The organism is Rufibacter hautae, from assembly GCF_008271695.1.
GTDB lineage: Bacteria > Bacteroidota > Bacteroidia > Cytophagales > Hymenobacteraceae > Nibribacter > Nibribacter hautae.
In genome coordinates this window covers 575,541-690,883 of sequence record NZ_VKKY01000003.1, presented here as the reverse complement: position 1 = coordinate 690,883, position 115,343 = coordinate 575,541, and the positions used below count along the sequence as shown (strand labels likewise).

93 protein-coding genes, 1 tRNA gene and 1 riboswitch (2 of these 95 cut by a window edge) are annotated in these 115,343 nt (G+C 52.5%); of the genes, 45 read left to right on the top strand and 49 right to left on the bottom strand.

Annotated elements, in window-relative coordinates; genetic code table 11:
- Window positions 1-650, top strand: partial view of a mannose-1-phosphate guanylyltransferase gene (locus FOA19_RS19310; RefSeq protein WP_149092480.1) — the 3' portion only. The gene continues 427 nt to the left of window position 1, outside the view; only the last 650 of its 1,077 coding nucleotides appear in the window; the start codon falls outside the window, past its left edge; its stop codon occupies window positions 648-650.
- A gap of 84 nt (window positions 651-734) precedes the next feature.
- On the opposite strand, the gene FOA19_RS19305 is transcribed toward FOA19_RS19310, so the two are convergent.
- The 5 genes from FOA19_RS19305 to FOA19_RS19285 all read right to left on the bottom strand — a co-directional run bounded on the left by FOA19_RS19305 (window position 735) and on the right by FOA19_RS19285 (window position 7,124).
- Entirely contained in the window at window positions 735-1,139 is a 405-nt protein-coding gene (locus tag FOA19_RS19305) for a hypothetical protein (protein WP_149092479.1), read from the bottom strand.
- A 260-nt stretch (window positions 1,140-1,399) separates the two neighbouring features.
- Entirely contained in the window at window positions 1,400-2,212 is an 813-nt protein-coding gene (gene rlmB / locus FOA19_RS19300) for a 23S rRNA (guanosine(2251)-2'-O)-methyltransferase RlmB (RefSeq protein WP_149092478.1), read from the bottom strand.
- Between the two features lie 257 nt (window positions 2,213-2,469).
- On the bottom strand, window positions 2,470-5,472 hold the full coding sequence (locus FOA19_RS19295; RefSeq protein WP_149092477.1) for a glycosyltransferase family 117 protein: 3,003 nt from the start codon (window positions 5,470-5,472) through the stop codon (window positions 2,470-2,472).
- 123 nt (window positions 5,473-5,595) lie between these two features.
- Window positions 5,596-6,231: a T9SS type A sorting domain-containing protein gene (locus tag FOA19_RS19290; RefSeq protein WP_223808986.1), complete on the bottom strand. Its 636-nt coding sequence runs from the start codon at window positions 6,229-6,231 to the stop codon at window positions 5,596-5,598.
- A 179-nt stretch (window positions 6,232-6,410) separates the two neighbouring features.
- Complete coding sequence (locus FOA19_RS19285) at window positions 6,411-7,124, bottom strand: biotin--[acetyl-CoA-carboxylase] ligase (protein WP_149092476.1); 714 nt, start codon at window positions 7,122-7,124, stop codon at window positions 6,411-6,413.
- Between the two features lie 91 nt (window positions 7,125-7,215).
- Here FOA19_RS19285 and rsfS point away from each other — a divergent pair, with 91 nt between their 5' ends.
- From rsfS to FOA19_RS19260, 5 genes are read left to right on the top strand one after another with little or no spacing between them, the layout of a single operon-like run.
- On the top strand, window positions 7,216-7,614 hold the full coding sequence (gene rsfS / locus FOA19_RS19280) for a ribosome silencing factor (RefSeq protein WP_149092475.1): 399 nt from the start codon (window positions 7,216-7,218) through the stop codon (window positions 7,612-7,614).
- 48 nt (window positions 7,615-7,662) lie between these two features.
- Window positions 7,663-9,774, top strand: a complete 2,112-nt coding sequence (gene ftsH / locus FOA19_RS19275; RefSeq protein ID WP_149092474.1) for an ATP-dependent zinc metalloprotease FtsH — start codon at window positions 7,663-7,665, stop codon at window positions 9,772-9,774.
- A 38-nt stretch (window positions 9,775-9,812) separates the two neighbouring features.
- Entirely contained in the window at window positions 9,813-10,463 is a 651-nt protein-coding gene (locus FOA19_RS19270; RefSeq protein ID WP_149092473.1) for a LutC/YkgG family protein, read from the top strand.
- Window positions 10,447-11,226: a UDP-2,3-diacylglucosamine diphosphatase gene (locus FOA19_RS19265; RefSeq protein WP_149092472.1), complete on the top strand. Its 780-nt coding sequence runs from the start codon at window positions 10,447-10,449 to the stop codon at window positions 11,224-11,226. The genes FOA19_RS19270 and FOA19_RS19265 overlap by 17 nt, the downstream gene beginning before the upstream one ends.
- Window positions 11,207-12,046, top strand: coding sequence for a hypothetical protein (locus tag FOA19_RS19260; protein WP_149092471.1), 840 nt, complete (start codon window positions 11,207-11,209; stop codon window positions 12,044-12,046). Before FOA19_RS19265 ends, FOA19_RS19260 begins: the two co-directional genes overlap by 20 nt.
- Window positions 12,047-12,144: 98 nt before the next feature.
- Here the strand turns inward: FOA19_RS19260 and FOA19_RS19255 are convergent, their stop codons facing one another.
- Window positions 12,145-12,471, bottom strand: coding sequence for a DMT family transporter (locus tag FOA19_RS19255; RefSeq protein WP_149092470.1), 327 nt, complete (start codon window positions 12,469-12,471; stop codon window positions 12,145-12,147).
- A gap of 448 nt (window positions 12,472-12,919) precedes the next feature.
- Between FOA19_RS19255 and FOA19_RS19250 the strand changes: the two genes are divergently transcribed.
- Both FOA19_RS19250 and FOA19_RS19245 read left to right on the top strand, forming a co-directional pair.
- Complete coding sequence (locus tag FOA19_RS19250; protein WP_149092469.1) at window positions 12,920-14,032, top strand: sensor histidine kinase; 1,113 nt, start codon at window positions 12,920-12,922, stop codon at window positions 14,030-14,032.
- Window positions 14,032-14,817 carry a LytR/AlgR family response regulator transcription factor gene (locus FOA19_RS19245; RefSeq protein WP_149092468.1) on the top strand — a complete coding sequence of 262 codons (786 nt, stop codon included), beginning with the start codon at window positions 14,032-14,034 and terminating at the stop codon, window positions 14,815-14,817. Before FOA19_RS19250 ends, FOA19_RS19245 begins: the two co-directional genes overlap by 1 nt.
- Before the next feature lie 113 nt (window positions 14,818-14,930).
- Here FOA19_RS19245 and FOA19_RS19240 read toward each other — a convergent pair whose 3' ends face one another.
- Window positions 14,931-15,449 carry a GNAT family N-acetyltransferase gene (locus FOA19_RS19240; RefSeq protein ID WP_149092467.1) on the bottom strand — a complete coding sequence of 173 codons (519 nt, stop codon included), beginning with the start codon at window positions 15,447-15,449 and terminating at the stop codon, window positions 14,931-14,933.
- A 535-nt stretch (window positions 15,450-15,984) separates the two neighbouring features.
- On the opposite strand from FOA19_RS19240, the gene FOA19_RS19235 reads away from it, so the two are divergent.
- Window positions 15,985-17,139, top strand: a complete 1,155-nt coding sequence (locus FOA19_RS19235; RefSeq protein WP_149092466.1) for a zinc-dependent alcohol dehydrogenase — start codon at window positions 15,985-15,987, stop codon at window positions 17,137-17,139.
- A gap of 12 nt (window positions 17,140-17,151) precedes the next feature.
- On the top strand, window positions 17,152-17,664 hold the full coding sequence (locus FOA19_RS19230; protein ID WP_149092465.1) for a hypothetical protein: 513 nt from the start codon (window positions 17,152-17,154) through the stop codon (window positions 17,662-17,664).
- Between the two features lie 128 nt (window positions 17,665-17,792).
- On the opposite strand, the gene FOA19_RS19225 is transcribed toward FOA19_RS19230, so the two are convergent.
- Window positions 17,793-18,455 carry an SH3 domain-containing protein gene (locus tag FOA19_RS19225; RefSeq protein WP_149092464.1) on the bottom strand — a complete coding sequence of 221 codons (663 nt, stop codon included), beginning with the start codon at window positions 18,453-18,455 and terminating at the stop codon, window positions 17,793-17,795.
- A 153-nt stretch (window positions 18,456-18,608) separates the two neighbouring features.
- Window positions 18,609-19,463 carry a GNAT family N-acetyltransferase gene (locus FOA19_RS19220; protein ID WP_149092463.1) on the bottom strand — a complete coding sequence of 285 codons (855 nt, stop codon included), beginning with the start codon at window positions 19,461-19,463 and terminating at the stop codon, window positions 18,609-18,611.
- Window positions 19,464-19,956: 493 nt separating this feature from the next.
- Here FOA19_RS19220 and ricT point away from each other — a divergent pair, with 493 nt between their 5' ends.
- The 3 genes from ricT to FOA19_RS19205 all read left to right on the top strand — a co-directional run bounded on the left by ricT (window position 19,957) and on the right by FOA19_RS19205 (window position 23,372).
- Window positions 19,957-21,600 (top strand): PSP1 domain-containing protein, encoded by a 1,644-nt coding sequence (gene ricT / locus FOA19_RS19215; protein WP_317132052.1) that lies wholly within the window; start codon window positions 19,957-19,959, stop codon window positions 21,598-21,600.
- Entirely contained in the window at window positions 21,600-22,082 is a 483-nt protein-coding gene (locus tag FOA19_RS19210; protein WP_149093130.1) for a gliding motility lipoprotein GldH, read from the top strand. The genes ricT and FOA19_RS19210 overlap by 1 nt, the downstream gene beginning before the upstream one ends.
- A 171-nt stretch (window positions 22,083-22,253) precedes the next feature.
- Window positions 22,254-23,372: an endonuclease/exonuclease/phosphatase family protein gene (locus tag FOA19_RS19205; RefSeq protein ID WP_149092462.1), complete on the top strand. Its 1,119-nt coding sequence runs from the start codon at window positions 22,254-22,256 to the stop codon at window positions 23,370-23,372.
- 610 nt (window positions 23,373-23,982) lie between these two features.
- Here FOA19_RS19205 and FOA19_RS19200 read toward each other — a convergent pair.
- A complete protein-coding gene (locus FOA19_RS19200) occupies window positions 23,983-24,522 on the bottom strand; it encodes a hypothetical protein (protein WP_149092461.1) in 540 nt (179 codons plus the stop codon).
- On the opposite strand from FOA19_RS19200, the gene FOA19_RS19195 reads away from it, so the two are divergent.
- Window positions 24,509-26,089, top strand: coding sequence for a hypothetical protein (locus FOA19_RS19195; protein WP_149092460.1), 1,581 nt, complete (start codon window positions 24,509-24,511; stop codon window positions 26,087-26,089). The two genes, FOA19_RS19200 and FOA19_RS19195, sit on opposite strands and share 14 nt — an antisense overlap.
- A gap of 444 nt (window positions 26,090-26,533) precedes the next feature.
- Here FOA19_RS19195 and FOA19_RS19190 read toward each other — a convergent pair whose 3' ends face one another.
- From FOA19_RS19190 to FOA19_RS19140, 11 genes are all read right to left on the bottom strand, one after another.
- Window positions 26,534-27,403: an SDR family oxidoreductase gene (locus tag FOA19_RS19190; RefSeq protein ID WP_149092459.1), complete on the bottom strand. Its 870-nt coding sequence runs from the start codon at window positions 27,401-27,403 to the stop codon at window positions 26,534-26,536.
- Window positions 27,404-27,561: 158 nt separating this feature from the next.
- Window positions 27,562-28,491, bottom strand: coding sequence for a hypothetical protein (locus FOA19_RS19185; RefSeq protein WP_149092458.1), 930 nt, complete (start codon window positions 28,489-28,491; stop codon window positions 27,562-27,564).
- Entirely contained in the window at window positions 28,481-32,476 is a 3,996-nt protein-coding gene (locus tag FOA19_RS19180) for an AAA domain-containing protein (RefSeq protein ID WP_149092457.1), read from the bottom strand. The genes FOA19_RS19185 and FOA19_RS19180 overlap by 11 nt, the downstream gene beginning before the upstream one ends.
- A gap of 367 nt (window positions 32,477-32,843) precedes the next feature.
- Window positions 32,844-35,900, bottom strand: coding sequence for a sensor histidine kinase (locus tag FOA19_RS19175; RefSeq protein ID WP_149092456.1), 3,057 nt, complete (start codon window positions 35,898-35,900; stop codon window positions 32,844-32,846).
- A 380-nt stretch (window positions 35,901-36,280) separates the two neighbouring features.
- On the bottom strand, window positions 36,281-37,234 hold the full coding sequence (locus FOA19_RS19170) for a ComEA family DNA-binding protein (RefSeq protein ID WP_223808985.1): 954 nt from the start codon (window positions 37,232-37,234) through the stop codon (window positions 36,281-36,283).
- Between the two features lie 708 nt (window positions 37,235-37,942).
- Window positions 37,943-38,842: an SDR family oxidoreductase gene (locus tag FOA19_RS19165; protein ID WP_149092455.1), complete on the bottom strand. Its 900-nt coding sequence runs from the start codon at window positions 38,840-38,842 to the stop codon at window positions 37,943-37,945.
- A gap of 12 nt (window positions 38,843-38,854) precedes the next feature.
- Window positions 38,855-39,475 carry a peptidylprolyl isomerase gene (locus FOA19_RS19160; protein WP_149092454.1) on the bottom strand — a complete coding sequence of 207 codons (621 nt, stop codon included), beginning with the start codon at window positions 39,473-39,475 and terminating at the stop codon, window positions 38,855-38,857.
- 68 nt (window positions 39,476-39,543) lie between these two features.
- Window positions 39,544-40,488 (bottom strand): hydroxymethylbilane synthase, encoded by a 945-nt coding sequence (gene hemC / locus FOA19_RS19155; protein WP_149092453.1) that lies wholly within the window; start codon window positions 40,486-40,488, stop codon window positions 39,544-39,546.
- A gap of 9 nt (window positions 40,489-40,497) precedes the next feature.
- Window positions 40,498-41,619, bottom strand: a complete 1,122-nt coding sequence (gene holB, locus FOA19_RS19150) for a DNA polymerase III subunit delta' (protein WP_149092452.1) — start codon at window positions 41,617-41,619, stop codon at window positions 40,498-40,500.
- A gap of 150 nt (window positions 41,620-41,769) precedes the next feature.
- The gene (locus tag FOA19_RS19145) at window positions 41,770-42,999 is read right to left on the bottom strand and encodes a GlmU family protein (RefSeq protein ID WP_149092451.1); all 1,230 of its coding nucleotides are present in this window, start codon (window positions 42,997-42,999) and stop codon (window positions 41,770-41,772) included.
- 66 nt (window positions 43,000-43,065) lie between these two features.
- The gene (locus FOA19_RS19140) at window positions 43,066-43,308 is read right to left on the bottom strand and encodes a type B 50S ribosomal protein L31 (protein ID WP_149092450.1); all 243 of its coding nucleotides are present in this window, start codon (window positions 43,306-43,308) and stop codon (window positions 43,066-43,068) included.
- Window positions 43,309-43,479: 171 nt separating this feature from the next.
- On the opposite strand from FOA19_RS19140, the gene FOA19_RS19135 reads away from it, so the two are divergent.
- Window positions 43,480-43,989 (top strand): phosphoribosyltransferase family protein, encoded by a 510-nt coding sequence (locus tag FOA19_RS19135; protein ID WP_149092449.1) that lies wholly within the window; start codon window positions 43,480-43,482, stop codon window positions 43,987-43,989.
- Window positions 43,990-44,828: 839 nt separating this feature from the next.
- Here the strand turns inward: FOA19_RS19135 and FOA19_RS19130 are convergent.
- The 3 genes from FOA19_RS19130 to FOA19_RS19120 are packed head-to-tail and all read right to left on the bottom strand — an operon-like array spanning window position 44,829 to window position 47,543.
- Window positions 44,829-45,938 carry an MlaD family protein gene (locus tag FOA19_RS19130; protein ID WP_149092448.1) on the bottom strand — a complete coding sequence of 370 codons (1,110 nt, stop codon included), beginning with the start codon at window positions 45,936-45,938 and terminating at the stop codon, window positions 44,829-44,831.
- A complete protein-coding gene (locus FOA19_RS19125) occupies window positions 45,939-46,712 on the bottom strand; it encodes an ABC transporter ATP-binding protein (RefSeq protein WP_149092447.1) in 774 nt (257 codons plus the stop codon).
- Between the two features lie 12 nt (window positions 46,713-46,724).
- The gene (locus FOA19_RS19120; protein ID WP_149092446.1) at window positions 46,725-47,543 is read right to left on the bottom strand and encodes an MlaE family ABC transporter permease; all 819 of its coding nucleotides are present in this window, start codon (window positions 47,541-47,543) and stop codon (window positions 46,725-46,727) included.
- A gap of 526 nt (window positions 47,544-48,069) precedes the next feature.
- Between FOA19_RS19120 and FOA19_RS19115 the strand changes: the two genes are divergently transcribed.
- The 4 genes from FOA19_RS19115 (at window position 48,070) to secDF (ending at window position 52,999) form a co-directional block, all read left to right on the top strand.
- Window positions 48,070-48,666, top strand: coding sequence for a non-canonical purine NTP diphosphatase (locus FOA19_RS19115; protein ID WP_149092445.1), 597 nt, complete (start codon window positions 48,070-48,072; stop codon window positions 48,664-48,666).
- Between the two features lie 76 nt (window positions 48,667-48,742).
- Window positions 48,743-49,366, top strand: a complete 624-nt coding sequence (locus FOA19_RS19110) for a uridine kinase family protein (RefSeq protein ID WP_149092444.1) — start codon at window positions 48,743-48,745, stop codon at window positions 49,364-49,366.
- A gap of 101 nt (window positions 49,367-49,467) precedes the next feature.
- Window positions 49,468-49,833 carry a hypothetical protein gene (locus FOA19_RS19105; protein ID WP_149092443.1) on the top strand — a complete coding sequence of 122 codons (366 nt, stop codon included), beginning with the start codon at window positions 49,468-49,470 and terminating at the stop codon, window positions 49,831-49,833.
- Between the two features lie 175 nt (window positions 49,834-50,008).
- Window positions 50,009-52,999 carry a protein translocase subunit SecDF gene (secDF, locus tag FOA19_RS19100; protein ID WP_149092442.1) on the top strand — a complete coding sequence of 997 codons (2,991 nt, stop codon included), beginning with the start codon at window positions 50,009-50,011 and terminating at the stop codon, window positions 52,997-52,999.
- Window positions 53,000-53,333: 334 nt separating this feature from the next.
- On the opposite strand, the gene FOA19_RS19095 is transcribed toward secDF, so the two are convergent.
- Both FOA19_RS19095 and FOA19_RS19090 read right to left on the bottom strand, forming a co-directional pair.
- Window positions 53,334-55,577, bottom strand: coding sequence for a cation:proton antiporter domain-containing protein (locus tag FOA19_RS19095; protein ID WP_149092441.1), 2,244 nt, complete (start codon window positions 55,575-55,577; stop codon window positions 53,334-53,336).
- A gap of 290 nt (window positions 55,578-55,867) precedes the next feature.
- Window positions 55,868-56,272: a hypothetical protein gene (locus FOA19_RS19090; RefSeq protein ID WP_149092440.1), complete on the bottom strand. Its 405-nt coding sequence runs from the start codon at window positions 56,270-56,272 to the stop codon at window positions 55,868-55,870.
- Between the two features lie 224 nt (window positions 56,273-56,496).
- On the opposite strand from FOA19_RS19090, the gene FOA19_RS19085 reads away from it, so the two are divergent.
- Window positions 56,497-57,429, top strand: coding sequence for a YitT family protein (locus FOA19_RS19085; protein ID WP_223808984.1), 933 nt, complete (start codon window positions 56,497-56,499; stop codon window positions 57,427-57,429).
- 108 nt (window positions 57,430-57,537) lie between these two features.
- On the opposite strand, the gene FOA19_RS19080 is transcribed toward FOA19_RS19085, so the two are convergent.
- On the bottom strand, window positions 57,538-58,962 hold the full coding sequence (locus tag FOA19_RS19080; RefSeq protein ID WP_149092438.1) for an APC family permease: 1,425 nt from the start codon (window positions 58,960-58,962) through the stop codon (window positions 57,538-57,540).
- A gap of 611 nt (window positions 58,963-59,573) precedes the next feature.
- Here FOA19_RS19080 and FOA19_RS19075 point away from each other — a divergent pair.
- Complete coding sequence (locus FOA19_RS19075) at window positions 59,574-60,848, top strand: NupC/NupG family nucleoside CNT transporter (RefSeq protein WP_149092437.1); 1,275 nt, start codon at window positions 59,574-59,576, stop codon at window positions 60,846-60,848.
- 418 nt (window positions 60,849-61,266) lie between these two features.
- On the opposite strand, the gene FOA19_RS19070 is transcribed toward FOA19_RS19075, so the two are convergent.
- Both FOA19_RS19070 and FOA19_RS19065 read right to left on the bottom strand, forming a co-directional pair.
- Window positions 61,267-62,913 carry a peptide MFS transporter gene (locus tag FOA19_RS19070; protein ID WP_149092436.1) on the bottom strand — a complete coding sequence of 549 codons (1,647 nt, stop codon included), beginning with the start codon at window positions 62,911-62,913 and terminating at the stop codon, window positions 61,267-61,269.
- 191 nt (window positions 62,914-63,104) lie between these two features.
- Window positions 63,105-63,722 carry a NifU family protein gene (locus tag FOA19_RS19065; protein WP_149092435.1) on the bottom strand — a complete coding sequence of 206 codons (618 nt, stop codon included), beginning with the start codon at window positions 63,720-63,722 and terminating at the stop codon, window positions 63,105-63,107.
- Between the two features lie 209 nt (window positions 63,723-63,931).
- On the opposite strand from FOA19_RS19065, the gene FOA19_RS19060 reads away from it, so the two are divergent.
- The gene (locus tag FOA19_RS19060) at window positions 63,932-65,308 is read left to right on the top strand and encodes a sodium:proton antiporter (RefSeq protein WP_149092434.1); all 1,377 of its coding nucleotides are present in this window, start codon (window positions 63,932-63,934) and stop codon (window positions 65,306-65,308) included.
- A 503-nt stretch (window positions 65,309-65,811) separates the two neighbouring features.
- Here FOA19_RS19060 and aroC read toward each other — a convergent pair.
- A complete protein-coding gene (aroC, locus tag FOA19_RS19050) occupies window positions 65,812-66,891 on the bottom strand; it encodes a chorismate synthase (RefSeq protein WP_149092432.1) in 1,080 nt (359 codons plus the stop codon).
- Window positions 66,888-68,321, bottom strand: coding sequence for a BatD family protein (locus FOA19_RS19045; protein ID WP_149092431.1), 1,434 nt, complete (start codon window positions 68,319-68,321; stop codon window positions 66,888-66,890). Before FOA19_RS19045 ends, aroC begins: the two co-directional genes overlap by 4 nt.
- A 277-nt stretch (window positions 68,322-68,598) precedes the next feature.
- On the opposite strand from FOA19_RS19045, the gene FOA19_RS19040 reads away from it, so the two are divergent.
- Together FOA19_RS19040 and FOA19_RS19035 are read left to right on the top strand one after the other, a co-directional pair.
- Window positions 68,599-69,354, top strand: coding sequence for a ferritin-like domain-containing protein (locus tag FOA19_RS19040; RefSeq protein WP_149092430.1), 756 nt, complete (start codon window positions 68,599-68,601; stop codon window positions 69,352-69,354).
- Between the two features lie 13 nt (window positions 69,355-69,367).
- Entirely contained in the window at window positions 69,368-70,216 is an 849-nt protein-coding gene (locus FOA19_RS19035; RefSeq protein WP_149092429.1) for a ferritin-like domain-containing protein, read from the top strand.
- A gap of 343 nt (window positions 70,217-70,559) precedes the next feature.
- On the opposite strand, the gene queG is transcribed toward FOA19_RS19035, so the two are convergent.
- From queG to FOA19_RS19005, 5 genes are all read right to left on the bottom strand, one after another.
- Window positions 70,560-71,534, bottom strand: a complete 975-nt coding sequence (gene queG / locus FOA19_RS19025) for a tRNA epoxyqueuosine(34) reductase QueG (RefSeq protein WP_149092427.1) — start codon at window positions 71,532-71,534, stop codon at window positions 70,560-70,562.
- Window positions 71,535-72,198: 664 nt separating this feature from the next.
- The gene (gene ruvB, locus FOA19_RS19020) at window positions 72,199-73,242 is read right to left on the bottom strand and encodes a Holliday junction branch migration DNA helicase RuvB (RefSeq protein WP_149092426.1); all 1,044 of its coding nucleotides are present in this window, start codon (window positions 73,240-73,242) and stop codon (window positions 72,199-72,201) included.
- Between the two features lie 245 nt (window positions 73,243-73,487).
- On the bottom strand, window positions 73,488-73,922 hold the full coding sequence (locus FOA19_RS19015; protein WP_149092425.1) for a hypothetical protein: 435 nt from the start codon (window positions 73,920-73,922) through the stop codon (window positions 73,488-73,490).
- A 1-nt stretch (window position 73,923) separates the two neighbouring features.
- Window positions 73,924-75,102: an acyl-CoA dehydrogenase family protein gene (locus tag FOA19_RS19010; protein WP_149092424.1), complete on the bottom strand. Its 1,179-nt coding sequence runs from the start codon at window positions 75,100-75,102 to the stop codon at window positions 73,924-73,926.
- 515 nt (window positions 75,103-75,617) lie between these two features.
- Window positions 75,618-78,053 (bottom strand): TonB-dependent receptor, encoded by a 2,436-nt coding sequence (locus FOA19_RS19005; RefSeq protein ID WP_149092423.1) that lies wholly within the window; start codon window positions 78,051-78,053, stop codon window positions 75,618-75,620.
- Between the two features lie 61 nt (window positions 78,054-78,114).
- Window positions 78,115-78,212, bottom strand: a riboswitch (TPP riboswitch).
- A gap of 161 nt (window positions 78,213-78,373) precedes the next feature.
- On the opposite strand from FOA19_RS19005, the gene FOA19_RS19000 reads away from it, so the two are divergent.
- Window positions 78,374-78,595, top strand: a complete 222-nt coding sequence (locus FOA19_RS19000) for a hypothetical protein (protein ID WP_149092422.1) — start codon at window positions 78,374-78,376, stop codon at window positions 78,593-78,595.
- Window positions 78,596-78,895: 300 nt separating this feature from the next.
- Here the strand turns inward: FOA19_RS19000 and FOA19_RS18995 are convergent, their stop codons facing one another.
- Both FOA19_RS18995 and FOA19_RS18990 read right to left on the bottom strand, forming a co-directional pair.
- Window positions 78,896-79,570, bottom strand: a complete 675-nt coding sequence (locus tag FOA19_RS18995) for a YceI family protein (protein ID WP_149092421.1) — start codon at window positions 79,568-79,570, stop codon at window positions 78,896-78,898.
- A gap of 59 nt (window positions 79,571-79,629) precedes the next feature.
- On the bottom strand, window positions 79,630-80,079 hold the full coding sequence (locus FOA19_RS18990) for a MarR family winged helix-turn-helix transcriptional regulator (protein WP_149092420.1): 450 nt from the start codon (window positions 80,077-80,079) through the stop codon (window positions 79,630-79,632).
- A gap of 152 nt (window positions 80,080-80,231) precedes the next feature.
- Here FOA19_RS18990 and FOA19_RS18985 point away from each other — a divergent pair, with 152 nt between their 5' ends.
- From FOA19_RS18985 to FOA19_RS18975, 3 genes are all read left to right on the top strand, one after another.
- Window positions 80,232-80,876: a DedA family protein gene (locus FOA19_RS18985; RefSeq protein WP_149092419.1), complete on the top strand. Its 645-nt coding sequence runs from the start codon at window positions 80,232-80,234 to the stop codon at window positions 80,874-80,876.
- A 75-nt stretch (window positions 80,877-80,951) separates the two neighbouring features.
- Window positions 80,952-81,533, top strand: coding sequence for a DUF6799 domain-containing protein (locus FOA19_RS18980; RefSeq protein WP_149092418.1), 582 nt, complete (start codon window positions 80,952-80,954; stop codon window positions 81,531-81,533).
- A gap of 272 nt (window positions 81,534-81,805) precedes the next feature.
- Window positions 81,806-82,345 (top strand): DUF4142 domain-containing protein, encoded by a 540-nt coding sequence (locus FOA19_RS18975; protein WP_149092417.1) that lies wholly within the window; start codon window positions 81,806-81,808, stop codon window positions 82,343-82,345.
- Window positions 82,346-82,487: 142 nt separating this feature from the next.
- Here FOA19_RS18975 and FOA19_RS18970 read toward each other — a convergent pair whose 3' ends face one another.
- The gene (locus FOA19_RS18970; RefSeq protein ID WP_190300471.1) at window positions 82,488-83,486 is read right to left on the bottom strand and encodes an enolase C-terminal domain-like protein; all 999 of its coding nucleotides are present in this window, start codon (window positions 83,484-83,486) and stop codon (window positions 82,488-82,490) included.
- Between the two features lie 241 nt (window positions 83,487-83,727).
- Here FOA19_RS18970 and FOA19_RS18965 point away from each other — a divergent pair, with 241 nt between their 5' ends.
- On the top strand, window positions 83,728-85,107 hold the full coding sequence (locus FOA19_RS18965; RefSeq protein ID WP_149092415.1) for a dicarboxylate/amino acid:cation symporter: 1,380 nt from the start codon (window positions 83,728-83,730) through the stop codon (window positions 85,105-85,107).
- A 90-nt stretch (window positions 85,108-85,197) separates the two neighbouring features.
- Window positions 85,198-85,782 (top strand): thioredoxin family protein, encoded by a 585-nt coding sequence (locus FOA19_RS18960; RefSeq protein ID WP_149092414.1) that lies wholly within the window; start codon window positions 85,198-85,200, stop codon window positions 85,780-85,782.
- 285 nt (window positions 85,783-86,067) lie between these two features.
- Here the strand turns inward: FOA19_RS18960 and FOA19_RS18955 are convergent, their stop codons facing one another.
- A complete protein-coding gene (locus tag FOA19_RS18955) occupies window positions 86,068-86,523 on the bottom strand; it encodes a hypothetical protein (protein WP_149092413.1) in 456 nt (151 codons plus the stop codon).
- Window positions 86,524-86,686: 163 nt separating this feature from the next.
- Between FOA19_RS18955 and FOA19_RS18950 the strand changes: the two genes are divergently transcribed.
- From FOA19_RS18950 to FOA19_RS18930, 5 genes are all read left to right on the top strand, one after another.
- Complete coding sequence (locus FOA19_RS18950) at window positions 86,687-87,868, top strand: MFS transporter (protein WP_223808983.1); 1,182 nt, start codon at window positions 86,687-86,689, stop codon at window positions 87,866-87,868.
- 123 nt (window positions 87,869-87,991) lie between these two features.
- Entirely contained in the window at window positions 87,992-89,983 is a 1,992-nt protein-coding gene (gene pulA / locus FOA19_RS18945) for a type I pullulanase (RefSeq protein WP_190300470.1), read from the top strand.
- Window positions 89,984-90,476: 493 nt separating this feature from the next.
- Window positions 90,477-91,022 carry a fasciclin domain-containing protein gene (locus FOA19_RS18940; protein WP_149092410.1) on the top strand — a complete coding sequence of 182 codons (546 nt, stop codon included), beginning with the start codon at window positions 90,477-90,479 and terminating at the stop codon, window positions 91,020-91,022.
- Between the two features lie 249 nt (window positions 91,023-91,271).
- Window positions 91,272-93,608, top strand: a complete 2,337-nt coding sequence (locus tag FOA19_RS18935) for a GAF domain-containing protein (protein WP_149092409.1) — start codon at window positions 91,272-91,274, stop codon at window positions 93,606-93,608.
- A 256-nt stretch (window positions 93,609-93,864) separates the two neighbouring features.
- Window positions 93,865-94,407: an O-acetyl-ADP-ribose deacetylase gene (locus FOA19_RS18930; protein WP_149092408.1), complete on the top strand. Its 543-nt coding sequence runs from the start codon at window positions 93,865-93,867 to the stop codon at window positions 94,405-94,407.
- Between the two features lie 169 nt (window positions 94,408-94,576).
- On the opposite strand, the gene fabV is transcribed toward FOA19_RS18930, so the two are convergent.
- Both fabV and FOA19_RS18920 read right to left on the bottom strand, forming a co-directional pair.
- Complete coding sequence (fabV, locus tag FOA19_RS18925) at window positions 94,577-95,767, bottom strand: enoyl-ACP reductase FabV (RefSeq protein ID WP_149092407.1); 1,191 nt, start codon at window positions 95,765-95,767, stop codon at window positions 94,577-94,579.
- A gap of 154 nt (window positions 95,768-95,921) precedes the next feature.
- The gene (locus FOA19_RS18920; protein WP_149092406.1) at window positions 95,922-96,635 is read right to left on the bottom strand and encodes a phosphatase PAP2 family protein; all 714 of its coding nucleotides are present in this window, start codon (window positions 96,633-96,635) and stop codon (window positions 95,922-95,924) included.
- Between the two features lie 122 nt (window positions 96,636-96,757).
- Here FOA19_RS18920 and FOA19_RS18915 point away from each other — a divergent pair, with 122 nt between their 5' ends.
- Window positions 96,758-97,012, top strand: a complete 255-nt coding sequence (locus FOA19_RS18915; protein WP_149092405.1) for a hypothetical protein — start codon at window positions 96,758-96,760, stop codon at window positions 97,010-97,012.
- Between the two features lie 179 nt (window positions 97,013-97,191).
- Complete coding sequence (locus FOA19_RS18910) at window positions 97,192-97,674, top strand: hypothetical protein (protein WP_149092404.1); 483 nt, start codon at window positions 97,192-97,194, stop codon at window positions 97,672-97,674.
- Window positions 97,675-97,981: 307 nt separating this feature from the next.
- Here FOA19_RS18910 and FOA19_RS18905 read toward each other — a convergent pair whose 3' ends face one another.
- Both FOA19_RS18905 and FOA19_RS18900 read right to left on the bottom strand, forming a co-directional pair.
- Window positions 97,982-98,431, bottom strand: a complete 450-nt coding sequence (locus tag FOA19_RS18905) for a hypothetical protein (protein ID WP_149092403.1) — start codon at window positions 98,429-98,431, stop codon at window positions 97,982-97,984.
- A 33-nt stretch (window positions 98,432-98,464) separates the two neighbouring features.
- Complete coding sequence (locus tag FOA19_RS18900; protein WP_149092402.1) at window positions 98,465-98,887, bottom strand: hypothetical protein; 423 nt, start codon at window positions 98,885-98,887, stop codon at window positions 98,465-98,467.
- Window positions 98,888-99,011: 124 nt separating this feature from the next.
- On the opposite strand from FOA19_RS18900, the gene FOA19_RS18895 reads away from it, so the two are divergent.
- Complete coding sequence (locus tag FOA19_RS18895; RefSeq protein WP_149092401.1) at window positions 99,012-99,269, top strand: hypothetical protein; 258 nt, start codon at window positions 99,012-99,014, stop codon at window positions 99,267-99,269.
- A gap of 47 nt (window positions 99,270-99,316) precedes the next feature.
- On the opposite strand, the gene FOA19_RS18890 is transcribed toward FOA19_RS18895, so the two are convergent.
- The 3 genes from FOA19_RS18890 to FOA19_RS18880 form a co-directional block, all read right to left on the bottom strand.
- Window positions 99,317-100,243, bottom strand: coding sequence for a hypothetical protein (locus FOA19_RS18890; RefSeq protein ID WP_149092400.1), 927 nt, complete (start codon window positions 100,241-100,243; stop codon window positions 99,317-99,319).
- Between the two features lie 208 nt (window positions 100,244-100,451).
- A tRNA-Leu gene (locus FOA19_RS18885) sits at window positions 100,452-100,533 on the bottom strand.
- A gap of 133 nt (window positions 100,534-100,666) precedes the next feature.
- Entirely contained in the window at window positions 100,667-101,386 is a 720-nt protein-coding gene (locus FOA19_RS18880; protein WP_149092399.1) for a phosphatase PAP2 family protein, read from the bottom strand.
- 170 nt (window positions 101,387-101,556) lie between these two features.
- Between FOA19_RS18880 and FOA19_RS18875 the strand changes: the two genes are divergently transcribed.
- From FOA19_RS18875 to FOA19_RS18845, 7 genes are all read left to right on the top strand, one after another.
- Entirely contained in the window at window positions 101,557-102,054 is a 498-nt protein-coding gene (locus FOA19_RS18875; RefSeq protein WP_149092398.1) for a CinA family protein, read from the top strand.
- 325 nt (window positions 102,055-102,379) lie between these two features.
- Complete coding sequence (locus FOA19_RS18870; RefSeq protein WP_149092397.1) at window positions 102,380-103,036, top strand: class I SAM-dependent methyltransferase; 657 nt, start codon at window positions 102,380-102,382, stop codon at window positions 103,034-103,036.
- Window positions 103,037-103,095: 59 nt separating this feature from the next.
- Window positions 103,096-104,928, top strand: a complete 1,833-nt coding sequence (locus FOA19_RS18865) for a M61 family metallopeptidase (protein WP_149092396.1) — start codon at window positions 103,096-103,098, stop codon at window positions 104,926-104,928.
- Between the two features lie 319 nt (window positions 104,929-105,247).
- Window positions 105,248-105,877 carry a hypothetical protein gene (locus tag FOA19_RS18860; RefSeq protein ID WP_149092395.1) on the top strand — a complete coding sequence of 210 codons (630 nt, stop codon included), beginning with the start codon at window positions 105,248-105,250 and terminating at the stop codon, window positions 105,875-105,877.
- Between the two features lie 178 nt (window positions 105,878-106,055).
- Complete coding sequence (locus FOA19_RS18855) at window positions 106,056-107,528, top strand: sodium:solute symporter (protein ID WP_149092394.1); 1,473 nt, start codon at window positions 106,056-106,058, stop codon at window positions 107,526-107,528.
- Between the two features lie 192 nt (window positions 107,529-107,720).
- Window positions 107,721-109,169: a sodium:solute symporter gene (locus tag FOA19_RS18850; protein ID WP_149092393.1), complete on the top strand. Its 1,449-nt coding sequence runs from the start codon at window positions 107,721-107,723 to the stop codon at window positions 109,167-109,169.
- A gap of 204 nt (window positions 109,170-109,373) precedes the next feature.
- A complete protein-coding gene (locus tag FOA19_RS18845; RefSeq protein WP_149092392.1) occupies window positions 109,374-111,194 on the top strand; it encodes an ABC transporter ATP-binding protein in 1,821 nt (606 codons plus the stop codon).
- Between the two features lie 531 nt (window positions 111,195-111,725).
- On the opposite strand, the gene FOA19_RS18840 is transcribed toward FOA19_RS18845, so the two are convergent.
- Both FOA19_RS18840 and FOA19_RS18835 read right to left on the bottom strand, forming a co-directional pair.
- Window positions 111,726-113,153 carry a SusD/RagB family nutrient-binding outer membrane lipoprotein gene (locus FOA19_RS18840; RefSeq protein WP_149092391.1) on the bottom strand — a complete coding sequence of 476 codons (1,428 nt, stop codon included), beginning with the start codon at window positions 113,151-113,153 and terminating at the stop codon, window positions 111,726-111,728.
- 9 nt (window positions 113,154-113,162) lie between these two features.
- A protein-coding gene (locus FOA19_RS18835) for a SusC/RagA family TonB-linked outer membrane protein (protein ID WP_149092390.1) crosses the window boundary here: on the bottom strand, window positions 113,163-115,343 show its 3' portion. It continues 1,032 nt past the right edge of the window; only the last 2,181 of its 3,213 coding nucleotides appear in the window; its start codon lies off the right edge, out of view — the gene reads right to left on this strand; it ends in the stop codon at window positions 113,163-113,165.

Below are 115,343 nucleotides of genomic sequence, written 5' to 3'. Positions count from 1 at the left end.
TAACCTTGGGTATCAAACCCACCCGTCCGCATACCGGCTATGGCTACATCCAGTTTATTGACGATGCCCAGAACAGCCTGAAAAAAGTAAAGACGTTCACCGAGAAACCATCGCTGGAGATTGCCCAGATGTTCCTGGACAGCGGCGAGTTTGTCTGGAACGCGGGTATCTTCATCTGGAACGCCCAAGCCATTGTAAAGGCTTTTCACCAGTACCTGGGCGACATGGCCGAGACCTTTGACGAAGGCATTCCCGTGCTGGACACCGATCAGGAAGAGCAGTTCATTAACCGAGCCTATTCCCATTGCCGCAACATCTCCATTGACTACGGCATCATGGAGAAAGCCGATAATGTGTTCGTAATCCTGGGCGATTTTGGCTGGTCTGACCTGGGCAGCTGGGATTCCCTCTACAGCCTGTCTGAGAAAACTTCCGAGGGCAACGTCATTGAAGGCAATGTGCTGGCCTACGATGTAAAGAACTGCATCATAAAAACACCGGCAAACCAACTGGTGGTGCTGCAAGGCTTGGAAGACTACATTGTGGCCGCCCATGACAACGTGTTCATGGTCTGCCGCCGGGAAGATGAGCAGAAAGTAAAAGACTTCGTGGCCGATGCCAAGGCCATGAAAGGCCAAAACTTCATCTAAGATTCCCTTTCCCTATAAAAAGCGTCGGGGCTCCTGTTTTGCAGGAGCCCCGACGCTTTTTATATGCTATTGAAAAATCTATGACTAAGGCTGCTGCAATCTCAACCTGTAAACATCCGTGATATCGCCGCGCTTGCGGGTGAAGGTGATGTCCTGGTCATTGGTGCTTACCGTATAGGCACCATCCAGAATCAAGGTCCAATCGAACTCTGCGGTCCAAAAAGATTTGTCCTTAAACACTATCTCCTGCCCCTCCACATGGTAGGTGCCCTGGCCGATGGCCGGATATTTCACGCGGTCACTGCTCCCAGAAAATGAGTTTCCGTCCAGCACCAACGTGACATTGGCCACATCATAATCCGCGGTGGGGCTTGATCTCTGAAACTGCCCCACATAGGTACCGCTAGGAATCACAGCCGGTTCCTCGTCTTTGTCAAAGCAGGAAAACGAAATGAACGCCAGCAACAGGAGTAGTAAGTTCTTTTTCATAACAGTGGCTTTTTCTTCAAGACCCAACCTAAGGCCAAAAGGCTGCACCTTACTTTCTAAAGATCATCAATTTTTAACTTCTTTTCACGATGGCGTTACCTGCATCAGTTGGTGTTGTTAGTTATCCCTCATACATGACCAATGGTGTCATATTAGCCAGGTGCTGTAGGGAATGGAGCAATAAGGCATAAAAAGCGCTTCGGGCCTGTTTTCTTAAAAACAGGCCCGAAGCGCTTTGGTTTTAATCGGCTAGGGTTGGGCTATTCTGCCTTGCGCTGTCTCAGGGCTTCGTACAGGATGATGCCGCTAGCCACCGATACGTTCAGGGATTGCACCTGACCGATCATCGGGATTTTCACGCGCACATCGGCGCGCTTGAGGTACTCAGGAGAAATACCGTCTTCCTCGCTGCCCATGAGCACGGCAATAGGACCGGTCAAATCCACGGCGGCATCGGTGAGGTTATCATCGGCTTTCTCGGTACAGGCCACTACCCTGATGCCCGACTGCTTCAGGAAGTGCAGAGTATCTTTGAGGTTCTGCTCGCGGCACACCGGAATCAGGTTCAGGGCACCGGCCGAGGTTTTCAGGGCATCGGCGTTGATCTGGGCGGCTCCGCGGCTAGGGATCACAATGGCATCTACGCCCATACACTCGGCGTTACGGGCAATGGCCCCGAAGTTCCGCACATCGGTGATGCGGTCCAGCACCAACAGCAACGGATCTTTGCCTTTTTCAAAAAGAGAGGCCACAATCTCATCCAGCGGAGAATAGGAAATGGCAGAAAGATACGCCACTGCACCCTGGTGGTTTTTGCGGGTCAGTTGGTCCAGCTTCTCGTTGGGCACCAGGGAGATGGGAATCTGTGCCTCACGGGCCAGCTCGGTGATCTCCTGGCTGATGCTGTGCTTCGTGCCTTTGAGCAGATAAATCTTCTCCATGGTCTTGCCGGCGTGCAAGGCTTCCAGTATCGGCCGCAGGCCGAACACCATCTCCATTTTATCTACCTTGGGTTGGGTATAGTGTCTTGGCTTGCCGCCACCTTCTCTATCTCTGTAATTTCTGTTCTCCATGGATGTTATGCGTTGATCTGCAGCCAGGCTGCACTTCTGATTTGCCTGCAAAGGTAGCCGTATTTCCGCAGAAATGTAGCAGAAGCTTCTGCCCTGGTAAGGCGGTCATCAACTTCTACGCTCTCCTTTCTAAAGTACGTAAGAACAAGGCTCCTGTTTTTAACCCGATTTCCTGAAAAGAGGCCACAAACGGAAGCCTCCAAAAAGCAGAAGGGCCGGATATTTCTACCCGGCCCTTCCATAATGATCTATTGAGGTTACTTGCCCATTTGGCCGTAGTACTGCATGAACTTCTGCTCAATCTCGGCAGATTTCTGGGTCAATCCTACCTGGCGCGACACTTGGATCAACTGCTGCATGATGAACAGGTTAATCCGGATCTCGGTCTCAAACATAGAGCTCTGCGTGAAGTAGTACCGCAGCGCGGCATCTGACCTTGCTGACATGGTATTCACGATCTCCTGGGCGCGTTTCTGCTCGCCTACCTCGTACAACGGCACCACAAACGGCGGAATGTAGTAGTCGTACGGAATAGATTTGTCTGGCAACTGCGTGAAGACGTAGTCCATGATCTTCTTGGCGGTGGCTTTGTCGCCTGCTTTCAGGTACTCCAGAGTCAATTGGTAATACTTATCGCGGGCGTTGGCCGGGAAACGCAGGTAGTTCTCATCGTAGAAAATATCGGTGCGGTCTAGGTTGCGCCAGGAGAACTTGTTCATCATGTTGTCATACATGATGTCCTTGGCGATGTAGCCCATCTGATCTTCGCTACGGCTCTGCACCGGCACAATTCTGTAGGCCAGGCCTTCCAGTTGCAGGTAGTTGTCCAAGCCCATGAAGTCAGAATTATCGGCAGTGGTAGAGAAGTACACGGGGCGTTTCCAGTTGTTGTTGGCCAACAGGTCAAGGATAGCCAAATGCTTTTTCTCCAGGCCGCCTTTGTCAATGGTAAAGCGCATCTGGCTCACGATGGAGTCTCTGTAGGCCGCCGGTACCGCGTTGGCCGTGATGACAGCGTTCTTGTCCACGTTCAGGAAGAAGTTCTTCGTTGGGAAAGACAGGTACGTCCGGCCGGCGCGGTCGCCTATCTGCAGCGCCTGGTGGTTCTGCTTCACCAACTGGATGTATTGTTTCAGGTCAATGCCATTGGCCACCTCGGGGCGCTCTACATACGGCAGGTAGTCGTTGATGCCCTGGCGGTAGTTCTCGTTTTCCAGGCTCATCGGGAACGGCTCAGACTTGTAGGCCTGGCGCTTCATCTGATCCAGGTACCAGTCGGTGTTCATGTAAGAGAGTACCGCTACGCGAACATCGGTCCGGAAACCTTCCACTTCCTGGGCGTACCAAAGCGGGAAGGTGTCGTTGTCACCGTTGGTGAACAAGATGGCATTCGGCGCCACGGAGCTCAACAGGTTTTTAGCCGAGTCAACGGAGTGGTAACGGTCTGAGCGGTCATGGTCGTCCCAACCCTGGGCCGCCATAATACCGGGGATAAGTAAACCCACTACGGTAGCCACCACCCCGGCCAGCACATCAGACTTCAAAGCACGGCGCAGGAAATCGGCGACCGCCAATACGCCCAGGCCAATCCAGATACAGTAGGCGTAGAAGGCACCGGCAAAGGTGTAATCGCGCTCGCGCGGCTCAATAGGCGGCTGATTCAGGTAGATGACAATGGCAATACCGGTGAAGAAGAACAAAAGCCCCACCACAAAGGCATCGCGCTGTTTTCTCCTGATTTGGAAAATCAAGCCCAAAACCCCCAGCGCCAGCGGCAGCATGTAGAAATTGTTGCGGGCTTTGCTCTCGGCAATGCGGGCCGGAAGCCCATCATTGCCCTCCCAAGGCCATAGCACGCCAGACTGTTGGATATCGCCCTCACGCCCCACGAAGTTCCACCCGAAATAACGCCAGAACATGTGGCCCATTTGGTAACGGAACAGGAAGCTCATGTTCTCGCCGAAGCTTGGTTTCTGGCCTTCCTGTATGTCTACCCATTTCTTGTACTGGGCAATGTGCCCGGGCTGGTTGCTGTACAGGCGCGGCAACAGGGTCTTGTCATTGGAATCATACACTGGCTCTACCTTGCGGCCCACCTCAATGTACTTGTCCTTGCCCTTGATGTATTGCGCAGCGCCTTCTTTCTGGTCTACCGGCTCAGCATTGAACTGCGGCCCGAATAAAAGCGGACGGTCGCCGTACTGCTCACGCTTGAGGTAAGACACAAAGCTCACGATGTTCTCTGGGTCGTTCTCGTCAATGGTGGGGTCGTAGCCAGACCGGATAGGAATGATGAGGTAAGAAGAGTACCCGATGAGCACGAAAATGAAACTCAGCAAGGCGGTGTGCAGCGTGCGGTTGCCGGTTTTGATGGCATAACGCACCGCCCACACAATAGCTGCGATGAACAACACCACAAAGAAGATCACCCCAGAGCCAAACGGCAGCCCGAAGCTGTTCACGAACATCACCTCGAAGGAACCGGCAATGGAAGGCAAGCCTGGAATAATCCCCACCAGCACGATACCCAGAATCAGAGCACTTACCACCAAGGTGATGATGGCGCCCTTGTTGGAGTACTTTTTAAGCCGGAAAAAGAAAATGAAGGCCAAAGCAGGAATGGCTACCAGGTTCAGCAAATGGACCCCGATAGACAGACCCACCATGTAGGCGATAAGAATCAGCCATTTGTCAGAAACGGCATCATGCGCGCGGCTTTCCCAACGGAGCATGGCCCATACCACAAAGGCAGTGAAGAAAGACGAAAAGGCATATACCTCGGCCTCTACCGCTGAAAACCAGAAAGAGTCAGAGAATGTGAAAGCCAGCGCACCTACGGCGGCGGCGCCCATAATGGCGATGGTCTGCCCCAGGGTTGGCTTTACCACGGTTTCAGCGTCTGCCGCTGAGTAAGACAGCCGGGAGGCCGCCGCAGCGGAAGGCACCAGCAGTTTGCGAGCCAGGATGCTGATGGTCCAGAAAAGGAACAATACCGTAAACGAGCTGGAAAGCGCGGAAAGCAGGTTCACCCACCAGGCCACTTGCGAAGGATCGCTCGCAAACAAAGAGAAAATACGGCCTAGCAAAAGGTAAAAAGGAGCTCCGGGAGGGTGTGGGACCAGAAGTTTGTAAGAGCAGGCAATGAATTCTCCGCTGTCCCAGAAACTGGCCGTTGGCTCCAGTGTAAGTACGTACGCGATGGTGGCCACCGCAAATACCAACCAACCTACCAGATTGTTGATCCGATTGTATTGCAACATGATGTGTTTAAGATTGAACCCTCGAAATTAGCAATTTTCTCCACGTCTAGGCGCTTGATAACCCCAATAAATAAAAAAAGAGCCAGCGCAGGCTGGCTCTTCTATAACTTGGGCAGCTTAAAATTATTGCTGCTGCAGAATGAGTCGTTTGGTTTCCACCATCTTTTCGTTAACCAGCAGGCTATAGAAATAGATACCGGCCGGCAAAGGCGAAAGGTCCACCATGATGGTCTCAGAGTTGGCGGGCTTGGTCACCGGAATCTCTTTGTACACCTTTCCAATGGCATTGGAGATCCTGATCTTGTAGTTGTCATCGCCCAGCGAGCTCAACGAGATCCGGGTCATGCCCCTGGACGGGTTAGGGTACGCGCTGAGGGACGGAATAAGCTTGGGCTCCTTCACCCCCTGGTTCCCCGAAAGGATCTTGCTTGTGCTGGCGTACAAGGCCGTGGTAAGCTGGCGCAATCCGGGTTTAGCCGTCTTGGCACCTGTATTTTTGGTCAGGTACAACAATGGAGAATACTTTTTCACGTTGGGGTTGTAGGAAGAAAGAGCAGAGGATGCCGATATCCCAAAATCCGTGATCGCTAAATTGGCGTTGGTTCGCCAGTTCAGGAAAACGGTATCAGAACCAGACGTGCTGACGGTACGGGAACCCAGGGGCAGACCACCCCTCATCTCACCCAGAGAAGATGCTTTACTACCTAAAACTATGCCCAGGGTTAAAATGCCCAGGAAAACGCGTGTAAAAATTTTCATACCATATATGCCAAGAAGTTGGTGATCAAATGCGGAATCGTTCAAATATAGCAACGGAACTTTAAACTACAAACTAAACTATAGAATATTTCCTATCTTTATCTATAAAAAAATCAATAAGCCCTTTGTTCTGTACAAGCTTCTTTCAGCCTGTATTTCAAAAACTGGGCCAAAAACCATCATTCCGGAATCACAAACTTGATCTCTTGGAACTGGAAGAACTGCAATTTCTGTTCCATGAGTACCGCCAACCGTCCGGCCGCATCAACCCCGGTTATCTGCCCGGGTGTTACCTGCCCTTCTACCTCAAAAGAGTGCCATTCCTGGTACCGGTACAGGTGCTGCAGGTACTCCCTTTTCTGAGCCTCGGCAGCGCCGCTTCGCAAAGCCAGGTACCGTCGCTCCAGATTTTCCAGTAACTTGCTGATGACCTTGGGCAACGGAAGTTGTTCACCGATGAGCAAAGCCAGAGAGGTAGCCCGTGCGTGGACGAAGGAAACCTGGTTTACGTTGATGCCAATGCCAATGACGCTGTGTTGCAGAAAACGGCCGCTCACCGCGTTCTCGATCAGAATGCCACCGGATTTCTGGTCTTTGTAGTACAGATCATTTGGCCATTTAAGGGTGACTCCTTGGGGGACGTACTCCCGCAGAAGGTCAAGGGCCGCTAGGGACACGGCAATGTTGAGCGAAAACTGATGCTGAGCCTCTAAAAAGGTTGGCTTTAATATGACAGATAACGTAAGGTTTTTGTCAGGCTCCACGTCCCAGGTATTGCCACGTTGGCCGCGCCCACTGGTTTGGGCACCCGCCACTATGACACAACCATCCGTGGCGCCATTTTTGTTAAGAAGCAGATGTGCCTCTGTGTTAGTGGAGGCGCATTCTGGCATAAAGACTAATTGCTGGCCTATAAAAAGGGTATTTGGCGAAAATTTATGCAAAGACTTTAGTATTTTTGAAGATCAAATTTATATTTCCCAAATGAAACACAACACGATTCAGGACAATTCCGACATATTGGCAGAACTGGTGGTAAAAGGCATGCAAGAAAGAAAAGCAGCTGATATTGTCGTTCTCAACCTGAAACACTTAAAGAATGCCGTCTCAGACTACTTTATCATAAGCTCCGCTAGCTCAGACACGCAACTGGATGCCATTGCTACGTCTATTGAAGAAGAAGTTTTCAAGCTTACCAAAGAAAATCCCTGGCAGAGTGAAGGCCGCACCAACCGTGAGTGGGTGGTACTGGACTACGTAGACGTAGTGGCCCACATCTTTCTCAAGGACAAACGTAATTTCTACGCCCTGGAAGAACTTTGGGGTGATGCTGAGATTACGCACGTAGCGCCTACGGAAGGCACTACATCGGCTGTGCGGTAAACAAAGCGCCGGCCCTGAGGTTTACTTTTTATTGAGAGAGAACAACCCATGACAGACAAACCAGAAAAAAAGAGAAAAAGAAAAATAATACCCAACACCCCGCCCCGCCCTACCATGCAGATCTGGGTGCTGGCGGCTTTGGTGATCTTTATTTTCGGCCTTACTTACTATAACAACCTCAACGCCACCATTGAAATCCGGCAGCCTCGCTTTGAGGAGATGCTGTTGGCCCAGGATGTGAAGAAGGTAGCGGTTGTGAACAACAACGTAGCAGAGGTGACCTTGAAAGAGGAAGCCCTGAAGAACGACAAGTACCGGTCAGAATTGGAGAGCCGCGGCGGTGGGTTCAGCATGAACACCCAGGGCGCGCACTACCACTTCCCTATCATCACCGCCGAGAGCTTCAAACAGGACCTGGACCAATTGCAGGCTCAGATCCCGCGTGAGCAGCGCGTGCCGTTGGAGATTGAGAAGCGCACCGGACTTCTGGAGCTCTTAATGGGCTGGCCGTTCTTCATCCTGCTGATGGTAGGTTTCTGGTTCCTGATGCGCCGCATGGCGGGCGGAGGAGCCGGTGGACAAATCTTCAACATCGGGAAATCGCGCGCCGCGTTGTTTGACGCCGAGAACCGCGTGAAAATCACCTTCAAAGACGTAGCCGGGCTGGAAGAAGCCAAAGAAGAGATACAGGAGATTGTGGAATTCCTGAAGAACCCCACCAAATTCACCATTCTGGGAGGTAAAATCCCGAAAGGTGCGTTGCTGGTAGGCCCTCCGGGTACCGGTAAAACCTTGTTGGCGAAAGCTGTTGCCGGTGAGGCCGAGGTTCCGTTCTTCTCTCTGTCTGGTTCAGACTTCGTGGAGATGTTCGTAGGGGTGGGTGCTGCCCGTGTGCGTGACCTGTTCAAGCAAGCGAAAGCCAAAGCCCCGTGTATCATCTTCATTGACGAGATTGACGCCATTGGTCGTTCCCGTAGCCGTGGGCAGATGCCAGGCGGTAACGATGAGCGCGAGAACACCCTGAACTCCCTGTTGGTAGAGATGGACGGTTTCGCAACGGATTCCGGGGTAATTATCCTGGCCGCCACTAACCGCCCTGACATCTTGGATTCGGCCTTGCTGCGTCCGGGACGTTTTGACCGCCAGATCAGCATTGACAAACCAGACATCAACGGCCGTACCCACATCTTTGGCGTGCACTTGGGTCCCTTGACCTTAGCCAGTGACGTAGATGCGAAGAAATTAGCTGCCCAGACGCCTGGTTTCGCCGGGGCCGAGATCGCTAACGTGTGTAACGAGGCTGCTTTGATTGCCGCCCGCCGCAACAAAAAGGCGATTGAGATGCAGGATTTCAACGATGCCATTGACCGCGTGATTGGTGGTTTAGAGAAGAAAAACAAGATCATCTCTCCGCAGGAAAAGAAAATCGTTGCCTACCACGAAGCCGGTCACGCTATTGCCGGTTGGTTCCTGGAGCACTGCGATCCGTTGGTGAAAGTGAGTATCGTTCCACGTGGTGTGGCCGCTTTAGGGTACGCGCAGTACTTACCGAAAGAGCAGTTCTTGTACAACACCGAGCAGTTGGTAGATGAGATGTGCATGGCCTTAGGCGGCCGCGCGGCGGAGCAGATCGTGTTCGGCAAAATCTCTACCGGTGCCTTGAGCGACCTGGAGCGCATCACCAAAATGGCCTATAGCATTGTGACCATGTACGGGATGAATGACCGCATCGGGAACCTGTCGTTCTATGACTCTAAGCAGCCAGACAACACGTTTACTAAGCCTTATTCAGAAACCACCGCAGAAACGATTGACTCTGAGGTACGCCTGTTGGTAGGTGACGCGTACAACCGCACGCTGCAACTGTTGTCTGACAGACGGAACGAGCTGGAAATGGTAGCGCAGGAACTGCTGGAGAAGGAAATCCTTTTCCAACATGACCTGGAGCGTTTGGTAGGTCCAAGACCTTTTGAGGGATTGACCAACTACCAAGCCCACACCGCTGGTACAGACCGTAGCAAAACGCAGAGCGAAGTAGCCGGTGAAAACCATATCATCACCCCAACCGGTGCCCAGCAAAACCAGGAAGACACGCCTACGGCCGCTGAGCCCACCGGCGCACCGTCATCCAGCGGAGAAGGCACTACGTTCAATTCGTAGCCTTTTTCTGAAAAACAGGTCCTAAACGGAAATACAACATGTACGAAGCCAAATCTAAAGAGATTGTGCTCCGCAAGGTAAGAGAGGCGCTGGCTAAGTCAGCGCCTTTTCTGCCTCCTACCCCAGACTTCTCCACCTCGGTCTACGGCCCCCTGCTGGAAGACCTTTCGGTGCTTTTCGCGGAGACGTTCATCCGCAACAGCGGCACGTTTGTGTACTGCGAGAACGAGGAGGATTTCTTTGACCAGCTGTTTGAGTTCAAGAAAGAGCGCGGCATTGACAACCTATACGTGTGGGAACCGGCCCTGAAGAAAATCCTGCACGCCAGCGGCATCAACTTCAACGGCACCGAAGACGATTTCATCAGCAACGCGCAGGCGTCACTTACCACCTGTGAGGCCTTGGTGGCCCGTACCGGCAGCATCCTGGTTTCCTCCGCCAACGCCAGCGGCCGGAGGTTGTCTGTCTACCCGGCCATGCACCTGGTGGTGGCCAAACTGTCACAACTGGTGCCCGATATCAAGCAAGCCCTGCAGTTTGTGCAGGGGAAATACGGCAACCGCCTGCCGTCCATGCTTTCCCTGGTGAGCGGCCCCAGCCGTACCGCCGACATTGAGAAAACCTTAGTCATGGGTGCCCACGGCCCCAAAGAACTTATCCTGTTCCTCGTTGATGATCACACCGATTGACCACCTGCCGCCCGGTAAAAAAGTCTACTTCGCTTCAGATTTCCACTTAGGGGTTCCGTCTCCGGAGCAGAGTTTGGCGCGCGAGAAAAAGATTGTGCGGTGGCTGGATCAAGTGAAGGCAGATGCGCACGCCATTTTCCTTTTAGGCGATATTTTCGATTTTTGGTTTGAATACCGGCACGCCATCCCGCGGGGGTTTATCCGGTTGCAGGGCAAACTTGCCGAGATCGCGGACAGCGGCATTCCCATCTACCTTTTCACGGGAAACCATGACATGTGGATGTTTGACTACTTCCCCAAGGAACTCAACATCCCCGTGCTCCGGAAGCCTATCTCCACCAAAATAGGGAACCACACCTTCTACATCGGGCACGGCGATGGCCTGGGGCCAAAGGATTACACGTACAAGGTCCTGAAACGGATTTTCGCGAACAAGATGAGCCAGTGGTTCTTTGCGCGCATCCATCCCAACATGGGCATCGGGCTGGCCACTTTCTGGTCGCGCCGCAGCCGCATCCAGAACACCAAGGTAGACGAGGTATTCAAAGGCGATGACGAATGGCTGGTGCATTACTGCCAGCGCGTGGAAGGAAGGCAGCACCATGACTTCTACGTTTTCGGGCACCGCCATTTGCCGCTGGATTTACCCATTGGGGAACGCAGCCGCTACCTGAACCTAGGAGAATGGGTCAATTTTTGCTCCTATGCCGTATATGATGGACAGGAACTCACCCTTACGTATTTTGAAAAACAGCCTGCCTAAGTTCTACCTGGGTCTTCTGGCCTGGTTTCTTTTGGCGCCGATCTGCACGCAGGCGCAAACCCCTGCCTGGACGCTGGCTTTTCAGTTACCGGCCAAGGGCAATGCCCTGCTTTCCATTGACCGTTTTGACCGCGTGTATTTATCAGACATCCGGCAGAACATCATCCAACTGGATACGATGGGCAAGGTCATCAACACCTTCTCGCCACCCACGCAGGGAAGGGTGGCCATGGTGGAAGCCTGGAGCCCCGCCAAAATCTCGGTGTTTTACGATGACCGGCAGCGCGTGCAACTGCTGGACCGTTTCCTGACCCCACTGGGTTTGGCAGATCTGCGAGAATACACCGATGGCACCATCAGGGCCGCCACGCTGGCCGCCGATGACCGGCTCTGGCTTTTTGACGAGACCACCTTCCGGCTGCTGAAGATAGATACCCGCACCAACCGGGCCGTCTACGAAAACCCCTTGGAACTGCTCTTGGACCGCCGACAACACGATATCACGTTTATGCGCGAGTATCAGGGCAAATTGTACATGGTAGACCGCTCCTCAGGCATCTACGTGTTTGACAACATGGGCAACTACCAAAAAAAGTTGCCACTGCCTAACCTTACTTACCTGGGCTTTGTGGGAGATGAGCTGTATTACCTTTCTGACAACCAGCTTCATTTCCAGCACCTCTACACCTTCCAGACCCGTACGGTTTCCTTGCCGGAACAGGCGATTCCCTATCGGCAGGTGTTGGTGGGAGACAAATTCGTTTACCTGCTTACCAACGAAAACCTCTTCACTTACCGGCGGAGACAAGGGTTGTTTTAAGGCCGCTTTCTAGAAAACAGGTGTAAAACCGATGCAGGAAAAGAGCTTACCTATGTTTATGCATCGCAAGCTCCACCGTATTACAGAAAACCCCGCTTCTATTCTTTGGCTAGAAATCTTAAGCCCAACAAGCCGGCAATGATCAACCCAATGCAAAGCAGGCACAAAGCATCGTTCGGATCGTTGAAAAGAATGATCCCCAAGATAGTGGTACCCACCGCCCCTATTCCGGTCCAGGAGGCGTAGGCGGTACCTACGGGCAAGGTGCGCATGGCCTGGGCCAGCAAGACAAAACTCAGGATCATGATGACCACCGTAATGATGGTGGGCATCAGTTTGGAAAATCCTTCGGTATACTTTAAACCAAAGGCCCAGCCAATCTCGCAAAGGCCGGTCAGCACCCGATACCACCAAGCAGAATTCATAGGATTTCCTCTTTAGATTTTTAAAGTTTTCACATCCTTAATCTGTAGATACCACAGCTTCAGGAGATTAATTTCCGGTTTGGTCAGGATTATCTTGACGGCTTGCGGTGAAAACATCTACTTGCAAACTTAGCGGAGATAATTTCCCATTGGGATTTCTTACGCAACCGAATGAAAAAGGCCGACGGAAGCTTTTGCCTCTATTGCCGGAACAGATCAGATAATGTATTTAAACTGAATGCCTTCCCTGATCAAACGTTTCAACCAGACAGAGAAATGACAGGCATTCATTCAGGGAGCTCAAGCTGCTAAACAAAGGATATTTTAAGGCTGTTTTTCAAAAAGTAAGCTCAGAACAGAACGTCAAACATCAACCAATACCAGTATGAGGAGAGCGCACGAAACGGATTCTTTCACTGCGGCAGAGCGCTTTCTTTCTTTTTGAACTATGCTTCTCTCCACAGAGTTTTTGGACAGGCTGTTTGTGCAGTCGCCCTTTATGAAAAAGAAGTTTCAATTCAAGAACAAGCACCTGTTGCGCTACTTGGGCAACACGGGCATCGCTTTTCTTATATTCTGGACGTTTTTCTTTATCCACCGCGCAGGGGTGCGGGATTTTGAAGCGCTTGATGTTTTCCGTTTACTGTATAATGCCCTCATGGTCAACGTGGTGCTGGAAGGTACCCGCCGCATTGCCAAACGCCTGAGCCGGAAATATGACTGGCGCGAGTACGGGCTGCGCCGTTTCATCTATGAGTGGGTGGCTGTTCAGATTTACATCCTGCTAGTGATGGTGCTGTTTGAGATCATGCCAAGGTTGGTGTTAGGGCAAATGGAGTATGATTTCCAGAACCCCACCGCCATGCGTGACATCAAAGAGGTGTTTGTGTTTGGCAGCATCATTCTGCTTTTTGTGCACTTCATCCGGTCTGGCATTTACTTCTACAACCAGTGGCACCGCTACCTTATGCAGTCTGAGAAGCTGAAGAAGGAAACCATCAAAGTACAGTTTGAGTCTTTGAAGCAGCAGGTGAACCCGCACTTTCTGTTCAACAGCCTCAATGCCCTTTCCTCGCTCATTTACAAAGACCAGGACCTGGCCGCCAAGTTTGTGGAACAGCTCTCTAAAGTGTACCGCTACGTGCTGGAGAACAAAGACAAAGAGCTGGTGACCCTCAACACCGAGCTGGACTTTATCTATTCATACCTCTTTTTGCTCAAGATCAGGTTCCGGGAGAACCTGCGGGTGAACATGGATGTGCCAGACCATCTCCTGAACCACCAGGTAGCACCGCTCACCATGCAGTTGCTCATGGAGAACGCCATCAAGCACAACATTGTGAGCCGCGATGAGCCGCTGTTCATTGACGTGTTCATTGAAGGCGATTACATCATCATCAAGAACAACCTGCAGTTACGAGAGAGCAGCGAAGAGTCTACCGGCGTGGGCCTGAAAAACATCATAAATCGGTATAAATTCATCACCGATAAAAAAGTGGATGTAGAGGTAACAGCCCACGATTTCATTGCTAAATTACCGCTTCTAAACAAAGCCGCCTAATGAACATTCTCCTGATTGAAGACGAGTACCTGGCTTCAGAGAAACTGGAAGCCCAATTGCTGCGCTACGATCCCACCATCCAGGTGGTAGCCACCATTGACTCCATCCGCAACGCGGTGAAGTGGTTTGAATCCAATCCAGCCCCGGACCTGGCTTTCCTGGACATCCACTTGTCTGACGGTAACAGCTTCGAGATTTTCCAGAAGGTGGAGGTAAAATGCCCCATCATCTTTACCACCGCCTACGATGAGTACGCGGTGAAAGCCTTCAAGGTGAACAGCATTGACTACCTGCTCAAGCCCATCAGCAACGAAGACCTGGGCGCGGCCATGGACAAATTCAAGGCCCTGCGGCAAAGCCAGCCTGCGCCAGCCCCGGCCCTGGACATGCAGCAGATCATGGCGCTCCTGAACCGAAACTCCAATCCTGTCGCGGATACGCCTAACTACAAAACCCGGTTCCTGGTGAAAACCGGCCAGAAAATACGCTCGGTCTCTACTGATGAGATCGCCTATTTCTACGCCGAGGACAAGATCGTTTTCCTCATCACCAACGCCGGCCAGCGCTTCATCACCGATTACACCCTGGATACCTTGCAAGAACTTCTGGACCCTGAGCATTTCAGCCGGCTTAACCGCCAGTTCATTGCCCACATCCACTCCATTGACGAGATTCACCCCTACCTCAAAGGCCGCCTGAAAGTGTACGTGAAACCTGTGACTGACAAGGAAATCATTATCAGCAACGAGCGGGCCGCGGCTTTCAAAGAGTGGCTGGGAAAATAACCGTTTAGAACCTGTTTTCAGGAAAATAAGCCCAAAAGAGCATCACCTTTCATCCGTTGGTTAAGTCCTATCTTATAGACTTAGCCAACGGATTTTTTTATATAGTGAAAGTTCTACTTTATCGGAGCATCCTCAGCGGAGACTTCGGCCGTCAGGTCTTTCAGCATCCAGATGGTGCAGGCGAAATGGCCGGAGTTGCCTAGGGCGTGAGGCAACGGTTTGAAGCCGGCTTTGGTGTACATGCTCACCGCCTTGGACAGCTCAGGAAAAGACTCTAAATACAGTTGCTTGTAGCCAAGTTCCCGGGCCAGTTCCATGTTTCTTTCCAATAGTTGCAAGCCAATTCCCCTGCCGCGGGTTTCGGCAGAAAGGTAGAATTTCACCAACTCGGCACAGCCGTCCGGTAGGCCTTGGGTGGGGAAAACGCCGCAGCAGCCAACCATCTCTCCGTTCTCTTCGGCCACCAGACAACCGCTGCCGGGCGTAAGGAAAAGCTGGTACAGGGCATCGGTGGTGGGGTCTGTGTAGACGGTGCCCGGCTTGTCAATCTTGAACTCCCTGAATACCTTCCTGATGAGATCTGCCAGTGGCAGGTTGTCTTTTTCTTCAATGGCTCTGACGGTGATGCTCATGCTGCTGGGTTGCTCTGGTTCAGGTAATACAGGGATGACGTTTCTACTCTGCGGGCAAAAGTAAGGCAGGAAACCCAAACTGCAGAAATTGCCTTATGAAATACGTTTCCAGAACCGGATCATCGGCCTCCGTTTCAGGTGCCTTTTCCAAAAAGCAGCTCCTAAACAGCCAATGCATCAAGAAAAAGAACTATGCTTCTCCCGCTGAACTCAGGTTGACTTTTCCCTTCCTGCATTGCCCATTCCCTCTAAAAACACAATTAATCAATAATGGCTTTAGAAGGTAAGGTGCTGGTTTTTAACCCAAGACCACGCGTTTCTCTTATGCGGTTGGTGGCTCAAGGCCCTTTTCGTACAAACACCGTATAAATACGTATTTACTCCTGAACAAAGGACTTACTGAAACTTTCGGGACCTCAGGAAGTAAAAAATACCTGTGTCATGAAATCTTATCGGGGATTGGTACAAACCAACCCTGCGCGGCAACACGGCACAGCTTCAACTATGTCTCACTTTAACCCCAAGGAGAATTCTTATGCTAGCCATGAATTACCGCGGACCTTTACGGGTCCGGATAGATCAAAAACCAATGCCTGAGATACTGCACCCGCAGGATGCGATTGTTAGGGTTACCAGGTCATGTATTTGCGGATCTGATTTGCACTTATACAACGGTTCAGTGCCGGATACCCGCGTGGGCATGACCTTCGGGCATGAGTTCACGGGCATAGTAGAGGAAATAGGCTCTGAGGTGACCAAAGTGAAAGTGGGTGACCACGTGCTGGTGCCGTTTAACATTGCCTGTGGTCAGTGTGTTTTCTGTAAGCAGGAGATGTACGGCAACTGCCATGAATCCAATCCGCAGGCTACGGCCGTGGGCGGTATTTTCGGGTACTCGCATACTGCGGGTGGCTACAACGGCGGCCAGGCCGAGTATGTGCGCGTGCCTTACGCCAACGTGGGCCCCACCATCATCCCCGAGGGGATGGACCCAGATGATGCCGTTCTTTTGACCGACGTGGTACCAACCGGTTACCAGGCCGCCGAGATGGGCGGTATCCAGCCCGGCGATACCGTGGTGGTGTTTGGAGCAGGTCCGGTAGGGATTATGGCTGCCAAATGCTCCTGGTTATTTGGGGCCGGCCGCGTGATCATCATTGACGAGGTGGAATACCGCTTGGAGTTCGCCAAAAACTATGCGCAGTGCGAGGCCTACAACTTCAGAGAGTTCGGAGACCCGGCTGTGTTCATCAAAAAACAAACCGATTGGCTGGGCGCCGATGTCTGCATTGACGCCGTAGGTGCCGAAGCCGCCGGTAACGCCCTGCAAACCATCACCGGCCGGAAACTGCTCATTCAGGCGGGTTCCGCTACGGCGCTGCACTGGGCCATCAACTGCGTGAAGAAAGGCGGGGTGGTGTCCATTGTTGGGGTGTACGGCCCTACCGACAACCTGGTGCCGATTGGAAACGTGCTGAATAAAGGGCTTACCATCCGGGCAAACCAGGCCTCCGTGAAACGCCTGCTGCCCAGGTTGATTGAGCACGTGCAGAACGGAGTCCTGAACCCTAAAGGGCTTATCACGCACCGCATTCCGTTAGAGGAGGTTTCTGATGCGTACCGCATGTTCTCTGAGAAACTGGACAATTGCATTAAACCTGTTCTTATTCCACCATCAGCAAGAATTTAACCGAGATTGACTATGGAAACCACACCAAATAAATATGCCCATATCATTGGCTGGGGAATAGACGCAGACCCCAAAAACGACCCCACGTACCCCATGCGGAACCGCGCGGGCGAAGAGGAGAAAGGCTATACCTGGACCCGCCCTACGCAACAGCCGCAGACTGTGGAGATATTCCACTCCATTGAACGACCCGATGTGACGGCGGTCTTCGGGACGGCCACTCCGCCCAAAGGGCTCAGCGGCATGATCCGGCGACTGGCCTTCAAGAAAAGCGAGAACGATTATGGCCACTGGCTACCCCTCATCCTGGCAGACCGCATAAATGTGGTGGAAGGCATCATTGAGGACATCGCAAGCGGCAAGTTCCCCAATATCCCCGCTGAGAAAGGCATGAAGGCCGAATGGCAGCACAACCGCGGCGGCCTCCTGCGCCAGTTGGCGGTCACCGCCATCATTGGCTACGGAATAGTTGCTTATTTCAGGGCTAAAAAGAGAAGAGAGCGCGAAGAGGATTATGATTATTAATTCCTTTGCTTGACCTCAAAAGCGGAAAACCCCGGCCGATTTCAAAGATCGGCCGGGGTTTTCCGCTTTTTGGCTTCTACCATTTTTCCTCTGGTTTGAAGAAAATGAGCTAAAAACTGGGGCAAGTTTTACGTACAGCTATCGAAACTAAATACCGTTTTACCTTTAAGCTTCTTGATTTTGGTATCATCTGCGGCATCGGCGCGCACCATCATGCGCTCAATAAGCCAGTAAGTTTCGTTAAAGGAAATGCTGAACGTATATTCATAACTTCCACAGCCATCACCCCAGGTAGACTCAAAGACCAATGCCCGCGGGTACGTTTTTTCCTCTATTTCAAAGTCGATTTTTCCAAAAGGTGCCATCATACTCTTTTTAGACGTCTTCAGGGTTGGCTTCCCGAACAAAGAAACGAGCCAAGCGTCCTCGTCATAGCTACCCAATGTCAATCCTTTGTAGTTGGAGAGCATTCCGTCAAACACATACCCAACGGCATGACCGCTGCGCACTTTAACCCAATGCCCTTGCAGGCTCAGTTTTCCGCCCGCAAAATTAGTTACCGCCACTTGGAAAGGCTTGCTGGGCAAAGAGTCTTCTGCAATGGTGACTTGGGTGTTATAGTCCAGTGTAGCTAGAACAGCAGATTGAAAATCAGGTGATTTTCTCAGGTTTAACCCTTTGGTGGGGGCTACAAACAGTCTGTCTCCTGCTTTGTACTTCTCCGCCCCTTGGGTAAAGTGAGGCAAGAAATTGAGGCAAAGAACGAAAAGAACGAAGGACAGAATTCGCATATAGAGTATGGGTATAGATGGCTTTATGATATAGAATAAATTTAAAATGCAGCATAAATAGACAGTTCCCTGCCAAAGGTAAACAGGTAGGAAGCGAACGTATTCTACTTGGTATTTTGCCTACTTTCCTAAAAACTGCCGCAAAACGCAAGTTTACAATTTCCAGAGCATTTCGTACTGACCAAGCAGTTCCGTCATTTTCCTATTCTTTAAAAACCGAAGCAGTTTCTCGCCTTTGGCATCCACGTTAATGGCGCTGATCACGGGCGAGGGTGTGAGGGAAAACAGTTGTTGGAGCAGGGCCTGCCCTATCCCCTTTTCGCGCCAGCCAGGGGCCACGGCCAGTTGGGCCAAGGCTCCGGTGAGCCGATAGATGATGCCATAGCCCACGCATCTGCCCTGCGCATACGCCTCCACTATCTCTACATCTGAGAGGGTGCGATCAATGGCGGCCGTATGCAGATGCCAACTGGGTTCTACCTCCCAAAATGTTTGGTAAAGAGGCCAGTCTGGCACATGAACTTTCTGGAAAGTGACCTCCGAGGGCGAGTAGCCGTGCCAAACAAGCTCTGCCTTGTTGTGCCTGAACACATGGAAGGACCGGGTCACCTCAAAGCCTAGCTGCTCATAAATACCCAGCGCCCGCTTGTTCTCCTGGATCACCTCCAACAGGCACTGCTCAACCCCGTACTCCTTCAGGTAAGGCAGACAGAACGCATACATTTTTGAGGTGAGCCCTTGTCCCCGCGCTTTGGTGACCACCCCGGTACCGCTGTTGTATGCCGTCTTCTTGCCCTGCCAATCGCCCAGGTTCTGGAAGATAAAACCCACCGGTTCCTTGTGGTCCAGTACCAGCGGTGAAAGGGTCAGGTTGGTGCCGTCGCGGCGCAGTTTCAGGGCCATCACCTCCGGGGTAAGCGACAGGGGCATGATGTAGTTAGAAAAAGCGGCATTAAAGAGGGCACATAACTGATCAACCGTCTGGTTGTCGGCGAAAGCAAAGGTCATAGGAGCTGATGATTGGAGATCGGGAGCTAAATAACGAAATCGGGCTTCTAACTCAAAATCCTGAAGAAGCTGTATCGTGCTCTATGCGCGCTAGGCGCCCTTTGTGTTTTCTGAAGTTGACTGGCCGAACTAACCACATCAACAAAACTGTTTGGAGAACAGTACAATAAAACAGGCAGAAGGCCTTTTTGTTTGGGTTTTCAGATATTTTAAGGGGCTTTTTCTAAAAATAGCCCCAAAATGCCTTGTGGATAACCCAAGAAATCGTGCCTGCCTATTCAATTTAAGTTATTATATTTGTTAATTAGGCTCTCAGTATTTACCGCAGAAAGGCTTAAAAAAGGTTTGTAATCCAAATCTCACCTGAAGTAAGATATTCAAGGTCAGGGGGATAAATCATAGTAATTTATAGGAATTCAGGCGTAGCGTTCGGGTAGGTGGAGTTTTAATTTTTTTTGAAAACAAGAATTATCTATATAAAGGAAATTGACCTGTGGGATGTAGTTCATGTTCTAGTGGCGGCTGCGGCACCAAAACCACCTCTGCCGATGGCACCGAGGTAGTTGCGGGCTGCAAAAGCAACGGCGGTTGCAGCACGGGAGGCTGTAACCGGTTAAATGTATTTGACTGGCTCTCAGACATGGAGATTCCCGTGTCTTTTAAAGAGTTTGATATAGTAGAGGTACGCTTCAAAGGCGGCCGCAAAGAGTTCTTCAGAAACGTGAACCGGCTGCCGCTCATTACCGGCGATGCCGTGGTAGTGGATGTACCCAATGGCCACCACATTGGCCACGTGTCTCTCAAAGGCGAACTGGTTCGCCTGCAGATGAACAAGAAGAAGGTCCAGAACAACGACGAGATCCGGAGCATCTACCGCGTGGCCACCGAGAAGGACATGGAGAAGTTCAACCTCGCCCGCGAGCAGGAGCCCACCACCATGTACCGCGCCCGTGCCATTGTGCAGGAGCTGAAGCTCAAGATGAAGCTCTCAGACGTGGAGTACCAGGCTGATAAAACCAAGGCCACCTTCTTCTACTCCGCCGATGACCGCGTGGATTTCAGGGAGCTGATCAAGAAACTGGCCGAGGAGTTCAAGGTACGCATTGAGATGCGCCAGATCAGCCTGCGCCATGAGGCCGGCCGTCTGGGCGGTATCGGGTCGTGCGGCCGCGAGCTGTGCTGCTCTACCTGGCTCACCGATTTCCGGAGCGTGTCCACCACCGCGGCGCGTTACCAGAACCTGTCTCTGAACCCCAGCAAGCTGTCTGGCCAGTGCGGGCGCCTCAAGTGCTGCCTCAACTATGAGCTGGAAACGTATATGGATGCCCTCAAAGACATCCCCAACGTGAACCGTCCGCTCCAGACCAAAGCCGGTGACGCTTTCCTACAGAAGACCGATATTTTCCGCCGCATCATGTGGTTCGGGTATCGCGGCGACAGCAACTGGTTCCCGGTAACGGTAGAGCGCGTGCAGGAGGTGTTGAAGATGAATGCCGCCGGCGAAATGCCCGAGAACCTGGCTGAGGAAGTGAAAAAGCAACTACCGGAAGTGGTAGACTTTGTAGAAGCCCTGGAAGGCAACCTGGACCGGCTGGACGAGCAATATAAATCAAAGAAGAAGCGCAAGAAAAAGAACAAAAACGGAGGCAGCGGCGCTACTGCCACCGAGGTGTTGGCCCAGGCCGCCCCTACCCCGGAAGCACGCAGAGACCGTCCATCGGGCCGCGCGGTGCAGGGTGAACCTAAGCCCCGCCCAGAGCGTGGGGAGCGTCCGGCCGGCGGAGAAGGCAGACCACCCAGGCCAGAGCGCGAGCAGCAACCCAAAGGACAGCAGCAGCAAGGCAAACCCCGTCAGGAGCGTGAGCGTGACCCTAACCGTCCGCCGAAAGAAAGTGGAAACCGGGAAGGCGGTAACCGACCACCGCGCCAGGAGCGGCCCCAAGGGCAACGTCCGCCGCAGAACAGGCCCCAACCGGTAACCCAGGCCGCCGCGCCCGCTGCCGTAGGCGCTCCAGACAGGCCAGAAGCCGGTGCAAGGCCAGAAGGGGAACAACGCCCCAGACGCAACCGCAACCGCAACCACCGGAACCGCAAACCGGGCAACCAAGAAGGCGGAACGCCAAAAGCAGAAGGATGATGATAAAGAGTTTTCGTGTACTAGTGTCGCTGCTGAGCCTGGGCTTATTCCTGGCCAACTGTGACGCCAACCGCGTGTTTGAAGAAAACCAGGATATTGAGAACAACCAGTGGCCGGTGGCCCTGGCGCCCAAGTTTGAGTTTGAAATCACAGACACCACGCAGCAGTACAACGTGTTTCTCAATGTGCGCAACGCCATTCAGTATCCGTTTTACAACCTGTACCTGCGGCATTACCTCATAGGGCCAGATGGCAAGCAGATCAACACCATGCTGCATGAGATGTACCTCATGGACCCTAAAACCGGCGAGCCCCGGGGCAATGGCACCGGAGACATCTTTGACCATCGGTTCAGGGCCCTCAAGAACGTGCGTTTTCCTCAGGCGGGTAAATACCAACTGAAACTAAACCAGTACATGCGCCAAGATCCGTTGCCGGGCATTATGTCGGTGGGCATACGGGTAGAGAAAGTGGCTCCGTAGGGAACCTATACTAAAATTTCTTACGCGTCGTTTCTGGCCTGATTTTCGCAAATCAAGCTGGAAACGACTTTTTTTTGGCGGCAACTTTCCCCAGCGTCGGGGCTGTATTTGTACGGAGGCAACCCTGCCTCAAGAAATCAGTATGTGAACGAACCGAAATATTCCTGACCTATGAAAATCGCCCTTGAGCTGCTTGGCTGTATTACCATTTTGGCCTCTTTGCTGACCCTGGTAAAGAGTACATATTGGTGGATCAGGATTCTGGATTTCCCCAGGGTTCAAGTGGCCTTGTTAGGTACGCTTATCCTGGGTTTGTACGGCTGGCTGTTCGGGTATGAATTGCTCACCCAGAAGATCTTTGCGGGGCTGTTGGTGCTGGCTATTGTGAATGAGTTGGTCCATGTGTATAAATTCAGCCCTTTTGTGCGGGTACAGGCGCTCAGGTCCAAGATAAAAGCCCCCAGAAACTCGTTTGGGGTGATGATTTCCAACGTGCGGATGTCCAACAAGCGCTATGACCGGTTCCTGAAGGTGGTGCGCGAGAACGACCCAGACCTGCTGCTCATCAATGAACCCAACCACCGCTGGGCCACCGCCATTTCTGAGTTGGACGAGCGCTACCCGTATTGCATCAAAGAGCCCCTGGAGAACACCTATGGCATGATGTTCTACAGCAAGTTCAAACTCACGCACACCGAGGTAAGATACTTGGTGGAGGAAGGCATTCCTTCGTTCTACATGGTAGTGGAATTACCATCCGGGCTTAAGTTCGATCTCTTCACCGTGCACCCGCAACCGCCGCACCTGAACAAAGACACCGACACCCGCGAGGCCGAACTGCTCACCGTGGCCAAAATGGCGAAAGACTCACCTTACGCCAGCATTGTGATAGGCGACCTGAACGATGTGGCCTGGTCGTATACCACCAACCTTTTCCGGAAATTAAGCGGACTCCTGGACCCACGCATCGGGCGCGGATTCTTCAACACCTACAATGCGTTTGTGCCGTTCTTCCGGTATTCCCTGGACCACATTTTTTATGATCCTGCTTTCCGCCTGATCAGAATCAAACGCTTGCCTTTCTTCGGCTCAGACCACTTTCCTATGTTTATCCGGTTGAACTATGAACCACTGGAGGCAGATGAACACGAGGTTCCTGAACCGAATGAAGAAGAACAGGAAGACGCGGAGGAACTACTCAACAAACTGGACATAGACGTTCCTTCCAATCTCAGCAACAATACCGTCACCGTTCAGAGCACCACCGGGCAAGCAAAAAAGCCTTTGTAAAAGGCTCAGCTAATAGCTTCCATCGGTTAAAAGCAAGCTGTTACTTCGCCTGTTCTGACAACACCGCGCACCCCTTTCAGAGGTCCTTTTTAGCACCTCACTTCTCCTGCCATCAACACTGTTCCTTTCAATATAGGGAAGCGTTGGTGGCAGTGTTGTTTCGTACACGTTTAGGTGTAAATCATTCTGCCAACTTGGTAAGGTCTTCCAAGAACCCTTCATTTTTAGGCTAGGCGAGTTACCAATTCCAAAGTTATTGTGACCTCAAAATGCTTGGTTGTGGCATTCGCTGTTTCAGAGGTGTTTTCTTTGAACTGCATCAGAAGCAGTTTGCCTATTTTTGAGGCTTTTCTAAAAACCGGGCAGGTAAAACAGCAGGCAAAATCAATTTCGTAATTTAAGCTTCCTTTTTCACAAACTTTTTAAGGCTATTCTCCTACAAATTCTTTCTGAATTAAAAAATCGTAATGAATGAGTTAACCATGCAAACACCCGTTCGTATAGTATAAACACTTGCCATAGAATCTGGTATAATTTCAGGGTCTACGGCAAGGGTATTCAAAACACCATTCACAAACTAAAAACAAGGAGATTTAACCATGAAAGACAATCAAAAAGAGCAGCAAAACGATAACCAAGGCTCCTCTTCTACCGGGTCATCCGGTGGGATGGGTACGAATGCTTCTTCCTCCTCTTCATCAGGTACCGTGGGCCAAAGCTCAACTTCAGGTTCCTCTCCTGGATCTTTAGGTTCTTCGGGCACACAAGGAACTTCTGGTTTACAAGGAAGCACTGGCTCAACCTCCAGCGCTTCTGGTGGAACTGCCTCAGGTGATACTTCTTCTAGCTCCGGCTCTTCCGGCGGTTTAGGAAGCACCAGCTCTCCTACTGCCACTAGCGGTTCTTCTGCTACTTCCAAAAAAGGATCTTCTTCCACTTCCAATAACGCTTCAGGTAGCAAAACCTCCGGAAGCAAAACTTCCGCTTCAGGTTCCACTACCTCTTCCACACCAAAAGCCGGTGGCAGATCAGGTTCATCTACCTCGGCCAAAGCTTCCGGTGATAAATCAGGCTCCGGCAAATCATCTAAATCTGGGTCTTCTGGCTCTGACAGCGCTTCAGGTTCTTCTGCTTCTATGGGCAGCGGCATGGGCTATGGCGGATCACAGGGCGGAGACTACGGCAACCAGGGCAGCTCTTCTATGAGCGGCATCAGCGGGGGCGGTAACTTCAACGGCGAGCAAGGCGGCTACGGCTCACAAGGTGGCGGCCAAGGCGGATACGGTTCACAGGGAGGCAACAACGGCAGCTTCGGCGGCGGAAACTCCTGGAACAACCATGACGACCAGCACAACCGTTACGGCGGACAAGGCGGCGGCAACTACGGTGGCCAGGGTGGCTCTAACTACGGCCAAGGCGGTTACGGATCACAGGGCAACCAAGGTGGTTCTAACTACGGCCAGGGCGGCTACGGCGGATCTATGGGCCACTCCGGTGGACAAGGCGGCTACGGCGGAGGCTCTGGCATGGGCAGCAATCCGTACGGCATGAGCTCACAAGGCGGATACGCCGGTAATTCTTCCCGTTCAGAGTCTGACCGCGGTGGATATTCAAACTACGGCGGTTCCGGCTATTACGGAAACCAGATGGGCTACGGCACTGAGAGCGGCTACGGCATGCACGGTGGCGGAGGCCAAGGCAGCGGCCACGGCGGATACAGCCAAGGCTATAGCAATCAGCAAGGCGGCTCTTACGGCTCTATGGGCTCAAGAGGCGGATCTTACAGCGAAGAGTACGGCTCACGTGGCGGTTCTTCCCGCGGACAGGGGTACGATGGAAACTCTGACTATGACGGTGGCTACAGCCAAGGCGGAAACAGCTACAGCACCCAAAACCAGGGTGGACGTGGCGGCTCTAACTACGGTTCACATGACATGGGCTCCAGAGGCGGCTACGGCGGCTCTATGGGTTCAGACATGGGATCACGCGGCGGCTACGGCTCTTCACAGGGCGGCAACCAAGACTGGCAAGGAGGCGGCGGCTCACGCGGCCAGAACCGCGGGGGCGATAGCAGCGGCTACGGCTCTATGAGCGGCGGCAGCGGCCAGGGCGGTTACAGCACCTATAACTCACAGGGTGGCGATTTCGGGTCCCGTTCTTCACAAGGCGGCAGTGGAAGCGGAAGCCACGGCTCTTCGCAAGGTGGCTACGGCTCAATGGGTGGTGGCAACTACGGTGGTTCTAGCTACGGCTCCGGCCAGGGATCACAGGGCGGCCACAGCGGCGGAAGCTTTGGTGGCTCTAACTACGGGAACATGGGCAATGACATGGGCTCCCGTGGTGGCTACGGCTCTTCAGGAACCGGTTCAAGACAAGGCGGTGGCGACCATGACCGCGGCCATGGTGGTGCCTCTACCGGCGGTGGCTACGGCGACCAAAGCCGTGACTACGGCATGGGCGGATACGGCCAAGGCGGCAGCAGCTACGGCGGCTCCAGCGGATACGGTTCTTCTTCATCCGGCAGCATGGGTTCACGCGGTGGCTACGGCGGCACCCAAGGCGGAGGACAGTCTAGCTACGGTGGCGGTGGTTCCGGCTATGAGAACCGCTCTCAGTACGGCCGTTCAGACCAAGACCATGATGACCGTCGCTCCAGCGGAGACAAAGACCGCAATGACCGCTCCTCACGTGGCGGTTCTTCCAGAGACGATCGTTAATCAGTTTAGATAATCTCATCTAAGAAAAGCCTCGCTGGTTTCCAGCGGGGCTTTTTGTTTGAAGCGGGGCTTTTCCTCCCTCTTCACTGGTTCAAGTTTTCAACTTGGACCCAAAATGGGCTGAAGTTTCTAACTTCAGTGAGGCGATAGCCTCAAATCAAAACAGTTGATAACCAGCAGCAGGATAAAAAAGAACAACCTGTTCTGCGGTAGCCTGCGCACGGGCAACCACAAGGGATTGCCCCTACATGGATCAGCTAACGTAGAGACAAGGCGGTGCCTGGTCTCTACAGGATTTGTGATACCACCATAACTAGTTGATGCCTCCACCACCTAGGTTAAATACCGTAAGATGCACACAAAAAGAATCGCCCGTTTTGAAGCTGTTTTTTTGGAAACAGCTTCAAAACGGGCGATTCTTTTTAAGACGTTTTCCGCGCAGGTTTAGAAACAATCGCGGTAAACCTGTACGAACTCTTCAAAGGTGTAGGGCTGCCGGCCAAGGATTTCCTGGACGTCGCTGGTGACACCTGAGGCAAAGCCGGCTCTGGTAATGGCGTTGAGTTCCAGCAGACTTTCGGTCATCCAGTCGGGCATGCCTTGCTGTTGCATGGCGGCGCGGGCGGCGTCTTCGGGTAAGTCCACGTACTGGATGGTACGGCCTAAAACCCGGGAGAAAATCTCGGCGACCTCATTCCCGGAGAGGGCCTGCGGACCAGTGAGCGTGTAGGCTTTGCCGTTATGTTCATCGGGGTTCAGGAGGATTTCCGCGGCCACATCGCCAATATCCCGCACATCAACATGGGACACCCGTCCTTCGCCGGCGGGCTGGTAAAAGGTGTTGCTTTCCTTGATGGTGTGCGCGTACATGTTGGCGAAGTTTTGCATGAAGGAACCAGGCCGCAGCAACGTATAGTTCATGCCGGTGCCTTTGAGATAGTCCTCGGCCTGGCGGTGCCAGCGGGCCAGTTGGATGCCTGGCTCGGCCTCTGCCCCGCTCGCCGAGAGCCGGATCACGTGCTTCACGCCGGCGGCCTGCGCGGCATCCATCAGTTTCTGGGCCAGTTCCACTTGGTTCTGGACGAACGGCGTAACGAGAAAAGCGGTCGTGACGCCGGTAAAGGCCACTGCCAGACTTTCGGGCCGGTCAAAGTTGATTTCCACCAGGTCCACGCCTGGCAAGCGTTTCAGGCTATCTCCTTTGATCAGCGAGCGGACGCCAGCCCGCACATCTGCTCCTGCCGCTGAAAGTGCCTTCACGGTGGCAGAACCTACGGTACCTGTTGCGCCGGTTACTAAGATGATATGCGCCATGCTGTTGCGGTTGAATGTGTGGTTAGAAGACTAGTACTGCTTACGGAAGAAGCCCAGGCCCGGTGACAGGCCCTTCCGTTTTGAGGCCGTTCTTACTGAAAGCGCCCGAAAACGGCTGCGTACTTTTGAAATACTTTCCTGAAAACAGGCTTAAAACGCTATTTCTTCAGGCTGAGCATGAACAGCCGACCGGCCTCGTTGGAGATCATCATGTCAGAATCGTTCACGAACACCAAGCCCTCGGCCTGCCCAACTTTGCCCAATGGAATCTGCTCTTTCGTGCCTTTGAAAACGCCCTCGGGGCTGTCTGCCGAGAAGAGGTAAACCCACCCTTCGCCCAGCAGCGCAATGTGGCGGCCATCTGGCGACACGTCTGCGGCGGTGATTTTGGTGCTGATCTGAACGCTGTCTAAAGGAGATACGGTCTGCGAAGCGCCGGGCTGGTTGGCTACTTTGTACAACTTCACCCAGTCGCCTTTGCCGCGATTTTTGGTAAACAGGTAAAATGCGTTGTTGTGCATCAGGAAGCCTTCCACGTCAAAATTCAGGTTTCCCTTGGTAGGCGGAAACTCGGTCTGGTCAGCGTACTTGAACGGAATGGAGGCCACCACTTTCTTGGCTTTCTCGTCTACTTTCAAGATCTGCAGGTCCTTGCGGGTGTTTTCGTTGTTACCCATGTCGCCTATGTACAGGAAACCGTCCTCGCCGCGAGTCACGTCTTCCCAATCGTTGTTTTTGGCACCCTGCACGTTCATGGTCTCCAGCAACTCGCCGGATTGGTTCACTTTGTACAATACCGCCTCATTGCCCGCGTCTGGGTGCGTCCAGAAATTGCCGTCGCCGGATGCTTCCAGTCCAGAGCTCTCGGGCACCGTCTTCTTGCCCATCTTGCTCACCTCCAGCAGGTCATAGTTGTTGTTGACGGCAAAGCCCTCAGAGGCCGGGTTCTTGTCTTTCTTTTTCTCTTTCTTCTCTTTCTTGGCCGAGGAATCCAGGTTGGCGTCTTCGTTTTTAGCCGATCCGGTGTCACAGGCTACGGCCACCAGCAGGCACAGGCCCACGCCAATCTCCAGCAGTTTATCTTTCATAGGGTTGGTACAGTTCAGTTAGTTTTTGCCAGACCTTCTCGGGCTGGTTCCAGAACTGACGACTGTACACGGCACCGAATTTCCAGCCCCGGGCTTTGAGGCGCAGCGGCACATCGGCGTGCGATGCTTTTGCGGAAGGCCGGCGATAGTACAAATCGTCATCGGTAAGTACTACGGCCTGGTAACGGTTGCCGTTGCGGAAAGTGAGATCCGCGAAGGGAAGTTCCAGTGACAACTGCGTTTTGGCCCCATTTTTCCCGAACTCCTGCAAAAGCTGCGGATACAAAAGCAGTGCAGATGGGATGCCCGCCGCAGGCGCCGGTTGCGGCGTGAACCCGTTCTCGCTCACCTCGCGCGCAAAGGCCAGGTACTCGCGCAGCAGCTTAGGTCCGGGGTGCTTCACGTTCTCCGTCGGGAATTGCTCTGGCCAGAGGCTGGTGACCACGTACACCCGCTTGATGGCGCGCGTAATGGCCACGTTGAGCCGGTTCTCGCCTTTGGCCGCATTCAGACTCCCGAACATGGCGCGCACCGTGCCCGTGGCATCTGGCGCATACCCGATGGAGAAGATGATGTACTGCCGCTCATCGCCCTGGATGTTCTCAATGTTCTTGATGATAAGCTCCTCGGGCAGTTTCACATTCTGGGCCAGCGCCTGCTCTTCCAGAAGATCCTGCACCAACTGCTGCTGCGGGAAATTGAAGGTGATCACGCCGATGTTGGTCTCGCCTTTGGCCATCAGCTCAAAGACCAGGTCGCGCACGCGCTCGGCCTCTACCCTATTGGTTTGGTTTTCCCAGACGCCGTCTACTTTCAGGTACTGGAGCGCGGGCTCAGAGGTGTTCATGGCCTCTAGTTTGGGAATGAGCTGCAGTTTATGGCGGTAGAAATTCTGGTTAGAGAATTGGATCAACTCTGGGTACTGGCTGCGGTAATGTTCAGAAAGCAAGGTCTGCGGCAGGTGCAGCGCGCTCAACTGTAACAGTGACTCCACCAGCAGTTCCTCGGTCTCTTCCTCGTCCGTCCCGAAGCGCACGCGGTACAGATCCGATGGTCCCAACTGCTGCTCATCCCCGGCAATCACGGCTTGGTTACCCCGAATCATGGCCGGAATGCCCACCTCCGCGAAACACTGCGAGGCCTCGTCAAAGATGACCAGGTCAAAGATGCGCTCCAGCGGAAACAACGCCGATACGGTCTCCGGCGAGGCCAGCCAGCAAGGTAACAACTGCCGTATCTCCTGCCCGAACTCGGCGTTCAGTTTGCGGAGCGGAAATAACATGCGCTTTTTGCTTACCTGCGTGAGCAAACGTCTATAGGTTACCGGGTTGCCCAGCCGGTTGTACTCCATGTTCTGGTAGGTCTGCTCGCGCAGGTTGAGCAAAATGATCTGGCGGCTGAGGTCAGCTTTCTGTTTGATTTTGTCTTGCAGCTCTGTTTCCAGACGCTCCAGTTCGCCGGTACTCACAATGGTCAGCACGGGGTGTTGGCCCTCCAGGTGTTGGACCCAGGCCAGCAGCACGCTGTTCTCCAGGGCCTGCAACTGCGCCTCCACGCCTTCCGGAATAGCGGCCCGCAGATCATCCAGCCAAGTCTTGAGCTCCGGCGAAAGCGTCTGCACCAGTTCGTCGTAGCTGACCATCCGCTCGAAATCCTCGGCCAGGCTCTGGGTCAGGCGCTGCGTGGCGACCACATCCGTGGCGATGGTTTCTACCTGGGAGGAAGTCAGCCACTTGGCCCACTCGCGCAGCTGGTCCTGCAGTTCTGTGAGCTTTGGTAGGGTTTGCGCAAAAACAGCCCTGAAACGCTCCGCCGGTAGTTGCAGCAAGGCATCGGGCACCACGTCATAGGCGGCCAGACGCTGGATTACTTTGCGCTGCTCCCAAGCCTTCTGCAAAGACGCCAGTTCCTGTGCGGCTTCCATTGAAAAGACATCGGCGGGAAGTTCCAGGGTGGGTTCCAAGGTCTGCAGGTTCTGCCACTGCGTCTGTATGGCTTTCTGTTGCTTGAGGGCCGTGCGCAGGTGCTCTACCGCAGTGTCTGCGTTCGTCAGTTTTTTGCCTTCGGCGAAGGCGGCCAGTTTCTTTTTATCCGAGGAGAAAGCCCACTGGATCTTGCCCAGTAATCCGCTGTGTGCCTGGTCATAGGCGGCTAACAGTTGAGTCAGGTCCTGGGCCTCTACGGGTGTGAGTTTGGTCTGGATTGCCGCCATGTCTTTCTGGAGTTGTGCTACCTGCGTCTCGCGCTGCCGGTAATCCTTCGTTTGCGCCAGATTCCCGAAAAACAGGCGCGAAACGGCCTCGTCATGTAAGGTATGCTGCACAGCCAGCAGCGCGGGCAGTTCCTGGAGCAGTGCCTGAAGGGCATCCCACACCTCGGCCTGAGGCGGCAACAAGGCCTGCACCTGACCTGCCACGGTTTGCACTGAAGCAGGGATTTGCGTGAGGAGTTGGTTCAGTTTCTGGCGCTCAGCCCAGGTGTGCAGATGAAAAGAGCGGCGGTCGTTCCACGGGAAATCTGGGCTTTGCAGCAGTACGGCGTCTTGCAGGTAATGCAGCAGGCGCGGACGCCACTCCTGCCAGGAAGAAGCGGTAAAGTTCAGGTAAATTCCTTGGGCAGGCAGATGCGGCGCACGTGGGTTGCTGCGCAGATACAGTTCCTTCACCGACCATCCGCAGGCGCTGGTGTCAAACAAGGCTTCCTTCAGGTCATTCAGCCGTTCCGAGATCTGGTTGATGCGGCGGCTGGTTTCCAGAAACTGCCGCTCGGCCTGGATGTTACCCAAGGCCACGTTCTGCCGCTGATATTCCTCCACCTGCTCAATCTGGTACCTGATTTTGGAGAACACCGCCGGGCGGTCCAAGTTAAGGTCATGCACCAACGCGGAGAACTGGTCCAGGCCGGTGGTGGAGAGGCGCTGGTACACCACATCCAAAGCGGCGCGTTTCTGGCAGACCACCAGCACGCTTTTGCCCCGCGCCAGGTAATCTGAGACCAGGTTGCAGATGAGCTGCGATTTGCCCGTGCCCGGTGGCCCTTGCACCACCACGCTCTGGCCCGCTTTCACCTGCCGCAACGCCGCTTCCTGCGAAGAGTCGGCGTCAAAGGCGGTGAAGAGTTGCTGTTCCAGTTGGGCTTGCGCGGCGTTCACCTCGGCCTGGGGCAGCAGCAGTTCCTCCAGCGTTTCGGCGGGCGGATTCTCTAGCAAGTCATCGTAATCGGCTAACTGGTAAGAACCGGCCTGCGGAAAAATGCCCAGCACGGCCTCGGGCTGAAGTTTGAGTTGGCCCGGTTTCCAGGTTTTCTCCAGGTCTTCGCGTTTGTAGGCTTTAAACGGCTGCAATCCGCCTGTCATGAGTTCCTGGTTGAAGTTGATCTCCAGGTTACTCTCCTTCAGGAGTTCGTATAGTTTGGTTTTGAACTGCAAGTCATCAGAAGGGAACTCGTCAAAGTCTTCTTCCATGAGCGCCTCATCGGGTACCAGGTTGAGGTAATGCGCGTAGGCCAGCAAAAAGCTCTTGTTGAAGAAAGCGGGCGCGTCCTCGGGCCGCGTTAATTGCCATTGGCGCTTCTCGTTCACGCGCAGTTCCACCGGAAAGAAAATCAAAGGGCAGCGTACCAGCGTCCCGTCGGGGAAAGCGCCTTCCACGAAGGGCCAACCCACGAACAACTCCTTCGCGCCGCGCTCTTCCCAGATCATGTGCGCCCGCCGCTGAATGGTTTTCAGGCTTTTGGTGAGCGGCGCTAGGGCAGCATCACGGGCATCAGCGACTTCGCACAGCGTGATGTTCTGCCGACCGGCCAGGAGGTCTTTCACATAGTCGTAAGCCGGACTTTTATGGGCGAAATCCAGGGCCTGCACATCTAAATGCAGGCTAGCCGAGGGTTTGAGCAAGACCAACGAACGGTTTGAGCCACTCAGGTTCAGGAGCCGGCGCTGGTATTGTTTGAGCAAGTTCGGAAGGGACGTGGCGGGGTTGGTCATCTGGCAATTTGAGGAACTGAGATCAATTTAAGCGAATGCCTGGGGCAAACTGTAAGAAGTAAACTGCTTCTGGAGGGAAACGGTTGCTTTCTCCCTTTGGTACACCTGCCCCCAGGCGCACTCGCCCCGGTAAATTAAGGAATGTGGGCTGCATTACAAACCAAGGTAAAATGGGCGATTCTTTTGCGGAGGTTTTCTCAAGGAAAGGTTATGAAGTTGATGGAGGGGCAATCCCTTGTGGTTGCCCTAACACCGTTTCCACCGCAAATAGGGCGACCACAAGGGATTGCCCCTCCATGGAAAACATCGGCAAAGCCGTTTTGCAGCCGTTTCCGGAAAATCGGCTTAAAAACAGCTTTCTATGGCTTTAAGAGGTTTGCTCTGCTCCTACCCCGGGGTTAGACAGGGGAAAGGAGATGCTGATGGTGGTGCCGTGGCCCGGGGCCGAGTCTATCTCCATGGTGCCGTTGAGCAGTTTTACCCGGTCATGGATGGATTTAAGGCCCATTCCTTTGTGGCCTACCTCGCTGGGCACAAAGCCTTGGCCGTTGTCTTCGGCTTCCAGCACCAGGGCGCCGCGTTGCTCACGCAGCAGAAGCCCGCCCTGGGTGGCGTTGGCGTGTTTCACGATGTTGTTGGCCAGTTCCTGGGCAATGCGGTAGATGGCCAGCTCCAGGTGTTTCTCCAGGGGCGTGTGCAGGTTGAACACCCAGCATTTCAGCTTCAGCTGCTTGCTGCTTAAGGTGGAACAGATGTCTTTGATGGCCGCCTGCAGCCCCAGGTCAGACAAGGGAGTGGGAATCAACTCATGCGACAGGGAGCGCGTCTGCTGGATGGCTTTTTCCAGGATGGCGTCTGCTTTGGCGGTCTTTTCCAGTAGGTGCTTGTTACGCAGGACTTCTTCTTCGCTTACTACCTGGTTCAGGTTCAGTTTGGCGGCGTACAGCAACTGCGCGATGCCGTTGTGCAGCCCTTCGGCAATGCGGCGCCGTTCCTCATCCTGCGTGTTCAGGATGGCTACAAGCAATTCTTTCTGTTGGTTCAGCCTGATGTTGAGGTTCTCTTCTTCCAGCCGGTGCATTTCGGTGATGTCCCAGTTCACGCCTATCACTTTGGAGGGGGTGCCGTCTGGCCCCAGCACCAGGGTGCCTTTCACCTTCTGGCGCCTTAATCCTTTGTAGGTGTTCAGGCGCAGGGTTTCCTCAAAGGATGTAGGCTCTTTTTGAAGCGCGTGCAGGATTCGCTCGCCAATGGGTTTGTCTTCCTCCACCACGGCCTCCAGAAAGTTCTGCACCCAGGAACCTTTGGTTCTGTCTACCTCCAACAGCCGCCCCAACCCCTCAGACCAGGTGATGGCGCCGGAGGCGATGTCATACTCCCAACTCCCCATGCCAGCCAACTCTTCGGCTTGCTGCAGAATGTTGAGGTTGTTTCTGATCTGCTCCTCGGCTTTCTTCACGAAGGAGATGTCATGCGCAATGGTCAGGACTGTTTCCACGGTACCTTCCGGGCTGAACTCGGGCACCATCCGCGCCAGTAAGTTGACCTTTCCTTCGGGGGAATCCAGATCACAGGCATGGTCCACGGCCTTGCCGGTAGAGAACACCTCTTCCAGGCTCTGGTTGAACGGCGCGGCCACTTCCGCGGAAACACCCATCTCATGGTTTGTCTTCCCTAACCCAAGGCCTGGGTTTAAGCCCAGTTTAGTCTCAAAATTAAGGTTGCAATACACCAGACGGCAGGTCCGGTCCCAGCGGGAGATAAGGCTGGGCATGTTCTCTACCAGCAGCCTGAATTGGTCCTGCTGTTTTTTGATCTCCAGCCGGGCCTTCACCCGATCGGTGATATCCAGGTATAGGACAATGAGGCCCGTGGGCGAAGGCGTGGCGTTATAGAAATACCATTTGTCTTCCTCCGGATGGTGTACCCGCTGCAAAACCTGCTTGCGGCTTTTGGTGGCCAAAGAGATCACCTGGGCCATCTCTGAGTTCTGGTGGTGCGGAAGAACCTCAAAATAGCTTTTGCCCAGGACCTCTTCCTCTGTCTTAGACCAGGCCTCCAAGGCTTTGCGGTTGGCGTACTTGAACCGGAGTTGCTCATCCAGCTCAAAACACACCTCGTTGATGGTGTTCAGGATAAGGTCGGTGCGGGTCTGGTCGGTGATGTCATAGACGGTACCCAGGAATTTGAGGGGCTTTCCTTCCGCGTCACAGACAATCCGTCCTTTGCCTTCAATATAGCGCAGTTGTCCGTTAGGCCAGTAAATGCGCCGCACGTACTGGTACGGCTGCCTGGTTTCCAGGGCCTGCTGCAGTTTCTGCCGGATCAGGGGCGCATCCTCGGGGTGGGTGATGCTGTCTACCCAGTCCAGGGTGGGTTGCACAGACTGCGGCTCATACCCCAGTATCCGGAACATCTCATCTGAGAACCTGAAGTCCATGGTCTCTACGTCGGCCTCGTAACTGCCGGTTTGGCCCACTGCCTCGGCCTGCCGAAGCAGCGCTTCGTTGGCCTCCAGCTTTTCCTGCGCCAGTTTCTGCTCGGTGATGTCCTGCATGGTGCCATGCACCCTTTGCTTTTGCCCTTGCGCATCTACCTGCACGGTGGCCCGGACGTGTACCAAACGGGTTTGCCCATCTGCCCTGATGATGCGGTAGGTGATGTCAAGGTCACCCCGGGTTTGGTAGAACCGCTGCATGGCCTCGTCAAAGCGGGCTTGGTCGCTGGGGTGGATAAAGGAGGCGAATTTCTCAAAGGAGGCAGGCTCCTGTTGGGGTTCCAGGCCGAATATCCGGTACATCTCATCTGACCAGACCAGGTCATCCTGCGGCAGAATGGACTCAAAGCTCCCGATGTGGCCTATGGCCTGGGCTTCTTTCAGGCGGCGTTCCCCTTCTTTGGCTTGGCGCTGCAGATCCTGGGCCAGACCAAGGCCCAGCTGCAAAGCCTTCCGCTCCTGCACCAGCGCCTGCACCTCCTCCTGTTCTTTGACCAGCGCCGTGACGTCGGTTACCTTATGGATGATGCAGAGCACGTCTCCTGTTTCACTGAGCACGGGCACGTTCACCGGTATCCAGTGCTTTTCTTCAAAACCGCCCCCTAACGCCTTGGGCCGAGGTACGTCATAGTGCTGGACGGGCATCTGGTGCGGCTTTTTGGTAGTGAGGACGGTTTGCAGGGAAGCGTGCAGGTTATTCACGGCCTTGGCCTCTGGGGTAGCCGGATTGTCTGGGAAAGCATCGAATACATATTTCCCCACCAGGTCTTCCTGCTTACTGAAAGTAGCGTTGAGATAAGCCTGAGTCACCGTCAAGATGCGCAGATCAGGAGAAAGGATCAGGTATGGGTCCGGCGCAGCCTGGAGAATCCGCTCCAGCACCGATACCTCTATGGGGTGAATTCCTATGATTTCTTCCTGTCTCATACCCTGTGCTTCTGCAACTGCTATCCTTTTTCCAAAACCCCGCGCTTCAGGCTTATCCGTCCTTTTAGCAATTCCCTAAGTCTTGTGCCTGATGCCCAAAGGCGCAGGCTTTTCAGCAGAATAAAATGGCCTAACTACTTTGTCTTTTAAAATACGATTTGTTTCCTATAACAACGGAAATATTCTTCTTTGCAAGGACAAAGTGCCGTTTTACGCGCATAAATACGTGTTTATACCTAGGCCGGCTTTCTGAAGGTTTTGCAGGTGATTTCTGAAAAAGGACCCTAAAACAAGTTGCCCACATTGAGCGATAGATTGGAAGAACCACCAAGGCGATTCATCTGCAAGAAGCCAACTTTCTCTTTCTGCTGCGTAGCTTCTTAGGGCGCGCTCAGGTACGCCTGCATCTTCTGGAACTTGGCGTCATCCAGGATTTTTATTTTGCGCAGCTCTGCCACGCTGGGGTAGGGTCCGTGCTGGGTCCGGTAATTCACAATGGCTTTGGCCAGACCATACCCGATGTAGGGATGCTGCCGCAGCTCGTCAAACGAAGCGGTGTTGAGGTTGAGGCGCTTGGGGGCATACGCCTTGGCAATGAAGCCGTACTTCCGCACGCTGTCCACCACCTCCGGCGCCAGCCCGTACACTTCCGCCACCTGCTCCACCGAGTGGAACCCGCCCATCTTGTCCCTGAACTTCACAATCCGGGCCGACAACTTGCTCCCAATGCCCCTGATCCGCATCAGGTCGGTGGTATCGGCGGTGTTCAGGTCAAAAGGCTGCAGTTCCCAGCGTTTCCTTGGATATTCTGTTTTGGGTCTGTTTTTTGGATAAGGGCCTGAAAACGGGCGGTCCTTGGCATAGACCCGGGCGTACCCTGGACTTTCATCCGGCAGGTTGATATACGGATACCACCTCTGGAACAGCGAATCAGGCAATCCGTAGATTTTCTGCAGTTGGGCCTTGCTCTTGAAGTCGCCGGCCTTGGCGCGGTAGTTCAAAATACGCTGCGCGATGTACTTGTTCAGGCCCAGTTCCTGCCACTGCGCCACGGTTAAGGTATTAGGGTTGAAGCGGTACAGCTTGATGGGCTTGCGTCTGTACTTCTCTGCCCTTTCCGCCTCCTCGGCTTCTACCTGGCTTTCCAGCTGCACCACCAAACTGTCCAGAATTTTCTGATCGGTGGTAGGGTCATAGGGCACGTCGTCCTGGAAAAAGAGAAATGGCGCCGCCACGAGCACCACCATGAGAAAGAGGAGAATGAAAAACTGCGTGAGCTCCCGCTGGGAGAACGAGAAGTAATCCTGAAGGGCTCGTAGCAGACGTTTCAGCATAGAGGTCTTCTACGGATAAACATTAAGAATGTTGAATATTTGGTTTTGAGTTAGAGAATTTCACTTTGAAGTAAATGCCTTACTAGTGAAGCTCCAGCTTTTTTGGTGTTCTTACAATGGCCAAAACTGCGGTTGCAATGCGTATTGTCCCCCTTTGAAGGGGGTAGGGGGATGACTGCTGCTGCTGCTGCTGATCCTTCTCCTCCTTTTCTTTTATCTTCTCTGGTTCAAGTCTATGACTTGGACCTATCATGGCCTGCAGTTTGCAACTGTAGTGAGGCGACAGCCTCAAACCACTTTGGAGGGGTTACTTCCTATTGCCTTCCTTGCAACCTTCTAGGTGCAGTCGCGGCCTGCGGGCGTTTGTCACTTTTCTCCTTGATGAGAAAAGTAACCAAAAGAATCAAGAAGCCTCAAACTCGCTGACGCTCGGACAGTGAGGCTTCAATTCAGTACCACCCCGCCAGCGTCCTCTGTTGCATAGCAAACGTACGCCACTACCGCTTGACAGGTTCCTGCTTGCGGCAGGCCGGTCCTCGGCCTCACTGTAGGCCTTCGCCCCGGCCTGCCGCAGGTGGTATAAAGGTTTTAAGCTGACTGGTTCCTTGCTTATGCTCTTCTTGCTGTGAGTTATTTATGCAATGGATTTGTAGTCGGATAAAAAGAGGAACGGCCCTCCTGAAATCTTCAGGAGGGCCGTTCCTCTTTTTAAATCTGCTCTGCCACAATGGCGATGCTTTCTTTGAAGGTGCGGGGTTGGTAGCCTAGCTGCGTTTTGGCCTTGGTGATGTTGAAGCCAGTGCGTGGGGGGCGTTTGGCGGGTTGGGTGAAGATGGAGCCGTCCACTTCCTCAATCAGGCTTTTGTCTAGATCAAAGTACTCAGCTACCTGGATGGCCATCTGGTAGGGGGTGAGCAGTTCTTCGCCGGAAATGTTGAAGATGCCTTGGGCGTCGTGTTTGGCGGCGAGCCAGCAGCCTTGGGCCAGGTCCTCGGCTAAGGTTGGGGTACGGAGTTGGTCGTTGACTACTTTGATTTGCTTGCCTTGCTCCAGAGAGCCTTTCACCCACAGCACAATGTTGGAGCGGCCGTAGTCATGCACAATCCCGAAGACCAGCACGGTACGCAGGATAGCCCACTTGCAGGCGGCGTTCTTCACCAGTTCCTCGGCGGCCAGTTTGCTTTCACCATAGAAGTTCACCGGTGCGCCTTCTGCTTCTTCCGAATAGGGGCCGTTTTCGCCATCGAAGATGAAATCTGTGGAGACGTGGATGAGGTGCACGCCGTGGCGTTCAGAGGCTTTCACCAAGTTCTCCACAGCGTCTACGTTCTGTTTCCAGCATTCCTCGCGCTGGCTCTCGCAGTCGTCTACGTTGGTCATGGCGGCCGTGTGGATGATGTGCGTGGGCTGCGTTTCAGCGATTACCTGTTCCACCTGCTCGGCATTGGTCACGTCCATGGCGGCGAAGGCCACTTGCGGGTACAGCTCGGCCAGCTTGTTTTGGCCGCGGGAAGAGGCAATGAGTTTGATGTGGGGCTCGGTGTGGAGCAGGCCAATCAGTTTCTGCCCCAGTAGACCGTTGGAGCCGGTAATAAGGATCGTCTTCATAGGAGGAGAGGTTTATTCGTAGCGGTAGCCGTACAATTTAGTGATTTTCTTTTTAGACATCTTCTTGGCGGTTACCGTCATCTTAAGGTCCTGGGTGGGGCGGTCACGGTAATCCTTCGGCAGCTCCGCAATTTTGTCAATGATAGACAAGCCGTCAATCACCTGGCCGTACACGGTGTATTGGTTGTCTAGGAAGGGAACGCCCTCATGGTTCTCTACCAAGTAAAACTGCGATCCGCTGGATTCCCGCTTGGGGTTCATCTGGTCACCCATGCGGGCAGCCGCCAGCGCGCCGTAGATGTGTTTGTGGTGCGGCAGAATCTCGGCGGGGATGGTCGCTTGCGGACCACCGGCTCCGTCGTTGTTCGGGTCCTCGTCTTTGGAGTTGGGGTCTCCGCCCTGGATCATGAAGTCGTTGATGACGCGGTGGAAAGTGGTGCCGTCATAGAACTTGTCTTTTACCAGCTTCAGGAAGTTCTCACGGTGCTTTGGCGTATCCTCAAACAACACCAACCGGATGTTTCCCTGCGAGGTAGCGATGGTCACCAGGTAATCTTTTTTGCTTTTCTTCTGAGCGAATGCCGAAACGCCTAACAGCACCAGCAAGGCCAACAAGTACAAACTCTTTTTCATGGGTGTTTTTAGATAAACAGGGCTAAAACGAATCCACTGCTTTAGACCTGCTTCCGTGATTCAATGGTTTATGCTTTCTCTTCTCTGATGGCTTTCAAAATCCGGTCGCCGCCTTTGCTGAGTACGGTTTGGGCCAGGCTCTCGCCCATGGCTTCGGCTTGGTCAGCGGGTCCGGTTATTTCCTCTACAATGAGCTCCTGCCCGTCCAGGCTGATGATACCGGCTTGCAAGGTGATGGCCTCTCCTTCTATGGTCGCCAGCGCGAAGGATGGGATGCTGCAGCCGCCTTCCATGGTGCGCAGGTACGCCCGCTCGGCTAAAAGGCAAAGGTGCGTAGGCTTATGGTCCAGGGCCAACTTCAGGTTCAGTTTGCGCTCCAACGACAGGTTTTTGGAGCACTCAATGGCCACGCTGCCCTGACCGGCCGCCGGAATGAATTTATCCAGCGGCAGGTGCTGCGCCACCATGTGGTCGTACTGCATGCGGGCCACGCCGGCATAAGCCAGCAGAATGGCATCGTACTGACCGTCTTTCAGTTTTTGGATGCGGGTCTGCAGGTTGCCGCGGCACTCAGACGTAATCACGTTGGGGTAGAACCGCTTCAGCATGGACCGACGGCGGGTTGATGAAGTGCCAATCACCTGTTGCCCCTCGCCCAGCTTGAACAAAGGGTCGAAGGAAATGACTACATCGTGCACTTTCTCGCGCTCCATGAACGCCAGCAGTTCCAGGTCATCAGGGATGGTGGACTGCACGTCTTTGGCGCTGTGCACGGCAATATCGGTGGCGCCGGTTCTTAGGCTTTCTTCCAGCTCTTCGGTGAACACGCCTTTTGCGCCTATTTTATCTAAAGACCTGTCTAAAACGATGTCTCCCTTGGTAGTGATGGTCACGATCTCCACTTCCATGCCATGGGCGCGCAGCGTTTCTGCCACGTGGTGGGCCTGCCACAGCGCGAGCCGACTGCCGCGGGTAGCGATGCGGATGGGAGCCGTTGGTTCAGTTGTTTCCATGTTCTCCTTTTATGCCACCGGCCTGATGAGCTGGGCAATTTGAATAGAGGTATTTAAAAACGTGATTTTAGGATGCGCATTCCGCTCAATGTGGTAATGCGCCTCGTTTAGTTCCTGCGACAGTTGCGCGCCATTGCCCTGATGGATAAGCTTCGCGAACTTCTGCACGAAATCCAGTTCCGGCGGCGGCAGAAACGCGATCAGCTTGCTGTCTACGCCATACAAAAGCACTTTTCTCAGCAACCCCAAGGCAAACTGCAGGAAGTTCTTCTGGTTCTCGCGGCCCAGCTTCTGGAAATCCTCGCTCTGCTCCAACACGCCGTCAAACTTGTGGTTGTAGCACAATCGCATCCAGCTCAGGAAGAACGTGAAGTAATCCGAGGTCATTTCCTGGCTCAGCACGCGGGCCGCTTGCAGGTTCCCTTCGGCCAGAGACACCACCTGGTAGGCGCGTTCCCGCTCGGTACCTTGCTGCTCCATCAAATATTGAATGACTTCCTCATCGGTGAACGCGCGCACTTTGACCAATTGAGTCCGGGACAGGATGGTAGGCATGATCTTGTCTGAGGCGTTGCTCACAAGCAAAAACACGGTGGCGGCCGGCGGCTCTTCCAGCAGCTTCAACAGGGCGTTGGCCGCGCTGGCGTTCATGAGTTCGGGCAGCCAGATGACAATGACTTTGTATTTCGCCTCGAAGGCTTTCAAAGAGGTCATGCGTACCAACTCGCGGCTTTCGCCTACCGGAATAGTACCCTGCTTGTTCTCGGCGCCAATGAACTGCATCCAGTCGTTGAGGGTCTGGTAGGGGCTATCAGAGAGAAACGCGCGCCACTGGTTCACAAAGTTCTTGCTCAGGGCATCCTGGTCTTTCACTTTGGTCACCGGCATCACGAAGTTCAGATCGGGGTGAATGCGCTTGCTGATCTTGTTGCAGCTGGGGCACACGCCGCAGGAATCCTGGGGCTGCGGGTCTTCGCAGTTGAGGTATTGGGCATAGGCCAGCGCCAGCGCCAGGTTAGCGCTTCCCTCTGATCCTAAGAAAAGCTGGGCGTGGGCCACGTGCTGTGACTTCACCGAGTTCAGCAGCAGTTGCTTTGTTTCCTGGTGGCCGTAAATCTGGGAAAACTGCACGAATGAAGGTTAATTTTAAATCGAAGGCCCGGAATCTCTGCTCCCGCGCCAATTGGTCTGTAAAGATAACGGCGCCGGACCGTTTTTGCCCTACTTTTCAGAAAATAGCGTAAAAACCATCCGGCGCCGGTATTCTATAGTTTAACGTTCCTAAGCGGTAGTGGCCACAGGCTCGGTTTCCCAGGTGCGGGAGGTTTTGGTTTCCTCAAACACGTGGTCGAAGATCTTGTGGTCCTCCGCCGAGACAGAAAGGCCGCGACGGCCTACCACTGCCTGCGCCACCTCGTAGAATTTGTTTAGTTTGAACGTCTGGGACTCTGTCCCGCTGCCCCAGCTGAACGACGGCACGAAGTTAGGCGGATACCCGGCTCCGAACACGTTAGCCCCCACGCCCACCACCGTACCGGTGTTGAACATGGTATTGATGCCGCACTTGGCGTGGTCGGCCATGATGGTGCCGCAGAACTGCAGGCCGGTGTCAACCATTTTCTCTTCGGCGTGGCTATAGAGCCGCACGTTGGAGTAATTGTTCTTGAGGTTGGAGGTATTGGAATCTGCCCCGAAGTTGCACCACTCCCCTACCACCGAGTTACCCAGGAACCCGTCATGCCCTTTGTTGGAGTACCCGAAGAACACGCAATTACTGATCTCGCCGCCCACTTTGCAGTACGGGCCCACGGTTACGTCGCCGCGCATCTTGCCGCCCATGTTGATCACAGATTCCTCGCATATGGCAAAAGGCCCCCTAATCACGGTTCCTTCCTGCACCTGCACGTTCTTCCCGATGTAAATAGGACCCGCCTCGGCGTTCAAAATAGCTGCTTTGAAGATGACGCCTTCCTCAATGAAAATGTCCTCCGGCTTATAGGCCACCGTATGCGGATCTGTGATTTTCTGGCTCACGCGGCCCTGGGTCACCAGTTTAAAATCCTCTCGGATCTGTGGACCGTTGAACTTGAAGATATCCCACAGGTTCTGCACCACGGTATGGGCCGGAAGTTCTACCTGGGTTCCTTTGGAAGTATTGTGCTGGTACACCTCTTCCACACTCCGTAGTTCCAGGTTGTCGGCGTTCAGGGCCACCAGTATCTCGTTATGGAACAGGGTTCCGCCTACGGGTAGTTGCTGAATCTGAGCCAGCAGTTCTGGCGTAGGGCAGACAGCCCCGTTGATATAAAGGTTATCGCCGCCGTCCAGGTGCTGCGGGAACTTGCCCTGCAGGTAGCCCTGGGTGAGGTAAGAAACCAGATCATTGGAAATAGTCTGCCATTTCTCAGCAATGGTCAGGATCCCGATGCGGATTTGGGCCACGGGCCGGGTAAAGGTAAGCGGTAACAGGTTGGCCCGCAGAACCGGGTCGTCAAAGAGGATGATGTTCATAAGGCAAAAATAAAAAAAGTCTTCCTGAGGTTCAGGAAGACTTCTGTACGGAGAACCGCAATACGCTTATTTTTTGTAACGCTGCTTGAACTTGTCAATACGTCCGGCAGTATCCACGTAGATGTTTTTACCGGTGTAGAACGGGTGAGAAGCAGAAGAAACCTCCACTTTGATCACAGGGTAAGTCTTGCCGTCTTCCATGGTGATGCTCTCGTTAGAGTTCATGGTAGAACGGGTGATGAATTTAAAATCAGAGGAAGTGTCCTGGAAAACTACTTCTCTGTATTCAGGATGAAGGTCCTTTTTCATTATTCTATATTTTTAACAACGGATTTCTGGAATAGGACTGCAAAAGTAAGGCATTTCCCTTACAATTAAAACGCTTTGGCAGAAATATTTTCAAATATAGGACTCTCTCGCGGATGAAGCCTCTGGTTTGGTGATTATTTTGGTAATTTGGCCCCTAAACCGCAACACGCCATGGTCTTTACAAAAGAGAACCGCATCCTGGACCACCACCAGATCCTTCAGAAAATCAAGCGCATGGCGTTTGAGATCTACGAGCAGAACTTTGAGGAAAAGCAGCTGGTGTTGGCCGGCATCCACGAGAACGGCTACTTTCTGGCGCAGGCCCTGGCCCAGGAACTCAGGGAGATCTCGCCGCTGGAGGTACAGCTGGTAGGCGTCTCGCTGCACAAAACCGAGCCCCTCACCCATGACATCCAGATTGAACCTGCCCTCCCCGCTTTAACCCACACGCCCGTGGTCTTGGTGGACGATGTGCTGAATACAGGCAGAACCCTGGCGTATACCCTGCGGGAGTTTCTGGAGAAAGACTGCAAGAAGCTGGAGATTGCCACGCTCATCAACCGCCACCATCCGCTTTACCCCATTGCTGCTACCTACACCGGCTACTCTCTGTCTACTACCCTGCGGGAGCATATTAGGGTGGTGTTGACGGAGAATGAATGGAATGCTTATTTGTTGTAGGGGTTTGAGGCTGGTTTTGGGAAATTGGGTTGTACACCAATCAACTCTTTTAAAATTGGTTGGATAGGCGGACTTTTGTTTCAAAGCTTCTGGTCACTCATGGTTTGCTTGTGCAATCGTAGTCCGCTTGTGCTGGCGTGGTCCCGCTGTTTTCGTGGGTTCATAAGCTTTATTGTTGCATAGCCGGGCTCCGAGCGCTCACGGCCGCGAGGCCCCGCCTTCCGGCATCGCGCTGCGCCAGCTTCCTTTGCTCCCTTCGGTCGCAATGCCTGCGGCACCGGAACCTGACAAGGCGCTCAACCGAAAGGCTGGAAAAAGGGAATGCGTCACAACTGAGTTGCACCTTAACAATAGTCCATGGTTCAAGTCTGTGACTTGGACCCATCTTGACCGGCAGTTTGCAACTGCCGTGAGGTTCTAGCCTCAAAAGTAAATTTTGCTTATTGCTTCACTGCTTTCACTAAAACACAGCTTTTTCTCTTTGAGACTGCCCAAACAAGAGCTTGGGCCAACAAGCGTAGCTCTAAAGAGGGGGTGTTTATACCTGCCGATTCACTCATTCCGAAATCTGCAGAATGTAGGAACTAGGCACCGCCTTGCCTCTAAGGCCTTCTCCGCAACCAACAGAGCAACAAAAAAGGGCACCCACAAGAGGTGCCCTTATATAATTAACGGCTGTTTCTGAATATCTCACCAACCTAGCCTGCCGTTGTTGGTGTTTTCACCAACAACCATCAGGACGTTTTTTCATATAATTCCTGCAAAGGCAGAAACCCGCCTTAAGCATTTTAGCCCTGTTTTCTTAAAATCAACACCAAAACACTAAGGCCTTCTCTTAATCAATATGCCGGACCGGGGATTGCGGCGGGTGCTTCCGCGGGTTCGTTGCTGGAGGTGGCGGGGATTGGTTGCTTTTTCTTGTCTTGGTTCTGTTCCAGCTTTCTGAGTCTTTCCTGGCGTTGTTGCTCGCGTTCCTTTTGCTTGGCGTCGCGTTTGGCTTTGCGCCGGAAGAACCCGTTGAGCAGAATGCTGTGCTGCAGGCTTTCCATGTTGGCGTCCAGTTTATCTGTGCCAGCTTCCAGGTTCTGCATGGTCAGTTGCAGGTCTAGGGCAAACTGCTCGTCGTTGAGGAGCACGCCCAGGGCGTTATTGTTGCTGTTGAGCTTGTCTGAGGTGCGGTTGAGTTTGCTCGTGAGCTGATTGGTGGTGGCCATCACCTGCTCCAGTTGCGACACCGTAGCTTGGAGTTTGTTGAACGTGACGGTGTCGGTGAGCAGGTCATCGGCGAGGCCGCCCTCGGTGTTCAGTTTGTTGGAGAACTGGGCCAAGGCCTGGGAAGCCCGCACACTGGTAGCCGAGGTTCGCTGCAGGTTCGCCAGGATGGCCTGGAAATTCTGGGCCAATTGGTCATCGGTGAGCAGCGCACCTGCCAGTCCTTCGCCGTTGGCCAGGCCTGAACTGAGCTTTTTGAAATCGGTGGTGATGGCTACCAGGTTTTTGTTGTTCTCCTGGAAAGTCGCCATCATTTCCTCCGTGCTCAGTTGGGCCTCCGTTCCTAAACGGTCGCCTTCCTGCACCGAGGGCATCTGCGGACTGCCGCCGTAGAGCACGATGGCCTTGTTCCCGATGAAACTCTCAGAGCCTATTCTGGCTTTCACGTCCTTGCGGATGTATTTCTGCGACTCCTCGGTGATGTCCATGGTGATGGCCACCTGCGAGGGTCCCTCAAAGGCGATTTGCTTCACCACGCCCACCCGCACGCCAGAGAAAAGCACCTGGTTCCCTATCTTAAGACCAGTGACATCGTCAAAAACCGCCGATACCTGGATGGTTTTGGTGAACCGCTTTTGCTGGCCGCCCAGCACAAAGATGCCTACCACCAGTATCACCAGCGCTAAAAACACAAAGATGCCCACCACAACGGCTCGCCTATTTTCTACTGCACTCATTTAGTTTATGAAATTGTAATCATGAAATAATTTCACCCGCTCATCTGGGGTGTCAAACACCTCGTCAAACGTGCCCTGGCGCTGAAACTGCCCGTCCAGAAGCATCACCACGCGGTCGCCCACGTCTTTGGCGCAGGTGAGGTCGTGGGTGATGATGATGGAAGAGGTATGGAAACGGCTCTGCACCTCGTTGATGAGGTTGTTGATGTCAATACAGGTAATGGGGTCCAGACCCGCGGTGGGCTCATCATAGAGCATGATCTCTGGTTGCAAAATCAAGGTACGGGCAATGCCTATCCGTTTGCGTTGGCCGCCGGAGAGCTCAGACGGCATTTGGTTGATGGTCTGCGAGAGGCCCACTGCATCCAGCACCACTTCTACCATGCGGTCCACCTCGCCCCGGGTCATGTCTCGGCGGTTGCGCACCAGCGGAAACTCCAGGTTCTTCCGGATGGTCATACTGTCATACAGGGCGCTGTTCTGGAAGGAGAACCCAATTTTAAGGCGCAACTGGTCCAGCTCACGGCCTTTGAGTTTCGGCACCTCCTGCCCCAGCACGTTCACCGTACCGGTATCGGGTTTCAGCAAGCCGGAGATGATTTTGATCAACACCGATTTCCCGGTGCCCGATTTCCCCAGCACCACCAGATTTTCGCCTTTGTACAGGTCCAGGTCCACCCCGCGCAGTACGTCCAGGTCGCCGAACGATTTCTCCAGCCCCCTGATGTTGATGACGCAGTTGCTTCTGTCTATAACTGGTTGTGTCTCCTTCATGGCTTAAACAAATTAGAGGTACCGGAGCGCCGTAATCACCTGCAAAGACAGCAACTCCTCAATAAACACCAGGAACATAGCCGTTACTACGGAAGAGTTGGCTGCCTTGCCCACGCCTTCGGTGCCTTTTGAGGAATGGTAGCCTTTGTAGCAGCCCACCACGCCAATGGTAAACCCAAACAAGGCTGATTTGATCACCGAGGAAAAAATGTCCAGAAAGGTGATAGCGTCAAAAACCTGGGTGAAGTAGGTAGTGAAGCTGGTGCCTTCGTTCGCGTTCACGTTGAGGAAAGCGCCCAGCAACGCCACTAACATGGTGTACATCATAAGCGCCGGGATCATGAAGGTAGTGGCCAGCACACGGCTTACCACCAGAAACTTGAACGGATTCGTGGCTGATACCTCCATTGCCTCAATCTGCTCAGTCACTTTCATGGAACCCAACTCGGCCCCAATCATAGACCCGATACGGCCTGCCCCAATCAGGGCGGTTACCAGTGGAGCCAGCGCCCGTACAATGGCCAGCGACACCAGTGAAGGCAACCACGAAGTAGCCCCAAACTCGGCCAGCGATGGCCGGGACTGGTTCATGAACACGATCCCGATGATAAAGCCCGTGAGCGAGATGAGCGGCAAGGATTTCACCCCAATCTCAAAACACTGCCGGATAATTTCCTTGAACTCATAAGGCGGCAGAAAAACCTCCTTGAAAAACCTACCGATAAACGAAGCGATATTGTGCAGCTCCGTGAAAATGCGGTCAAATCTGCGGGAGATCACCTGCGCACGGCGCCGTCTTACCGGTCTTTCGTCATCATTAAGAAACTTCATCTACTGTCTTTGTTTTTCATCTTCGGCCTCCCTTTATTCCGGGGTGCCTGTCAAGCACTAGCGTCTTTGCGCCATGCAGCAACTCTGGCCCAGGTTTCTGTTTTCTCCCGCGTTTTCCATTTTCATAGGAGAAACATCCTCCAACTGCAACCTAGCGGGGATTTTTGGAAGGAGCTGTTTTAGGCCCGATTTCCTTAAAACAAGCCTAAAACCAATCCAGCCCGCAAAAAGCAGGAACATCCCTGCGGCGTATACGGTTGCTGGTAGCTTTAACTCAAATTGCCCGGGCAAAATTACATCAAAAAGCCTGATGACCTATTAAAAAGGTTGAGAGTTCTAAGCAAGAGCCAGATGCGCTTGAAATAGGTGAGATAATTTTGAGCCGAAGAAGCGAAAATCCTGTGATTAGAACCAATATGGGGCAATGACCACATCCTGCCGCCCCATTCTAACGTTCTTTGAACTACCGGCTACCCGTAGTATCATTGCCACACCTTACTTTCTTACGCTATACCAAAGACAACGCATGAAAATCTGTTTCGCCTCTAACAACGCCCATAAACTGAAAGAGATCCAGCAGTTGCTGGGGCCGCCTTTTGAGCTCGTGAGCCTGGAAGCCCTGGGCTGCACCCAGGAACTGGCCGAAGACCAGGACACCCTGGAAGGCAATGCCCTGCAAAAAGCGTCTTTCGTGTGGGAGCAGTACCAGGTCATTTGCTTCGCGGATGATACCGGGTTAGAGGTGGAGGCACTCAACAATGAGCCCGGCGTATACTCGGCGCGGTACGCGGGCCCGGAGCGCGACAACCAGGCCAACATGCAGAAGGTTCTGGAGAACCTCAAAGGCCAAGCCAACCGCAAGGCCCGGTTCAGAACCTCCATCGCGCTTTTCCTGGAAGAAGGCGAGCAGCACCTGTTCAACGGCATTGTGGAAGGGCACATCATGGAGGAACCCCGCGGCGAGCAGGGCTTCGGGTACGACCCCATCTTCGTGCCCGAAGGGCATGACCGCACTTTTGCCCAGATGGACAGCCAGGAGAAGAACCAAATCAGCCACCGGGGGCGGGCCGTACAGCAGTTGGTGTCCTTTCTGCAGCACCGCTATGTACAAACCGGCACCTGAATAAATTCTTTTGAACATGCGTTAGGCTGCATGCACACAAATGGTTAATTTTGCACCCCGTAAACCATACGTATTTATGCATCAAAAGCCGTTCATTGTAGGAATTACGGGAGGAAGCGCATCAGGAAAAACCACATTTCTGAGCAGACTACTGGCTTCGTATGCACCTGAGGACATTTGCCTGGTTTCTCAGGACAATTATTACCACGACCGCGACAAGCAGTTTATTGACGAAAACGGCTTTCATAACTTTGATTTGCCGAGTTCTATTGACAGCGCCGCGTACGCCCACGACATCCTGCAGCTGAGTAAGGGAGAGACCGTTTACCGGCAGGAATACACTTTCAATAATCCAAACATCGTGCCCCGGCAGTTGGAGTTCAAGCCGGCGCCCATTGTGGTAGTGGAAGGTATCTTTGTGTTCTACTTTGAGGAGGTAGCCAAACTCCTGGACATGAAGGTGTACATAGACGCCAAAGAGTACATCAAACTGCAGCGCCGCATCATCCGCGACAAAGTGGAACGGGGCTATGACCTAGACGATGTGCTTTACCGCTACACCAACCACGTGGCGCCTACCTATGAGAAATACATCAAACCGTTCAAGAACGATGCCGATGTGATCATCCCCAATAACCGCCACTTTGATGTGGGTCTGGAGGTTCTGGTGACCTACCTGAACTCTAAAATCAAAAAATAACCTTTTCCTGGCCCAAGGGCACTTATCAAAAGCCTCTGCTGTTCACCCACCAGCAGAGGCTTTTGTTTTATTTCAAGAATCCTCTACCTTTGCTACTAGAGATGAAACCTGGGCACTACATACAACGTAATTGGCGGCTGCTTTGCACAAGCATTGCCTTGCTGTTGGTGCTTACGGTGAACCACAGAACCCTGCCGGCTTACGCCCATGCCCCAGCCTCCCCGGCTGAGCAAACGGAGTTGAACAAACAGGGCCGGGACCAGCATTCATCGGTGGTGAAGCAGAAAGTCTCTTTAGAGGCCACCACTTCTTTTGTTACCTTACAGATTGCCGAGCCTGCCACCTTCCTGCGCCTTACCTTCACGGCGCCGGTGCAGGCGTTGTTGAAAACGTCTCTGGGTACGCCCTACTGGACCTCCTTTTTGCAGCAACTGGCTACGTTGCCCATCTCACCCAACGCCCCCTAACCTCTTGTCTCCCGGAACTTTATGTCCCTCTCGGGCCTTTACCGGGTAACCTCCGCATTCTCTTTTTGGGCGGTGCCTAGTGTTTTCTGATCACTTTATGGTTTTCGGGGCATAAACGGCATTCCCAGCTGCTTATACTAGTATCATTCATTTTTATTTATTTCTCTATTCACCAATGCGTAACAAAGGTTTTATCCTGGTTTTGACGGTTATCGTATCGGCGTTGTGCCTTTACTATCTGTCGTTCTCTTTGGTCTCCAAAGGCGTTGAAGAAGACGCTACGCGGTTTGCCACCACTCAAACGGGCACCGTAGACCACTACAAAAAACAATCTTACCTTGACTCTGTCTGGAAAGCCCCTGTCTTCAATTTCCTGGGCGCTGAGTATACCTACCAGCAAGTAAAGGAAAGCGAACTTGGCCTAGGTCTTGACCTGAAAGGCGGGATGCACGTGACGCTGGAGGTTTCTCCGGTGGAAATCATCAGAGCCATGGCCGGTGGCCGCAGAGATGCCGCGTTTGAGCAAGCTATCGCCCGTGCCCAGAAATTGCAGGTGAACAGCCAGCGGAGCTTCGTAGACCTGTTCTACCAATCTTACCGTGAGCTGCAGCCAAACGGCAAACTGGCGTCTATCTTCGCTAACAGCACCACCCGTTCTTTAAGCTACAACTCTACTGACAAAGAAGTGTTGGCTGTCATCAACAAAGAGGTTGATGATGCGGTAGCCCGTTCTTTCAACATCCTGCGTACCCGTATTGATAAATTCGGGGTAAACCAGCCCAACATCCAGCACCTGAAAGGCACCAACCGTATCCAGATTGAGTTGCCAGGCGTGGACAACCCAGAGCGTGTTAGAAAACTGTTGCAAGGAACCGCCAACCTGGAATTCTGGGAAGTCTGGGGCGTGCAGGAGTTCGGTCCTTACTTCACTCAGTTAAATGACTACCTGGTGAAAGAAGAAGCCGCCAACAAACTGAAAGGCGCTGCTGCTCCTTCTTCTACCCTGGCTTCTGCTGCTGACACTACCAAATCTTTGACTGCCGCCGCTGGCGCAGATACTTCTGCTCTGGCCGCCCAGTTAAGCAAACCCGCTGACAGCGCTGCTGCCAAGAAAGACTCTATCAACCCTAACCAAAGCTCCCTGCTGGCGCGTCTTTTCACTACCCTACCGGGTGGTTTAGGTACCAACGTACGTGACACCGCTAAAGTAAACGCCTTGTTCGCGAAGCAGGAAGTGAAAGCTTTGTTCCCGCAAAACATGAAGTTTTTATGGGGTGTGAAGCCAATTGTTGCGAATGACGGTGCCGAGTTCTTGGAACTGTACGCCGTGAAGAAAGGCCGCGAAGGCAAAGCTCCTTTGACTGGTGAGTACATCTCAGATGCCCGTCAGGACTATGACCAGCAAGGTCGCCCAGAGATCAACATGAGCATGAACGCCGCCGGTTCTAAGAAATGGCAGCGTTTGACCGGTGACAACATTGGTCGCCAAGTGGCCATCGTGTTGGATGACTATGTGTACTCTGCCCCAGTGGTACAGAGCGAGATTGGCGGTGGTAACTCTTCTATCTCTGGTTCTTTCACCATTGAAGAAGCGCAAGACTTAGCCAATATCCTGAAAGCCGGTAAAATGCCAGCTCCTACCCGTATTGTGGAAGAAGCCATTGTAGGTCCGTCTTTGGGTCAGGAAGCCATCAACCAAGGATTGCTTTCTTCTTTGGCCGGAATGGGTCTGGTAGTGCTGTTCATGTTCGCTTACTACAATAAAGGTGGTCTTATTGCGAACATCGCCTTGTTCTTCAACATCTTCTTCATCATTGGTGTTTTGGCTCAGTTTGGTACCGCCCTTACCTTGCCTGGTATCGCCGGTATGGTATTGACCATGGGTATGTCCGTGGATGCGAACGTACTGATCTTTGAGCGTATCAAAGAAGAATTACATGCGGGCTTGGGCATAGGCGAAGCCATCAAGAAAGGTTACAGCAAAGCGTTCAGCTCCATCTTTGACTCCAACGTGACTACCTTATTGGCGGGTATCATCCTGTACTTCTTCGGTTCAGGTCCGGTAAAAGGATTCGCCATCACCTTGATGATTGGTATTGCTACCTCTTTCTTTACTGCGGTATACATCTCTCGTTTACTGATTGAGTGGATGACCAAAGGCAAAGACACCGCCAACCTTTCCCTGGAGACGCCTCTTTCCAGAAACTGGTTTAAAAACATCAAGTTTGACATCTTGGGTAACCGTAAGAAAGCGTACATCTTCTCTGCTATTTTCATTCTGTTCGGGATAGTAGCGGTGTTCATCAAAGGTGAATTGCCGTTGGGTGTTGACTTCAAAGGTGGTCGCTCTTATGTGGTAGACTTCAACAACGCGGTTCCTGCGTCTGAGGTAAGATCTGCCCTGGATGACGAGTTCAAAGGTGCCGGTACCGAGGTAAAGACCTACGGTGCTCCTAACCGTCTAAAAATCACCACCAGCTACATCGCTGAGGATGAGTCTACCCAAGCCGATGAGTCTGTAAGAACCGCTTTGGCTCAGGGCTTGAAACAGTACCAAACCCAAAACCCAAGAATTGTGAGCTCTTCTAAAGTTGGCGCTACCATGGCCGATGACATTCAGAAGACAGCCATCATAGCAGTGTTGCTTGCTTTTGCGGGTATCTTCGTGTACCTGGCTTTCCGTTTCAGCCGCTGGCAGTTCAGCTTGGGCGGGGTAATCGCTTTGATCCACGACGTTTTGGTGGTATTCTCTGCCTTCACTATCGCTAACCTGTTTGGGGTTTCCTTTGAGATGGACCAGGTGTTTATCGCCTCCATCCTGACGATCATCGGTTACTCTATCAACGATACCGTGGTAGTGTTTGACCGTATCCGGGAATTCACCAATGAGAACCCACGCATGAAGTTCCGTGACATTGTGAACCCAGCCTTGAACAGCACCTTCAGTCGTACCATCATCACCAACTTAACGGTATTACTGGTGGTAATCATCCTGTTCATCTTTGGTGGTGAAACCCTGAGAGGCTTCTCCTTCGCCATGTTGATCGGTTCCTTGACCGGTACGTACTCTACCTTGTTCATCGCCGCTCCAATTGTGGTGGATACGACCAACGTGGACAGAGAGAAACTGGTAGCCGTAAAACCAACCGTGGTTGCTGCGAAATAAGCGTAATTAACCTACTCACATAAAAAAAGCCGGGCATCTGCCCGGCTTTTTTGTTTCTATAGCTTCTGTTCGACGACTGCCTAAGACTGCCTTTCGTCTACTCACTCCAGTATGATGGCAGTTTTGAGAAAAGAGCCAATAAACGATGATTGGAAAACATCATCAATAGCGCTGAAGAACCACAACCGCTTTAAGACAAAATTGAGTTGGCAAGCTCCCCTGTGTTTTAAAGCCGATTTTAAGAAAACAACCTTAAAACAGAAGCTACCAAGTTCAACCTTAAAGGCATTTGGCAGGTTAAATCAGATAATTCACCAAGTACTACAGGTCCAGCCTAAGCGGAAACCACCTGTTCTATCCCTCCTTCCAACGATTTTATTTTCCGGGGAACGCCCACAATCCAGACGATGTCGCCCTCCTGGAACACCATCTCGGAGTCTGGGTTAAGGATTCGCTCCCCTCTCCGCTCAATGCCCACAATCAATCCCTTGGTTTTCTCCCGGATGCCGGAGTTACGGATGGACTTTTGCAGCAGAACAGAATTATGCTTGATCTGCAGTTTCTGCAGGCTGACGTTCTCGCGCTCACTATCGGGCAGGGAGGCTGGTTTGGCCTGGATAAACTGCCGGAAAGCCTCTACCTGCTCGTCTGAACCAAACACGTAGAGTTTATCATGCGGGAATAGTTGCTCGTTGCGGGTAGGCGCCATAAGCGTGCGGTCTCCCCGTTCAATCACGGCCACATTGACCCCATACTTCTCCCGGATCTGCAGCTCATATAAGGTTTTCCCTACCACTTCGGCTTCAGGCGCCACATCCAAGCTGGTCAGGTGTACATTCCAGGGAGTAATGGTGTGGTGCATCTTGGAGGCTTCGTGGATTTCGCGGGCGTTGAGGTTCCGTAAAAACCGGTTCTCTATCCGGATGTAGAAGCGCTGGATTCTTTTGGAAAAGATGATCATAAGTGCCGCAATCACCAACCCCACCAGGAACGCCAACTGCACCGAGAAGAACTGGTTCAGCAAGAACCCGATGAAAAGGATAGCGATGGCTATTCTGGCAAAACCCAATACAATCACCAGACTTCGGTAATTGCGGTTGGCCCAAATGCGGCCCTGTGCCTCTTTCTGCGGATGGTGCACCGCCAAGGCCCAGAGAAACGGCGCCATAAACACCAACGTGATCACCGTGGTGATAATGTCCCCTAAGTTGCCTTCCACCACATTCTGGGTGATAAACGGATTCAGGTACTGGGCCGACAAAAGCACAATGCTGATGACTATGACGGAGTACACCACCAGGTTGATCAGGTAAGAGCGGAGCACCAGTTTCCAGTCACTGGTAGTGGAAATAGTCTGCGTTCCGGAACTGTATTCATTCAAAGAGGTCTGCCACCTTTCCGGCAACACCCTTTCCGCGAACTGGTACAGAGGACCGGAAAGCCGGATCATGTAAGGAGTAGTAAAAGTGGTAATGGCCGAAACCGCCACCGCCACCGGGTACAAGAAATCGCTGGTGACGTTCAAGGTAAGTCCCAGCGTGGCAATGATAAACGAAAACTCGCCAATCTGCGAAACGCTCATCCCCGACTGAATTGAAGTCTTCAAACCTTGCCCGGAAATCAAACCGCCACCCGTGATACTGATGGCTTTCCCAAGCAAGGTAACAATGGTAATGAGCGCAATGGGACCGGCGTACGTCACCATCATGGCCGGGTTGATCAGGATGCCCACGGAGACAAAGAAGATGGCTCCAAACAAATCTTTTACCGATGAGATGAGATGCTCGATTTTCTCGGCTTTGGTGGTCTCGGCTAGGATAGATCCCATGATAAACGCTCCTAAGGCTGGCGAGAATCCGGCTTGGGCCGCCAGAATCACCATGAGCAAGCACAGCGCCAGCGAGACAATGAGCAGCGTCTCGTCGTTCATGAGTTTGCTGGCTTTCCGGAGGAAGGTGGGAATGAGGAAGATGCCGCCCAGAAACCAAAGCAATAAGAAGAAGGCCAGCTTGAGCACCGCTGTGAGCATCTCTGAACCGGCAAACTGCTGGCTCACCGCCACAGTGGAAAGCAATACCATCAGCAGGATGGCCACCAGGTCCTCCACAATCAACACCCCGAATACCAGCCTGGCGAACCGCTGGGTTTTCACGCCTAGTTCGTCAAAAGCCCGGATGATGATGGTAGTGGAGGAAATAGAGAGAATACCGCCCAGGAAAATGCTGTCCATGGTGGTCCAGCCCAGGATCTTACCCGTGAGATAGCCTAGCAGCAGCATGACCACCACCTCTATCAAAGCCATGATGGACGAAGCCCCGCCCACTTTCACCAGTTTCTTGAAGCTGAATTCCAGCCCCAGGCTGAACAAAAGGAAAATCACGCCGATCTCAGCCCAGATGTTAATGTTCTCCAATTCCACGATGGTGGGGAACAGGGCGAAATGAGGGCCCACGAGTAAACCCGCAATAATGTAGCCCAGCACCAAAGGCTGTTTCAGTTTTTTGAATAGAAGGGTAGTGATACCGGCAGCCCCCAGGATCAACCCCAAATCAGTGATAAGATGTGGTAAATGCGTCATAAATGAACAGGTGAAAGGAAATTCAACCGCCCGCTCACAGCAGCAGGCAGCAGCAGAATGCTAAATAGAGGTGACTAACCGCAGGAAAGAAAGAGTTCTTCTGCCGTCAGTTGGAAAGGAAAATGTTAGATAGGAGCCGTTACTTAGCCGCTAAAATCAGCGGCATGCCTTGGCATACGGGCGGGTAAAAACCACCAGATTTTAAGAAAACAGCACGAAAACGCACCAGTGATCCTACGCCGGTACAGAAGAGACACGGGCCTTAGAGCACCTGAAAAGGCTTTGAAAACCTAAGGAGCGTTGGGTTGAAGAGAGGTGAGAAGGTATTTTGCCTGAACGAATGCTTCTCCGGGAAACGTAGGTGAGGAAAGCTGAAAGGAAGCAACCAGCAAAGGAGTAAGTCCCTCCTCTGAACGGGCCAGCAAGGCGGGACTCAGTTTCAGCAGGGGTGCTTTGGCGGGTCTGGCCTCTTTGAAGGCATGCAGGGCCTCTTGCTGTACCTCTGCCGCAGATAATTTGCCTGTGCCTCTTTCCAGGTACGAGCTGGCGGGAGCCGGTTTGCCCGTGGTAAAACTGAGCAGAAATTTATAGACCTCCACTTCCTGCCCGGGCAACGTGAGCGCCCAAAGCAGCATTACTCCCATGAGGGAGAACTTAAAAGGGGACGCTATTTTCCTGAACACCTGGTGCAGCATTCCTGTAAAGTTAAAGGTTTTTAGGCCCTTATGCCAGTCCAACCCCCAAGTCTTTGGGGCACCTCCCTCCTCTCGGTAGGCCAATCTTTGGTCCCTTAAGCATTAATTTCTGACTTCGGAATAGGTTTTTGGCCTGCTTTTCCAAAAGGAGAGCTAAAAATAACTGTGCTTTTTCTTTCCTGCGCTTATGTGGTTTTGCCTTTCAAGAACCTATTTTCCTTATCTTGCTTAGTAAGCAACCGTCTTTTCTCCTCAACCAGATACTCCTGCCATCTATGCTGTCCGCCGCCGCTCAACACGTTGACCTTAGAGCCGAACTCAAAAACATTCCGCTCATTATTTTAGGCATACTTTCAGCGGCAATGGGGCTAAAAGGATTCCTGCTTTCCAGCCATTTCATTGACGGCGGGGTAACCGGCATCTCCATGCTCCTCACGCATCTCTTCGGTATACCGCTTTCGCTTCTGATTGTAATTATTAATCTCCCCTTCATTTTCATGGGCTACCGCTACGTGGGGCGGGTGTTTGCCATTAAGAGTGCCTCGGCCATTGTGGGGCTTTCAGTGTGCATAGCGCTGGTAACCTTCCCCGATGTGACCGCAGACAAGATGCTCACGTCTATTTTTGGCGGGGTTTTCATTGGTCTGGGGATTGGCCTGGCCATGCGCGGTGGGGCGGTTTTGGACGGCACCGAAGTGGCGGCCGTATTGGTCAGCAAGTTTTACCCATTGATGAAGGTGAGCGACGTCATTCTCCTGCTCAATATCTTCATCTTCTGCACGGCAGCCTTTTTCCTGGGCGTAGATGTGGCGCTCTACTCCATCCTCACTTATTTCTCGGCCTCCAAAATGATTGACTTCTTGCTGCACGGGATAGAGCAATACACGGGTGTAACCATCGTCTCCAAGCTGAGCGAGGAAGTGCGGTTAGCCATCACAGAGAAACTAGGCCGCGGGGTCACCATCTACCAGGGCAAAAGAGGATTCGGGAAGCGCGGCGACAACCTGGAGATTGACATCATCTTCACCGTAGTAACCCGCCTGGAGATTCCGGCCTTGCGGAAAGAAGTAAAGTCCATTGACCCAGATGCCTTCCTGATTCAGCAAAGCATTGACGATACCGATGGCGGAATGGTCAAAAGAAGAAGCCTGCATTAAGCCGCTCCTCCACCGAAATCACCTTAAAAATGAATCGCCCTGTTGGTTTTAGGCCCATATCTCTCAAAATGAGCCTAAAACCAACAGGGCGATTTTTATATTCTGTGCTTATGCGTGCGTCTCTATCTCGACAGGCTCCTGGTTTCTGGCGTTTTTCTTCATAAACCACCAGTACATGGGAATACCCGTGAGCATCAGAATCATACCGATGCCGGCTTCGCGGGGACGCACAATGATGGTGTTGAAGAACAGGGCCACGCAGAAGATCACCATGATGGCCGGCACCACCGGATAACCCCAGGCCTTGTAAGGGCGAGGGGCATCGGGCATCTTGCGGCGCAGGATGAATACGCCCAACGTGGTGGCACCGTAGTAGATGAACACCGCGAAGATGATCATATCCGTCAGTTGGTCAAACGTGCCCGAGAGCACCAGAACACAGGCCCAAACGCACTGGAAAACAAGCGAGTTGCCGGGTACCTGCGCATTGTTCAGATCGGCGGCTTTCCGGAAGAACAGTCCCTCTCGGGCCATGGCAAAGTAGGTGCGGCAACTGGCCAGGATGGTGGCGTTGGTACAGCCCAAGGTGGTCACCAGAATCAGGATGGAGATGAAAAAGCCGCCGCCGCTGCCCCAGAAACTTTTCACAGCCTCAATGGCGGCAATCTGGTTTCCGGCTTTATAAATACCCTCAAGGTCCTGGATGGGCAGCAGCGCCAAGTAAGTGGCGTTGACCAACAGGTAAATAGCGATCACGGTGAACACGCCAATGGTGATGCCGCGCGGAATGTTCACGTGCGGATCTTTGATCTCGCCGCCCACAAAGCCCACCGAAGCCCAGCCCTGGTACGCCCAGAATGCCGAGAGCATAGCCGCAAACACCGCACTGAACGAAACCGGCTGATTATTGGAGGTCTGCAGATCAAAACTGCGGCTGAGATCGGCGTTGCCGCTGCCCAACCCGAAGAGGATGATAAGGCCAATCCCGATGAATACCAAAACGAGGATAGCGGTGCTCAGGCCGGCTCCCGCCTTCACACCTCGGCTGTTGATCCAGGTAAGAAAGATGATGAGTAGAATGGCCGTGAGTTTCACGTTGAAATCGGCGAAGGGATAAAAAATGCCCGCAATGCTCACATCGGCTAACTCAGGCAGCAACGGCGGCACCGCGGCCAGGCTGTGCAAAGACTGCGCAAACACATAGGCCAGCGACGAGATACCTGCCGTCTGAATCACGGAGAACAGTGACCAGCCATAAATGAAAGCGAAAAAGCGGTTATAAATGCGTTTGTAATAAGCGTATTCGCCGCCCGTATCGGCGAGCAAACCGGCTACTTCTGCATTGCTCAGAGCCCCGAATAGGGTGATGATTCCCCCTAAAATCCAGCAGATGAGCACCCATCCGGGCGAATGCAGCTCTGCGGCCATGGGCGCCACTTTCTTGTAAACCCCAGATCCTATGATGTTGCCAATCACCACCACCACTACCAGGCGCAACCCCAGTGTGCGGTGCAATTGCTTTGTATTGTCCATATTGGTTGACTAGTTTCTTACAAGAAACGAATAATCTCAGAAACCTTCTTCATTTACCGCCACCGCGGCGCTTTTACGCAGGCATCTTCCGGCAGAAACCAAGCCAAACCCAAAAGTTTATTCTTACTCCCGCACGCAGGGAAACTTTACAACTTAGAACAAACATTCCCACCACTTCCAAATCAAGTGTTTAGAGGCTGTTTTGATGAAATTGGCTTTAAAACAGCGCGCTGCTAGAGTCTTTTACGAGGCTCCGCTATCAATCCTTGGGGGGACACTTTCATGGAAAAGGAACAATTCTCTGGCTATGGAGAAATGGCCCGTCCGCTTACGCTACAGGTGGACAGATAAAATTTTAGGGGCTAAGGTTTTACAGGTAAATATCTGTATTTTTGTCACCATGTTTTTTAACATACCCAACATGACGTCTTCCAGGACTGTTTTCGCCGTGGCGACGTTGCTGCATCTGCCTCCCCTTTTTCACTTTCTCTCCTTTCTGGGTAGGCCTGGTAGTCAACATAATTCCCTGAGACGTTAACCATGATCCATGCAAATTCCTGGTCATTGGTAGCCCCAAACCCAACTAACATCAAAAACCCTTTCAATTTTATATGAACCGATTTACCGGCCTGATTGGCATTGTTCTGATCTTAGGTATTGCCTTTTTACTTTCAAATAACCGGAAAGCCATCAACGTGCGGCTGGTGGTGGTGGGCCTTGCGCTCCAGCTTGGATTGGCTTTCTTTATCCTGAAGGTTCCTTTCGGGCAGATGATTTTCCAGAAACTGGGTTATTACATTACCCAAATCCTGAGCTTCTCTGACCGCGGCGCCGAGTTCGTGTTCGGGGCGCTGGTGAACAAAGAGAAAATGGACCGGGCCTTCGGGGTAGGCAATGATGTGATCTTCTTCTTCAAGATTGTGCCTACCATCATTTTCGTGGCGGTACTGGTGAGCATCGCCTACCACATTGGCTTGATGCAGCGCATTGTTTCTCTGGTGGCCCGTGGCGTGCACAAACTTATGGGCGTGAGCGGCAGTGAGGCGGTTTCTAACGTGGCCAGTGTGTTCGTGGGCCAGGTAGAAGCCCAGATCATGATCAAACCTTATCTGCCTACCATGACCAACTCTGAGCTTTTGGCTTCTATGGCCGGTAGTATGGCTTGTATTGCGGGTGGTGTAATGGCGGTGTACATCGCGCTGGGTGTACCGGCCGAGTACCTCATTGCGGCCAGTATCATGGCTGCCCCCGGAGCCTTGGTGATCTCCAAAATTGTATTCCCCGAGACTGAGGTATCCGAGACCAAGGGTAAAGTAGGCATCGAGGTTAAGAAACAGGACGCCAACCTGGTAGATGCCATCTCGCACGGCGCTTCTGACGGTCTGCGCGTAGGTTTGAACGTAGTAGCCATGCTCGTAGGCTTTATTGCCCTGATTGCTTTGCTGGATTACTTCCTGGGTTTTGTAGGTAGATCACTGGCGGGCATGGGGATGTCTCTGGATGCCGTTGGTATTCCGTTGGAGAATCTGAGCATGAAGAGCCTACTGGGTAGCGTGTTCTCCCTTTTCGCTTTGGCCATGGGCGTTCCTTCCCAGGACATGTTCACCGCCGGCTCCTTGATGGGGACCAAAATCGTGATTAACGAATTTGTGGCCTATCTTGACCTGGCCGCCATCAAAGCCAACCTGCACCCTAAGACTTTGCTTATCACGTCTTTTGCTTTGTGTGGTTTCGCTAACTTCAGCTCGATCGCTATTCAAGTGGGTGGCATTGGGCAGTTGGTACCAGAGCGGAGAAAAGACCTGGCCGCCCTCGGCTTGAAAGCCTTGATCTGTGGAACGCTGGCTTCTTATATGTCTGCCGCCCTAGCCGGAATCCTGCTGTAAGGAAATTTTTCTTTGAATAAAACGCCATCGGCGGCTATACAGCTTCAACAGTTGGGTAGCCGCCGATGGCGTTTTAGGGCAGTTTTTGGGAAAGCGGCTTCAAATCAGAAAGTAGCCAATTATCTTCTTTGGATAATTGGGACTTGTAATGTGTTATCAGGAAGAGAGGAACCCACCCCTATCCCTCCCAGGAGGGGAATTTTCTCAGTAAAACTTCTTCCTTGATCTGTCCCCTGACAGACCGAATTGCAAAACTCAAAACCTCTCGTCAAGAGGTTGGTCTGTCAAGGAACAGACCAAGGAAACGAAAAATGGGACAGGTTAAGGCTACTCAAGATAAAACGTAAGTCCGCATGGAATTAGCTATCCATGCGGTCTTACGTTTCTTTATTGGGCATTTGTCCGAAATGCACTCAGATTAAATAGCCGGTTTTTCCATGATTCGGCGCAGCCACTTGAGCATGAGCACGAGCACCAGGGCCGCAGAGACCGTTACTGCGAAATTAACCCAGAAGAAGTATTGCTTGTCGTCGTAGGTGTCCCAGAGGCTGGCCAGGATACCAGAGAGCTTGTTCCCGATGGAGGTAGCGATAAACCAGCCTCCCATCATCAGAGCGGTTAACCGCGGCGGACTCACTTTGGAGACCAGAGACAAGCCCATCGGGCTGAGGCAGAGTTCTCCCAGGGTAACCACAAAATAGGTTCCTACAAGCCACAGGCTAGACACTTTGAGCTGGCCGTTGTCGCCTGCCCAAACGGCGCCCACCATCACCAGCGTGGAAAGGCCGGTGATAAATAACCCCAAAGCCATCTTGGCCGGCGTGCTGGGCTCTTTCCCGTTTCGGCGCAGCAACCCGAAGAACCCTACCACCAAGGGCGTTAAGGCAATCACGAAAAACGGGTTAATGGACTGGAACAGCTCGGTGGAGATAAGCGAGAGAGAGTTGCCTTCCTGCGGCCATTCTTCTTGGGGCAGGTTGTTCAGGTAAGGAGATACGCTTTCTTTGGTGATTACCTTTCCCTCGACATCGGTGCGGGTCCGGAAAGCGGCGTCAAAATCAGGGACGGTGGTAGGCGTAGCGTCTACTTGCTGTACCATGCCCAGGGAGGCGGCTGGTTTCTCCAGCACCGCTGGCAAACTACGGTCGGTGTAGTACTCGGCCCAGGTGGTGAGGGCGGTACCGTTCTGTTTGAAAACGCCCCAGAACACCACCACCACCGCAAAGATGGAAAGCAGCGCCGCAATGGGTTTCTTATCTTCCTGCGAGGCACGCGCCCAGAGGCTCACGTAGAACAGGATAATGGGAATAGATCCGAAAATGAAGGCATCGGTGGAATCGGACCCGAATACATCACCCGGAATCAGGTACCAGCTCAGGATACCCACCACAATGGCCGGCAGGATCACAATCCCGAAGACTTTCCAGAGGGGCATGTCATGCGGTTGGGCGGGTTTCCGGATGTCGTAGTCGCGGTGGGTTTTGTTTCCGGCCCAGAAGATGATCAAGCCAATGAACATGCCTATACCGGCCGCCAGGAACGCGAAGCCCCAGCCGTAGGTGTTGCGCAGATAGGCCGCCACGAAATTACAGATAAAGGCCCCCACGTTGATACCCATGTAGAAGATGTTGTACCCGGTGTCTTTCTTGGGCAGGTATTGCGGCTCTGAGTAAAGATTGCCCAGCAGCGTAGAGATATTAGCTTTGAAGAATCCGTTCCCGATGACGATGAGCGCCAACGAGAGGTAGAAAAACGCATTGCCGGGCATGGCCAGGCCGCAGTAGCCCAGCCCCATGAGCACCCCGCCAATGGTGATGGACAACCGGTACCCCAGCAGTCTATCGGCCAGGAGGCCGCCAATGAAAGGCGTTAAGAACACCAGGGCAATGAAGGTTCCGTAGATATCGGAGCCCTGGTCTTTGGGCAACCCCATTCCACCGCTCTGGGTATCGGTCATGTACAGGAAGAAAATACCTATCATGAGGTAGTAGCCGAAGCGTTCCCACATTTCCGCCAGAAAGAGGTAATACAGGCCTTTGGGGTGCTTAGAAGCAGTTGTTGACATTAGGGTACATTTTGGAATCTGCTTTGAAAATAGGCAAAAGAAATGAAAATATACCGCTAGTGGAATATAGAACGGGCCGAAATTGCTAAAATCGGGCTAAAAACTCGACTCTTTCCTCGCAAGGCAGAAAAGCCCGTCATGAAAAAGGCCCTGACAGAGCAGGGCCTTTTTCATGACGGGTATGTTATTTATTAGAGCACAACGCCTTCGGCAACTACCTCGGTCACTTCGGGTACCATGCGCTTCAGCAGGTTCTCAATGCCAGCTTTAAGAGTAACGGTGGCAGACGGGCAGCCGCTGCAGGAACCTTGCAGGTTCACGGTCACTACGCCTTCTTTGTACGAACGGAAAGTGATGTTACCACCGTCCTGCTCCACCGCCGGACGCACGTAATTCTCTAGCAGGTCAATCACTTTCTGCGAGATCTCCGTGTCTTCGGCAGAAAGGTCAGCAGGCACCTCGGCAGAGGCCGAAGCCGCGCTGGTAGTTACCGGGTTGCCCAGGAAAATAGGGCCGCCAGCCTCTACGTATGATTTAATGAACGTTCTCAGCTCTGGGATCAGGTGCGGCCACTGCACCGGAGAGTTCTTGGTTACGGTGACAAAGTTGCTCGCGATGAACACGCGGGACACATAGTCAAAGTTGAACAGCTCCTGCGCGAAAGGAGAATCTGCGGCACTTTCTACGGTTGGATAGTCCACGCTTCCGCCCTCTCCCAACAAGGTAGAGTTCAGGACAAATTTCATTGACTCCGGGTTAGGGTTCGCCTCGGCGTACACAGAAACCGGTTGGGTTGTATTTTCAGTCATGGCTGTCTTCTTTATATAAAGTAAAAACTTACGCTCAGGTATTTAAGTTTCCAAAATTAGTGAGAATTTCCGATACCTGTTAGTTACTTCTTGGGTACCGCCCTTTCTCTGTTTTAAGCCGGTTTTTCTTAAACGAAGCCCTAAACGCCCCCGCTTTCCCGGATAAACCTTAACTTTATCCTGATTGCTCCTTCTTTCATTACGTGCTTATGCTTTTAGACACTGTTCTGCTGACCTCTTCGGCGCCCCATGTGCCTGGTTTCCTTATTGTTCCTTTTGCCCTGCTGATTGGCCTGATTGCCACCGGCCCAATTTTCTTCCCAAATTTCTGGCACCACCAATTCAAGAATATTTCCATAGGCTTAGGGTTGCTGGTACTGGCCTATTACTTGTTTGTCTTGCATGACACGCACCTGCCGGTGGAGACCCTGGCCGAGTACGCCTCTTTCGCCATCTTGCTGAGTTCTCTGTACGTCGCCGCGGGCGGCATCTACATCAACGCCAACGCGAATGCCACGCCGCTCATTAACGTAGGGATTCTGCTCTTTGGCGCCATTATCGCCAACCTGATTGGCACTACCGGAGCCTCACTCCTGCTCATTAGGCCGTTCATCAGGCTGAATAACCACCGCATCAAGCCTTACCAGATCGTATTCTTTATCTTCATCGTGAGCAACGCGGGAGGCTTGTTGACCCCGCTGGGCGATCCGCCGCTTTTCATCGGTTTCTTGAAAGGCGTGCCTTTTTTCTGGACGCTGCAGCACCTTTTCACGCCCTGGGTTATGGCCGTGGGCGCCCTATGCCTGATCTTCTATATTCTGGACAGCCGTAACAAAGAAACCTTTACGCCGAAGCCTGCCGTCAAGGCCCGCAATGAAGCCAAAACCGAGTTCTACTTTACCGGCAAACGCAACCTGCTGTGGCTGGGGGTTATCATTGGCGCTACGTTCCTGAACCCGGCCTCCTTTGATTGGTTGCCGTACATTCCGCTAGAAGGCGGCATCAAAATCTCATTTATGCGGGAGATTGTCCAGCTCATAGCCGCTTTCCTGTGTTTCAAATTCGCCAGCCGCACCGCGCTCAACGGAAACCACTTCACCTTTGACCCTATTCTGGAGGTGGTGTTTTTGTTTTTCGGGATTTTCTTCACCATGATGCCCGCGTTGCAGCTTTCCGCAGAATTAGCCTCGTCCCCCGAGTTTGCCGCTAAACTGACACCCTCGGTCTTTTACTGGGTAGCAGGCTCTCTCTCCGGCGTGCTGGACAACGCCCCCACGTACGCCAACTTCCTGTCATTGGGTATGGCCAAGTACCACCTTAATTATGCCAACACCACCCAAGTCTCCCACTTCGCCCACGGCTTAGGCCAAACCCCAGAGACCCTGCTGGTACTGGAAGCCATCTCCATCGGATCGGTTCTGTTTGGCGCGATGACTTACATTGGCAACGGACCCAATTTCATGGTGAAATCCATCGCCGAGCAGGCCGGCGTCAACATGCCCCCCTTCTTCCAATATATGTTCAAGTACTCCCTGGTCTACCTGCTCCCGGTCCTGACTTTGATTTGGATTCTAGTGATTTTGTAGAGGTTCGCTTAACGGACAAAAGGCACTTTCGGACTGTTTTCAATAAAACAGCCCGAAAGCGCCTTTTGCTTGAAAATAACCCCACATGATTTGAGGCTCTCGCCTCAGGGCAGTTGCAAACTGCCCGTCATTTTGGGTCCAAGTCACAGACTTGAACCATGTACAATTTTGATGGTGCAAATAAGCTGATGCGCATTTCTGTTTCCAGCCTTTCGGTTGAGCGCCTTTGTTTTAGACTTGGTGCCGCGAGAGCGGCAGGCCAACCGGCCAAGGCTAAAACAGCAGCGCGAGACCGGAAGGCGGGGCCCCGCGGCCGTGAGCGCTCGGAGCCCAGCTATGGAACAATGAAGTTATTGAACCCACGCAAACCGCGGCGCCACGCCAGCAAAAACGGACTACGTTATCAAAAAAAACCGCTTCCAAATGGAAATCACCTCACAAACACAAGCAAAATCCTTTATAATGTTTAAGGCCTGTTTTTCAAAAAACAGGCCTTAAACATATCATATTTTATTCGTCCGCTGCCGCAACACAAAATCAGCAAGCACCAGCGCCGCCATGGCATCTACAATGGGCACGGCACGGGGCAACACGCAAGGGTCATGGCGGCCTTTGCCTTGCAGGGTGATTTCCTGGCCGCTTTGATCAATGGTGCTCTGCGGCTGCAGGATAGTGGCCACTGGCTTGAACGCTACTTTGAAATAGATATCCTGACCATTCGAGATGCCGCCTTGGATGCCACCCGAGTGGTTGGTGCGGGTTTTCACCTGACCGTCGTCATCGGTATAGAAGACATCGTTGTGCTGAGAACCGTACATGCTCACGCCCTCAAAGCCGCTGCCGTACTCAAAGCCTTTCACCGCGTTGATGCTCAACATGGCTTTGCCTAACTCAGCGTGCAGTTTGTCAAATACGGGTTCTCCCAGGCCAGCCGGTACGCCGGTAACCACGCAGGAGACCACGCCGCCCACGGTGTCCAGCCGGTCGCGGGTTTCCTCAATGAGCTGGATCATGGTTTGGGCCGTCTCGGGGTGCGGACAACGCACAATGTTGCTGTCCACTTGGCTAAGGTCTAGTTTGGTGTAATCAGCGGGAGCATGGATGGGGCCGACTTGCGAGACATACGCGGTGATCTGGATGCCTTGCTGCGCCAGAAATTTCTGGGCTAATACCCCGGCGGCCACACGGGCCAGCGTTTCCCTAGCCGAGCTCCGACCGCCGCCGCGGTGGTCGCGGGAACCGTATTTGGCGGTATAGGTGTAGTCTGCGTGCGAGGGCCGATAGGCGTTTTCTATGTGGGAGTAATCGTGGCTCGCCTGGTCTTTGTTGAAAACCGCCAGCGCGATGGGCGTACCCTGCGTCTGGCCTTTGAAGATACCAGAGAGGATTTGAACCTGGTCTTTCTCATCGCGGGGCGTGGTAATTTTGGACTGACCCGGGCGGCGACGGTCCAGCGCGGCCTGGATTTCCTCAACGGTGATGGGCAGGCCGGCGGGGCAGCCATCCACAATCACGCCCACGGCCGTCCCGTGCGATTCCCCAAAGGTGGTGATCCGGAAAATGGATCCGTAGGTATTACTCATTTCCTCTTTAGTATGAAAATAAACGAAGCCACTCCCAGCAGCAGGCCCAGCACCACGTTGGTGTACAGGCGCACCTCCTTGAACTGGTCTATGCCGATGAGCTCATTGCTTTCTGTGGCGGCAATATTGTAAAAATCGCCCACATCTTGCGCCCTGATGAAACTATTTTGGTCTTCCTGCCCCCGTACTTGCACCGTGAGCGCCGGCCGAAGGGTGTCATAGCGGGCAGTTGTGGGGTTGAAAAACACCCACTGGAACAGTTCCCGCAAAGGAAACTCGCCTGCCTGGCGCCCCACAATGAAATACCGAAAGTTTTTGTTGCCCATTAGCCGTCCCTGCGTTACTTCGAGGGTTTGCCGTATCTCTGGCGAGTAGATTTCTAACTCACTGGAGATGCCCAGGCTCTGCGGGGCCGACAGGGTTCTGATATTGCCTTCCCCTTTGATATTGAAATGGTACACCAGGTTCTGGTTCAGGGAAACGGTTTTGCGGGAAACCTGCTCTTCCAGCCGGAAAACGCCCACCGCCACCTGGTCGCGCAAAGGGTGCGGCGGCAACCCACGTACCGTCACGTCTTTGCTTTGGGCCGAATAGGTTTTGTTTTCGGGCAACCGGTTCTGGGTGAGGAGCGAAGGGTTTTTCGCGATCTTGTATTTGATCATGCGCAGGCTCACCACCGGAAAACGGAGCGGCTGCGGCGTGATGGGAAACAGGAGGGCTTCGTACAGTTTATAGCGGGTGAACGGCTTCTCCCCTATCTTGATTTTCTCCGGCAGGATTTCCTCCTGCTGCACCACTTCCTCCAGGGTGCTCCGCTGTTTCAGCTGCCGCACAATGGCTCCAATCTGCGATTCAAACTCATAGAAGTCCAAGAGGCCCAAGTCAGCATCGGCTACGTAAAACCACAGCGAGACTGGTACCGCTTCCCCCACAAACACCTTCTCCTTGGGCACGTGCAGCGTGAGGAAGGCATTCTCTTTCACGTCTACAAACTCTGGGGCAGCGGCGGTTACAGGTGCGGGGGCGGCCAGGCTATCTTTGGGCACCGGAACCACAGGCGCCGACGGTCCCACTTTTACCTTGATTCCCGGAGCAGGCACATTCTTACCGTCCACCACCAGCGTAAAGGGCTTCACGGTTACCTCTCCTTCCTTAAGCGGCGCGTATTGCTGGGTAAGCGTATAGACCATAGAGGTCTTGGTTCCCTTGGTGATAGTAGTGGTAAACGATTTCTGGGTGCTTTTCTGCAAACCTTCAATCTCTGGGAATCCTTCAACTTTGGCCGGCCGCACGCCCGGCGATTTTAAAGAAATAGTGAAATATTGGTCAATAGGAATGGAGGTGGGGCCAAATTCTACAGTATGGCTCTGCGCGCTGCACCAGGCGGCCCAGCCCATAAACCATAGAAAGAAGATAACCGCCTTTTTCATCTGTTTTCTTGAAAACGGCCCTAAAAAGCCGCCTTTTAATTTTCACAAAAGTACGAATAACCGCTCAGCCTCCCTATCTATCTGGGGCATAGTTCAAGAACCTGCCGAAAGAAATACCTCAATTCTCAACTTTTTTTCCCACACCCGAAATCCAGGCCTACAACTCTCCTCGTAGGTCTCGCAAATTCCGCCGGTGAAAGCAGCCGGGCCAGGGTACAGCCAAGGGCAAGTGAGCTTCAGGCTATTGAAATTATTTCATCTTCAATTATTTAAAACTATGGCAAAAAACACAAATTCAGTTCCAGAGCAGGGCACCCTGCAGGGATTGAAAAACCCTCTCAACAGACGTTCTTTCCTTCAGTACACTGGAGCAGGCGTAGCGGCATCGGCGTTATTACTGGCAGGCTGCGATGACGATGATGACATGACTGACACCAACATGTCTGGCACCGTGAACCTGGGCTCCGGCGATGTAGGCATTCTGAACTACGCCTACGCCCTGGAGCAATTGGAAGCCGCGTTCTATACCGCAGTGGTAGCGTTGCCTAATTTCTCTACCCTGTTCACCAACGCCACTGAAAGACAAGTGCTCACTGATATCCGTAACCACGAGGTGGCGCACCGTGAGTTCTTCAAGGCAGCTATCACCGCCAATGACGCAAGCAAAATCATCCCAAGCCTGACGCCTAACCTTCCTACCGATGCTTTGGCTAGTCGGGCCTCAATTTTGACTTATGCCAAAACGTTTGAAGACCTGGGTGTAGCCGCTTACAACGGGGCAGGTAAATTGCTTACCAGCGCTGCTTTCTTGGGCATTGCCGGTAAAATTGTTTCCGTTGAGGCCAGACACGCCGCTGAGATCAGAGACATGATTGAGAATGGCACCTTCGCCAGTGGCGCCGCTGGCATTACAGCCGGTAACATTGTAGACGCCAACGGTCTGGATGTGGCCCTCACGCCAACCCAGGTATTGGCCGCCGCTCAGCCTTTCATCAAGGAAACCATCAACGCAAGCAGTTTACCAACCACCTAATCATCAGAAAACCATGAATATCTTCAATATACTAAAAGAGGTAGAGAAAGTAGATCCGGAAATCTTTGACCGCATTGATCCGCGTCGCGAGGTCTTCAAACACTTCGGTGGTTTCGGGAAGAAACTGGCGGCTGCTGCTATTCCAATTGCGTTTGGGTCCATGCTGAACAAGGCCTATGGCCAAAACACCACCATGCCATCGGTGCGCGAAGTGCTGGAGTTTGCGCTGTTGCTGGAAAACCTGGAGTACCACTTCTACCTGAGAGCCGCTGCTACGGACATTTTCCCAAGCGCTGCCGGTAAAACTGCTTTCGGTGTGATCCGTGACCACGAAAAAGCGCACGTAGACTTCTTGCGCACAGCCATCTCAGGCCTGGGCGGTGCTGCCCCTACCCCTTACACCGATGCTAGCTTTGACTGGACCGCTAACGGCTTGTTGGGTAACGCCACCTTCACCAGCTATCCAACCATGTTGGCCGTGGCCCAGGCGTTTGAAGACACTGGCGTTAGAGCCTACAAAGGTGCCGCTCCGGCCCTGATGAGCAACGACATTGTTCTACAAGCCGCCCTGCAGATCCACTCTGTAGAAGCAAGACACGCCGCTCACCTGCGCCGCATGCGTCGCGATATGGCCAGTGGCGTGGCTGGCCTGAAACCTTGGATCACCATGAAAGACAGAGGCGGACTTCCTGCCGAGTTCCAGGGCATCTATGATGGCGAGGAAGTTACTACCCAAGCTACCGTAAACATCACTGGAACCTTCGGAGGAATCACGATCGACGCCAATGCGGCCTCAGAAGCCTTTGATGAGCCGTTGACTGTTGCCCAGGTAAATGCAATTGTGATGCCGTTTATTGCATAAATTATAAATATTATACAAAAAAGGGCTGAACTTGTACAAGTTCAGCCCTTTTTTGTATAAATACAAACACAATTCCGTATAAATATTTTAACAAATAGTTAATCTGAATGGAATTAAAAGTCGCATCTTTGTGTCTGCATAATATCTAATTCATCATAAATTAAATCACATCTTATTTAAAGTCATGTTAGAGTACGTGAAATTGATCTTAGACAAAGTAAGCTTTGACTCCAGTTTGTTTGAAAAAGAACTGCGGAAAAGTATGCGGATGCTAATGCACAAAGAGCTGGAAACCTTGCGGGAATGGTGCTACAATCACTTTTCAGGCGCTTATAACACAATTTTAGATAAGGTCTTCGGCAACGTCCTCACTGCCTAAGAAAGCGGCTGGCTCTTTCGCCACAAAATGCAGGTTACGGGTAAGCCCGTCAAAGCCTGTACGTTTCACCGCCGATTTTCTGAAAACATCCTTAAAAACGTCTTGGGTTAGCTCCAGCCAATCAGATTTGGAGAGGTGGAGCAACTCTGGATGAGGCGCAAACGCCGGTTCTCTGTGTGCTTTGCTGAAGCGGTTCCAAGGGCAAACATCCTGGCAGATGTCGCAGCCAAAAACCCAGTTTCCAAATTTCCCTTCTACTTCCTGCGGGATCTGGTCTTTCAGTTCAATGGTAAAATAAGAGATGCACTTGCTGCCGTCTACCACGTATGGCTGTGAGATAGCGTCTGTAGGGCAGGCGTCCATGCATTTGGTGCAGGTACCGCAATAGTCTTTGATGGGTCCATCGGGTTCCAGTTCCAGATCCAGGATAAGCTCCGCGATGAAAAAGAAACTACCCACGCCCGGCCTGATGAGGTTGCTGTTCTTGCCTACCCAACCCAATCCGCTTTTCTTCGCCCACACCTTGTCCATGACCGGCGCCGAGTCCACAAACACGCGTCCGCCCACCTCCCCAATCTCCTCCTGAATGTAGTTGAACAGCGTTTTGAGCTTGTCTTTGATCACGAAGTGGTAATCCTGGCCGTACGCGTACTTCGAGATCTTGAACGTATCCTCAGCCTGGGTTTCCTCCGGGAAGTAGTTCAGCAACAAACTTACCACTGATTTTGCACCGTCTACCAGCAAGCGCGGGTCCAGGCGCTTGTCAAAGTGGTTGGCCATGTAGTGCATCTGGCCGTGCATGTTCTGGTTGAGCCAATGCTCCAGCCGGGGTGCCTCTTCTTCCAAAAAATCAGCCTTGGACACACCGCAGTACATAAAACCCAGTTCTTGGGCTTTCTGCTTGATGAGGTGGGTATGCTTAGGGGCAAGGTTGAACATTGATTTTTGAGGTAAGCTGCTAGGAAAGAACAAAATTGGGGGAAAAGAATTTCACTTACAGCGTTTTTCTGTGTTTTGGGTTCGTTTTGCGGAAAACAGGTTTAAAAAGGATTTTTTGTTTGGTCATGTAGTCTGTTTGCGCTGGCGTGGCACCGTAGTTTTCCTGGGTGCATGAGCTGAGTTGTTGCATCGCTGGGCTCCGTGCGCTCACGGCCGCGAGGCCCCGCCTTCCGGCATCGCGCTGCGCCAGCTTCCTTTGCTCCCTTCGGTCGCAATGCCTGCGGCACCGGAACCTGACAAGGCGCTCAACCGAAAGGCTGGAAATGGTACAAGTAGTTACAGCCTTTACAGCCCGGTACTGCAAACCTTCCCCTCGTTAGCGGATAAGAAGACCTTTAGGATGTTCTAATTCCCCTCCTCGGAGGGGCAGGGGTGGGTTGATTTTCCATGGTTCAAGTCTGTGACTTGGACCTATAATGATGGGCAGTTTGCAACTGCCGTAGGGAGAGCCTCAAAACCAAGCGCACCTTGATCAGCACTTCCAATCACACCTATTTCTCGACTGCAGTTCTAAAAAAGAAACCTCACAGGTTCAGAAAACCTGTGAGGTTGGATAAGTTTACGTTTCAGAGCTGTTTTGCAGAAATAAGGCCTAAACCAGATTTTACTCAGCGTTATCAAACAGGGTGCCGCTGCGTACATGGTTAGGCGGAATCTTGCCCAAGTGACGGTAGGCGGCTTCGGTGGCTTCGCGGCCCCGGCTGGTGCGCTTGATATAACCTTCCTGGATCAGGAACGGCTCATACACTTCTTCAATGGTCTCAGCTTCCTCGCCACAAGCCGTCGCAATGGTGGAAAGGCCTACCGGACCACCCTTGAACTTGTCAATGATGGTGCTCAGGATACGTTTGTCCATCTCGTCTAAGCCGTTATGGTCTACGTCCAGGGCATTCAGGGCGAACTGCGCGATCTCTACCGTGATAGTTCCGTCACCTTTGATCTGGGCGAAGTCCCGGGTACGGCGCAGCAGGTTGTTGGCGATACGCGGTGTACCACGGCTCCGGCGGGCGATCTCAAAGGCGGCATCCTCATAGATGGGCGAACCCAAGATCTCGGCGGAGCGCTGCACAATGGAGGTCAACAGTTTGGAATCATAGTACTCCAGACGTGAGTTGATCCCGAAACGAGCCCGCAGCGGTGAGGTCAACAGACCAGAACGCGTAGTAGCCCCGATGAGGGTAAACGGGTTCAATGAAATCTGCACAGAACGGGCATTAGGGCCCGAGTCCAGCATAATATCGATCTTGTAGTCCTCCATGGCCGAGTACAGGTACTCCTCCACAATGGGGTTCAAGCGGTGAATCTCGTCAATGAAAAGCACATCGTTCTTCTCCAGGTTGGTGAGCAAACCCGCCAAATCGCTGGGTTTGTCCAGTACCGGACCAGAGGTGATCTTGATATTAGAGCCCAAAGAGTTGGCAATAATGTGCGACAACGTGGTTTTGCCCAGGCCGGGAGGTCCGTGCAACAAAACATGGTCCAGAGCCTCGCCGCGCATGATGGCCGCTCCCACAAATACCTTCAGGTTCTCCACTACCTTTGCCTGACCAGTAAAGTCGCTGAAGTCCAACGGCCGGAGGGCCTTGTCATACTCCTTCTCGGCGGGTGACAGGTGATCGGCAGAGCCGGTTAAATAGTCTTCTCTCATTTGTAAAATCTCTTAGCGGATGAAGCAAAGATTCAGATGTAAAGATAACAGTATTCCTCCTAGAAACGGTCCATTAACGCATGAAAAAGCATTCTTTTTGCTATTATTTTTACCAAAAACCATTCACACAACTAACTATTTTAGCAAATTTATTTCTAACCTGGTTTCTTCAAAATGGCCGGAAAACAAGAAAGGCAGCCACGTTTTCGCAACTGCCTTTCTTGTTTACAATAAGTATGTTGGTCTTATGGCTGATCAAGATACCTCTTCTCCATTTCTTCTATGTGTTTCAGTTCCTGCGGATCAGTATTAATCTTTTTCAGGCCTGCCCAAGCTTTATTTCCCTCACTTACAATATTGAGCCATTGCGGATCATTCAAAATTTCTAATTCAGTTTTATTCTTCTCATCATAATGGTCAAGGGAGGTATGAAAAGAAAGGATAGTCTCTAATTCTTTGTCAGAAATGAATCCATTTTGGAACTGAGTCCTGTAGTTATCCTCAATACCCAAGTCATTGAAGTATTTACATATGTCTTCTGAGTAGAACCCAATTTCGTTAGGAAACTTTTGTTCCAGCCAAAGGCCTTTCAGGTATTCTAAGTGTGAGAATCCGAACAGCATACTAAGCCAGCGGAACCGCCAGCTTTTTCTCTGCTCTGTCTTCTCATCTTCTTTCAAACTATTTAAAAGCTTGGATGCCGGTAATATCGGCGCCGGTGATGAGCAGGTGGATGTCGTGGGTGCCTTCGTAGGTGATCACGCTTTCCAGGTTCATCATGTGGCGCATGATGGGGTACTCGCCCGTAATGCCCATGCCACCGTGAATTTGGCGTGCTTCGCGGGCCACGTGCAAGGCCATGTCTACGCTGTTGCGCTTGGCCATGGAAATCTGCTGGGTAGTGGCTTTGCCTTCGTTTTTGAGCATGCCCAGACGCCAAACCATGAGCTGGGCTTTGGTGATCTCGGTGACCATCTCGGCCAGTTTCTTCTGGATAAGCTGGAACGAAGCGATAGGTTTATCAAACTGGATGCGCTGTTTGGCGTAGTTCAGCGCCGATTCATAGCAGTCAATAGCTGCCCCAATGGCTCCCCAGGAAATGCCGTAGCGCGCCGAGTCCAGGCAACCCAATGGACCTTTGAGGCCGTCAATGTTGGGCAGCAGGTTCTCTTTGGGCACTTTCACGTTATCAAACACCAGCTCGCCGGTGGTGGAGGCGCGCAGACTCCATTTGTTGTGGATCTCGGGGGTGGTGAAGCCTTCCATGCCGCGCTCCACAATCAGGCCTTTGATGCGACCCTCCTCGTTTTTGGCCCACACCACAGCCACCTGGCTCTCGGGAGAGTTGGAGATCCAGAGTTTGGCGCCGTTGAGTAGGTAATGGTCGCCCATGTCTTTGATGTTGGTGACCATGCCGCCCGGGTTAGACCCGAAATCCGGCTCGGTCAACCCGAAACAGCCCAGCCACTCACCGGAGGCTAGTTTGGGCAGGTATTTCCGGCGCTGTTCCTCAGATCCGTAGGCGTAGATGGGGTACATCACCAGCGAACCCTGCACCGAGGCCGTGGACCGCATGCCAGAATCGCCGCGCTCAATCTCCTGCATGATGATGCCGTAGCTGATGTAGTCCAGCCCGCCGCCGCCGTACTCCGTGGGAATCGTTGGGCCGAAAGCCCCCACCTCGCCAAACTTGGGCACAATCTCAGACGGAAAGTGCGCGTCCTGCGCCCACTTCTCAATATTGGGAGAGATTTCGCGCTTCACGAAATCGCGCATGGTCTGCCGGATGAGCTTGTGCTCATCGGTGAGCAGGTCGTCTATGTTGAAATAGTCTGGGGCGCCGGAGTTGTCTGAAGCCATAATTTGTGGGATTAACTGCGATGTCTGTTTCCAAACTTAACAAGAAACCGCACCTCCGCCAACACTTGTTAGCAAAACCTTTCACGCCATCGATTTCGCTGTTCGTTTTTGTGTTGTTTTCCGGAAAACAGGCGAAAAATAGAAGCAGAAGGCAGTCCATAGAGAGATAAGCCATGCCTTTTTAGCTGGCGCGAGCCTCTGGTTCGTGTCCGCAGGCATTCCAGATGGTTCTTTCCTGCTTTTCAGAAATTAAGCTTTCTGGCCTATCAAAGCCTCCCCCTCTTTTGTCATCTTGGAAAGATCTTGTGAGACAACTTTAATAGCGCTTACTTCAACGCCTATTTAGTTTGCCCACAAGGTCCTTTCAGGATGACAAATCGGGATTAATCGTTCAGAAATGCGTGCGGACACGAGCTGGAAGCTCGCGCCAGCGGCCTCGTTAGGCCTTAAACAGAAATCCCCGGCAGCGCGAACTACCAGGGATTTCTGTTTTGACCTATTTTTCTGAAAACGGCCTAGAAACGAAGGCTGATCTGGGCCATGAAGTTGCGAGGCGCCTGCGGGAAATAGTAGTTGTAGTCATGGCGGTTGGTGTCTCCGGCGTACAGCTCGGTGAAGGTGTAGCCGTTGGCTTCGTACTCTTCGTTGAAGACGTTGTTCACCAGCAAGCCCAGTTCCACTTCTTTCATCCAGTTCACCGGCTGGAAACGGTAGAACACGCGGGCATCGCCCACCTCGTAAGGTCGGATGCGGCGGTTTTGGCTACCGGTGTTGTCCAGGAACTGCTCACTCACGGTCTTGAACTGGAACGCGAACCGCAGTCCGGTCAAAGGCTGCACCTCCAGTTGGGTAGACGTCACGAAGCTGGGCGAGTACGCGATGGTGGTCTCGTCATACTGGTTCACCACCACATCTTCGGGGTTGTAGTCAATGGGCAGGGTCTCGGTGAACTGCTTGATGCGGTTGCGGCTCAAAGAGAAGTTGGTAGAAAGGCGCGCCAGTTCACCCAACCCCACGCCGGCGGCCAGTTCGGCACCGGTGCGGTAGCTTTCCGGGATGTTGGTTCTGAGGGCCGTTCCTACGTTGTTGAGCTGACCGGTAAGCACCAGTTGGTCTTTGTAGTCCATGTAGAAGTAGGTCAGATCAGTAGTAAAGCGCAGCGGCAGGCCGTTCAACTCTCCCAGCGGATAATTCAGGCGATAACCGGCTTCGTAGTCAATCATGCGCTCTGCCCGGGCCTTGTCATTGACCGGACGGTCCACGAAGTCTGAGCGGGTAGGCTCGCGGTGCCCAACCGCCACCGAGGCGTACAGGCTGTTCTGGCTGGAGAAAGCGTACGTAACGCCCGCTTTCGGGTTGAAGAACCGGTAATCGGCGCGGTTGGTGACGTCGCGCTGGTCATCATCTGTCCCGTCAACTTTGTAATCTACCGTCCGGAGCTGGATATCCCCGAAAAGGCTCAGTTTCTCGGTGGCTTGGAGCGTGGCCTTGCCATACACGTTGAAATCGGTTTTCTGGGCATCGCCCTCGTAGTAACGGTGGCGCGGCCGGATGGTGGAGGCGTACTGCGCCCAAATCACTTCGCCAAAGTGGTCTCCGGCGTAGCGGTTCCAGCCGCCGCCCAACACCGCCGACAGTTTGCCCTGCCCGTTGTACTGAAAAGAGAAAGTGCTGCCGTAGAAGTCATTGTCCAGCCATTTGCGGCTTACCAGGTCGGTGCGGGTGATAGCCGTCCCGCCTGCCATTATAGGCGGAATGTTGTAGTTGGTGAGGCGCTCGTTCACCTTGAACTGCTCATAGAACCCAAACCCGCGGGTGTAATGCAGGGCGGCATTCAAGGTAAGGGCCCGGCTGAACTCGTGGGCGTAGTGCAATTGGTAGTGGTACTGCTGGTAATCGTCTACCTCGTTGTCATAGGGGATATCGGTGCTGCCGTAATCGGTGCCGGCGGAGTTGAAGGTGCGGTCGGTTTTCAGGGTTTCCTCGTCTACCCCGTTCCAGGCCTGGTACGTTACCTCGTGGCCGCCAAACACCACTAGCTTGAGCAAATCCTTGGCGCCATAATACCCTCCAGACAAGTAGAACGATTTCAGGTTAGAGGAGGCCCGGTCAATGTAGCCATCTGAGGTGATTCTTGACAAACGCCCGTCCACGGCAAACTTTCCGCCCAGAAGGCCGGTGCCAAACTGCACGTTGTTTTTCCAGGTGTTGTAAGACCCATAGGCGTTGTCGGTGCGGGCGTAGGCCTCAGGGCTGGCATCCTGAGTCTGCAGGTTCAGGCTGGCGCCGAAGGCTCCTGGTCCGTTAGACGAGGTGCCCACGCCGCGCTGGATCTGCACATCCTGCAGCGAGGAGGCAAAATCTGGCATGTTCACGAAGAAAACGCCGTGGCTCTCGGCGTCATTCACCGGTATTCCGTTCACGGTCACGTTGATGCGGGTGATGTCTGAACCCCTGATGCGCATGCTGGTGTAGCCTACCCCGGCCCCGGCATCTGAATTAGTCACCAGAGAAGGGGTGTTTTCCAGCAGGTAAGGCAAATCTTGCCCAAAATTGCGGCTCTCCAGTTCCTGTTTGCCCACGTTGGTGTAGGTGGTTCCGGTTTTCTCATTCGCGCGGGTGGCCGTTACCAGAACTTCCTTGGTGGCCACGCTGGTGCGGGTAAGGCTGAAATCCAGCGGAGCCGAAGTTGGCACCGTGACGGTCTGGGTGGCGTTAGCGTAGCCCAGGTAGCTGATCTGCAGATGGTAATCGCCGGTAGGCAGGTTGGAGAAAGTGAATCGGCCGGAGGCATCGGTGAGGGTGGCGCGGTGGCTGGTCCCCAAGGTGACGGTGCTACCGGTAAGCGGAGCCTTTGTGGCAGCATCTACTACGCGGCCAGACAACGTGTTCTGTGCCATGGCAAACCACGGCAGCAGGCAGCCCAGAAGAAGGGCTAAAGCTTTTTTCATGTGAAAAAGTGAAAAATAGATAAAACAACCAGGAGCCACCAGGGGCCGGTGCTCCCACTCTGTTTTGTTCCCTTGTTTTTCCCTTCGCCGGCATTACCCGGATCAGGTTCAATGGGTATGATCTCAGCCCGTTATATTAAGGCACCCCTAAACTGAGGCAAAGCTACGCCCGTCTTCCTGCAAAACCAATGAAGCCAGAAAGAACTTCAAATATTTTTTTGCTTCATCAGTCAACATAGCACGGCCCCCATACGTTGAACAGAAAAGAGTCGCCAACCCGGCTGTGGATGTGATGTGAGACTTTTAATTCATCGGATTTTATGATGATTGTATACTCTTTGGCCATGTTTGCCTTGATTGCCTTTTTGGCGCTGGCCCCACGTAAAAGAATGAGCGTACCGCCGCAAGATGACAATGACGATGACGGAGGCGAACCAATCAACGATGGTTTACCCGATCTGGACCTTCCACCAGGCATCTGCCTGCCCATCAATGACTGGGAACCTGATTACAATAGGTCTCTGGTAAAGAACACCCTATAATTTTATCCATTTCCTGGAGTGCCAAAACCCGGAAGCATGGCCCAGAAAGCTAAGCTTCCGGGTTTTCGTTTTCGGGCTGATTTTCTGGAAATGGGCTCAAAAGAGGGAACCCACCCCACCCCTCCCAGGAGGGGGGAATTATCGGCTACTGACTCGGAAGGCCGATCTTTGGGGTACTTCGCTTTTAGAAACCGGTTCTGTGCTTCAGATTGAGGCATGTTTTCGAAAAACAGGGAATAAAAAAAATCGGCTAAGACCTTTTGTTAAGATCTTAGCCGATTTTTTTTATGGTTCGCTGGCTTACTTCTTGGCTACTGCCTCTTGTTTGGCCACCAGCTCAATGTTCAGTTCCACGTCATCCATGATGGCTTTGTCACCGAGGTTCTCAAAGAAATTGCCGGAGCGGAACTTGATGTCCCACTTGGTGCGGTCAAACTTCAGGTTGGCTTTGGCGGTGGCTACGCCTTTTTTCACGGTTACCAGCGCCGGGAAGGAGATCTGGTTGGTGATGCCTTTGATGGTAAGATCGCCGGTGATGGTGTAGTTGGCGGCATCGCCTTTGGCATTCTGCTTGGGTGTCAGGTTGGTGATGGCGAACTTGGCCGTAGGGTTTTTCTCCACTGAGAAGAAATCGTCTGACCGAAGGTGGTCTACGAGTCTTTTGTTGGAACCGCCCTGCAGGTCAGTATTGGTGATGGAGGTCATGTCCATGATGAAGGTTCCGCCGCGCAGGTTCGCTTTGTCCATGAGAATGGTGCCGCTGGCCAGGGCGATGTTGCCGGTGTGCTCGCCGGTTACTTTGCGGCCAGTCCAGGTGATTTTGCTTTCGGCGGGAATCACTTTGTAGTTCTGCACGGCAGCGGCAACCACGGTTTTAGCGGCTTTTACCTTGGCCGGCGTACCTGGTGCCGCCATATTAAAGGCAGAAACCCCTACAGCGGCCGCTACCAAAACAGAGAGGAAAACTTTTTTCATGGAAATAAAGGGTAAGTGGGTTAGTATAAAATGCTTTAACGCTATAAGGTATGAAAATTTCAGCTTCTGACTTTGTCCAGGAGGTTATTTAAAATCTCGGCCTCTTCCTCAGTCAGGTTGTTCAGGCCGGTGAAGCCTGCGTTGCCCAGACCGTCCATCTCGGTGAGCAGGTCCAGGCCTTTCTGGGTGATGAGGATGTCTACGGTGCGGCGGTCTGTGGGGCACTGCTCGCGGGTGACCAGTTCCTTGGCCTCCAGTTTGTCTACAATGCGCGAGGCGTTGGAGGTTTTGTCCAGCATGCGGTCAATGAGCAGGTTCACCGTGGCCGGCTTGGGAAACTGCCCCCGCAGGATGCGCAGCACGTTGTACTGCGGCAGCGTGACCCCGTAAGACTTGAACATAGCAGACTGCCTTTGCTCCAGCCAGTTGGAAGTGTAGACCATGTTGATGTACGCTTTCTGGTAAACATCCTTGAAAACACTCTGCTTAATTTCTTCTTCTATTTTCATCTTGATCTCCAGGCTTCAGGCAATACTCAAATATATGTTCCTACCGCAAAATCAGCAACTTAGCGGGGCTTTTTCTGCGGCCGGCACAAAGATACTACCAACATCCGGCTTCCTTCGTGCGTATTTCCCGTGAATCTATTCCCAAACGGCGCATGGCAGACATTTTTCTGGTTTCCTGGGCAGACCTGTTCTCCAGTCCTGAGAACATGATCCGGTACGGCGGCCTCACCCTTATCTTGGCCATCGTGTTCCTGGAAACCGGCCTGCTCATTGGCTTGGTCATTCCCGGGGGCGACTCCCTTTTGCTGGCCACCGGTTTATTGGCGGGCGCCGATGTGCTCTCCGTTCCGTTGGCGGTGCTGTTGGTCAGCATGACCGCTGCTGGCATAGCCGGCGATCTGCTGGGCTTCACCATTGGCCGGCGGATGGGCAAGAAGCTTTACCGGAAACAGGATACCTGGTACTTCAAGCGCAAGAACCTGGAGCGCGCCGAGAAGTTCTACCGCGAGAAAGGCAAATCTGCCATTGTGCTGGGCAAGTTTGTGCCGGTGGTGCGCACCTTCAATCCGCTGCTGGCCGGGGTCACGGGCATGGAAATGGGCAGGTTTCTGCTCCTGAGCGGCATGGGCACTGCCCTCTGGATCTGCTCGCTGGTACTGGCCAGCTATTACCTGGGCCAGCAGTTCCCGCAGTTGAAGGACTATCTGCACTACGCCATTCCGGTCATTATCCTGCTGTCCATCCTTCCGGGCATCTTCCAGTACTGGCAGGAGCGCCGGAAAGGCGCCAACGCGTAAGCAAGTGCGCAAGGCTGTTTTCGGCCTGTTTTAGAGAAATCATCGTATAAATACCCAAAACCACCAATCACCTTTATGCTACATAGATACCTTTTAGCCGGCGGCTTGTTTGTAGGCGTTCTTCTTGCCCCGGAGATGGCGCAGGCCCAGAATGCCTCCATCGGGAAAAGCGAGCGCGGCCGCACCACCACAACCAGCGTAGCCCCGTTACGGCAGGGCATTATCATGCGCAACGGCAAAATGATGGAGATCAACGGCCAGCAATTCACTCCTTTGACCCAGGCCCGGACTTTCCCCAACGGCGCTACGCTGCAACCAAACGGCACGTTGACGGCATCGGGCGGGGAGGCGATCCAGCTGAACGAAGGCGACCATGTAGACCTGAAGGGAAATATGCACCGCACCACCGTGATCACGCACAGAAGCACCACCGTCACCGGCGACACCACGGGCATAGGCAAACAGCTGCTGCAAGCCCAGCAGATGAACGACCGCCTCCGGCTTCTCCAGGAAAAACAGCGGGTACTGCAGCAAAAGGGCGAGCTCCTGCAAAAAACCGTTCAGAACAAGCCCAGTCAAACCGAGCTGAAGAAACTGGACACCGACTTAGCCAAACTCCAGCAGCTGATTGCCACCGAAGAGAAGAAAAAGCAATAGTAACAGCTGCATTTAAAATAAAACAGAACGCCTCCCAAATCTTTGGGAGGCGTTCTGTTTTAGGGGCGATTTCCTAAAATCAACTCGAAAATCAAAGCTGAAAATATCTTAAAGGGAGACCTTAATTCTATGAGTTTATCTAAATACCCAAGGATATAACTATTTATATATCAAGCTTAGTGTTTATACCTAATTAAAGGAACTAATATCATTTTTCACAGCTATTCACCACCCAACCCGTACACCAAGTTCATCATGTTTAATTTTTTACTATGAAAAACAACAACGTATGGATGCTCTTATGGGCATTGATGGTAAGCTGTACCGTACTTTCTTCTTGCAGTGACGACGACGATGACGCCATGGATCAGGATAAAACCCGCGTGGCAGCCTTCTTACAGTCCGCAGCCCAAAGTGATATGTTTGAGATCATGACCGGCACTATGGCCCAGGAACAGGGCATGACCGATGACGTGCAAATGTTTGGCGAAATGCTGGTGGAAGACCATACCATGACCGCTGGGCAAATCATGGAGATGGCAGATGAAAGAGACGTTAACCTGCCCACCACGCTGCCTGCGGCCAAAATGACCATTGTTAACCGCTTAGACAGTGAATCAGGCATCACCTTTGACAAAGACTTCGCCAATGCGCAAGTTCAATCGCATCAAGAGGCCATCGCCCTGTTTGAGACCGCTGACCAGCAAATCACCGATACAGAGGTGCAAGCCTTCATTGATGCCACTTTACCTGCTCTCCGGATGCACTTACAGCATGCCCAACAGGTAAAAGCCACCGTGGATGGCATGTAAATGTGCTTGTATTTAGCGTTAAAAAGGCCCCCTGTCTTTATAGGCAGAGGGCCTTTCTTTTTAAGTGCCGATAAGTTCAGATAGCGCTTCTCCTAATTTCAAGCTGTTTTATGAAAACCAGGCCCGAAAGGCCTTTGGCGGCTTACGGCTGTTCCACGGGGTACAGGCGACCGGCTTCTTCTTTCACCAAGTTGAATGGCTCGTCCTTCACCACCAGCATGCCGTCCAGATCCAGCAGGTGCACGCCGTGGGCCAGTTGCAGCGCCGACCAAATGGCCATGGAAGTCTCCATCATGCAGCCGATCATGGTTTTCAGGCCTAGGGTCCGGGTCTTCTGCAGAATGGCCAATCCGTTGAGGTAACCGCCGGCTTTCATGAGTTTCATGTTCACGCCGTGGAACTGCTGCTGTAGGAGTTCCCAATCGGCGTGGTCAGTGACAGATTCATCTGCGAAGAGGTCATAGGGCGAGCGTTTTTTCAGGTACAGGTATTCTTCCTGCAGGTCTGAGGGCATGGGCTGCTCAATCATGAGCACGGGGTATTTTTTCAGCCCCTCAAAGAAACGCATGAGGGAATCTGGGTCTTGCCAAGCTTCGTTGGCGTCAATGATCAGGCCCTGGTTGGTGGCTTTGACCACCTCAGAGAGCATGTCCAGGCCGCTTTCCTGGTTTACTTTCACCTTTAGGTACTCAAACCGGTGCAGGCCGTGCTCTTTGGTGAAGGCGGCGATCTTGCCGGGGTCCATGATGGGGTAGGAATACGCCGTAGGTGCCGAGGTCACGGGCTGTACGCCCAGAAATTCTGATATGGTCTGCCCGTTTCTGCGGCAGACGTAATGCACGAAGGCAGATTCTATTGCAAACCTAAGCGCCGGCAAAACCGCGTGCAGGCTCATGAGGTGCTGCAGTTCCTCCACAGATTCTACCTGGGCCAGGCCATTCTGCTGCAGCGTCTGGAACTGCTCCTGCAGCAAAGCGGGGGTCTCGCCGTAGCGGGTGTTGGGCGCGGCTTCTCCCCTACCCTGAAATCGCTCATCACCAACGGTCACAAACAAGTTGGTTTTCACGTCTGAGGCATTGCGTGAGATTTTCCAGGTATAGCGCAAGTTGAGGTCCCGGGCCTCCAAATTCCAGTGTAGCATAGCAAATAGTAGGGGTTGCAGACTCCAAGTGTAGTAAAAAAGAAGCAAAGGTCCATAAAAAAGGTGCTTTTGCCCGCATCTCTCAAAATGAGCCCCAAAGCTCTTTGGCTCTTTAGGAACCGGAAGAAAAAAGTATATTTGTAGGTTCCAAGACCTTAGCTGGCCCTTTTGGGCTGGTGAACAAACTAAACCAAAACCTCCGCTCTTCCTTTTCCCTGAAGGAAGGGAGCTTACTTCTTTTATGAAAAAATCCACGCTCGCCATCTCGGCTTTTGTGATTCTCACGGTGGCTGTTGTGCTCACGTTGTGTCAAAACTACGGCCTTGTCGCCCTGCCTGAAGTTGTCCTGACCGGCATCCGCTGGGTGGGTATCCTAATCCTGATGCTGTTTGCCCGGCAGAAGAAATCCCTCACCACCTGGATTCTGGTGAGCATGGTCATTGGCGCCGAGATTGGCTACACTTTCCCGGAATTCGCCTCAGGACTGAACGTTTTAAGCAAGATTTTCCTGAAGTTGGTGAAAACCGTTATTGCGCCGCTCATTTTCGCTACGTTGGTGGTGGGCATTGCGGGCCATTCCAACTTGAAACAGGTGGGCAAGATGGGCGGGAAAGCGCTGATCTATTTTGAGATTGTCACCACCATTGCACTGTTCATTGGGCTGGCCGCCATTAACATCAGCCGGGCCGGCGACGGCATCGTGCTAAAAGGCCAGACCAGCGATGAAATCACCGCGCCGCCGGCCCAAACCTGGCAAGACATCATTCTGCACATTTTCCCCGAAAACATCGCTAAATCAGTGGCCGAGGGACAGGTACTGCAGATTGTGGTGTTCAGCGTGCTCTTCGGGATTGCCCTGGCCATGCTGAACGAGCGCAAGCGCCGGCCGTTGCTGGAAGTCACTGAGAGCCTGGCCGAGACCATGTTCAAGTTCACCAACATCATCATGTTCTTCGCACCCATCGCGGTGGGCGCCGCCATTGCCTACACCGTAGGCCACATGGGCTTCGGGATTCTGGTGAACCTCTTCAAGCTTTTGGCGACGCTCTACGTGGCCTTGATTGCTTTCTTGTTGCTGGTGCTGCTGCCGGTGGCGCTCCTCTTTAGAATTCCGGTGAAAATGTTTGTGCAGGCCATCGCAGAGCCGGTGTCCATTGCGTTTGCCACCACCAGTTCAGAGGCCGCCTTGCCGCGTGCCATGGAGGCCATGGAGTCGATCGGCGTGCCGCGGAAGATTGTGGCGTTTGTCATGCCCATGGGCTACAGCTTCAACCTGGACGGTTCCACGCTGTACCTATCGCTGGCGTCTATCTTCGTGGCGCAGGCCGCGGGTATTGAGATGCCCTGGGAACAGCAGCTATTGATGGTCTTCACCCTGATGCTGACGAGTAAAGGGATTGCCGGGGTGCCGCGCGCCTCTTTGGTGATCTTGCTGGGTACGGCCGCTTCGTTCAACCTGCCTGTAGAACCAATCTTCATCATCCTGGGTATTGACGAACTCATGGACATGGCCCGGACCTCGGTGAACGTGATTGGCAACTGTCTGGCCACCGCCGTGATTGCCCGTTGGGAAGGCGAGTTCGTGGACCTGGACGCCCCACGGGCGCTGGAGACTATCTAACACAAAATCTGACCAGAGGATATCTTTTACCAGGAAAAATTCGTTTCTCCTTCATCCCCGTGTCATCACTCCTTTAAAGTACTTCTGAAGATGCATTTCCGTTTGTGTTTTTTCGCTTTCCTGGCCCTGGGGGCTTTTGCCTGCTCCCGTCCGGCCGCTACTTCAACCGTTGAACAGTCTGGGTATTCTGCCGCAGGGCAAACAGGCCTGGACGCGAACAAGAACCGGGAGGAGAAAGCCAAGGCCGGCAACGAAAACATCCTTATTGGGGCCGTAGACCGTGCCGCCTTTGAGAATGCGCCCTACAGCACCTGGTTCCACCCGGCCTACCAACGCTACACGCCCAACCCGAAAATCATGGAAGAACTAGTGCCTTTGCTGGAAACCATCACCGTGAAAGCCTACATGGGCAGCTGGTGCGAAGACAGCCAGCGCGATGTGCCTCGCTTCTACAAACTCCTGGACCAAGCCCACTTCCCGCATTCCCGCCTGCACCTGATAAGCCTGCGCGAAGACAAAACCGGCCCTAACGGCGAGGAAAAACTAGATAACATCACCGCTGTTCCCACGTTCATCCTGTACCGCGAGGGCAAAGAACTGGGCCGCATTGTGGAAACCGCCTACCCTACCCTTGAAATGAACATGCTCACCATCATCAAAGGCACGGGCAAATAAGCGTTTCAGGCCTGTTTACACCAAAACAGCCCCAAAGCACCTAAAGTATTCACTAAAAAGAGAATCCGGATTCTTCTGAGCACATCAGCAAGAATCCGGATTCTCTTTTTAGGCGAGCGCTGTTTTACAGCCGATTTATTGAAATCAGGTGCGAAGCCAATGGTGAAAGCCTATCTATTTCAAGCCTGATTTATTTAAAACAGCCTTAAAACAGAAATCCCGCTTCTCCGCCTTAGGTCTGTTCCTGGTTTTGCGGGGAAGCGGGATTTCTGTTTACTTAGTATTTTACCGATGCTTCCTCAGGCATTGGGTAAGCCAGGCCTCGGCGGCGGTACGGTCATCGAAGAGTTTCACCTCAAATTTGCCTTTCACGCGGGCCTGCAACTGATCTGCCGACTGGGCGGAAAATGTGCTAAGGTTGTCCAGGTGCGCCCAGTATTTCAACCCGACCTTTACCGCGTACGGAATCCAGTTCTGCTCCAGCCAGTCCATGGACCCATCCCAGCGGCCTACCAGGTTCCGGTTATCGTTCAGCACCGCAGAGAGGCCCTTGGCCTGCAGCCAGTCCAGATATTTGAAGGCTCCTTTAGCCACGTTGTCATGGGTGGGGTACCCAATCCAGTTGTTATAGATCCAGGGCCCATTAGGCTGAAGGTCAATCTGCAGGAAAACTTTTCCGGTAGGCGTAAAAATTTCTTCCAGGCGCGTAGAGGTCTTTTCCTCTGAGAGCGATGTGTACATCAATGGTATGAAAAAGTCGGGTAGAGGTTGTTTTGCGGGTGAAATCACCGTTCAGCAGGCGGGTGCCCGCAGGCCATATGCCTTGGTATACCGGCGAAACCACTGCTTTAGCGATGGACAGAAACTGCCCTTGTTTAGTTCCTTCCCGTAGAAAGATGTATTTTTGCCCGAATTTCATTCGCTCATGCTTTCTTCTGCTTCTCTCCCCCTCTCCAGAAAAACCCATAGAATAGCCGTTGGCACCCTCTTTTTCATGCTGGGCTTGTGCTTTTCCAGTTGGGGTTCCCGTATTCCTTCCATCCAGCAAAAACTGCATCTTTCAGAGGCGGAGTTGGGCGCCGTGCTCTTCGCGCTGCCGGTGGGCCTGATGCTGTCCTTGCCGTTCACGGGCTGGCTTACGTCTAAAATAGGCAGCCGGAAGGTGGTTACCATTGCCCTGCTGCTGTACAGTTCCACCCTGGTGCTCATTGGTATGAGCCAGAGCGTGCTGCACCTCACGTTGGTGCTGTTTCTGTTCGGGTTTGGAAGCAACATGGCCAACATCTCGGTGAATACGCAGGCGGTGGGCGTGGAAAGCCTGTACAACAAATCCATCATGGCCTCTTTCCACGGTTTGTGGAGCTTGGCGGGTTTTGTGGGCGCCGCCATCGGTACGCTCATGATCGGTGCCGATGTGGAGCCGCTTCAGCACTTTTTCATCATCATGGCGGTGATCATTGCGGGCCTGGCCATTGCCTACCAGTACCTTTGGCCCAAAGACGCCCCGGCACCCACCGATCAACCGTTGTTTGTCATGCCAGACAAATCGCTTATGGGCCTGGGTCTGATTGCGTTTTGTTCGCTTATCTGCGAAGGCGCCATGTTTGACTGGAGCGGTGTGTATTTCCAGAAAGTGGTAGGCGCTCAAAAGGCCTGGATTGCTGCCGGTTATACCGCCTTCATGAGCACCATGGCCTTCACCCGCTTCATCGCCGACTGGCTTACCACCAAACTGGGCCTGAAGAAAGTGCTGCAGCTCAGCGGCACGCTCACGGCGGTTGGGCTAGCTATCTCGGTGATTTTCCCGCACATGGTCACAGCCATCATAGGTTTCCTGCTGGTGGGGGCTGGGGTATCGGCGGTGGTGCCGCTGGTGTACGGCGTGGCCGGAAAAAGCAAGACCATGGCGCCTAGCATGGCGTTGGCCGCGGTGTCTACCATCGGCTTTGCCGGATTTTTGGTGGGTCCTCCGCTCATAGGCATGCTGGCGGGCCTGAGCAGCTTGCGGTTGTCTTTTGCCACCATCGCGCTCATGGGCGTGAGCGTAGCCCTGCTTTCCAGCCGGGTTAAATCGGAAGAGGCCTAATTCCTTTTGCAGGCTTTTTTGCCATAAATTTTATAAAATGCCCTTAAATCACATCTGATGTGGAGTGATTGCGCCTGCCTTATTACTTTTACCTCAACGTATCACCGCTTTCCACCTAAATCAATGAAACGACGTAAGTCTTTTTCAGCACTCCTAATCTTCCTGTACCTGATGAGTTCTTCCGGCGTTTGGGCGCAGTCCCATAAGTTTGACCAGTACCCTACCCCCGTAGAGGCCAACCTCTGGACGACGTATTCACCCAAGGAAACAACGTTCAAGCTTTGGTCACCAGTGGCCGAAGAAGTAATCCTTAAGCTTTACGACAAAGGCAACGGCGGCGCGGCGCGGGAAAAACTGTCCATGGTGAAGGGCGAGAAAGGCTTGTGGTCACTTACCGTGAAGCGAGACCTCAAGGGCGTGTACTATACCTACCACGTGAAAACCGGCGGCCATTGGCTGGACGAAACACCCGGCATCTACGCCACGGCGGTGGGCGTGAATGGCCAGCGGGCCATGGTCTTGGACCTGGCTTCCACCAACCCTGCTGGCTGGGCGCAGGACAAAGGCCCTACCGTGAAAACGCCCAACGAAGTGGTTTTATGGGAAGCCCACGTGCGCGACATCACCACACACCCTTCCTCGGGCAGTACCAAAGCAGGTACGTTTCTGGGCCTGGTAGAGCCCGGCACCAAGAACAAGGATGGCCAGGCTACCGGCATTGACCACATGAAGAACCTGGGGGTGACGCACATCCACCTGCTGCCTTCCTTTGACCACCGCTCCATTGACGAGGCGGCCCTAAGTAAACCGCAGTTCAACTGGGGCTACGATCCGCAGAATTACAACGTGCCCGAGGGTTCCTATTCTTCCGATCCCTTTAACGCCGAGGTCCGCATCAAAGAATTCAAGCAGATGGTGAAGGGGTTCCATGACCAGGGAATGGGCGTGGTGCTGGACGTGGTCTACAACCACACGGGCCTCACCAAAGGCTCCAACTTCAACTTGGAGTTCCCCGATTATTACTACCGCCAGACCTCCGAGGGAAAATACTCAGACGCCTCGGCCTGCGGAAACGAGACCGCCAGCGAGCGCGCCATGGTGCGCAAGTTCATCATTGAGTCCTGTAAATACTGGGCGCGGGAGTACCATCTGGACGGTTTCCGGTTCGATCTGATGGCCATCCATGACCTGGAGACCATGAACCAACTCACCGCCGAGTTGAAGAAGATCAACCCCAACATCATCATCTACGGCGAGGGCTGGACTGCCGGCCAAAGCCCCCTGCCCGACAATGCCAAAGCCCTCAAAGCCAATACGCACCTCCTGCAGCACACCGCCGCCTTCTCAGATGACATCCGCGATGCGATTAAAGGCTCGGTCTTCGATGAGAAGTCAAAAGGCTTTGTGAGCGGCGCCCCGAACACCGAGGAAAGCATCAAGTTTGGCGTGGTGGGCAGCATTGCGCATCCGCAGGTAGAGATCAAGAAGGTGAACTACTCCAAGGCGCCCTGGGCCCGCGAGCCCTGGCAGGCGGTTTCTTACGTATCCTGCCACGATAACCTGACGCTGTTTGACAAGCTCAAAGCCTCCAACGAGAAAGCCTCTGCGGACCAGCTCAAAAGGATGCACCTGCTTTCCAATGCCATCGTGCTCACGAGCCAGGGAACCGCTTTTCTGCACGCGGGCGTGGAGCTGATGCGCACCAAAAACGGCGAGCACAACAGCTACAACCTCCCCGATGCCGTGAACCAGATCAATTGGGACTGGAAAACCGCCCATCAGGAGGTCTTCACTTACTACAAGAACCTCATTGCCCTGCGCAAGGCCCACCCGGCCTTCTGGATGCCCACTGGCCAGATGGTGAACAGACACCTGGAGTTCAAAACCACTTTCCCGGGTTTGGTAGGCTACCAACTCAAAGACCACGCGCACGGCGATTCCTGGAAGAACATCTTGGTGTACTACAATGGCCGCGAAACCGCCGCCGACATCCGCCTGAACGGGGAATGGACCGTAGCCGCCGAGGGCGAAACCATCCAGCTGCAGGGCGGCCGCAAGGTGAAAGACAAAATAGCCGTTCCGCCGGTGTCTATGCTTATCCTGTACCAGGAGTAGTTTCCGGCTTTACTTTTGGCCTCTCCGCGGCGGCGTTTTTCCTCTGTTTTTGGAAAATCAGCTTAAAAACAGGGTAGCCCACCAGAGAGCGCCTGATATTTCTGCCTGGTTCTTAACAGGTGGGTTGTGTACTCTTGCCTCTTCGGATCACCCCATTTTGGAAGCCCGTGTCCACGGATTGGCTTTTTTCTGGTACTGCCCCCGATGTTTTGAAAACGTTTTGGGCAAATCAGCTTTTAAACAGCTTCTTCTCTGCCCTGCCTGCATTCTGGTGTTCTCCAGATGGTAGCCCCACCCCATTGTTTCAGGCCTGTTTTCTGAAAAACAAGCTGAAAACCCCAAGTACTTGTCCTGCTTAAACCCAATTCTACTAAAAGCTTTTGACCGATATATCTGCTGGAGCGGGGAAATAGTTTGCTAATTGAAAAATCCAGGCGAGGTGGCGAGGCCGTAAGTGAGTCATCATTTACCTAACCAATCCAAACAAGATCTAATGAAAAAGTTATTTTATCTGTTCGCCGTGGCAGGCGCTATGGCCCTGACCACTTTTAACGCTTCTGCCCAGACCGCTTCTGCCAACGCCAAGGAAAAAGGCGTGATGGTAGGGGGTGCCCTTATGGTACCTTCCAAAAATATTGTGGCCAATGCGCTGGGCTCCAGTGACCACACCACCCTGGTGGCCGCTGTGAAAGCCGCCGGCTTAGCGGAGACCCTCATGGGCGCAGGTCCTTTCACGGTGTTTGCCCCAACCAACGCTGCCTTTGCCAAACTTCCGGCCGGTACCGTGGAGACGCTGCTTCAGCCAGAAAACAAAGCCAAACTCACCTCGGTGCTGACCTACCACGTGGTCCCCGGCAGACTGCAGGCCAAAGACCTGAAAGACGGCCAGAAGCTGACCACCGTGCAGGGCGAAACCTTAACCGTGTCTAAGAAAGGCAACGATGTGATGATCAACGGTGCACGCATCTCTACCCCAAATGTGATGTCCAGCAACGGCGTAACCCACGTGATTGATACCGTGGTCCTGCCCACCATGTAATTTCCTTTCCCTTTTCATGCCAGGAAGCCTGCCTTTGGTGGGCTTCTTTGTTTTAGGGCCATTTCCAGGATTTCAGCCCGTAAACGCAACTGACTTCAGGCTCTCTTTCCGCGCACAACCCAGACGTGGGTCCCTCTGAAGTCTTCTTTCTTCCCTTTGCCGGGGTTTGTTTTTGCCAGAAAACGGCCGCCCACATAATGAGAGCCTTTTTATGTATCTGGCCCCCTGTTTTTCCGTTAAAAGCCCTGTATGCAATCCAACGATTTTCAGATAAGTGTCTCTTCGTTTCCGTTCAAGGCTAGTTTAAGCCTAAAGCCCATTATATCTTACTGGCAACAGTTTCAGGATGACTGTAAGAGCAGCTTCACGCTGAGCGCCCAAGAAGTAAACCGGCAACTGCAGGAGGTACCAGAACTGTTGGACCCCATCACGGATGTAACCGCGCTGGACGATGAGCACCATTGCCTCATAGAGTTGCTCATGACGGCCATTTTTCCGCCGGCCACCCATGAGTCTGAGGCCAGCGGCGCGGTAAGCCCGCGCTATGATGCCAGCTTCTATTTCACCAAGCCCTTCAAGCAGATCATCCTCAATGACCATAACCACCTCAAGCGGCCGCTCAACATAGACGACCAACGCATGCTCTTTAACCGGGTGCGCATGGTGTACCTGCTCATTCTGGAGAAATTCTACCAGGTGCAGGTGCCGCACGAGGAGTTCCTGATCTATACCGTGCCAGATTACCAACTGGGGCTTTACCGCCACTACAACGTGGTGCTGAACACCCAGTTTCTGGACATCACGCCCACCCAGACTCTGCCCGACCTCAGCGAGGAAGACATCCAGACCATGCTGGACAACATCCGGGACATGGACATCTGGATGGAGCTGTTGCCGCCGCAGAACTTTGAGATCAGCGGGTTCTACATCATGAGCCTGCGCGACGTCACGGACCAGGAAGTATTGTCCTCGCTCAAGAACGATCTGCTGGAGCGCGATGTGATGCTGGCCCCCGACCGGTTTGAGCAATTGCAGGAAAAAATAAGGGTTCTATTTAAGCGGCCGCACCTGCAGTTGGGCGTGGCGGCGTTCCACAAAAACAAGAGCGCATTCGTCAACTTCGGGAACAAGATCAACCACAGTTTCCTGCTCCAGAGCGAGATCACCAGCTCCAGTTACGCGGGTTTTAAGGCCATTTATGACGAACTGGTGCGAGACGGGGCGCCATTGGTGATCAAGAACGTAGAAAACTCAAACCAGCTCCCCAGCGGGGTGCGCGAGGAGATGCTGAACATGGGCATCAAAAACATTGTGCTGGCCTTGCTCCGCTACGGCGATGACCCCATCGGTATTTTAGAACTGGGCTCGCCCCAACCAGGCGATCTGGACAACTTCTCCATTTCCAAGGTAGAGCAGTTTCTGCCCTTGTTCTCGGTGGCTGTGAACCGCAACTCAGAGGAGATTGAGGCTCGCGTGCAGTCGGTGATCCGGGAGAAATTCACCGCCATCCACCCGGTGCTGGAGTGGCGTTTTAGGGAAGCGGCCATGAACATGTTGGACAAGATCAATGCCTCGCCCATCGCGCCCAGCCCCGAGATGGAGGCCATCATTTTCCCTGATGTGTACCCGCTTTACGCCGTGGCCGACATACGCAGTTCCAGCACCGAGCGTAACACCGCCATCTTAGGCGACCTGGTAGAGCACTTGGAACTGGCCGAGAATGTGCTGAGGAAAGCCGTAGAGGTACATGCATTGCCTATCCTGGACGAACTCCGGTTCTCGGTCTCTAAGCACCTGCGCCAGCTTAGGAAGGGCGTGTTGGTGCAGGACGGTATCACCATTTTTGAGACCCTGCGCACCCAGGTGGAACCCATGTTCCAGTTTCTGGAGGCCACCAACCCAGAACTGGTGGAAACCATCAACACTTACCGCGAGGCCATGGACCCCAACCTGGGAATCCTGTACAAACGCCGGAAAGCCTTTGAGGAAAGCCTTACCCTCATCAACGAGACCATCTCTGAGTACGTGGAGCAGGAAGAACTCAACGCCCAGGAAATGTACCCGCATTATTTTGAACGGTTTGTCACCGATGGCGTGGAGCTAAACATCTACGTGGGCCAGTCTCTGGTGGAAAACATGCCCTTTGACATCATGTTCCTCCGGAACCTGCGGCTCTGGCAGTTGATGGTGATCTGCGAGGTGGCCCGCCGCACGCAGGCCCTCAAACCCAAACTGAAAGTGCCCCTGGAAACCACCCAACTGATTCTCATCCACAGCCAGCCGCTGGCCATCAGGTTCCGGCAAGACGAGCGCAAGTTTGATGTGGACGGCGCCTACAACATCCGCTACGAGATAGTGAAGAAACGCATTGACAAAGCCCTGGTGCGGGACACCGACGAACGCCTCACCCAACCCGGCAAGATCGCGATTGTCTACTCCCAGGCCCGCGAGGCCAACGAGTACCTTGAGTACATTGAATATCTGCAGAACAAAGGCGTCTTAACCGAGGAGGTGGAGCAACTGGAGGTGGAAGACCTGCAAGGCGTAAGCGGCCTCAAAGCCCTTCGGGTGCAGATCAAATGCTGAAGGAAGTGGAGGATTGAATACTCTAAAATCGTCAACCCACCCCTACCCCTACGAGAAGGGGAATATCAGGTAAAGTAAAAACTAAGAGAAGATAGAATTTCGGAATAAAGTAGATCTTTGGACGGGTTTGCAAAATCCCCTCCTCGGAGGGGCAGGGGTGGGTTGACGCTTGCAGATTTGTTTCAAAGGTTTCTCTTTCAGAGCCGCTCCCACGCATCATTTCAACCCGATTTTCTAAAAACAGCCATAAAACCGTATGCCAGATTCTACCGCCCACCGCATCCAACTTTTGCAAGGAGACATTACCAAAGTAAAGGCTGATGCCATTGTGAATGCGGCTAATTCAAGTCTGCTGGGCGGCGGTGGCGTAGACGGGGCCATTCACCGGGCGGGCGGACCCGCCATTCTGGAAAATTGCCGAAAGATTGTGGCCCGCCAGGGCGGCTGCAAAACCGGCGAGGCGGTGATTACCACAGGCGGCAGGTTACCAGCCCAGTACGTCATCCACACGGTAGGGCCGGTCTGGAACGGAGGTCACAAAAATGAACCCGCCTTACTGGCCAACTGCTACCGCAACTGTTTGGCACTAGCCCAGGAACATGGCCTTAAAACCATCGCTTTCCCCAATATCAGCACGGGCATATATGGTTATCCCAAAGACAAAGCCGCGGCCGTGGCCGTGCAGACAGTCCTCCATTATCTGGCGCAACATGACGTACCGGAGCAAGTAACATTTGTTGTCTTTGACCCTGAAAACCTGCGTTTGTACGAGGAGCAGTTGGCCCATCTAAAGTCTTAGTTGGCTGGAAACCAATCCGCTGCTTTAAGCCTAGAAATCAAAAAGGACCTTGCAAATAGATTGGAATGACTCATCAGTTGAGGTCTTCCATGTCTTTTGCAAGGTCCTTTTTTGAGGAAAGATCAGTAAAGCTACGTAGGCTGCTACTTATAAATACCTGTGGTGAGGCTTATACCAGGCCAGGCACTTCCACTACTTCGTTGACATCGGTGCCGTATTCCACGCCTTCCACTTCAAACCCGAACAGGTTGAAGAAATCGGTGCGGTAGCCTTGGAGGTCTCCAATTTCGGGAAGGGTTTCGGTGGTGGCTTGCTCCCAGAGGGCAGCAACTTCGGCCTGCACGTCCTCGCGCATCTCCCAGTCATCAATCCGGATTCTGCCTTTCTCGTCTACCGGCACGTCTGCCCCGGCGAAGAGTCTTTCCTGGAACAGGCGCTGGATCTGCTCAATGGTCCCCTCGTGGATGCCTTTGGCTTTCATCACTTTGTAGAGCAAGGAAATATACAGCGGAATCACCGGAATGGCCGAGCTGGCTTGCGTCACCAGGGCCTTGTTCACAGACACATAGGCTTTTCCGTTCAGGTCTTTCAGGGAATCGGTGATGGTGAAGGCGGTGGCCTCCAGGTGGTCTTTGGCCCGCCCGATGGTGCCTTTGCGGTACACGGCTTCGGTTAAACCCGGCCCGATGTACGAGTACGCCACGGTGGTGGCGCCCGGTGCCAGCAGATCGGCGGCTTTCAGGGCATCCATCCACATGGCCCAGTCCTCGCCGCCCATCACGGCCACGGTGTTTTCAATGTCCTCCTCAGAAGCCGGCGTGATGCTCACCTCAGACACGTTGCCGGTATGGAAATCAACGGTTTTGTTGGAGAACGTCTGCCCGATGGGCTTGAGCACGGAGTTGTGGACAACGCCGGTTTTAGGGTGCACCCGGCGCGGTGAGGCCAGGCTGTAGATCACCAGGTCTACCTGTCCCAAATCGGTTTTGATGAGGTCCAGCGTTTTCTGTTTGATCTCGTCAGAGAAGGCATCGCCGTTGATGCTTTTGGCGTACAGGCCGGCTTCATGCGCGTGTTTCTCAAAGGCGGCAGTGTTGTACCAGCCTGGTGAGCCTGGTTTCCCCTCGGCCGAAGGCTTCTCAAAATAAACCCCGATGGTAGCCGCATTGGCCCCGAAGGCGCTGGTGATTCTGGAGGCCAACCCGAAACCGGTGGAGGCACCAATGACCAAAACTTTCTTAGGGCCTTCCACAGAACCCTTGGATTTCACATAGTTAATCTGGTTCACTACATTCTGCTCGCATCCTTGGGGATGGGCGGTGAGGCAGATAAAGCCACGTACTCTGGGCGTAATAATCATATGATGCTGGTTTAACAGACGGGTCTGTACGTATGGGATGTCGTTTGCAGGCGTAAATTTGTCATTTTTATTGAGAAAATACACCAGAGACCACGCTTTGCTGTCGGGTTTAGGGGCTAGTTTCCAGAAAACAGGCTAAAATCAGGCTTTTCTGTTAGGGCTGCTGCATTTCCTTGTCTACCCGCCGGCCAAACCTTTGCTGCAGTTTGTTGAGCAGGAAAATAGCGATGATAAGCCAGAAAATGCCCGCCGCCCAGCCCGCCAGCACATCTGAGGCGTAGTGCACGTTCAGGTACACGCGGCTAAACCCGATGAGCAGAATCCAGATACCCAGTAAGATGCTCAAAAGCCATTTAAGCCAGACCTGCCGCACATTGGTCCAGACCAGGTACACGAGCAAACCCCAGAACGCCCCGCCAATCATGGCGTGTCCGCTGGGGAAACTGTTGCCGTTCACCTGCATAAACGCGGTAACGGGCCGGGGCCGGTCAAAGAAAACCTTCATGCTCTGGTTGAACAGCGTGGTAGTGGCTGAGATGGCGATGATCTTGAGGGAATAGAAGCGCCACTTTTTGAAAACCAGGAAAAGCAGCGCCAGCCCCAATGACCCGAAGATGAGAAAGTTCTTAGACCCAAAAAAGGTGATGAAGTACATGGCATCGGTGGTCTCGGGATCAGTGAGGTCACCGGCAAAGGCGAAGGCGGCTTGGTCCAGGGCTTTTTCCTGCTCCACAAACACCACGGTGGCCATCCAGAAAAACAACAAGGCACAGCCCGCAAACACCAGCCAGGCCACCACCATCTGCAGGGTTACCACCGCCAGAAACGCCCCCGCTTTCTTTCCTTTCTGTTCCACTTCTTCCTGCATAGGCACGTCAGGTCTTTTCCCAGTTGTACGCAAGAGCCCCCCAGGATAGATACACCTAATGCTGACTTCTGGAAAGCCAGGCAAGTAAAATCCAGGGGAAGCACCGGCTGCGTATATGAGGCATGTTGTACCTGTTGGGCTTTCTCTACCTGGATTTCGCCGGCCGCGCCGACTATCTGTTGACGCATGGCCGCTACGTGGCCAGCCGCTCTGAGGACCACTTTGAGGTACAGCTCTACTGGACCAAGAATTTCTTTGCCGAGGTGTATCACTCTCGCCGCAGCGGCCGCAATGAGCAGATCAACGCCCTCACCGAGGAACCTGATTTCACCGCCTACTTAGACCAGATAAGTCTGGAAAACTTACAAATACAGTAACGGCTTTTCTATATTGAGAATAAACCAATCCCCTAGTGCCTTGCATTTTTTCAACATCAAAATCCCTAAGTGACCCGATGGATTTATGAAGACAGGTATTGAATCACTTGACCAGAATTGCTACCCCTGAAAAGAAACTATTAGTGAAAGGTTTGCTATCTTAGAAGAAACAAAGACCTATGAGAAAATTTATACTCGTTTTGTTTGCCCTCACCCTTTCATTTGGAGGAATGGCCCAAACAACCTTGGCGCTAGCCACAAAGCCCCCTACCACTACGGCCATCAATCTTTCATTGCCTTCCTCAAAAGAGGAAACCTACCCGTATGTATACACCAAAAGAGCAGACCGTTTTTTGTTGGTGGGACTGGCTTTGAATATCGCCAGTGCAGGTTATTACATGCTGGCTCCGGGCTTATACAAGAAACCATATGATCCTACGCTAGAATACAGCTATGCCTTGGCGGCCGCGGCCAGCAGCGACCCGATTGCCTATCAGCAATTAAGCAACGAGTACAGGCAAGCCATGCTGGTCTACCATCAAAAGGCCAGTGAACGCGACAAGAAAGTCAAAAACGCAAGAGCGGCATTTGCAACGGCTTTCTCCGTGGGAATGGCGTTTGACTTAGCAGCCATCTTAACCTTCAAGAAAGGAAGACAGTAGTTTTGGGGTATTTCCCCAAAAACAGGGCCGAATCCCGAAACTTACCTTTTTCACCAAAGAAAAAGGTAAGTTTCGCATCATTCAGAATGTAGTCCTTTACATCTCACAGGCTCCCGTAAAAATACTGGAAGACTGCTACCATTCCGTATTCCTCTTCCCTGAGTGCCCCCCTCTCCTCTCGGGTGGAGAATGGGTGTGACCCGCTGAAGTAAATGCAAGTGACGGACGCACGCTTTGACGTTACTTACTAGGAAGAGGCCACGACGGGTAAAAGGATTCTCATTTAAGTTAACTCAGAATAAGGCCTCTATTTTGTTTTTGTGAAGTTATAATTCTTAAGTAGGTACTCCCCGCCATTGTCAAACTCAATGCGCAACCGAAGCTGTTCCTGGGAAAGGACAAGCACTTCATAATCATTTTGGTTAAATCTAAGGGTTATTTTGCCAGCATTGGAGGCAATTACGAACCCCTCTGAAAGGTTATACAACCGCCTGGAGGAATCTTCTTTATCAAAGATTTCCACCTGAACATTGCCACCGCTGAATGACAGGTACTCTGGATCCTCTAAGGACAACTGCTCAGACCTGACGAAACTCCCGTTGTCCAGAAAAGTATCTTGAGACCCGCTGGTGAGCAACCACTTTCCCTGGAGTAAGGCCTCTGCCTCAGCAACGGTTAGTACATCAGCTTCATCGTCACTAGAGCAGCCGGAGAAAACCACAAGGAATACCAGCAATAAGGATAGAAGTCTTCTCATTGAGTTTGAAATTGATATAGGGTTATAGATCCTTTAGAAAATAAAAGACATCATGTTATAGCCTTGGTACAGATTTTTCTCAATCTCCACTGCTGCTTTGAAATAATACTTTTTGCCTTTCACAAATAGGCGGCTATCAGCCGGAATGGTCATGGTATATGGGCCTAACTCGGGCTTCGCGTGCTTGAGAACCAACTTAATCGGAATTACTTTGAATAAACTGTCTTCTGCGGCGATGAACCCGTAATCCAAGTCAGTGGGTTTGAACTTGTTGATCTTACCCGATAAGGTTACGCTACCATCTGCCTCTGCTTTAGCTGAGATGGTCTCTACATCCGCAACCTTAGGCTTCTCTTCAACTACCGGGGTAGGAGTTGGGGTATCTTCTTTTTCATCATCGCCGCAACCGGAGAATACTGCAAGGGAAAGCAGTAGAGGGAGTAGTAATCTTTTCATTTAATTGAATATTGGGATTATTTGAAGTTTCCCAAAGATAGCGGTTGTTAGATAAATGATGATGGTATACAATAGAAACGAAAACATGAACAAAGCACTTCATGGGTAACCACCTGAAGACAGGATGGCATATCTTTTAACAGTAATCATCAATCACTTAAAAGATATCATGACACATACCTACGAACAAGCATTACAGGCGGTAGAGCAGGTCCTTCCAGCGCTGGTCCACGAAGAAATTGAATTCAGTGAAATTCTTAGGGGAGCGGGCGTTCTAGACCCAGGCGGAAGATTGGGGTTACAGCTTCAAAGGGATCTTACCAGAAAGAGGCGCATCATGCCAACCGAAGGTGGGGATAACCTGGTAGTAGTTTTCGGTTAACAAAAAAGCCTCGAGAGACCGGGGCTTTTCTGCTATTCCTGTTGTTACTAATTTTTTATATAGCTGACATAATCCTTCAAGTTTCCCTCTTTAATCTCCTTACCTCTGATGTTGCCTACCCTGAAGGTAGCGGGCATGGAAACGGAAATCACCTGACTCTTATCGGTATCCAGCACCAACTGCAACTGGAGGTTTTTCCCACCCGCGGAATTAGGGAGCATATAGACATAGGCGAATCCGGGTGTCTTGTTGAGGATGGCATCATCTACCACGCTCGTCTCCACCACCTTGAAAGGTAACCCATAGGCGGCCTTTATCTCCTGCTCTGTGACGTTACTTCCAAGTTTTGCTTTATCAATCAAAAGAGTCAGGTTCTTCAGTTTGGATGCGTTCTCCTTGGCTTCCTTTGGGAAAGAGATTTCCTCGCTTTCCTTAGCACCTTTCACAACTATGTTTTGCGCCAGCAACAGGGTACTGGCCATGTTTCCCTCCGTAGGGTAATCAGTGGCAAAGGGGTGGCTATAGATCCAGTCATTGGAGAGGGCATCCTCGGAAAGGCCCATAAGCATCAAGTTCACGTCAAAACTAGCAGTGGTTTCATATTTGAATTGGGTTGGCGAGCCCATTGACCTAGGGCCGTTAGGCGTGAAACTGCCTTTTGCAACATGCACGGTTGGGAAGCTAACCACGGCAAAGGCTTCCTTTTTCTTGTTCTTCTTCATGGCCTTAAACTCTGCCTGGGACAGAAAGGAGATTTGCTTCTGGAGAGTCCAGAAGCCGCTGAAACTGCTCTTGATAACCTCCTTCATTTTCACGACAGATTTTATGTCTGAGCCATCCTTGATTTCAGGCAGCACCACTAAGAGAGGGCGCTTCGTGAACTCAGCAAAATCCTTTGCCTTCCCCACATATTGGGCGAAGGACTGCAAACCGGTAAGAAGAAGCACTGCAAGAAAGAGTAATCGTATTTTCATTTGAATCTATTATTTATTATACTTTTAACTAGATGAGTAACTGAGTATGTATTAGGCGCAATTTATAGAGAAACTTGCCTAGAGTTAAAACCTTGTTGTATACTCTTTAGATTCTCGTGAGAATCACGTTTTTTTTATTACGCACTCTTTCACACACACCAAAACAAAAAAGCCTTGCAACTTTTCAGTTACAAGGCTCTTCTTTTTGTGCGCTGGGGGAGAGTCGAACTCCCACACCCGAAGGCGCTGCCACCTGAAGACAGTGCGTCTACCAATTTCGCCACCAGCGCATCAATGCCCCTTCATTGCTTTAGGGAGCACAAAACTACCTACTTTTTCTTTATCTGCAATACCTGTGCTTACTTTTTTTGATCAAAAACATCACCAGTTTTTATTTCCTCCACGCGCTCAGGCACTTATTTTTCAGGACACCACCTGCCCTTCGCCTTTCACCACGGGGTTTAGGTTGCGCTTGGAGAATTTCTCCATGCGGTTCAGCAGGAAGATCGCCAGAATGACCCAACCCAGGCCCGCGGCCAGCCCTGCTAGCACATCGGTGGCGTAGTGCACGTGCAGGTACACCCGGCTAAACCCGATAAACAAGATCAGCAAGGCGAGCAGGGTGATGAGCAGAAAGCGCCAGGCGGCTTCCTCCACGCTCTTGTAGACCAGGTAAATTAGCAAGCCGTAAAACGAGGCGCTGATCATGGCGTGCCCGCTGGGGAAACTGAGTCCGTAAGACTCCACCAGGTGCGGCACCAGCGGCCTTGGTCTATTGAACAGGTACTTGAGAATCAGGTTCAGGGAGATACTGCCCACCGCAATCACGGGCACTTTCACAGAGTACCACTTGTGCTTTTTCACAAACAGGAAATACCCGATGAGCATGAGCCCTGCACCTGAGATGAAGTTACGCGACGCCAGAAACGTGATGCCTTTGATAAACTCAGTCAGGCTGGGCGAGGCCCGATCATCGGCCCAGGCAAAGGCCTTGCTGTCAAATTTAAGTTCCTGGCCCGGCAGCACCTCCTTGGCCAGCCAGAAGAAAACCACCAAGCATAGAATGAACACCGTCCAGATCACTACCAACTCCACGGTGAACAACGCGGTACTGGCCACAAATTTCCGAAATCTTTTTTTCATAGTCTCAAGTCAAGGCAACGGCCGTTTTGGGGTTGTTTTCAGAAAACAGCGCCTTAAACGACAAGATTCTTCAAATACGTAACCAGCCATGCCCATGTTGGGCTGCAGCCTTTGGGCAACCCACGCCCCTAAAAACAGTATCATGCCTCATAGGCCAAACAGGAAACCGTATGAAACCAGAAGAACTGACCCAACTCATCATGAAACTGAAAGACAAGGACCTCTCCCTGGCTTTTGCCGAAAGCTGCACCGGCGGCAGCCTGGCATCGGCGCTCAGCGAGGCCACCGGTACCACCGATGTCTTTCTGGGCAGCATGGTCACCTATAGCGCACAGGCCAAAATCAAGGTGCTGGGCGTGAAAAACGAAACCCTCAAACTCTTCACCGCCGAGAGCCAGCAGGTCACCAACGAGATGGTGCAGGGTCTCTACAAACTCCTCAAAGCCGATGTCTGCATCGCCGTCACCGGCCTCTTCGGGCAGGGCGGCTCCGAGACCGCCGAAAAACCCATCGGGACTACCTTCATCTCCATTCTCTTCAAAGACAAAGTGGAAGAATACCGCCAGGTTTTCAAAGGCGATGCCCAGAAAATGCGTGACCAAGCCCAGGATTTCATCTTCAACAAACTCAACGATACCGTTGACCGGCACTATCAGCATGCCGTATAAGGTGTCTTCTAATCCATATCGGTTCAGCGCGAACTCTCTCTGAGCAGATAATTTGGCCGCCACTGTTTTCGGGACAATTTCAGAAAACCAAGCCTAAAACAGGAAGGAATTGTCTTAGCTATAAAACAGGTTAGCCCTGCTGATTTTGGTTGGAACTTCAAAAGCCATAATCCACTCTACTTCAAAAATGGCTAAGTAACGATACAGGAGCAAGAAACCGGTCGGACAATCTTCCGCCGGTTTCTTGCTTTTATGTTAGCGGGAACTAGTTTCTAGGTTACTTTTGAGAAAACAGCCCCAAAACGGCACCAGCTACTTTTCTTAGATGCAGCCCAATCGCGCCCCAGACTTCAACTTCATTGCGCCGGTGTATGACGCCCTGGCACAGTTGGTCTATGGCAAAGCGCAAAAGCAGGCGCAGGCACACTTCCTTACTTTAATTCCGGAAGGTGCGCGGGTTTTGGTTCTGGGGGGCGGCTCTGGTTGGATTCTGCCTGAACTCCTGCGTCAAAGCCAACCCAGCCACGTGCTGTTCCTGGAGCCCTCCGCCAAAATGATGGCGCAGGCCCAAAAAAGACTGACCCAAACATCGGCCCAGGCCGAGGTGGAGTTCAGGCTGGGCACCGAGGCGAATCTGCGGCCCGAGGAGAGGTTCCATGTGGTGCTCACGCCTTTTGTGCTGGACCTTTTCCCTTCTGAGATAGCCTTCACCATGATGCAGCGGCTGGACCAGGCCCTGCTGCCGGCCGGCCTCTGGCTCCACACCGATTTCCAGATGGGCACATCCGCTGGCCAGAAACTGTGGCAAAAACCGATGCTGTGGGGCATGTACCGCTTCTTCAGGGTCGTCAGCGATATCCCGGCCAGGGAACTGCCGCCGTTTGAGGCGCTTTACGCCAAACTGGGCTATAAACCCCATCGTCAGGCGTTCTTCTTCGAGAACTTCATTTGCGCCCAGGTTTTCCGGAAGGCAACTAAATAGAAGCCAATTGGAAGATTCCGGCTTTGATGTGTATCTTGGGGGTTGAAACATCCTTCTCCATGAAGAAAACCCTCTTCACTGCCTTGGCCGCGGCGGCCCTGGCGTTTGCTACTCCCGTGATGGCGCAACAGAGCGTCAACTACCAGGTCTCTTTTGAAAACGCGGCCCACCGCGAAGCCACCATTACCGCCACCTTCAAAGGCGTGACGGCGCCGGTGCTGGAAGTGCGCATGGCCCGCTCCTCTCCCGGGCGCTACGCCTTGCATGAATTCGCCAAGAACGTGTACAACGTGCAGGCTACCGATGGGCAGGGCCGATCCTTGCAAGTGAACCGCCCCAACCTGCACCAGTGGAACGTCTCGGGCCACGATGGCACCGTGACCGTGAAATACACCCTCTTCGCTGACCACCCAGATGGTACCTATGCAGGGGTGAATACCACCCACGCTCACCTGAACGCCCCGGCTACGTTCATGTACGCCAACGGCCTGGAGAAAGCGCCTATTCAGGTGAAGTTCACGCCACCGGCCGGTCAGAACTGGACCGCGGCTACCCAACTCAAGCCCGAAGCCGCGCCGCTCACCTTCTCGGCCCCCGACTTCCAGTACTTCATGGATAGCCCCACCGAACTGGCCAACCTGCAGTGGCGCGAGTGGACCGTGAAAGAGAAAGACCGCACCCAGAAAATAAAGATAGGCCTGCACCACAACGGCACCCAGGAGCAACTGGACGAGTACACCAACCGCGCCAAGCGCATCGTGGCCGAGGCGCAGGCGGTGTTTGGGGAGTTACCAGCCTTTGATTTCGGGGAGTACACCTTTATCGCCTGTTACCTGCCCGGCACCCCGGGCGATGGCATGGAGCACCGCAACTCCACCGTAATTACCAGCTCACGTTCGCTGGAGACTGGCATGAACCCCAACCTGAGCACCTTGTCGCATGAGTTTTTCCACGCCTGGAACGTGGAGCGCATCCGGCCTCAGACTCTGGAGCCATTCAACTTCGCGGATGCTAATATGAGCGGGGAACTGTGGCTGGCCGAAGGCTTCACCAGCTATTACGGTACGCTGCTCATGGAACGGGCCGGGGTTTCCCCGCAAGCCGATTACCTCAAGAATGCCGCCTATCCTATCACGGCGGTGAAGGTGTCCCCGGGAAAAGATTATTTCTCGCCGGTGGAGATGAGCCAGCAGGCGCCGTTTGTAGACGCCTCGCGCTCTGTGGACCCTACCAACCGCACCAACACCTACATTTCCTACTACACCTACGGCAACGCCATCGCCATGGGCTTGGACTTCACGCTGCGCACCAAGTTCAAGAACCTGAGCCTGGATGACTACATGCGCCTGCTCTGGCAGCGCCACGGCAAACCCGAGAAGCCCTACACCCTGCCAGATCTGGAACGCGCCCTCGGCGACTTGACCAAGGACCCTGCTTTTGCCCAGAATTTCTTTAAACGGCACATTTACGGCAAAGAGACCATCCCTTACGAGGCGCTGGCCCGTGAAATGGGCTTGGCTTTGCAGGCTTCAAACAATGCTGTGCTGGGTTGGGAAGGATTCAAGTTCCAGAACGACCAGGCTACCATTGCCCAGGGCACCTTCGCCAACAGCCCACTCTACAAAGTAGGCCTGGACCGCGACGATGTCCTTCTAACCCTGAATGGCCAGAAACTAACCTCGGAGAAAACCTTGGACAGCCTTCTGACCAAATTTAAACCCGGTGATCAGGTGCAGCTGGAGGTAATTCAGCAGGGCACGAAGAAAACCGTGCCGCTTACGCTGGCCCAAGACCCTCAACTGGAACTGGTACCACTGGAGAAAGTAAACCAGACGGTTTCCAAAGCAGCCAAAGCCCGAAGAGAAGCTTGGTTAGCTAGGAAAAGTAAGTAGATACCTTATCACATTATGCCTCCTTTATAGAGATGAAAAACTCTATAAAGGAGGTTTATTCTTTATAATACAAACCGCCTCCTGCCATCCTACACCTCCCTTTTTGTCATCCTGAAAGGATCTTGTGGGCGGCCGATAATGACAGCTTGACCTGGGGGCACCCGTTTTACCCCTGAATTCTGTAAAGAGGGCCTAAAACGGAAAAGGATAAACTATTGAGGGGAGTTCTTGCGTTAGAGGGGTAAATACCTTTATCTTAGCAGAGTAGCTACGGCCTAAGTCATTCCGGCTTTCCGGTAGCTTTCATTCAATATCCAAGATGTCAAACAAAATCACACATACACTTTTAGTCTTATTGGTTTGGGTGGCCGCCGTTCTGCCGGGCCAGGCGCAGGAGGTAACTACTGGCGCTACTTCCCTTGACTCGCTCAAAGCATCGGCTCCGTTTGTGCCTAGGGTGAGCTACGGCCTCAATGCGGGCGCGGCGTTCAGCAACTTTGGGTCGGTGTCTTATGTTGAGCCCCGGCTGCAGTACCAGGTTTCACCCAAGTTCCACGTGTTCAGTAGCCTGACCATGCTGCAGACTTGGGGAGGACCTACCTTCAGAACCGCTACCGGCGAGGGTACTTCAACCCTCATGACGGCCACCCCTAGTCGCCAGTACTTGTTACACGTGGGCGGTACATACGCCATGACCGACCGGCTCTTGCTCAGCGGCAGCGTCTGGAAAGACCTGAACCCTTCGGCGGCGAACCGCTGGAACAACAGCAACCCTTTCACGTACGGCCGACTGCCTAACCAAGGCTTCCATTTTCAAGCCCAGTACCAGGTGGCGCCTAACTTCACGGTATCGGGCGGGGTGCGCTACAGCAACGGCGGCAACACTGGTTATGGCTATGGCTACGGTGGCGGATATCCGGGCGGGTTCAACTCTCCCTGGGGCTTCTAAGAAAACCAGCCGTTTTTAAGATTTCCTATAAAAGCCTTCCCTATGCAAGTGGGGAAGGTTTCTTTTTGCCTTTCTGCTTCTATTTTGCGCTCGTTCTTTCAATTACGGCCTATTCTTTTTTGGTTATATTTGCCTTTGCACCAAAAACTAAAACGCACAAAACCCTACCTCCCTGCACATGTCGTCAACGCTTATCCTGGGTATCATTGCCGCCTATTTCTGTATCCTAATCCTCATCTCGTTTCTCACAAGTAAAAAAGGCGAGTCCACCGATAGTTTCTTTTTGGCCAACCGCCAGTCGCCGTGGTACGTGGTGGCGTTCGGGATGATCGGGACCTCGCTTTCCGGGGTGACTTTTATCTCGGTACCGGGCATGGTGGAGAAGGCGCAGTTTTCTTACCTACAGCTCATTCTGGGCAACATGCTGGGGTATTTTGTGGTGGCGCTGGTGCTCATGCCTCTGTATTACCGGCTTAACCTGGTGTCTATCTACACATACCTGGAGCAACGTTTCGGGTATTGGTCCTATAAAACGGGCGCCGGTTTCTTCCTACTTTCCAGAACGTTGGGCGCGGCCCTTCGCCTGTATCTGGTAACGGGGGTGTTGCAACTGGCTGTGTTCGATAACCTGGGCGTGCCCTTCGAGGTGACCGTGATCATCACCATCGGGTTGATTTGGGTGTATACGTTCAGGGGCGGGATGAAAACCATCATCTGGACCGATACTTTCCAGACCCTGGCCATGCTCATCTGCGTGGGTATCACCATTATCACCATCTCGCAGGACCTGAACCTTTCTTTCGATGGCATGGTGAACACCATCAGCGAGAGCAAGTTCTCGCAAGTGTTTTTCTGGGATGTGAAAGATCCCAAGTACTTCTTTAAGCAGTTCTTCTCCGGGTTTTTCATCTCTATTGTGATGGTGGGCCTGGACCAGGACATGATGCAGAAGAACCTGAGCTGCAAAAACCTGAAGGAGGCGCAGAAAAACATGTTCTCCTTCACCATCATCATCCTGTTTGTGAACATCCTGTTCCTGAGCCTGGGCGCCTTGTTGTACCTGTATGGCGAAGCAAATGGCATTGGCCTGCCCGAGAAAGGCGACAACGTGTTCCCGTTCCTGGCCTTGAACTACTTCTCGGCGTTCATGGGCATTGTGTTCATTTTGGGCATCACGGCCATCACATACGCCTCGGCAGACTCGGCTCTGACCGCGTTGACCACCTCCTTCTGCGTGGATTTCCTGGACTTCAAGAACCGGCCTGAGACGGAGCGCGTGAGGCTGAAGAACTGGACGCACCTGGGTTTCTCGGTAATCATGGCCATTGTCATCATCATCTTCAAGATTGTGAACGACGAGAGCGTGGTGCAGGCGGTTTTCAAAGTGGCGGGCTACACTTATGGGCCTCTGCTGGGACTTTACTCCTTCGGCGTGTTCACCAACCGCCCTGTGCGCGACAACCTGGTACCTTTGATCTGTGTGCTGGCGCCCATCTTAACCTACATCATCAGTCTTAACTCCGTGGATTGGTTCTGGGGCTACGAGTTCGGGTTTGAGGTGTTGATTCTGAACGGTTTCCTCACCTTCATGGGCCTTTACTCCATCTCCCGGAAAAGAAGCGAGTTTGTGGATGTGACCCAAGCCTATTAACAACCTCCCTTTGGTGAGTCCCTGCGCTTTGGGCCTGTTTTTTAGAAAACAAGCCCAAAGCGCAGGGACTTTTTGTTTCTCCCGAAATGGGTTTTGCGGCTCTTTTCCCTAAAGCGGACCTGAAACAGCTTTCTTCAGTGTACTTTTGCGCCAGCTTTCTATTTGCTGATTCTTCATTTATAATTCTCTGTAGTGTCTCCTCTGCTTATCCTCGGCATAATTGTCGCTTATTTCTGCCTTTTGCTGGCGGTTTCCTTTGTCACGAGTAAAAAAGGAGAATCAACAACGGCCTTCTTTTTAGCCAACCGGGCCTCGCCATGGTACGTGGTGGCGTTTGGCATGATCGGGACCACGCTCTCGGGCATCACGTTTGTGTCCATCCCGGGCATGGTGGAGAAATCGGGGTTCACGTACCTGCAGATGGTGCTAGGCTACGCGCTGGGGTACCTGGTGATTGGATTAGTGCTGCTGCCGCTGTATTACCGGTTGCGGTTGGTTTCCATTTACACGTACCTGGAGCAGCGGCTGGGATTCTGGTCATACAAAACCGGCAGTGCCTTTTTTCTGCTCTCGCGCACCCTAAGTGCGGCTTTGCGGCTGTACCTGGTGGCGGGTGTCTTGCAGTTGGCGGTGTTTGGGCCTTTGGGGGTTCCGTTTGCGGGCACGGTGGGCATTACCATCGGGTTAATCTGGGTGTACACGTTCAGGGGCGGTATGAAAACCATTATCTGGACCGATACCCTCCAGACCCTGGCCATGCTTTTGTGCCTGGGCATCTGCATTTGGGTTGTTTCTGAGGAACTGCACCTCTCCTTTTCGGGCATAGCCGAGGCTATTGGTCAGAGCAAATACGCCCAGGTGTGGGTTTGGGACGCCAAGGCACCTAATTTCCTGCTGAAGCAGTTGGTAGCCGGTGCGTTTATCACCATTGCCATGACGGGTCTGGACCAGGACATGATGCAGAAGAACCTGAGCTGCCGCAACCTGCCCGAGGCCCAGAAGAATATGTTTTGGTTCACGGTGATTCTGCTAGTGGTGAACCTTTTGTTCCTGATTCTGGGCGCCCTGCTTTATTTCTATGCTACCCAGAAAGGAATTTTGCTGCCCACCAAAGGAGACGATGTCTTCCCCGAACTGGCGCTGCACCATTTCCCGGCGGTGGCCGGGGTGGCTTTCATCTTGGGCATCACAGCCATTACCTACGCCTCGGCAGACTCGGCGCTCACCTCGCTTACAACCGCTTTCTGCGTGGATTTCCTGAACTTCCAGCATCGGCCGGAGGCCCAGCGCATCCGCTACAAAAACTGGGTGCACCTAGGTTTCTCGGGATTGTTGATGGTGGTCATCCTGCTCTTCAGGCTGTACAATGATGAAAGCATCATCGCCACGCTTTTCACGTTGGTGGGCTACACCTACGGCCCCTTGCTGGGCATGTACAGTTTCGGGCTGCTGACCCGGCGAACCGTGAAAGACAGACTGGTGCCGGTGATTGGCGTAATGTCGCCGGTGCTTACGTATGTCATCAGCGCTCACTCGCAGGAGTGGTTCTGGGGCTACCAGTTCGGGTTTGAGGTGCTGCTCTTGAACGGGTTGCTCATGTTTCTGGGGCTGTGGCTGGTATCTGCCCGTAAAACTGCTTAGAAAGGCCTTTGCTCCCGTTTTATTAAGCTGCGGAAGTCAGGAGGATTGGCTAACTTTGCAGGTTGCTTTCCAAGATTAAGCAGATTTGTTCCTGTTTTAGCCCTACTTTCTTCAAAACTGGCGTAAAACGGATTTGTTAGTCTCAGAAGCTATTCTGGTGCTGCCTCTGGGTGGCACAATTTAAATTTAACTCTTACATAGTACATGGCAAAACGAGGATTCGGGCCGGGAGCGGCTTCCGAACTTGAGACAGAGGGCAAACCCAAGCTGAACAAAGAGAGTTTGCGGCGTGGCCTTCAGATATTTAGATTTCTAGTGCCCTACAAAGCCAAGTTCTACACGGGCCTGGTGTTTCTGCTTTTCTCCAGCCTTACGTTCATGGCTTTTCCGGCGGTGACAGGCATGCTCCTTGATGCGGCCGCAGGCAAACCCACTGCCATTGGCCAAGACATTAACTTCATCGCGTTGCTACTTTTCGGGATCATTGCCTTACAAGGCATTTTCTCCTTCTTCCGGGTTTACTTCTTTGCCCAGGTAAGTGAAAACGCCATCGCCGATGTCCGCAAAAGCCTCTACAGCCAGTTCATGGGCTTGCCCATCACGTTCTTTGAGCAGCGCCGGGTAGGTGAAATCACCAGCCGCATCACCTCAGACGTGAGTTACATTCAGGACGGCTTCTCCATTACCTTGGCCGAGCTGTTCCGCCAGGTGACGACCCTGGTGGTGGGCATCGGGTTTATCATGTTCATCTCCGTGAAGCTATCGCTCTTCATGCTGGCCACATTCCCGGTGCTGGTCATTTTGGCCATGGTTTTCGGAAAACGGCTTAAAAAGCTTTCTCGCAAAACCCAGGACGAACTCGCTATCACCAACGTGATTGTGGAGGAGACGCTGCAAGCCATCCAGGTAGTGAAAGCTTTTACCAATGAGCTGTTTGAGATTAACCGCTACAAACAAGCCTTAGGCCGATCGGTGAAAACGGCCATCACTACCTCTTTCTACCGGGGCGCATTTATTTCCTTTATCATTATCGGGCTCTTTGGCGGCATAATCTTAGTAATCTGGTACGGCGCCACTCTGATGCGGGCAGGAGAACTCAGTTTTGGGGACTTAACTTCCTTTATCCTGTATACTACCTTTATTGGGGCTTCGGTGGCCGGGTTGGGTGATTTATACGCTAAGATCCAGGTGTCTATTGGCGCTTCTGACCGAATCCTGGAGATTCTGGACCAGCCGGTAGAGCAATCTGATTTAGGCCTTCCGGCAGCTGCGCCGGTGAGACTGACCGGCAACGTACGCTATACCCATGTAGGCTTCTCCTACCCTACCCGCCCAGACCTGCCGGTGCTGCAGAACATTGACTTTGACATTAAGGCCGGGGAGAAGATTGCCTTGGTGGGCTCCAGCGGCGCCGGAAAATCCACCATTGCGCAGTTGCTCATGAAATTCTACAAAGTAGAGCAGGGCACCATCTCTATTGACGGCCAGAACATCAACAACCTGCATCTTCATGACCTGCGCGGCAACATTGGGATTGTACCGCAGGAGGTATTGCTTTTTGGCGGAACCATCAGGGAGAACATTGCCTATGGCCGCCCAGATGCCACGGATGAGGAGGTACTGGTAGCGGCCCAGAAAGCCAATGCCTTGCAGTTCATCCAGTCTTTCCCTGAGGCATTCAATACGGTAGTGGGTGAGCGCGGCATCAAACTCTCCGGAGGACAGCGGCAACGCATCGCCATTGCCCGCGCCATTCTCAAGGACCCGGCTATCCTCATCCTGGATGAAGCCACCAGTTCCCTTGATTCTGAGTCTGAGATGCTGGTGCAGGAAGCCATGGATGAATTGATGAAGAACCGTACTACCATCATCATCGCGCACCGCCTAGCCACTATCAGGAAAGTAGACAAGATCCTAGTGATTGACAAGGGACAGATTGTGGAAGAAGGCTCGCATGAGGTACTGGCCAATAATCCGGATGGCATTTACGCCAACCTTCTCAGGTTGCAATTTGACGTGCATTAAGCACTTAACATTGTAAGGTGCTAATTTGAACCAGCCTTTCTACTTGAATAAAGGCCTGCCTTCCACCGTGACTCACGAAGAAGGCAGGCCTTTATCTTAACTATAATTTGATGTATAAAGAGCATTGGATCGTATCTCCTACTCTGGTAAGTGCTTTACAAATTAGGCATCATCTTTTCCTACTTCAATGCCCTTGTCTCTAAAACTAACTTGTTTTAATCGTTTAATGGCTCCTTTTTAGATTTCATGCCCAAAGCTTGCCTTTGCAGTATTACATCGCTCCTTATGGATTTACTTGCAAACGATGTAAGCTAATGGTTTGAATAGCTCGGTTGCAAAGTCATTTGTTTATCTTAATAAGATACGTCCAACTTGGTGATCTGCCACAAAAGCATCGCTCTCCCTTTTGGATTAAAACAGTTTGGGCCTTTAGCGACAAGCATCCTTAAAAGGTAGACATACTGCATAAAAAAAGCTCCCGCAGAAATCTGCGGGAGCTTTTTTTATGCAGGCACTAGGCCTAAAATCTCACTAGAATTTATCCCAGAAGATTTTTGAAGTTACGGTATTACCACCAATGGCAGAAGAAGCGGCTTCGGCGTTGTCACCGTTGCTGTTAAATTCTGTTGTTGGATAGGTTAACCGAAGCGGAATTTCACTGATACCCAATGCTGGTTTTACCAGGCTTGGAGCATCTAGTCTTCTCCACTCTTTCCAACCTTCTACAGGGTTGCTGTACAGGGAAATCCATTTCTGGGTACCAATCTTCTGCTTGTAATCTCCAGGGGCAGTCAAGTAGTTAACACCTGGCTGAAGAATGTACGCAGCAGCTTCAGTTTCAGTACCACCCCACTCTGTGATAGAGGCAGTGATACCGGCGTTATAGTGGCCCATTGCGGTTCCACCAACAGCAAATCCTCTTTCTACTGCCTCAGCCAGCAAGAACTCAACTTCTGAGTATGACAACAGCATACCAGGGTTGGTAGGGCTCTCCAGGATAGTACCAGGAGCCGAGTTCGCAGAGTAAGAGTTTGGCGCACCGTACGTACCACCTTTGAAAGTTCCGTTCTCCAATGGTTTGAAGTACTCGTTTCTTCTTGGGTCATTCAGCGTGTTCATTCTATCAATGATCGTGTTTGCTCCCACGAAGTCAGCTCTACCACTTTGTACTAAGTCTGTCCAAACAGGGTTAGTGTTAGGAGTAGTAGCTAAGTAAGTGATATCTGCACTTTCTGCGTTAGACATAATCACGTTAGGAGCGGCTGCTTCTACCATTGTCTTGGCTTTGGCAGGATCCACGTCTGCTAACGTCATGCCTAGTCTCAATTTCAAGGAGTTGGCAAACTTAATCCAGTTTGGCACATTGCCACTGTAGATTAGATCAGCAGTACCTAAACCAGTAGCTGTTGCGTCAAACATGCCAATTGCCTTGTCCAAACGAACAGTTAAATCAGCATAAATGGCAGCATCATCATCGTACTTAGGTAAAACCTGGTTAATGTCCAAGGCCTCTGAGTAAGGAACATCTCCAAACGTGTTCACTAATACAGACCAGGCATACACCTCTAGAACTTCAATAGAAGCTAACTGGTTTGCTTTGATCTTCGGATCTAAAAGATTGTTCGCCGTGATGATGGTTTTGGCCTCTTTCAAATCGCGCAGAACGTCCCGATAAAAAGGATCCCAGAAGTTTCTGTCTACCTGTCTGGTGGCAATCACAAATTGACTTTCATCTGGATAGGTAGTAGCAGCCCAGTACTGTGCATAAAACCGGAAAGGGTTGTTATTCACGCTGGAACTGGTGATGATGTTAGCCAAGCTGCGCTCAGCACTAGTTACCAAAGTAGCACCCGGTACTTGCGTGGCGGCTTTCGTGTTGATGTTATAATCATCTAAGCTATCTACACACGAGGTAGCGAATAGCAAAGCTGGAATGCAGAAATATAGTATTCTCTTCATTGTTCTTAATTAAAATTTGAATCTAAGGTTAAATCCAATATTACGGGTAGTTGGGTAGCTACCAGAAATATATCCTTGTCCTAAGTTACCAGAGCTCAAACCATCTTCCGGATCTGCATATGGCAGGTTTTTGTGGATGATCCACAGGTTTCTTCCCACTAAAGACAAATCAATGGCAGAGAAAGGTTTCAATCTGGCCATCAAAGCAGCTGGTAAAGAATAGCTCAAAGAAACTTCTCTCAGTTTCACAAAGCTAGCATCATAAACATGCGCTTCTTGTGGCATGTAATAGCCATAAAGACCTTCGCCATTCTCTACACGCTTATCATTTGGCGTACCATCTTCTTTTACACCTGGCAGGATAACTCCACCACCTTGTGCAATTGGCAGACGAGATGGGTTTCCAAGATCATTGTTCTGAGTAGTTTCTTCGTAAAGACCAGTACCAAAACCGTAGAAGTTGTCCAAAGAGAATACATCTCCGCCTTGACGTACGTCAACCAGGAAGTATAAACCAATACCTTTGTAATTTAAGGTGTTAGAGACACCACCTCTCCAGTTTGCATTAGGATCACCTATTTCTTTGTTTGAAGAAAGCATGTAATGTCCATCTTCATCTACTACTTTCTGGCCGTCTTTGTAAACAAATCCAGCACCGCGCAGGGTACCAAACGGACGACCTACGGTAGCGTTAGAAGACATACCACCTTGGTAGGTAGCCAATGAGATGTTTTGAACACCTTCATACAAGGAGATTACTTCGTTTCTGTTTTTAGACCAGTTTACATTCACGGTCCAAGAGAAATCGTCGTTTTTCACCGGGTTAACAAAGGCTGATACTTCAATACCTTTATTTTCCACGTTACCAGAGTTCACGAAGGTAGAGTTGTAACCTGTGGCTGTAGAAACGCTCACTGGTAAGATTTGGTCTACCGTGTTGGTCTTGTAAACTGACATGTCAAAACCGAATTTTCCTTGCAAGAAGGCCATCTCTAAACCAGCTTCCACACTCTTGGTTCTTTCTGGTTTCAGGTTTTGGTTGTTTTTGGTGCCAACTACAGAGAACAATGGAATAGAACCCCAAGCAGTTGGTTTGTCATAAACGTCATAGATAGACAATGGAGGAGCATCGTTACCTACTTCTGCATAGTTCAAACGCACTTTACCATAGCTTAACCAAGGCAAAGTTTCTTTTAAGGTTTCAGAGAAAACGTAGCTGGTTGCAACTGATGGGTAGTAGAACACATTGTTTGGAGCCAATAACGTAGTAGCCTTATCTCTTCTAGCTGTTACATCAAAGAACACTGTCTCTTTGTAACCAACAGTGGCACTGGCAAAAATACCATCCATACCAGTTCTTTGCTCACTTTCAGTTGGGGCGTTGATTGGGCTGACAGAGTTAGAAAGAGAGTACAATCTTGGAACTACCAGACCTCCGTTAGTTGTAGCAAAGATGGAGCTTTCATAGTTTCTACGAATGTTAGCACCAATCAATCCAGATAAGCTAACATCACCGCCTGCTACCATTTTGTTGAAATTGGCGATCAGGTCATAGTTAAACTCTCTGGCAGTTCTGTTGAAGCGAGAATAAGCAGCCACACCGGTACTACCTACGGCATTTCTTTCTTCCTGCATCTCATCATAAGAGTCCAAAGTAACTCTACCCATCAGGTTAAACCAATCAGCGAACTTATAAGTGGCAGATACATTACCGAAATAACGGTAACGCTCATCATTCTCATAGTTCTCATAACGTACCCAGTAAGGGTTATCTGAATAGATTGGTCTTAAGTCAGTTGCACTACGAGTGTTCCAGGTAATGTTCTGTCTGTTGCGGAAATAAGCTTCTTTCTGCTCTTTCAGGTCAACGTTGGTTTGCCACCACTGTCTGAACTGCTGCATTGGGTTGAAAGAGCTATAGCCAGTACCGTAACGGCCTAAGCCATCTACTTTAGAGAAGTTAACAGATGCGCTGGTAGTCAATTTAGGCGACACATTATAAGAAGCCGCAAAATTGATCATGTTCTTGGTAAGATTACTGTTTGGCAAGATACCTTTGTCTTCGTTGCGGGTGAAACCCAGTTTGAAGCTACCGTTATCGTTGCCACCATCTAACACAACACTGTTGTTCACAGACACTGCATCTTCAAAGAAATAGTTAGGATCGTTTTTAGCACCTACCCAAGGAGT

Excerpts from the sequence above, each read along its gene's own strand:
- FOA19_RS19305 (WP_149092479.1), bottom strand. The coding sequence starts at position 1,139 with ATGAAAAAGAACTTACTACTCCTGTTGCTGGCGTTCATTTCGTTTTCC.
- rlmB (WP_149092478.1), bottom strand. The coding sequence starts at position 2,212 with ATGGAGAACAGAAATTACAGAGATAGAGAAGGTGGCGGCAAGCCAAGA.
- FOA19_RS19295 (WP_149092477.1), bottom strand. The coding sequence starts at position 5,472 with ATGTTGCAATACAATCGGATCAACAATCTGGTAGGTTGGTTGGTATTT.
- FOA19_RS19290 (WP_223808986.1), bottom strand. The coding sequence starts at position 6,231 with ATGAAAATTTTTACACGCGTTTTCCTGGGCATTTTAACCCTGGGCATA.
- FOA19_RS19285 (WP_149092476.1), bottom strand. The coding sequence starts at position 7,124 with ATGCCAGAATGCGCCTCCACTAACACAGAGGCACATCTGCTTCTTAAC.
- rsfS (WP_149092475.1), top strand. The coding sequence starts at position 7,216 with ATGAAACACAACACGATTCAGGACAATTCCGACATATTGGCAGAACTG.
- ftsH (WP_149092474.1), top strand. The coding sequence starts at position 7,663 with ATGACAGACAAACCAGAAAAAAAGAGAAAAAGAAAAATAATACCCAAC.
- FOA19_RS19270 (WP_149092473.1), top strand. The coding sequence starts at position 9,813 with ATGTACGAAGCCAAATCTAAAGAGATTGTGCTCCGCAAGGTAAGAGAG.
- FOA19_RS19265 (WP_149092472.1), top strand. The coding sequence starts at position 10,447 with ATGATCACACCGATTGACCACCTGCCGCCCGGTAAAAAAGTCTACTTC.
- FOA19_RS19255 (WP_149092470.1), bottom strand. The coding sequence starts at position 12,471 with ATGAATTCTGCTTGGTGGTATCGGGTGCTGACCGGCCTTTGCGAGATT.
- FOA19_RS19250 (WP_149092469.1), top strand. The coding sequence starts at position 12,920 with ATGCTTCTCTCCACAGAGTTTTTGGACAGGCTGTTTGTGCAGTCGCCC.
- FOA19_RS19245 (WP_149092468.1), top strand. The coding sequence starts at position 14,032 with ATGAACATTCTCCTGATTGAAGACGAGTACCTGGCTTCAGAGAAACTG.
- FOA19_RS19240 (WP_149092467.1), bottom strand. The coding sequence starts at position 15,449 with ATGAGCATCACCGTCAGAGCCATTGAAGAAAAAGACAACCTGCCACTG.
- FOA19_RS19235 (WP_149092466.1), top strand. The coding sequence starts at position 15,985 with ATGCTAGCCATGAATTACCGCGGACCTTTACGGGTCCGGATAGATCAA.
- FOA19_RS19230 (WP_149092465.1), top strand. The coding sequence starts at position 17,152 with ATGGAAACCACACCAAATAAATATGCCCATATCATTGGCTGGGGAATA.
- FOA19_RS19225 (WP_149092464.1), bottom strand. The coding sequence starts at position 18,455 with ATGCGAATTCTGTCCTTCGTTCTTTTCGTTCTTTGCCTCAATTTCTTG.
- FOA19_RS19220 (WP_149092463.1), bottom strand. The coding sequence starts at position 19,463 with ATGACCTTTGCTTTCGCCGACAACCAGACGGTTGATCAGTTATGTGCC.
- FOA19_RS19210 (WP_149093130.1), top strand. The coding sequence starts at position 21,600 with ATGATAAAGAGTTTTCGTGTACTAGTGTCGCTGCTGAGCCTGGGCTTA.
- FOA19_RS19205 (WP_149092462.1), top strand. The coding sequence starts at position 22,254 with ATGAAAATCGCCCTTGAGCTGCTTGGCTGTATTACCATTTTGGCCTCT.
- FOA19_RS19195 (WP_149092460.1), top strand. The coding sequence starts at position 24,509 with ATGGGCAGCGGCATGGGCTATGGCGGATCACAGGGCGGAGACTACGGC.
- FOA19_RS19200 (WP_149092461.1), bottom strand. The coding sequence starts at position 24,522 with ATGCCGCTGCCCATAGAAGCAGAAGAACCTGAAGCGCTGTCAGAGCCA.
- FOA19_RS19190 (WP_149092459.1), bottom strand. The coding sequence starts at position 27,403 with ATGGCGCATATCATCTTAGTAACCGGCGCAACAGGTACCGTAGGTTCT.
- FOA19_RS19185 (WP_149092458.1), bottom strand. The coding sequence starts at position 28,491 with ATGAAAGATAAACTGCTGGAGATTGGCGTGGGCCTGTGCCTGCTGGTG.
- FOA19_RS19180 (WP_149092457.1), bottom strand. The coding sequence starts at position 32,476 with ATGACCAACCCCGCCACGTCCCTTCCGAACTTGCTCAAACAATACCAG.
- FOA19_RS19175 (WP_149092456.1), bottom strand. The coding sequence starts at position 35,900 with ATGAGACAGGAAGAAATCATAGGAATTCACCCCATAGAGGTATCGGTG.
- FOA19_RS19170 (WP_223808985.1), bottom strand. The coding sequence starts at position 37,234 with ATGCTGAAACGTCTGCTACGAGCCCTTCAGGATTACTTCTCGTTCTCC.
- FOA19_RS19165 (WP_149092455.1), bottom strand. The coding sequence starts at position 38,842 with ATGAAGACGATCCTTATTACCGGCTCCAACGGTCTACTGGGGCAGAAA.
- FOA19_RS19160 (WP_149092454.1), bottom strand. The coding sequence starts at position 39,475 with ATGAAAAAGAGTTTGTACTTGTTGGCCTTGCTGGTGCTGTTAGGCGTT.
- hemC (WP_149092453.1), bottom strand. The coding sequence starts at position 40,488 with ATGGAAACAACTGAACCAACGGCTCCCATCCGCATCGCTACCCGCGGC.
- FOA19_RS19145 (WP_149092451.1), bottom strand. The coding sequence starts at position 42,999 with ATGAACATCATCCTCTTTGACGACCCGGTTCTGCGGGCCAACCTGTTA.
- FOA19_RS19140 (WP_149092450.1), bottom strand. The coding sequence starts at position 43,308 with ATGAAAAAGGACCTTCATCCTGAATACAGAGAAGTAGTTTTCCAGGAC.
- FOA19_RS19135 (WP_149092449.1), top strand. The coding sequence starts at position 43,480 with ATGGTCTTTACAAAAGAGAACCGCATCCTGGACCACCACCAGATCCTT.
- FOA19_RS19130 (WP_149092448.1), bottom strand. The coding sequence starts at position 45,938 with ATGAGTGCAGTAGAAAATAGGCGAGCCGTTGTGGTGGGCATCTTTGTG.
- FOA19_RS19125 (WP_149092447.1), bottom strand. The coding sequence starts at position 46,712 with ATGAAGGAGACACAACCAGTTATAGACAGAAGCAACTGCGTCATCAAC.
- FOA19_RS19120 (WP_149092446.1), bottom strand. The coding sequence starts at position 47,543 with ATGAAGTTTCTTAATGATGACGAAAGACCGGTAAGACGGCGCCGTGCG.
- FOA19_RS19115 (WP_149092445.1), top strand. The coding sequence starts at position 48,070 with ATGAAAATCTGTTTCGCCTCTAACAACGCCCATAAACTGAAAGAGATC.
- FOA19_RS19110 (WP_149092444.1), top strand. The coding sequence starts at position 48,743 with ATGCATCAAAAGCCGTTCATTGTAGGAATTACGGGAGGAAGCGCATCA.
- FOA19_RS19105 (WP_149092443.1), top strand. The coding sequence starts at position 49,468 with ATGAAACCTGGGCACTACATACAACGTAATTGGCGGCTGCTTTGCACA.
- secDF (WP_149092442.1), top strand. The coding sequence starts at position 50,009 with ATGCGTAACAAAGGTTTTATCCTGGTTTTGACGGTTATCGTATCGGCG.
- FOA19_RS19095 (WP_149092441.1), bottom strand. The coding sequence starts at position 55,577 with ATGACGCATTTACCACATCTTATCACTGATTTGGGGTTGATCCTGGGG.
- FOA19_RS19090 (WP_149092440.1), bottom strand. The coding sequence starts at position 56,272 with ATGCTGCACCAGGTGTTCAGGAAAATAGCGTCCCCTTTTAAGTTCTCC.
- FOA19_RS19080 (WP_149092438.1), bottom strand. The coding sequence starts at position 58,962 with ATGGACAATACAAAGCAATTGCACCGCACACTGGGGTTGCGCCTGGTA.
- FOA19_RS19075 (WP_149092437.1), top strand. The coding sequence starts at position 59,574 with ATGAACCGATTTACCGGCCTGATTGGCATTGTTCTGATCTTAGGTATT.
- FOA19_RS19070 (WP_149092436.1), bottom strand. The coding sequence starts at position 62,913 with ATGTCAACAACTGCTTCTAAGCACCCCAAAGGCCTGTATTACCTCTTT.
- FOA19_RS19065 (WP_149092435.1), bottom strand. The coding sequence starts at position 63,722 with ATGACTGAAAATACAACCCAACCGGTTTCTGTGTACGCCGAGGCGAAC.
- FOA19_RS19060 (WP_149092434.1), top strand. The coding sequence starts at position 63,932 with ATGCTTTTAGACACTGTTCTGCTGACCTCTTCGGCGCCCCATGTGCCT.
- aroC (WP_149092432.1), bottom strand. The coding sequence starts at position 66,891 with ATGAGTAATACCTACGGATCCATTTTCCGGATCACCACCTTTGGGGAA.
- FOA19_RS19045 (WP_149092431.1), bottom strand. The coding sequence starts at position 68,321 with ATGAAAAAGGCGGTTATCTTCTTTCTATGGTTTATGGGCTGGGCCGCC.
- FOA19_RS19040 (WP_149092430.1), top strand. The coding sequence starts at position 68,599 with ATGGCAAAAAACACAAATTCAGTTCCAGAGCAGGGCACCCTGCAGGGA.
- FOA19_RS19035 (WP_149092429.1), top strand. The coding sequence starts at position 69,368 with ATGAATATCTTCAATATACTAAAAGAGGTAGAGAAAGTAGATCCGGAA.
- queG (WP_149092427.1), bottom strand. The coding sequence starts at position 71,534 with ATGTTCAACCTTGCCCCTAAGCATACCCACCTCATCAAGCAGAAAGCC.
- ruvB (WP_149092426.1), bottom strand. The coding sequence starts at position 73,242 with ATGAGAGAAGACTATTTAACCGGCTCTGCCGATCACCTGTCACCCGCC.
- FOA19_RS19010 (WP_149092424.1), bottom strand. The coding sequence starts at position 75,102 with ATGGCTTCAGACAACTCCGGCGCCCCAGACTATTTCAACATAGACGAC.
- FOA19_RS19005 (WP_149092423.1), bottom strand. The coding sequence starts at position 78,053 with ATGAAAAAAGCTTTAGCCCTTCTTCTGGGCTGCCTGCTGCCGTGGTTT.
- FOA19_RS19000 (WP_149092422.1), top strand. The coding sequence starts at position 78,374 with ATGATGATTGTATACTCTTTGGCCATGTTTGCCTTGATTGCCTTTTTG.
- FOA19_RS18995 (WP_149092421.1), bottom strand. The coding sequence starts at position 79,570 with ATGAAAAAAGTTTTCCTCTCTGTTTTGGTAGCGGCCGCTGTAGGGGTT.
- FOA19_RS18990 (WP_149092420.1), bottom strand. The coding sequence starts at position 80,079 with ATGAAAATAGAAGAAGAAATTAAGCAGAGTGTTTTCAAGGATGTTTAC.
- FOA19_RS18985 (WP_149092419.1), top strand. The coding sequence starts at position 80,232 with ATGGCAGACATTTTTCTGGTTTCCTGGGCAGACCTGTTCTCCAGTCCT.
- FOA19_RS18980 (WP_149092418.1), top strand. The coding sequence starts at position 80,952 with ATGCTACATAGATACCTTTTAGCCGGCGGCTTGTTTGTAGGCGTTCTT.
- FOA19_RS18975 (WP_149092417.1), top strand. The coding sequence starts at position 81,806 with ATGAAAAACAACAACGTATGGATGCTCTTATGGGCATTGATGGTAAGC.
- FOA19_RS18970 (WP_190300471.1), bottom strand. The coding sequence starts at position 83,486 with ATGCTACACTGGAATTTGGAGGCCCGGGACCTCAACTTGCGCTATACC.
- FOA19_RS18965 (WP_149092415.1), top strand. The coding sequence starts at position 83,728 with ATGAAAAAATCCACGCTCGCCATCTCGGCTTTTGTGATTCTCACGGTG.
- FOA19_RS18960 (WP_149092414.1), top strand. The coding sequence starts at position 85,198 with ATGCATTTCCGTTTGTGTTTTTTCGCTTTCCTGGCCCTGGGGGCTTTT.
- FOA19_RS18955 (WP_149092413.1), bottom strand. The coding sequence starts at position 86,523 with ATGTACACATCGCTCTCAGAGGAAAAGACCTCTACGCGCCTGGAAGAA.
- pulA (WP_190300470.1), top strand. The coding sequence starts at position 87,992 with ATGAAACGACGTAAGTCTTTTTCAGCACTCCTAATCTTCCTGTACCTG.
- FOA19_RS18940 (WP_149092410.1), top strand. The coding sequence starts at position 90,477 with ATGAAAAAGTTATTTTATCTGTTCGCCGTGGCAGGCGCTATGGCCCTG.
- FOA19_RS18935 (WP_149092409.1), top strand. The coding sequence starts at position 91,272 with ATGCAATCCAACGATTTTCAGATAAGTGTCTCTTCGTTTCCGTTCAAG.
- FOA19_RS18930 (WP_149092408.1), top strand. The coding sequence starts at position 93,865 with ATGCCAGATTCTACCGCCCACCGCATCCAACTTTTGCAAGGAGACATT.
- fabV (WP_149092407.1), bottom strand. The coding sequence starts at position 95,767 with ATGATTATTACGCCCAGAGTACGTGGCTTTATCTGCCTCACCGCCCAT.
- FOA19_RS18920 (WP_149092406.1), bottom strand. The coding sequence starts at position 96,635 with ATGCAGGAAGAAGTGGAACAGAAAGGAAAGAAAGCGGGGGCGTTTCTG.
- FOA19_RS18915 (WP_149092405.1), top strand. The coding sequence starts at position 96,758 with ATGTTGTACCTGTTGGGCTTTCTCTACCTGGATTTCGCCGGCCGCGCC.
- FOA19_RS18910 (WP_149092404.1), top strand. The coding sequence starts at position 97,192 with ATGAGAAAATTTATACTCGTTTTGTTTGCCCTCACCCTTTCATTTGGA.
- FOA19_RS18905 (WP_149092403.1), bottom strand. The coding sequence starts at position 98,431 with ATGAGAAGACTTCTATCCTTATTGCTGGTATTCCTTGTGGTTTTCTCC.
- FOA19_RS18900 (WP_149092402.1), bottom strand. The coding sequence starts at position 98,887 with ATGAAAAGATTACTACTCCCTCTACTGCTTTCCCTTGCAGTATTCTCC.
- FOA19_RS18895 (WP_149092401.1), top strand. The coding sequence starts at position 99,012 with ATGGCATATCTTTTAACAGTAATCATCAATCACTTAAAAGATATCATG.
- FOA19_RS18890 (WP_149092400.1), bottom strand. The coding sequence starts at position 100,243 with ATGAAAATACGATTACTCTTTCTTGCAGTGCTTCTTCTTACCGGTTTG.
- FOA19_RS18880 (WP_149092399.1), bottom strand. The coding sequence starts at position 101,386 with ATGAAAAAAAGATTTCGGAAATTTGTGGCCAGTACCGCGTTGTTCACC.
- FOA19_RS18875 (WP_149092398.1), top strand. The coding sequence starts at position 101,557 with ATGAAACCAGAAGAACTGACCCAACTCATCATGAAACTGAAAGACAAG.
- FOA19_RS18870 (WP_149092397.1), top strand. The coding sequence starts at position 102,380 with ATGCAGCCCAATCGCGCCCCAGACTTCAACTTCATTGCGCCGGTGTAT.
- FOA19_RS18865 (WP_149092396.1), top strand. The coding sequence starts at position 103,096 with ATGAAGAAAACCCTCTTCACTGCCTTGGCCGCGGCGGCCCTGGCGTTT.
- FOA19_RS18860 (WP_149092395.1), top strand. The coding sequence starts at position 105,248 with ATGTCAAACAAAATCACACATACACTTTTAGTCTTATTGGTTTGGGTG.
- FOA19_RS18855 (WP_149092394.1), top strand. The coding sequence starts at position 106,056 with ATGTCGTCAACGCTTATCCTGGGTATCATTGCCGCCTATTTCTGTATC.
- FOA19_RS18845 (WP_149092392.1), top strand. The coding sequence starts at position 109,374 with ATGGCAAAACGAGGATTCGGGCCGGGAGCGGCTTCCGAACTTGAGACA.
- FOA19_RS18840 (WP_149092391.1), bottom strand. The coding sequence starts at position 113,153 with ATGAAGAGAATACTATATTTCTGCATTCCAGCTTTGCTATTCGCTACC.